Origin of the sequence: Aeromonas sp. (assembly GCF_050252055.1) — a bacterium.
GTDB lineage: Bacteria > Pseudomonadota > Gammaproteobacteria > Enterobacterales > Aeromonadaceae > Aeromonas > Aeromonas caviae.
The window spans coordinates 223,801-337,946 of the sequence record NZ_JBFWLQ010000005.1; the positions used below are offsets into that span (position 1 = coordinate 223,801).

A 114,146-nucleotide genomic window follows, 5' to 3' on the forward strand; every position below is an offset into this window, starting at 1 on the left:
TGCCAAAGACCGACCAGGCCAACGAGGCGGTGGCCGGGGTGATGAGCGTGATGCGCAATGTCTCGGTACCCATGGGGATCAGCACCCCGGATCAGCCCAACATCTCTACCACCCTGTGGCGCAGCGTGGCGGATCAGCAGCATCGCCGCTATTTCTTCGAGCTGACCCATCTGCCCAACACCTTCTGGGTGAGCATGGACAAGCTGGATCTCGCCGCGGGGGCCCCGGTGCGCAAGTTGCCCCTGACCGAGCAGCAGCTCTATGCGGGGGAGACGGCGGAGAAATTCGTCCCGGCCAAGGCGTTTCGCTTCCTGCCGGCCAGCCCCAAGGCCTGAGCATTCCCCCGATGACAACGCCCCCCTCGGGGCGTTTTTTATGGTGGGGATGGGGTGGCCGTGCGGTGGGCGGCGATCTGCGCCTCGCAAAAGCGCATCAGCTCCGGGTAGAAGTGCAGGAAGGCGTGCTCGGCCTCGATCCAGCGAGCCTGATCCAGGGCGTGGAGCGCCTCCCCGAGCGGCACGGGGCGGCGCAGCCGACGACCGATGCCGTTGAGGGCCGCCCCCACCCCTTCCCGGTACAGGTAGGAGGCAAGCCAGTCCTGCTCGGCCATGCGCCGCAGGGCCATCGGCAGGCCCTGTGGCAGGCTGTGATGATCCAGGAGAAGTTGACCATAGCTCTGCGCCAGAAAGCGGGGCAGGGGGGCTGCGCTGAACCTCTGCCAGTGCTGGCTGAGCCAGTGATCGTAGAGCATGTCCACCACAATGCCGCCGAAGCGGCGCCAGGGGGGGTCGAAGCTCGCCACGGCGGCCCGATGGGCCGGGTGGGCATCGGTGAAGGCGTCTATCTTGCGGTGCAGCCAGATCCCCTCGTCGAAGTGGTCAGCCAGACCCGTCGGCAGCGGGCCCTTGATGAAGTCCCCCAGCAGGTTGCCGGTGAGGGAGCTGCCGGTATGGGCCGCCAGATGGAGGTGGGCGAGAAAATTCATGGGATGGGGCTCGCGTGCCTGGGCGTGAACGGGTGATCCGAGCCTAACGAATCGTGGCCGGATTGACCATGGGCAGGATGTTTCATCCCCAAGTCCCCTTGCCGGGCAAATTTGAGGCGTGGTAAGGTGCTTGCCATCTTTGTCACAGGACGCGACAAATCACCATGATGCGCAAAGCCAGAGGCTTTTTTCTGGCCTTCTACTTCAAGCCTTTCTATCTCTCCGAGTGGTTCGACGAATAGGTCGAGGCCCCGGAGCAGTTCATTGACGCCCATGGCGGCGTAATCCCGCTCATCTGCAATTTGCCGTTTGTTGGCCATCGCTTGCCTCTGCCTGCGATGCCTTGACCGCGCCTGTGCGCTTTTTATGTAATGGAGTACTCACGATGAAGACCACACTGACCCTGTCAGCCCTTGTTGCTGCCTGTCTGCTCGCCGCCCCCGTCACCGCCAAGGAGTGGAAGACGGTACGCTTTGGCGTGGAGGGGGCCTATCCCCCCTTCTCATGGACCGATGCGTCCGGAGAGATCAAAGGATTTGACATCGATCTTGCCAACGCCCTGTGCCAGCAGATGGCCGTCAGGTGCGAACTGGTGGCCCAGGATTGGGACGGCATGATCCCGGCCCTGCTGTCGCGCAAGTACGACGCCATCATCGCCGCCATGTCGATCACCGACGAGCGGCGCAAGAAGGTCGACTTCACCGAGAAATATGCCCACATTCCCAACCGCTTCGTGGCGGCCAGGGGCACCGAACTGACGCTGACGCCGGAAGGGATGGCGGGCAAGCGCATCGGCGTGCAGCGGGCCACCACCCACGACAAGTACCTGACCGACAACTTCGGCTCCAGCGTCACCATAGTGCGTTACGGCAGTGCCGATGAAGCCTACCTCGACCTGAAGGCGGGACGGGTGCTGGCCCTGCTGGCCGACGCCTCGGCCATCGAACAGGGGTTGCTTGGCAAGGAAGGGGGCGACAAGTTCGACTATGTGGGGCCGGCCCTGACCGACCGTCAATGGTTTGGCGATGGCATGGGGATCGCGGTGCGCAAGGGGGATCCGGATCTCAGGGCCAGGCTGAACGACGCCATCAAGGCCCTGCGCGCCAACGGCAAGTATCAGGAGATCAACCGGAAGTACTTCAAGTACGATATTTATGGCGGTTGATGGGTAACAGTCGGAGGGAGCCTGCTCCCTCCTTTTTCATGCAGCAAGGAGAGACCCCATGTTGACCCTGATCGAGGGTGCGCAGATCCATAGTCCGGCCCCGCTCGGCCAGCAGGACCTGCTGGTGGCGGATGGCCGCATCGCCTGGATGGGCAAGGGACTGACGGTTCCGGCCGACTGGCCACTGACGCGGGTGGACGCTGGCGGCCGCTATCTGGTGCCCGGACTGGTGGACCCGCTCGCCCATATCACGGGAGGGGGCGGCGAGGGAGGCTTCGGCTTTCGCACGCCGGAGCTCTTGGCAAGGGAAGCTCTGGCGGCGGGGGTTACCACGCTCGTGGCGGCGCTCGGCACCGACAGCCTGACCCGCAGCCCGGCCCAGGTGCTCGGCAAGGTACGCGAGTTTCGCGCCGCCGGGGTGAGCGCCTTCATGTACACCGGCTCCTACCACCTGCCGGTCAAGACCCTCACCGGCACGGTGGAGTCGGACATCATGCTGATCCCCGAGGTGCTGGGGGTGGGGGAGGTGGCCATCAGCGATCACAGGTCCAGCGCCCCCACCCACGACGAGCTGGCGCGGCTGGCGAGCGAGGCGCGGGTGGCCGGGCTGTTGTCCGGCAAAAGTGGCGTCAGCTTCTTTCACCTGGGGGATGGCCGCGGGGCGCTGGCGCCCCTGCGGGCCCTGCGCGATGACACCGACATCCCGCTTCGCCAGCTCTACCCCACCCACTGCAACCGCAATCCCTGGCTCTTTGCCGAGGCCATCGAGTGGGGTCGGGCAGGTGGCTGGGTCGACCTCACCACGTCGAGCTTCCCGGATCTGCTGGATGACGGGGAGCGGCTCGCGGCCGACGCCCTGGTGGCGTTGCTGGCGGCGGGCGTGCCCGTGGATCGCATCAGCTTCAGCTCGGATGCCAACGCCAGTCTGCCGCGCTTTGACGGCGAGGGGCGGCTCATCGAGCTGCGCTGCGGCCAGATAGGGAGCCTGTGGCAGGAGGTGGTGGCGGCCTGCGGCAAGGGGGTGGCGCTGGAGACGGCACTGGCGGTAGTGACGGCCAATCCGGCCAGGGCGCTGGGGCTTGCGAGCAAGGGTACCCTGGGGGTAGGGCAGGATGCGGATCTGCTGCTGATCGATCCTGATACGTTCACCATCGAGCGGGTGATGAGTGGGGGGCGGTGGCGCACCTGAATACCGGCGCCTGTCATCCAGCCCGCTCAGTTCATAAACAAAAAGCCCGGCAGCAGTGCCGGGCTTTGTCGTGCCATGGGGTTCAGATGGCGAGAAACCCCAGGATCAGAATGGGGCCGAGCAGGCTCAGGATAAAGCCGGAGACGATGGCCACCGGCACCACCTGGATGCCGCCGGATTTCTGGATGACAGGCAGGGTGAAGTCCAGCGCCGTGGCGCCGCCGTAGCCGATGGCGGCGCTGGGGTGGCGGCGCATCAGCACCGGGATGATGAGGATGGCGATAAGCTCGCGCCCCAGATCGTTGATGAAGGCGGCGGACCCCAGCACCGGGCCCAGCTTGTCCGCTACCAGGATGCCGGAGAGCGAATACCAGCCAAAACTGGAGCTCATCGCGAGGCCATGGGCAAAGGGCATGCCGAGCAGCTGGGCGGCCAGCAGGCTGCCGAGCCAGCTGCTGAGGATGACGGTGAGCGCGATCTTCATGCCCCAGGGATTGAGCAGGATCTGGCGCAGGCGCATGCCGGAGTTGCGCATCTGGATACCGATGAGCAAGAGCAGCAGCATCAGGGCCCACTCGCTCAACTTGTCGATGGGCAGGGTGCGCAGGTCCACCACCAGTCCCAGCAAGACGCCCCCCAGCACCACGAAACAGAGCTGGAGGGATTCCCACAACAGGTGCAGCTTGCTCGGCATCTTGCCGTCACTGGCCTCGTGGGTGGGGGGGCTGCGCTTGTCCAGCCACCACAGGGCCAGCAGGTTGCACAGGGTAATGGCGGCGAGCATCACCCCTGCCACCTTGAAGATCACTGCCAGGTTGCTGCCCAGGTTCTCCACATAGGCCAGCCCCAGCCCCATCAGGAACAGGATGAGGTAGACCATCTTGCCCAGGGACTGGTTGACCAGCTTGATCAGACGGGCGGAAGAGAGGGGAACCAGATAGCCGATCACCAGCGGCAGCAGGATCAGCAACACATTGAGCAACATCGGGGCCTCGATCACAAAACGTGGAAAAACGGCACCTTATCACGACTTGTTGCACCTGTGTCACGGATCTGTGCATCAGCATGGCCCATACGGGACTTTTTTATCATATTGTTGTGTTTTTTGATGACAGTCAGCTGTGCACGCAAACAGAGAAAGAGGGCCACATCACCTGAAAAATCAATTTCATCCCCATGAAATGACGAGAGAAGGGGAATCTGCCTGGGTGAATAAAGTCCTTTTGGATGACATCTGGCGGATATGGTGAAATATGCTTGCTACCAGTGCGCTGCGGGTATAAAAGAGCGGTAGGGAAGGTGCGACAAAAAATGGATTTTATGCAGACAAAGTGCTGAAAAATACTCAATAGGCCAATAAAAATACAGATAAAACACCAAATACCTCGGTTCTGTATTGTTTTTTCACTACCTCAATGATATTTTCGCTGAAGGTTGCCATCGGTTAACGTTTTGTTAAATGGACGATGGTGGAGTCACGCCGAAGCGGCGTCTAGGGACAGACAAGGTTGTAATGGATGAGCGACGTTGCCGCACTGGAAGTTCGTGATCTGCACAAGTATTTTGGCACCCACGAAGTGCTCAAGGGCATCGATATGACGGCCCACAAGGGGGATGTGATCTCCCTCATCGGCTCCTCGGGTTCGGGGAAGTCGACCTTTCTACGCTGTATCAATCTGCTTGAAACCCCCTCATCGGGCAACGTCTCCCTCCACGGGGAGCTGATCCGGATGAAAACCAGCCGTTCCGGCGAACGCCTGCCGGAAGACATGCGCCAGGTGGAGCGTATCCGCAGCCGACTGGCCATGGTGTTTCAAAGCTTCAATCTCTGGTCCCACATGACCATCATGCAGAACATCATCGAAGTGCCCATCCAGGTACTCAAGGTGCCCCGTGCCGAGGCCATCGCCAAGGCGGAGCACCTGCTCAACCGGGTGGGGCTGTGGGAGCGTCGCGACTATTATCCCGGTCACCTCTCCGGCGGTCAGCAGCAGCGGGCCGCCATCGCCCGGGCGCTGGCGGTGGAACCCGAGGTGATGCTGTTTGACGAGCCTACCTCGGCCCTCGACCCTGAACTGGTGGGGGAGGTCCTTGGCCTGATGCGCGAGCTGGCGGAAGAGGGGCGTACCATGATGGTGGTGACCCACGAGATGTCCTTCGCCCGCGACGTGTCGAACAAGGTGATGTTCCTGCACCAGGGGCGCGTGGAGGAGGAGGGCAATCCCAAGGAGATCTTCGCCCATCCCAAGTCGGAGCGATTCAAGCAATTCATCTCGTCCATCTATTGATGGACGGGATTCAATTTCAACCATCCGTACTTTCAACGATCGACGTGTTTATCAAGGAGAGATACATGAACAAGCTGATGCTGGCGACTGCCGTGATGACGGCCCTGTGTTCCGGTAGCCTGATGGCCAAGGAGTGGAAAGAGGTCCGGATCGGGGTGGAAGGGGCCTATCCCCCCTTCTCCTGGACCGAGCCGAGCGGCGAGGTGAAAGGCTTCGACATCGACATCGCCAACGCCCTGTGCGAAGAGATGAAGGTGAAGTGCACCCTGATCAAGCAGGACTGGGACGGCATCATTCCGGCGCTGCTGTCGCGCAAGTATGACGCCATCATCGCCACCATGGACATCACCGAAGAGCGCAAGAAGAAGGTGGACTTCACCCAGAAGTACCAGCACATCCCGGCGCGCTTCGCCGCCAAGAAAGGGACCGAGATCCAGCTCGACAAGGCCTTCATGGACGGCAAGACCATCGCCGTACAGCGAGCCACCTCCATGGACACCTACATCACCGACAACTTCCCCAACGCCACCATCAAGCGCTACGGCACTGCGGATGAAGCCTACCTCGATCTGAAATCCGGCCGTGTCGACTACGTGATGGCCGACTCCGCCGCCATCAGCGACGGCCTGCTGAAGAAGGAAGGGGGCGATGCCTTCGAGTTCATCGGCCCGAAACTGACCGATCCCAAGTGGTTTGGCGAGGGTGCTGGCATCGCGGTGCGCAAGGCTGACAAGGATCTGAAAGAGAAATTCAATGCCGCCATCCTGGCCCTGCGTGCCAATGGCAAGTACAAGGAAATCAACGACAAGTACTTCGACTTCGACGTGTACGGCGAGTAAGCCGACGTCAGGTGAACAACGACAGGTTGATCCCGTCAGTAGTCATCGGGCCCGTTGCCTTCCGCTGGGAGTGACGGGCCCGATTGCGATGGAGCTGCATTGCATATGTTTGATTTGAAAGGATACGAAACCTCTCTGCTGGAGGGGGCCTGGATCACCCTGGAGGTGGCGCTCGCCTCCCTGCTGCTGGCCCTGGTGCTTGGCATGCTGGGGGCCCTGGCCAAGCTCTCTCCCTACAAGTGGGCACGCGGCATCGCGGCGGCCTACACCACCGTCATTCGCGGCATCCCGGATCTGGTGCTGATGATGCTGCTCTTCTTCGGTGGCCAGGTGCTCATCAACGGGATCTGCACCTGGGTCAACGAGGCCTACAACAACCACCTGCTGGCGAGCAACCCGAACCAGGAGTGGGTCTCCCTGCTGCCCGATTACATCGACATCAGCCCGTTTGCGGCCGGGGTCGCCACCATCGGCTTCATCTTCGGTGCCTACATGACCGAGACCTTCCGCGGCGCCATCCTGGCGGTGGACAAGGGGGAGCTCGAGGCGGCCCGAGCCTTCGGCATGCGGGCAAGCCAGGTCTTTGTGCGGATCCTCTTTCCCCAGATGATGCGCCACGCCCTGCCCGGGTTTGGCAACAACTGGCTGGTGCTGCTGAAAACCACGGCCCTGGTCTCCATCATCGGGCTCGATGACATGGTGCGAAAGGCGTCGCTCGCGGCGGGCTCGACCCAGCAGCCTTTCACCTTCTACATGGCGGTGGCGCTGATCTTCCTGGTCTTCACCGCAGTCTCTACCTCGGCGCTCAAGTGGGCCGAGCGTCACTACGCCATCAAGACGAGGTAAGCCATGGATTTCTCGATCATTCTCAAGGAGTGGCCCACCTACTGGGAGGGGCTCTATACCACCATCTGGCTGGTGGCCGCCTCGCTCATGCTGGGGCTCATGCTGGCGGTGCCCATGGGCATACTGCGCAACAGCCGCAACTGGTTGATAAAGGGGCCAATCTGGGCCTATATCTACTTCTTCCGTGGCACCCCGCTTCTGGTGCAGCTCTTCATCATCTACTACGGTGCCGCCCAGTGGGAGTGGCTCAAGAACAGTGCGGCCTGGTCCCTCTTCTCGGAAGCCTGGTTCTGTGCCCTGCTGGCGTTCACTCTCAACACCGGCGCCTACACCGCCGAGATAGTGCGTGGCGCCGTGATGAACATGCCCAAGGGGCAGATAGAAGCGGCAAGCGCCTTCGGCATGACCCGCTGGCAGACCCTGACCCGCATCATCCTGCCCAACTCGTTTCGCCGTGCGCTGCCGGCCTACAGCAACGAGGTGATCTTCATGCTGCAGGGGTCGGCGGTGGCGGGCATCATCACCATCGTCGATCTGACGGGGGCCGCGCGGATCATCAACTCCCGCTACTACAGCCCGTTCGAGGCGTTCCTGACCGCAGGTCTGCTCTACATGCTGCTCACCTTCGTCATCGTCTGGTTGTTCAAGAAGTGGGAAGCCCGCTGGCATGCCCACCTGCGCCCGCGCAGCGTCTGACTGCCAGCAGAGAAAAAGCCCGCAACTGCGGGCTTTTTTTTATGGATCACGGGCAGGCTCAGCGCCCCAGGTACTCCCTGTCGAAGAAGGTGTTGACCCAGTGGGGGCGATAGACGGCGAGCAGGGTCATGGTCATGCCGTTGAGGAGCGCCTCGGGAAAGAGCAGCAGCGGCCAGATGGAGAGGTAGTCGGCGCTGATGGTGTGCCAGGAGTAGGTGCCGCTCACCCCCATCAGCAGGGCGCTGGCGATCACCTTGGCCGAGATGCTCAGCGCCCCCCCGAGAAATGCCGCCACGAACAGGTAGACGAAGAGGTGGCGAGGCAGCCAGGCCCAGCTCCCCAGAAACAGCAGCCAGCTGGTGGCCACCGGCAGGGCAACGCCGATGAGGGCCTGCCAGCCGATGTCGGCTAGGGGGATGACCCCGAAGTAAGCGAGGAGCAGCAGGGTGAGGCAGGGGGCAAGCAGGGCGAGGCGCCAGCCCAGCAACAGGGTCAGGCTGGTGAGGCCGAGAAAGTGGATCTCGAGCCCCTCGTGCAACCCGGCCCGCAAGGTCCACAGCGGTACCAGCACGATGGCGCCGCCGAGGCAAAGATGCTGATAGAGCGGGTGGGCGCCAAGGGTGCGCAGCAGGGAGGCGTTCAGACTGAAGGCGAGCAGCACCAGCCAGAGCAGGAGGGCGGCAACTTGTCCTTCACTCATGAGCGGTTCCTCCGGATGCGGCTGTCGGTGATGGCGCCGTGGCGAACGCCAGCGCAATGAAAAGAGGCCGCCCTCTGCCGGGCGGCCTCCTGTCTCAATACTTCACGTTGGGGTGATACTTGCCAAGGATGCCCTGGACCCTGTCCATGGTCTCCTTGCTGGGGGGCTTGATGCCGACCAGATCATAGGTATCTCCCAGCACGTCCCACTTGTGCTTGCCAAGTTCGTGGTAGGGCAGCAGCTCCACCTTCTCGACGCACTCCCCCAGCTCGGCGATGAACTGGCCGAGTCCTTCTGCGCTCTCGTCATCGTCGGACCAGGTGGGTACCACCACGTAGCGGATCCACATGGTCTGACCGCGGGAGGCCAGGTAGCGGGCGAACTCCAGGGTGTACTTGTTGCTGACGTGGGTGAGGGGGATGTGCTTCTCGTCGTTGATCTGCTTGATGTCGAGCAGCACCAGATCGGTGTTGTCCAGCACCCGGTCGAGCAGCTCGTCGTAGTGACGCACGAAACCGTTGGTGTCGAGGCAGGTGTGGATCCCCTGGGCCTTGCAGGCGGTGAACAGTTCGGCGATGAACTCCTGCTGCAGCATGGCCTCGCCGCCGGAGGCGGTCACGCCACCGCCGGAGGCATTCATGAAGTGGCGATAGCTGGTGAGATCCTTCATCAGCTCGGGCACGGTGACCTCGCGGCCGCCCTGGGTGTCCCAGGTGTCCCGGTTGTGACAATACTTGCAGCGCATCAGGCAGCCCTGCATGAACACGATGAAGCGGATGCCGGGGCCGTCGACGGTCCCGCAGGTCTCGACGGAGTGGATCCGGCCAATGATGTCGGTAGTGCCGGTGTCGCTGGCTTCAACGGTCGGGATCCGCTGCGTGCCGGGGGTGGCAGGTCCCTTGGATTCAACGGCGGGGATCCGGTTAATGACTGACATAGACGACTCCAATGGTGCGGACAAGGTTCGAGCGGTCGTTATTTTATGACAGAAAGCCCTATAAATCCTACCAGTTTAGCCCGCAGGGGTGGCACCCAGCAGGCTCTCCAGTGCCTTGACGGGGAGCGGCCGGCTGGTGAGGAAGCCTTGATAATGCTGGCATCCCAGGGCCTTGAGCACGGCGAGCTGCTCCTCTTCCTCCACCCCTTCGGCGGTGACGGTGAAACGAAACACCCGGGCGAGATCCAGGATGGCCTTGACGATGGCCTTGTCCTGTTCGCTGTGGACCAGGGTCTGGATGAAGCTTCTGTCGAGCTTCACCTCGTCGGCGGGCAGATCCCGCAGATAGGCCAGGGACGAGTAGCCCGTGCCGAAGTCGTCGATGGAGATGAGCAGGCCGAGGGCCTTGAGCTGGCGGATCCTGGCGATGCTCTCCAGCCGGTTTTCCAGCACCACGGACTCGGTGATCTCCAGCAGCAGGCGCGACGGGGGCACCCCGGTGTCCCGCAGAATGTACTCCACCTGCTGCACGAAACCGGCGGTGTGGAACTGGCGGGCGCTGACGTTGACCGACAGATGAGGGATGGCGAGACCGTTGTTGAGCCAGAAGCTGTACTGGGCGCAGGCGGTCTTCATCACCCAGTAGCCTATCTCCTGGATCAGGGTGGTCTCCTCGGCGATGGGGATGAACTCCCCGGGTGGCACCATGGTGCCGTCGGCCTTCTGCCAGCGCAGCAGCGCCTCTATGCCCGAGAGCGTGCCGTTGTCGACCCGGTATTGGGGCTGGTAGTGCAGCACCAGCTCGTTGTTGCGCAGGGCATCACGCAGCTGGTTGTTGAGAGAAAGCTTGCTCTTCTCTTTTTCCGCCATGGCTTCACTGAAGAAGATATGGTTGCCCTGGCCCGCGCGCTTGGCCATGTGGACGGCGGTATCGGCCTGCTGCATCAGGACAAGGTGATCCTTGTCGTCATCGCTGAACAGGCTGATCCCCACGGAGGCGCTGCAGTGCAGCTTGTGATCGCCGATGTCGAAGGGGGCGCGGAAGATCCCCATCAGCTCCCGGGCAAAGTGCTCCGCCAGGATCTTGGCGGTGATATAGCCCTGGCCCAGCGCCGTGAAGAGCAGGGCAAATTCGTCACCCGAGGTGCGGGCGAGCACCAGGTTATCCTGGGGCAGGGACTTGAGTCGCACCACCACGGCCTGGAGCAGCAGATCGCCGCAGGCGTGACCGAGGGAGTCGTTGATGGATTTGAAGTTGTCCAGATCCAGCAGCAGCAGGGCCCCCCACTGGCCGCTCGGGGTCTGCAGGGTGCGCTGCATGATGTCGGTCAGGCTGCGCCTGTTGTAGAGATCGCACAGGTCGTCGTAGTAGGCGAGGCGCTCGATGTGGCGGGCGGTCTCTTTCTCCTGGGTGATGTCGTGGAAGCTGCAGACGAAGTGGCTGATCTCCTCCTCCTCGTCCTTGACCCCGCTCACCATGAGCCGCACCGGGAAGAGGTGTCCCTCCCTGTGCAGGCATTGTTCCTCCCCGAGCCAGTATCCCTGCCGGTTGACCGCCGCGATCACCTCCTCCTTGAGGGTGTCGCCATAGTAGGTGGGCCTCAGGGCGTCGATGTGCAGGCCCAGCATCTCCTCGCTGGCAAAGCCGGTGATGCGGCTGAAGGAGGCATTGACCTTGAGGATGATGCCCCCGTGATCCATCACCAGCAGGCCGTCGTGGGTGTTGAAGGCCACTTCGGCCAGGCGCAGGGCATCGTCATTGGCCAGGCGCTGCAACTCGCTGGCGGCCCGCTCGCGCTGTTCGTAGAGGACGTCCAGCAGGGGCGCGGGATCGGCCAGAGGGGTGGCGAGCAGCAGGGTGAGCTGCCCCAGGGGGAGACCGTTTGGCCCCGGGAAGGGGATACCGACATAGGCCTTGGCGTCGAGGGCCAGCAGCTGGCTGGACTGGGGATAGCGCAGGGCCAGATCTTCCACGTAGAGACTCTGCCCGTGCTGGAAGATCTCCCGGCCCGGGCCGATGTCCATGGGCATGGGTTTGACGACGGCGAAGGCATCCCCCTCCACCACGCAGCGGGGAATGAGCCAGAGATCCTGGCCGCGAGGCTGAAACTCGCCGATCCAGCCCCTGTGGGCCCCACTCAGGCCCATGGCCCAGCGCAGCAGGGCGCGGCAGTAATCGTTGCCGGTCAGGTTGGCCAGCCCCGGGGGAGGCGCGAGGTCCGGGGCGTCGGTCGCCACGGGGTCCGGCTGCCAGTGGCCGAGCAAACGGGCGCAATGACGCACCAGTTGCAGGGTGTCATCGCTGATGAGGGTGCTCTCGGCATACTCCAGGCTGAGCACGCCGATGAGCTTCTCCTGCTCCAGCAAGGCGCCGTCCAGGCGGGAGCAGACATTGGCATCGGCCAGATAGTAGTGCTGGCTCAACATGGGCTGGTGGGCCGCCTCCGAGAAGCTCAGGGCGCCCCGGGCGCGCAGGGCTCGGATGTAGCGGCTGTCTCCGCGAATGGCACCGAGCGCGTCTACCCCCAGGGTGAAGACCGGGGTCAGCTGCTCGCCGCCAAGGGCGCCATGGGCCTGGTAGTGCCAGAGGATCAGGCGATCGGCCCCCAGGCACTCCTTGAGGCTCTCCAGCATGGCGTCATACTGCTGCTGGCTGGCCATCTGGCTCAGGCGCGGCAGTTGCAGGGACAGGCTGGCGGCGCTCTCCTGGGACTGGGTCTGCAGGCAGATGAGCCAGAAGGCGTCCTGCTCGTGGGAGAGGGAAATGTGCCAGAGGAGGGCGTCAAAGCGCAGCACCAGCTTGCCCCCCTTGCCGCTGGCCAGCCGCTGCTCGATGGGTTGGCGCAGGGCGTCCGGCAATTGGGCCGGCCAGGCACTGCGGGGCTCGTCGAGCCAGTGGAGCGGCGTCTGCATCACATCGGTCAGGGCGACCAGCCGTTGACTACGGGTATCCAGGCGGAAAAACAGGGGCGCCTGGCTGGCGGTCGGAAGATGGCTGAGCGCGGTAGACGACATGAACTGACACTATCCTGTTGAGCAATTGTCGGAGGGCAAGAATACTGCAAATCCGTGGCAAACAAAATTTCATTGAGTTCTAAATTAGATAAGTCTAATTTATTGGTCATTTCCTGTTGAGTGGAGTCTTGCAGATGAAACGGATCCTGATTGTGGGTGGTGTGGCCGGGGGGGCGTCCGCCGCCGCCCGTGCCCGCCGTTTGAGCGAAGAGGCGGAGATCGTGATGTTCGAGCGGGGCGAGTTCGTGAGCTTCGCCAACTGCGGTCTGCCTTATCACATCGGGGGGGATATCCCGGATCGGGATGCCCTGCTGCTGCAGACACCGCAAAGCTTCAAGCGCCGGTTCAACGTGGATGTGCGGGTGTTTCACGACGTCATCGAGATAGACAAGGCCGGCAAGAGCCTGCTGGTGCGCAACCTGCTGACCGGCGAAGAGCGGCGCGAAGCCTACGACGTGCTGCTGCTGAGCCCGGGCGCTGCCCCCATCCGGCCTCCCTTCCCCGGCATCGAGAGCCCGGGGGTACACACCCTGCGGAGCATTCCCGACATGGATCGCATCCTGGCGGCGCTGGCGCACGACAAGCCCCGCCACGTCACCGTGGTGGGGGGCGGTTTCATCGGGCTGGAGATGATGGAGGCGCTGCACCAGCGCAAGCTGGATGTCACCCTGCTGGAGCTTTCCGATCAGGTGATGGCGCCGGTGGACAAGGAGATGGCCAACCTGCTCCACGCCCGCATCCGGGAGGAGGGGGTCGATCTTCGCCTGCGTACCGGCCTCGCTGCCATCGAAAGCCTGGAGGTGCCTGCCGAGAAGACCGCCGCCGTGGCGACCGCCCAGCGGGGTGGACTGCGCCTGACCCTCAATGACGGCTCTCATCTCGACACCGGCCTGTTGATCCTCGCCATCGGCGTCAAGCCCGAGACTCTGCTCGCCGCCAAGGCGGGGCTGGTGCTGGGACCGCGGGGCGGCATCAAGGTGGATGCGGGCATGCGCACCTCGGATCCCTGCATCTTCGCGGTGGGGGACGCGGTGGAGGAGACCGATTTTGTCACCGGCGAGTCCGTGCTGATCCCGCTGGCGGGCCCGGCCAACCGGCAGGGGCGCATCGCTGCCGACAACATGCTGGGGCGAAGCGAAACCTACAAGAAGACGCAAGGGACCGCCATCTGCAAGCTGTTCGATCTGGCGGTGGCGAGCACGGGGCTGAACGAGAAGCGGCTGGTGCAGCTGGGGCTGCCGTTCGAGAAGGTCTATGTCCACCCGGGCAGCCACGCCGGCTATTATCCCGGCGCCCACCCGGTCAGCCTCAAGCTGCTGTTTGCCCCCGATGGCAAGATTTACGGCGCCCAGGCCATCGGCAAGGATGGCATCGACAAGCGCATCGACGTGCTGGCGGTGGCCCAGCGCGCCGGCCTCACCGTGTTTGATCTGCAGGATCTGGAGCTCACCTATGCGCCGCCCTTTGGCTCGGCCAAGGATGTGATCAACATGGCCGGGTTCGTGGCGAGCAACCATCTGAAGGGGGACACCCTGCTCTGCCACGCAGCCGAGGTGCAGGCTCGCCACCCCCATCAGCTGGTGGTGGATGTGCGAAATGGCCCCGAACTCGACAAGCTGGGGCGCATTCCGGGGGCGCTGCACATCCCCCTGGACGAGCTGCGTGGCCGTCTTGATGAGTTGCCCAGGGATAAAGAGCTGCTCATCAGCTGCCAGGTGGGTTTGCGCGGTCACGTGGCCTGCCGCCTGCTGAGCCAGCACGGTTTTCGGGTCAAGAACCTCTCCGGCGGTTTCAAGACCTGGCAGACGGTGATCGCCGAGTAGATGCCCCAGGCTGACATGGCCCGATTGATCACTCTGTATGCAAACGGGCCACCCCAGTGAGTGGCCCGTTTTGTTGCCGCACGGGGTTGCCGCAGGTGGCCCCCTCGCTCTCAGGGGGGGCTGTCAGCGAGCTGATTGCGAATGTGGTGCTGCAAGACCGCGAGCATGGAGGCGCCGGAGAGGCCTATCATCAGGGCACCGTTGACTGCCTCCAGGGGGCCGAGCAGCTTCCACTGCGGGCTCATGACGATGTCGCCATAGCCCAGAGTGGCGAAGTTGACCCCGGAGTGATAGACGGCCTCCTGCAGGGTATCGAACTCCCCGAGCCACAGGAAGAGCCCGCCCCAGACGCCGATCTGGGCCAGGTTGCCCAGCATCACCAGAGTGATGATGCCAAACAAAGCCAGCATGCCGGCCAGGGCCCCCTCGCGTCGATTGAATCGCTTGACGTAGAAGCGGATGCACCAGACGGATACCAGGGATTGCAGCAGCATGTTGACCAGGATCACCGGGATGCCGACCAAAAAAATCGTTAACATATCAATCTCCTAGCTTGGCTTCTGCCAGTGGGCGGCCGACTGGCCACCACTGTTCGAGCAGCAAGATACAGAGCCAGCCATAGCCGGCCACCACCAGATAGAGGCCGCAACGCATGGCGGCCGCCAACCACACATCCTTGCCGGTGGCGCTGTCCTCGATGGCCGGGCCAAACAGGATGAGCGCCGTGATCCAGGCGTTGCTCCAGAAGGATGGCGGGAAACGCCCCGCCACCAGCCGCACCAGGCGCCGCGCCAGCCAGAGGGTCATCAGGGCCAGCATCAGCACCAGCATCAGGAGCGAGGGCCAGAGGCTGAGCCCGAGCCAGAGTGCGAACGCCAGCAGGGCGCCCATCAGGGTCGAGAGCACCAGCTCCTGGCCCGCCTGTCTGGCGTTGAGGGAGGTACTCTGCTGAGCCAGGGTCACCGTCTTCATCACCGCCGGAATGTAGAACGCCGGATTGCCGAGGGCCAGCAGCCACATCGGCAGTACCATGGCGACGGCGCGCAGCGCCAGCCGCTCGGGATGTTCGGGGGGCAATGGCACCGGTCTTGCCGCCGCTCCCGCCACCTGCAGGGGAGGGAAGAGTGCGTGGGCCAGGCGGTTGACCAGGGTGCCTATCAGGATCCCCAGTCCCATCATCTGGGCAAGGGCGATGGCAAGGGACTGCTCGATGAGACCGGCCACCGGGATCACCGTGATGGCCATGATGAGCAGCATGGCGGCGGCCCCCTTGCCGGCCATCGCCTGCTGCATCAGCAGGTAGAGCAGCAGGGCGACGAGCAGCACGGCCGCCAGGGCATAGTGGGTCAGCAGGGGCACCAGCAGCACGCCGCCGACCATCACGGCCAGCAGCAGAGCGCCACCCAGCAACCCTTTGCCAAGGCTGAGCGGCTCGCCGGGTCGGCACAGCACCACCCAGGCCATGATGACCCCGAGGTGGGGCATGGGCAGCGCCAGACCGTAACAGATCCCCGTCGCGAGCCCGATGCCCGTGCCAATGCGCAGTACAGCCTTGTCGGCGTTATGCATCTGGCGCCTCAATAGAGGAAGGAGAAGAGGCTCATCAGGCGGATATAGAGCGCCCCCAGGAGGTGCAGCACCCCGCTCTCACCGGTGTAGACCAGCACGTCGGCCTGGCCACCGATCCGCAGCGCCTCGACCGGGGGGAAGTCGTCGCTCTGGAAGGCGACCTTGACCGGGAAACGCTGGGCCTGGCGCAGCCAGTCGCGGTTGTTGTCCACCGTGGGCAGGGTACCGGCGGGCTGGTTCTTGCCATCGCCCACCCCGTAGCCGACGCTGCGGATCTCCCCCTCGAATAGCTGTCCAGGCAGGCTGTCGAGCAGGATGGCGACCTTGTCCCCTGGTCGAATGTTGCCGAGGTTGTTCTCCGTCAGATCCGCCGATACCCAGACGTCGTGGATGGCGATCAGGGTCATGGCCGGGGCGCCGGCCCCGATAAACTGGCCTGCATCCGTGCTGAGGTCGGTGACAAGGCCCCGACCCGGCGCCACCACGCGGGTGTTCTGGCGATCCAGCTCGGCCTTGTGCACCGCCGAGCGGGCACTGAGCAGCTGGGAGTTGTCATCGCCGCTCGCCCCGGCGGCCTCGATGGCGCGGCGAACGTCGGCTTCGGCCGCCGCCACCTGGCTCTTGGCGGTCTCGCGGCTGGCCTGGGCCACCTCCAGGCGACGCACCGAAATGGCCCCCGGATCTTCCCGATAGAGCCGCTCCTGGCGCTCGGCATCCTTGGCCGCGTTGTCGTAGGCAGCGCGCATGGCCATCAGGGAAGCCTCGGCCGCCTTGACCCCTTCGGTATTCGCCTTGACGCCGCTCAGCACCGTCTGGTAGTCGGATCTGGCCTTGGCCAGGGCGATGTCATAAGGCTCGGGATCGATCTCGAACAGGGGGGCGCCAGCCTCCACGTCCTGATTGTCGTGGACATAGACCCGCTTGATCTGGCCTGCCACCTCGGCGGCGACGGGGACCACGAAGGCCTGCACCCGGGCCTGGGAGCTGTAGGGGGTCAACCTGTCCGCCAGCAGATACCAGATGAGCAGGAGGAGGATCGCGGCCAGCAGCCCGAGGGTGGCGCGGCGGCTGGCCTGGCCGGGAGAGGCTGTGTCAGTCATGGGCGTTTGCCTTCTGTGTCATGGGGGAGTGGGCTGCGTCGAGCAGGGGGGCCCAGTCGGCGCGCGTGCGCAGTTGAGCCTCCACCTTGGGGGTCACCAGGGGACGTTCGCGCCCCTGTTCCCAACCGCCACCCAGTGCCTTGTAGAGGGTGATGAGGTCGCGCATCCGGGCACCACGGCTGTTGACCAGGCGCTCCTGCTGGTTGAACAGGGCACGCTGGGAGTCGAGCACCCGCTGGAAGTCCGCCATCCCCTCGCGGTACTGGGTGTTGGCGATTTCGAGGGAGCGGCGGGCGGCTTCGCCGGTCTGGGTCAGCAGGGCGATCTCCTCCTGGCCGTTGGCATAGGCCACGGCCGCGTCATCCACCTCGCGGGCCGCCTTGAACACGCTGTCGCGATAGCGTTCGTGAAGCTGCTGGAAGCGGGCGTCCTGCACCAGGATCTGGTTGCCGAGCCGTCCCTGATCCAGCAGGTTCCAGCTCAGCGACGGCCCGACGCCCCAGGAGAAGGTGCCACTTTCCCCGCCGCTGGCATTGACTCCCAGGGTGCCGAGCAGGGTGATGGAGGGGTAGAGCTCGCTCTCGGCCACCCCGATGAGGGCCGACTGGGCGGCCAGCTGACGCTCCGCCACCCGCACGTCAGGACGGCGGCGCAGCAGATCCGCGGGCATCTCGGTGACCAGGGCCAGCTCGCCCTGGGGGATCTTGCCGGTGTTGGTGGTCATCTCGGGCAGGGGCCCCGGGGCGCGGGCGAGCAGGGTGGAGAGGGCGTTCTGGCTTTGGCGCAGGCTGGTCTCGAGCTGGGGAATGCCGGACAGGGTGCCCAGGTACTGGGTCCTGGCTTGCTGCACGTCCAGCTCGGCGCTGTTGCCGCTCTTGAACAGTCGCTCGGTGATCTCCAGGCTGCGCCGCTGGATGCGGGCATTCTCCCGGGCGATCTGGAGCCTGGCCTCCAGGGTACGGATGCTCACATAGAGCTGGGCCACCTGGGCGGCCATCAACACCTGGATGTCGTCATATTGGGCCAGGGTCGCGAAATAGCTGGCATCCGCCGCCTCGACTCCGCGCTGGAACTTGCCCCAGAAGTCAAGTTCCCAACCGAGGTTGAAGCCGGCGCCGTAGCTGTTGCCCGCGCTGCTGTGGCCGCCCCGGGTCTGACCTGCCTGGAGGAATTCTGCCGTTCCCACCGTCGCCTGGGGGCCGAGCAGGCTCTCGGCGATGCCAAGCTGGGCCTGGGCCTCGAGGATCCGCAGGCCGGCGATCCGCACGTCCGGATTCTTGAGGAAGGCCTCCTCCACCAGGGCGCTCAGCACGGGATCGTGCAAGTTGTCCCACCATCGTCGGTAGTCGGTCACCGTCACCGCCTGCTGACCCTCGCTGGCGCTGTGCCAGTTGGCCATCTCCTCGACACCGGGGGCCTGATAATCGGGCCCGAGCAGAGTACAGGCACCGAGCAGCAGGCAGGTGCCCCCTGCAAACAGGGGGCGAAGGAGAGAAAGTGCGTCGGCCATGGGGTTATTTTTCCGCGTTGGCCAGACCGTCGTTGACCCAGGCCATGAAGATGCGATAGCCGATGGAGAGCAGGGTGGCACCGATGAACATGCCGAGGATGCCATTGGTGGCCATGCCGCCGAGGGCCCCCAGCAGCACTACCGGCATGGGCGCATCGACGCCACGCCCCAGCAGCAGGGGCTTGAGCACGTTGTCGGCCATGCCGGCCACGATCAGCAGCACGGTATAGAGCACGTTGAGCAGGGTGCCGTGATCCCCCGCCATCCACATGAAGGCAATGGCCGGTCCCGTGATCAGGATGACGGGGACCTGGGCGATACCCAGGATCAGCGCCAGGACGAAGAAGATCCCGACCGCCGGGATCCCGGCGAGGGACATGATGACGCCAGCCAGCAGGGCCTGGATGAAGGCGACCCCGATGACCCCCATGGCCACGGCCCGGATGGTGCTGGTGCACAGCTTGGTCAGGGCGAGGCCCTTGCGCTCATCGGTGATGCGCATGGCGATGCGCTCGGCGCTGATGGCACCCGGCGCCCCCCAGGCCATGATGATGCCAGCCACGATGAAAGAGGCGACGAAGCCCAGCAGGCCGCCCCCCATGCTGGCGAGCATGGTGACAGTCTGCTTGGCCATGTCGCCGAGCTGCGGCTTGTAGCTGATGAGGAGGCTCGGCAGATCCACGGATGCCTTGGTCCATAAGGCGTGCAGCTTGGCACCGATCAGCGGGATGCTGGCGATGTCGGCGGAAGGTGCCGGAATCACCAGAGTGTTGTTGTTCACCTTGTCTATCAGGGCGCTGACGCTGTCACCCAGGGAGCCGAGCATGGCCACGGTGGGGGCCACGATGAGCAGGATGCCCAGCAGGACCAGCAGGGTGGACGACTGACCCTGTTTTCCCCCGAGTCTGGCGGCAAAGCGCTGATGGAGGGGGTAAAGGGTGACCGCCAGGATCAGGGCCCACAGCATCATGTTCATGAAAGGGGAGAACACGGTGAAGCAGAACGAGCCTAGCGCCAGAATAAGACCAAATTTGATGAACATGTCCAGGAATCGGGCAACCAATCTTTTTTCGACGAGGGACAGATCGTTATTTTCCATGCTGATATGACTCCAGAGAGGGATGGATGCATGACCCCGCTGACCCTGTGTGAACTCAAGGTCGGCATTCTGGTCGATGGACAATTAATAAGTTTGTTTTCAATGGTTGAGGCATACATCGAGCGCACCTGCACGTTATGTATGGCACAGGTGTTCAAGGCTTAAAAAATATTTATCTGCTTGATATGTCGTTGATTGGAAGGCCTGCATTGAGCAGGGCCGAGAATAATGAATGGCCCGATCACGCACAAGTGAACAGTGGTGCCCGGTTTAGCCTGGGTTCAGAAAATCACGACAATCCTCTTTCATGGAACAGGACATCGCATGCAGGGTCTCGAATAAACCTCGCGGTTCACGGGGCGTCGCGCTCCCGTCCGAGGCGATGTGCCCATCTCTGTTGGCCGATGCCGCCCGATATGGCAGTTGGTGTTCCCGGGAGTGACGCTTTATTCTATTGGCTCCTGCGCTGCGGCGATCCAACCCGGGATGAACACCATGCACCTCTCTCTCTCCTGCCCCGTGACTCGTCTTCCCCGTGTGGCCTGGCTGGCGGCGCTGCTGCTGGCCGGTTGTGGCCCCGACAAGCCTGTCAACCAGGTACCGACCACCGAATCCACTGCCCGGCAGGAGGCAGGAGCGCCCGCCTCCGTGGTGCAGGCCAATGCACGCCAATACCGCGATGCCCCAGCGCTGGCGCTGGTCTTCTCCGGCCCATTGGCGCCCAAGGCAAACTGGCAGAGCTGGCTTTCTGTGAGTGAAGGGGGCAAGCAGGTGCAGGGGGAGTGGATCCTCGCCGACGATGGCCGCACCCTCTATTTCCCGAACGTTCAGCCCGACAAACGCTACGAGGTGAGCCTCAAGGCGGGGCTGGGCCCATCCCCCCAGAGCTGGACTCTCAAGACCCGGCCGCTGGAGGCGGGGGCCTCCTTTACCGCGAGCGGCATGGTATTGCCGCTGCGCGACGAGCTGCGCCTGCCCATCAGCGCGGTCAATGTGGACGAGGTCAATATCGACTTCTTTCGGGTCGATGCCGAATACCTGCCCCGTTTCCTGGCCGAGTATCGCCCCGGTGCCGGCATGGGCAACTGGGAGCTTGAGCAGATCACCAAGCGGGCCAAGCGGGTATTCAGCGGCCGCTATGCGTTGGAGCTCGATGCCAACCGGCGCGAGACCCGCCTCATCAATGTGAAGGAGCCGCAGCTGGCGGAGGCTGGCGTCTACTTTGCGGTGATGTCGCCTCTTGGCAACTACGACTGGCGCAAGGAGACCACCTACTTTGCGGTGAGCGACATGGGGCTCAGTGCCCGCCGTTACCGCGATGAGCTGGAGGTGTTCGTGAGCTCCCTAGCCAGCGCCGACCCCCTCAAGGATGTGCAGCTCTCCCTGCTCGACCAGAAGGGCAACCGGCTGCAGGTGCAAACCACCGACCCCCAAGGTCATCGCCGCTTCGATCAGGTGCAGGGGGCTCGCCTGCTGCTGGCCGAGCAGGGCAAGCATCTGGCGGTGCTGCGCCTCGATGGCGCGGCCCTCGATCTCTCCACCTTCGATCTCGGCACCCAGCCCTGGCAGGCCCAACAGCTCTATCTGTTCAGCGGGCGCGATCTCTATCGCCCCGGCGAGCGGCTCGACAGCGAGATCCTGCTCAAGGGGCAGGATGGCCAGCTGCTGCCGGGCATGGCGGTGGAGCTGGAGGTGAAACAGCCGGACGGCCAACTGCTCGAACAAAAGCGCCTGCTGCCGGACAATTTGGGCGCGGCCCACTACGGCTTGCGTCTGCCGGATGATGCGCCGCTCGGGCGCTGGACCATCAACCTCAAGACTGCCGCCGGTAGCCGCTTCGAGTGGCCTTTTCTGGTGGAGGAGTTTCTGCCGGAGCGGCTGAAACTGCAGCTTGGCAAGGGGCCGGATGGGGAAGTGACGAGTCTGGACGCCGCCCTCACTTTGCCGCTGCAAGGGGACTATCTCTACGGCGCACCAGCCAGTGCCACCAAGGCGAAGGCGGAAGTGAAGTTAAGCCGCGCCACCATGCCCTTTACCCAGTGGCAGGAGTTCACGCTGGGTGACGTGCTGCTCGCCGAGCAGGCCAGGGATCTCGAGCCTCTCAATCTCACCCTCGATGCGCAGGGGCAGGGGACTTTTTCGCTGGCTGATGAGCTCGATGGGGTGCGCGCCCTCGGGCCGCTGGAGGTGGCCTATCGGGTGTCGCTCGCCGAGCCCGGTGGCCGCGCCGTCAATCGCAGCCGCACCCAGTATGGCTGGCCCGCGGGCAGCCAGTGGCCCGCGCTCAAGGCCGATTTCGTAGCGGAGCGGGTAGAGGGGGGCAAGCCGCTGCCCTTCCAGATCCTCAACCTCGATGAGCAAGGCCAGCCGGTGGCGGGGGCGGTGAAGGTGCGCCTCATCAACGAGTACCGCGACTACTACTGGCACTATGCCGATGGGGAGGGGTGGAAGTACGAATTCAACAGCCAGCCCTATCTGGAGCAGGAGCAGACCCTGCAGCTGGATGGCAAGGGGCCGACCCCGCTCACGCTGCAACTGGCGGCGGGCTGGTATCGCTTGGAGGTGGAGAACAGTCAGGGCCATCAATCGAGCCTGCGGGTAGAGATAGGGAGTTACGCCTGGGGCGGCGGTGGCGAGCAGGCACGGCCCGACAAGATTGCCATCACCCTCGACAAGCGCGCCTATCTGGCGGGTGACAAGGCCAAAGTGACGCTGGTGGCGCCGCGCCCCGGCAAGGGCTTGCTGCTGGTGGAAGATGGCGATGGCCTGCGCTGGTGGCAGCGTATCGAACTCAAGGGGGCCGGCGGCGATGCCAAGGATGCCCGCGGCGAGTTCGAGATCCCGGTCAGCCCCGAGTGGCAGCGTCATGACCTGCATATCTCGGCCCAGATCGCCGCGCCAGACAGCGCCTCCAAACCGGTCGGCAAGCAACAGGGGCAGAGCCTGCGCTCGGTCGGGCTGGTGCCGCTCACCCTGGATCGGGAAGCGCGCCGTCTGCCGCTTACCCTGAGCGCACCTGATAAAGCGGTGCCGCTCACTAGACTGGAAGTGACCGCCACCTCCACTCCCAACAGTCAGGGCCGCGTGGTGCTGGCGGCGGTGGATCGGGGCGTGCTCAATATCAGCGATTACCAGCCTCTCGACCCGTTCGAGATCTTCTTTGGTCGCAAGCGCTTCGCCCAAGATTTGTTCGACAACTACGGCCAGGTGATCCCGCCGCAAGATGGCAAGCTGGCTCGCCTCAACTACGGGGGTGACCGGGCGCCGCTGAAAAAAGGGGGCGCGCTGGAGAGCCGGGTCGAGATTGCCGCGCTCTGGAGCGGCGAGGTGAGTTTTGATGAGCAGGGCAAGGCGGTGATCCCGCTCGAGCTGCCCAACTTCAACGGCGAGCTGGCGCTGATGGCGCTGGCGTGGAACGAACAGCAGGTCGGTGAGGCCGAGCGCGCCGTCAAGGTGGTGGCGCCGCTGGTGGCCGAGATCGGCTGGCCGCGCTTTGGCGCCAGAGGGGATGAGACCCGGGCGCTGGTGCAGCTGCGCAACATGAGTGGCGAGGATCAGACCCTCTCCCTTGCCTGGACCCTCAATGGCGGACTCAAGGCAAATGGCGAGTTGCCCCGCACCCTGGCCCTTAAAAACGGCGAGGAGCAGTGGCTGACCCTGCCGCTCACCGTGACCGGGGCGAGCGGTGTGGCGAGCCTGCAGTTGGCGGCCAGCGGCAAGGATTTTGCCATCAGCCGCGACTGGTCTCTGCCGCTGCGCTCCCCCTGGCCGGCCGAGACTCGCCAGCGCTACCAGATGCTGGCCCCCGGCCAAGAGATGGCTTTTGCGCCAGCTGAGCTGGCCGGGCTGGATCGCGCCAACCTGCAGGGGCTGCTCAGCCTCTCCGGCACTCCCCCCTGGGATCCGGCAGCCCAGTGGCAGGCGCTGGCCGACTACCCCTATGCCTGTCTGGAGCAGACCTTGTCCCGTGCCTGGCCTTACTTGCTGACCACAGCCGATGAGCGGGCCGTCTGGCGCAAACCCGCAGAGGGCAAGAAAGCGGCGAGTGAGGCGGATGTGCAACGCGCCCTGCTGCAACGGCTGCAGCGGTTGCAACTGCCCAGCGGCGGCTTTGGCCTGTGGGATGGTCGCTCCGACGAGGAGCAGTGGCTCACCGCCTATGCCGCCGACTACCTGCTGGCGCGCAAGGAGGCGGGCGACGCAGTGCCGGAGGCAATGCTCAATCAGGCGTTGAACCGGCTGCAGAGCTATCTCACCGACAGTCAGTACGGTGAGCGCTGGAGCAGTGCCCCCGAGCACAGCCGTCTTGCCTATCAGGCTTACAGTGCCTATGTGCTGGCCCGGGTGGGCAAGGCGCCGCTCGCTACCCTGCGCCTTATCTGGGAGCAGCAGGCCGATCACGCCCGCTCGGGTTTGCCGCTCTTGCACTTCTCCCTGGCCCTCTCGGCCATGGGGGATGAGCAGAACGCCGCCAAGGCCCTCAGCCGGGCATTGGCGACCGAGCGCGGGGACGATTATCTCGGAGATTACGGCTCACCGTTGCGCGATGAAGCCCTCGAGCTCTCCCTGCTGCGCCAGCACAAGCTGGCTGCGGAGCGCTGGCCGGCTCTCAGTGCCAAGGTGGCCGATACCCTGGCCCATCGTCAGTGGCTCAGCACTCAGGAGCGGCTCGCCCTGTTGCGACTCGCCCGCGTCGATCCGGCCGTCGACTGGCAGGCCAGGGTGACCTCCTCTCTTGGCAGTGGATCCCTGAGCGGTTCGGCCCCGTTGCAACTGGGCGCCCCCGAGGCGCTGGCAACGAGCGCCGTCACCAACGAGGGCAAGAAGGGCTCTCTCTATGTGCAGCGCACCTTGATCGGTTACCCCGAGCAGGCTCCTACCCGGTTGAGTCAGGGGATAAGCGTGACCCGCAGCTGGTTCAACAGCGACGGTCAGCCGTTTGATCCTGCCAAGGTGAAGGTCGGCGATCTGGTGGTGGTGCGGCTCAACGTCAGCAGCGAGTCGGCGGTGCCCGATGCCCTGCTGGTGGAGATGGTGCCCGCTGGCTTCGAGCTGGAGAACCCGGCCCTTGGCAACAGCATCAAGCTGGAAGAGCTCTCCATCGAGGGGAAACCGGCGTGGCAGAGCGAGTGGAACGACTATCTCAAGCATCAGGAGTTTCGCGATGACCGCTACACGGCGGCGCTGGATCTGAGCGCCGGGAGCAACCAGCAACTGGTCTACCTGATGCGGGCGGTGACGCCGGGTCGCTATCAGGTGCCGCCGACCCAGGTGGAGGATATGTACCGCCCCGAGCTGCGGGCTGTGGGTGAGGATATCCACGAGGTGATCATCTCTGAGTAACAAACCCTCCCTTGAGCGGGTTCGCCCGCTCACTTTCTGGCGGCGCGGCTGGCTGCGACTGTGTCACGGTGGCCGCATTTGCCGCCACCGGCTTGGCCGTCTGCCACGCTGGCTGCGCTTTTCGGTGCTGGGCGTTGTAGCACTGCTCCTGTCATTGCTGGCACTGGATCGACTCTTCCCGCCGCCGCCACTCGACCCTGCCTACGCACGGGTGGTGCTCGACATGAAGGGGCGACCGCTGCGCGCCTTTGCCGATACCAGCGGCGTGTGGCGTTACCCCGTGACCCTGGAGCAGGTCTCCCCCCGCTATATCGAGGCGCTGCTGGGCTACGAGGATCGCTACTTCTGGCGTCATCCCGGGGTCAATCCGGTGGCCATGGTGCGCGGGGTCTGGCAGTGGCTGCGTTACGGGCGGGCTGTGTCGGGGGGCTCGACCCTCACCATGCAGGTGGCCCGTCTTATCGAGCCCTACCACAGGAGCGTGCCCGGCAAGCTGCGCCAGATGGCCCGCGCGCTGCAACTGGAGTGGCACTACGACAAGCGCACCCTGCTTACCGTCTACCTCAATCGGGCGCCCTTTGGCGGCAACCTGGAGGGGGTGCAGGCGGCAAGTTTTGCCTATCTCGGCAAGAGCGCCGCCAAGCTGACCTATGCCGAGGCGGCGCTGTTGGCGGTGCTGCCGCAGACTCCCAGCCGCAACCGGCCGGACCGGCATCCCGAGCGGGCCCGCACCGCCCGTGACAAGGTGATGCAGCGGCTGGTAGCGCAAGGCGTCTGGCCCGAACAGGTGTGGCTGGAGGGGCGCATCGAGCCGGTGCTGGCCCGCGGCCACTTTACGCCAATGGAGGCGCCGCTCTTTGCCCGTCTCGCCGCCGACAATCAGGCCGGAGCGCTGGTGCACACCACCATAGACGGCGATCTGCAGCGCTGGCTGGAGGGGCGGGTGGCAAGCTACATTCGCCGTTTCCCCGAGCAGACCTCAGCGGCGTTGCTCTTGGTAGATAACAAAACCATGGCGGTGCGTGCCTATGTGGGCAGCGCCGAGTATGGCAATTTGCGCCGCCACGGTTATCTCGACATGGTGCAGGCGATCCGCTCTCCCGGCTCCACCCTCAAGCCCTTCATCTACGGTCTGGCCATGGACGAAGGGTTGGTGCACTCGGCCTCCCTGCTCTCCGATGCGCCAAGGCTGGGCTCGGACTATAGACCCGCCAACTTCAGCGGCGCCTTTCAAGGGCCGGTGACGCTCGCCCAGGCGCTGCAGCAATCCCTCAACGTGCCGGCGGTGCAGGTGCTGGAGGCGCTTGGGCCTGACAAACTGGTCAGCCGCCTCGACAACGCCGGAGTGCGGCTGGCCCTTTCCGACAAGCCCAATCCGGCCATCGCGCTGGGGGCGGCGGGCATTCGGCTCGAGCAACTGGTGGCCCTCTACAGCTCGCTGACCCGGCAGGGGCAGGTGGCCATGCCGGTCTGGCTGGCGGGGCAGCAGGCGGTGTCGCGCCCCTTGCTGAGTCCGGGAGCGGCCTGGATCATCTGGCAAATATTGAGCGCGCAGGGACGGGCGGACCAACCCTTTGCCAGCGAGGCGACCGGCCGGGTCAACCGGCTGGCTTGGAAGACCGGTACCAGCTACGGCTATCGCGACAGCTGGGCGATGGGGGTCTCCGGTCGCTGGACCATCGGCGTCTGGCTGGGGCGCCCCGACGGCACCCCCATGCCCGGTTTTTACGGCCAGAGCGCGGCGGTGCCGCTGCTGCTTTCGGTCTACTCGCGGCTTGCTGACAACAGCCCCCTGCCGGCACAACCCAATACGGTGAGCGAAGCCGAAGTGTGCTGGCCACTGGGACGCAAGGGGAGCGCGACCCTGCCTGAGGCCTGTCTGCAGCGCCAGAGCGCCTGGTTGCTGGAAGGGCGTGATCCACCCACCTTGCCGGATCCCATGGACTGGCCCTCGCCGCTGCGCCAGGTCGCACTGACCGCTGCGGGCAAGCCGACTCTGACCCGCTGCCAAGATGCGGCGCAATCCGGCTTTCGGGCCCTCTGGCCGCTGTCGCTGGAGCCGTGGCGCTCACCGGGCGAGCGGCGTCAGGCGCTGCTTGCCAGGGGCTGCGCGGGGGAGGGGCAGAGCGCCGAGCAGCAGGCCCCCATCCGCATCCTGGCGCTGGGGGAGGGCAACCTTATCCGCAGTCAGCGCTATCGGTTGCAGCCCAGGGTGCTCGGCGGTGTCGGCAAGCCGGCCTGGTTTCTCAACGGCCAGCGGCTGCGCTGGGACGGGGATCAAGTAGTGAGCAAGGCGGGCCGCTATCAGCTGGTGGTAGTGGATGAGGCGGGAAACAGCGATCGCATCGAGTTTCGGCTGGAAAACCCCTCCTGAGGGCGTGGTGAGCGCCAGAATATTGACGGCATCGGGGATGGTCTCGATGCCGTCAGTTGATTGTCGATTCCCCGGCAGAGGCGGGGAGTCAGGGCTTGACCTGCCCCAGCCGGGTGAAGAAATGCCGGCTCTTGCGCTGGTGGAAGTGGCTCTTCTTGATGGGATGAAACACCAGGTCGCTCTGTGGGTGACTCTCCTTGAGGTAGTGGATCATCGCCATGGCCGGTAAGCCAGTACTGACGAGCGTGGTGAGCGGCAGGGTGACGGTCTCGGGTCCCAGCAAGGGTGTGAACCCCTGCTGGGCCTGCTCGAAGCGGGTCAACACGGCGGGTTCGGCGTAGCCGCTGCCCAGCATGGCGAGCAGGGCATCAAGGGCCTGATGGAACTCGGCGAGCTGCTGACGAAAGCCGCTTCGCCCCCGCAGGGCAATGAGCTCTGCAAACGGGATGTCGGCCAGGTGAGTGGGCACTTGCAGCGGGATCTCGAGGTGGAAGCAATCCTGACCGCCGCGATTGTGGTAGCGAGATTCGAGCAGGTGAAGCAGGCGGTCGAGATAGTCGTGATCGGTAATAAGCGCCCCGTCATTGGCGAGTGCCCACTCACGGGCGAGGCGCATGGAGAGCAGGTTGGCAAAGCGGCGCGCCATTCTGATCCCCCCTTCATCCTGCGTCGCAAAGCCGTGGGTCAGACAAAACCCGTGCAGCCGCTCCAGTCCCGCCTGAGCCGGGCAGAAGCAGTCGTGGTTGGGGGCTGAACGCCAGCGGGCGATGAGCTCCCTGTTGCCAAACACCTTGTGGCGGACAAAATCGGGGGCGACCAGACCGGCAATCTGGCTCTCCACCTGGGGCGTGATATCGGCGAAGAAGGCGGGTTGTGGCGGCTCGGCCAGCAGGTCGGTTTGCTGGCGCAGGGTCTCCAGCAGGGCGGTGAGACCGCTCTTCTCACTGACGGTGAAGACGAAGGCGAGCCGCTCCAGATAGAGCAGGGCAAACTTGAGCCAGAGCTCGTCGCGTACCTCCATGCCGGGGTAGTAGATATGGGTTTTCATGGATGCTGTGTTGCCAGGATGCAGGGGTGGGAATATACGCATGATTGCCTGGATGCGGCAAACTTTGCGTGGGGGAATGTGAGCGGCCGCTCATGCAGTAGGCGCTGGTCACAAAGTTCTGATATAATTCGCGCCCTTAAATCAAGGCCACCCGAGTCATTACCATGAAGTTCATTATCAAGCTGTTCCCTGAAATCACCATCAAGAGCAAGTCGGTTCGCCAGCGCTTCATCAAGATCCTGCAGGGCAATATCCGCAATGTCCTGCGCCGCTTCGACGACGATGCCCGGGTGCGGATGGATTGGGACAAGCTGATCGTGAGCTCCCGCAATGACCAGTTCCGCGAGCAGGCCATCGAAGCCCTGGCCTGCATCCCCGGCATTCAGGCCTTCCTCGAGGTGCAGGCCAGCAAGTTTACCGACCTGCACGACATCTTCGAGCAGGTGAAAGCCGTCTGGGGTGATCAGCTCGAGGGCAAGACCTTCTGCGTGCGTGCCAAGCGCCACGGCAAGCACGAATTCTCCTCGCTGGAGATTGAACGCTACGTGGGCGGCGGTCTGAACCAGCACTGCGTGAGCAACGGTGTGCGCCTCAAGAACCCGGATGTGAAGATCAACCTCGAGATCGATGGCGAGGAGCTTTTCATCGTCAGCGCCATCCACCAGGGGCTGAGCGGCATGCCCATCGCCACCCAGGAAGATGTGCTGAGCTTGCTCTCCGGCGGGTTTGACTCGGGTGTCGCCTCCTTCCAGTTCATCAAGCGCGGCTGCCGGGTGCACTACTGCTTCTTCAATCTGGGTGGGGCGGCTCACGAGATTGGCGTCAAGCAGGTGGCCTATCACCTGTGGAACCGTTTCGGCTCCTCCCACCGGGTGCGCTTCACCGCGGTGGACTTCGAGCCCGTGGTGGCCGAGATCCTCGAGAAGATCGACAACGGCCAGATGGGGGTGGTGCTCAAGCGGATGATGATGCGTGCCGCTGCCAAGGTGGCCGACGAGTTCCAGATCCCGGCCCTGGTGACCGGCGAGTGCGTTGGCCAGGTTTCCAGCCAGACCCTCACCAATCTGAACGTCATCGACCGGGTGACCGACAAGGTGATCCTGCGCCCGCTCATCACCTGGGACAAGCCGGACATCATCAGCGAAGCCCGCCGCATCGGCACCCTGGAGTTCGCGGAGACCATGCCGGAGTATTGCGGCGTGATTTCCAAGAAGCCGACCGTGAAGGCCGAGCTCTCCCGCATCGAGGCGGAAGAGGAGAACTTCGACTTTGCCATTCTGGACAAGGTGGTGGCCGAGGCCCGTTACCTCGACATTCGTCGCATCGGTGAAGAGACCGCCGCCGAGGTGCAGGAGGTGGAGACCACCGCCGAGAGCGGTGACGACGAGGTGATCCTGGACATTCGCTCCATGGAGGAGCATGACGACAAGCCGCTGGTGGTGGAAGGGCGCGAGATCATGCATATCCCCTTCTTCAAGCTGGCCACCGCCTTTGGTGATCTGCCGAAAGAGAAGACCTACCTGCTCTATTGCGATCGCGGCGTGATGAGCAAACTGCAGGCGCTTTACCTGAAAGAGAAGGGCTTTGCCAACGTCAAGGTCTACCGTCCGTGATGTGACGGCAAGACGCGTATAAAAAATCCGGCCAAGGCGCCGGATTTTTTATTTCACTCGGATGAAGGTAGATGCTCAGGGGCAGGGGACCGGGGTGAAGGTTTCCTGACCCTGACAGCGCCAGCCCATCTCGGCCTGACGCATCTGCCACAGGTTGTTGCTGCGAAACAGGGTCAGGATGTAGAGCATGTCGCTACGCTGGCCATCAAGGGCCACCGAGAGCACCAGATCGTTGTCCAGCTGTTGAGCATGGATACGGGTGGGTACATCTTTATGGCCGACGAAGCGGCGAGCCACTTCGCGATAGTCGTTGACCCAGCCTTGCTGACTGCTGCTCGCCTGACGGATCTGCTGGTTGAACTGCTGCACCGGGGTGGATGCCAGACGCCCGAACAGGGCCTGTGCCCCCGCATGAGCCGCTGCCACCATCATCAGAACAAGCGTGGTAATGAGCCCAAGTTTTTGCATGAGGTTTTCCGGCTTGAAACGACCCCTGTATGACAACAGAAAAGCCGGCTTGGTTCAATCTTGTCCCTGCCGGGATGGGATCTCGCCCACTCTGAGGCTTCTCAGTTGCGCTGCAGCGAGAAGGTGGGCAGGGAGAGGTGCCAGTAGATGGCCGCCACCCGCAGACCAAACACCCCGAGCATGCTGATGAGCATGGCGCTGACCCTGTCTACCCCGACCTCCAGCGACAAGGTATAGAGGATGCCGCCCAGAATGCAGGCGGTGGCGTAGATCTCCTTTTGCAGCACCATGGGCACTTCCCGGGCCAGCACGTCCCTTATCATGCCCCCAGCAACCCCCGTCATGGTGCCCATCAATACGGCGATAAGCCCCGATGTACCAAAGTTGAGGGCTTTTTGTGCCCCGATCACGGTAAAGAGCGCCAACCCGAAGGCGTCTGCCACCGGCAGCACATACCAGGGCATGCGGCGGGGCAGTTTGACCATCCACATGCCGATGAGCGCCGTGGTAATGACCACCCAGATATAGAGGGGGTCGCGTACCCAGAAGACCGGGGTTGCCCCCAGGATCATGTCGCGGATGGTGCCACCCCCGATGGCGGTAACCGCCGCCAGCACCATGACACCGAAACCATCCATCCTGAGACGGCCGGCCACCAGTACGCCCGAAAACGCGAATACAGCAGTACCAAACATGTCGCTGATGTAAACAATCTGCTCAACCAGTGTCTGCATGGAGAACAACTCACGTCCAATAGATGATGGGGCGGCGATTTTAGGGGCAAGGTGTGGGGATGAGCAATGCTGGCGTGCAAAAGTGGGAGCCAGCGCCGGTTTCTGAAGGCTGGGTGAAGATCACGCTCCCGCCTTGTCTGATGCGGGCTGTGGCCACTATGGCCCGGGGGGCAGGCAGTCAGGTGACAAAAAATCCCGATTTTTTTCTCAAGGGTGAGGAATAGGGGCCGATATATAGGTTAGGCGGCGATTACTGCCAGAAAGGCAGAAAAAAGAAATTAAAGTCTTGTGAAAAGGCGCCGTTAACTAAACATATCAGGCACAAAACACAATAAAGCCTGAGTGAATTAAAGTTAAATTTTAATAGCTTAGGAGAAAAATCATGAGTCTGTATATCAATACCAACGTTTCATCGCTCAACGCTCAGCGTAACATGATGAACAGCACCAAATCCCTGGATACCTCCTACACCCGTCTGGCCTCCGGCCTGCGCATCAACAGCGCCAAGGACGATGCGGCAGGTCTGCAGATCTCCAACCGTCTGACCTCCCAGATCAACGGTCTGGACCAGGGCAACCGCAACGCCAACGACGGCATCTCAGTAGCCCAAACCGCGGAAGGGGCCATGGATGAAGTGACCTCCATGTTGCAACGGATGCGGACACTGGCTCAGCAGTCAGCAAATGGGTCAAATAATCAGGATGATAGAGATGCTCTGCAGGCTGAATACAAGCAGCTCTCTACCGAGATCAACCGTGTTGCCAACGATACCACTTTCGGTGGTCAGAAACTGTTGGCTGGTGGATACAAAGGTACCTTCCAGGTTGGCGCAGATGCAGGTCAGACCATCTCCTTCAAAATGACCACTGCTTTTACGATGTCTGGTATTGCCAGTGCCACAAAAGGGAGTGCTACAGTAGCTGCAGCAACAAATTCTGCTGCGAGTACAACGGCTGATGCTTGGGTTGTGACAGCTGCATCAACAGCAGTGACTTGGTCCACTATAAGCGACATATCTGGTTCAACAGACTCTAATGCTCAGCTGGCTTTTGCCAATCTGGACAAGATGATTCAGGTGGTGGATAGCAAGCGGGCGGAGCTGGGTGCTGTACAGAACCGGTTTGATTCCACCATTCGCAACCAGGCCAATATCTCGGAAAACGTCTCTGCCGCTCGCTCCCGTATTCGTGATGCGGACTTCGCGACCGAGACCGCCAACATGACCAAGCAGAATATTCTGCAACAGGCTGCATCCAGCATCCTGGCACAAGCTAACCAACGGCCGCAGTCTGCGCTGTCCCTGCTTGGCTAAGCATGTAGCTGGATTGAGATGGGAGAGAAGAGATGACAACTGAACTCGCAAATCTGTCATCTGCCAGTGGTGCTTCCGTACAGCTAAGTGACAAGAGCGGCCAAGTGGCCGCTCAATTACTTTCTGGTACGGCTGAGGAGGCAAGAAACGGCGGGCAGCAGGAAAAAGATGAGAGTGCTCACCCAATACCGCAAAGTGCGACAGAACTTGCCAAGCAGGTACAAAACTTGCAAGAGTTTGTTCAACAACAGGGGTGGACTGTAAATTTCAGTATGGAGAAGGAGCTGGAGCAAGTGGTGATCAAGTTAGTTGATGCCGATACTAGGACGGTGATCCGTCAGATCCCCAGCGAAGAACTCATTGCTATCAACAAGCGGATCCAGGCTTTGGTGCAAGGTGAGGCTGGCGCCAATCCCAGAGTCGGTTTGTTGTTTGATAGTGAGATATGAGCTGTTAATGACTAGTGAGGAGAACAGACAATGGCAACGATAACATCTGCTGGCGCAGGGTCCGGTATCGATCTGGAGAGTGTGATCTCTGCCAGTTTGAATGCCAGAAAGGCACAGCTTCAGCAGCCAATCACGACCAAGAAGACCAATGCCCAGATCACGCTCTCCGGGGTGGGCCAATTGAAATCTGCGATTGCCTCCTATGTCACGACCCTCAAAGATATGGCGAAGACGGATGCATTCAACAAGCGAGCCGTCAATATTACTCAAGATAAAGACAACCCCATTCTCAAAGTGGAGAGCAAGGCTGGTGCATCAAATGGCCAGTACAATATCACTGTCAATAAATTGGCGACAACCAGCAAATTTGAAGGGACTTTTGACAGTTCGACCACAGCGCTTGCAACGGAAGACGGTACTCTGACTTTTACCGCAGGGGACAAAAAGTTCAATGTAGAAGTCAAAGCTGGTGATTCGCTGCAAACTATTCGAAAGAAAATCAATAATAATGGCGATAATTTTGGATTGACTGCGAATATTATCAATACAGCGGATGGCAAGGCCAAGCTGGTAATGGATTCAGGAGTCAGTGGTGCCGGAAAAGATCTACTGATTACGGGTAGTACTGCAGGCGTGAGCAGTTTTGCTTCCTCTCTCACCAAAACCCAAAGTGCCAGTAATGCAGAAATAACCGTTGATGGTAGCGTGCTCAGCAGTGATACCAATACTTTTGATGGCACTATCATGGGGCTAAAGGTCACCGTGCTGCGTGAGTCAGACAAAGACACTGATGGTAATGCAAAGTCAAACAAGGTTGATGTCACCACGGATAAAGATGGCATCAAATCCATGATCAAAAGCTTCATCGATGGTTACAACACCTTGGTGAGTAAGGCTGACGGATTAGGGAAGCGTAACAGCATAGTGGCAGGTGAAAGCCAGGATGATGGTGGGGCCTTGGCCGGGGATTCAGTAACACGTAGTGTGATAAATCAGATGAGTAGTATCCTTATCACCCCGTCTGATAATTCGAACGTATTCGATACTATTTTCCAGCTTGGGATAAAGATGGACAACAAGGGAGTACTCTCTCTTGATAGCGAGAAGTTTGATGAGGCGTTAGATAAAAATTTTGAGCAGGTAGTAGCCATTTTCGGTGGTGAGAAAGGGGTTGCTGGTCAACTGGCTACATCCCTCGAAGATTATTCGAAAACAGGTGGATTGCTTGCTCAACGAGAAGATTCCCTTAATACAGATTTACGTGCCTTGGCACAGAAAGAGTCAGATGCATCAGCACAATTAGTGAAGTATGAGGCTAGTTTACGTGCTCGTTATGGTGGCCTTGATACTCTACTTGCCAAAATGAACCAGTCAGCATCTTACTTGAGCCTTATTAATACCTCAAACTCATCATCTTGATTTGTATTTTGGCGATTCCGAGTGAGGAGGAGATATCATGTATCGCAAGCATATTAAAGCTTACACAACCCAGAACCTTCAAGCCGAAATGGCTGTGGCTGATCCTTATCGTGTTATTCAATTGATGATGCAAGGATGTATTGAGCGTCTTGCCCAAGCGAAAGGGGCAATCGAGCGTAAGGATTTTGAAGGTAAATCTATAGCCATTTCAAAATGCATGGCATTGATCAATGGATTACAGGATGCCTTGGACCTCTCATACGGTAAAGTACCTGAAGATTTATTTGCGCTTTATGACTATATGAAGCAGCGTTTGTTGGATGCAGGCCTTAATATGGCTGTTGCACCTCTGGAGGAAGTCGGTCAACTCATGTTGACAATAAAGAGCGGATGGGACTCCATACCAGTAGAAGACAGAATCCAGGCACTAAGTCAACAGGCAAGTGTATGACACACGCAGAAGCTTTGAGAGAGTCTGTACTCAGACTTGAGTTGGCCATTACCGAAGATAATTTGGAACTTGCTCATCAAGTAATGGATGAGCAGTTGATCTTGTTACAACAAATTGTACTGGAGAATAATTATTCTACGGACTTGATTGATGCTGCCAAAGATATATTCGATGAAAACAAGGAGTTTATGGTAATTGTTTCTAAAAAAAAAGTCGAATTACAGCGCCAGTTACACGATATAGTCATTGCGGACAAAGCTACTCAACTTTATAAAGTACATTCAAGATAGATAGGACTGCTTCATGGATATGGATAAAGATATTCAGCATATCGAAAATGAAATCATGCGTTTGCAACAACAGAAAGAACAAGAGCAGGCTATGATTGATGTACTCCCTGTTCGTTTTGATAGGAATATGGCTGCATTTCAGAATTTCATTCCCTCTGTTTATGAAAAGTTCAAGGATTATAACCCCGCTCGTCCATTTCGTTTCTTTTGCAATGAGAATGGAATACCTAATATATTGTGGCTCGACAATGAAGTTTCTTTTTATGGCGATAATCCCTACGAATACTCAGAGGCACAAATAGAACAAATTTTATGCCGTTCGAAGATAGATAAATTTTCCTTTAGTGTGGAAAATGATTTATTCAATCAAGCGCATGTTCAATATTTAAATAAACTATGTGAACTGTACAAGAAATCTGAACGCTCACTTGAAAAACTAACCACAATTCCAGCCCATGTCCCAATGGTAATGATGTTCGGGATTGGACTGGGATACCCATTATCCTACCTCTATGAAAGATGCAGCGTTAAAAATTTATTTGTTTTTGAGCCAGATCTTGATCTTTTTTATGCATCATTGTTTGCATTTGACTGGTATTCTTTGCTTCAGCATCTAAATGAGGAGAAATTGAGTCTTCATTTATTTTTGGGACAAGATGAAGATAGCTTGATGGAGGATTTGTTACCCGTTTTACATAAGCGAGGTGCATTTTGGATTTCCAGTCTATTTGGCTTTTGGCACTATCCTTCGGAGAAAATATTCTCTTTGACCGATAGAATAAAAAAAGAATTTTATCTTCTTAAGTCTGGTTGGGGCTTCTTCGATGATAATCTATTTGCTATAGCCCATAGTGCAAAAAACATTGAAAATAAGGTTCCCTTCTTATTGAAAAATAAAGACGTCTCGCGGTTTAATGAAGGCTTGCCTGCATTGATTGTTGGGAATGGGCCTTCTTTAGATGATTCACTCTCCTTTATTCAGGAAAATCAGGGGCGGTTCTTTATATTTGCATGTGGCAGTAGCATTACAGCTTTACATAAAGCTGGTATAAAACCAGATGTCTTGCTCGCTGTCGAAAGAACAAAAAGTTCAGCTGATTTTTTATCCTTGCTAAATGACGAAGAGTATTTGCGTGATATATTGTTTCTTAGTGTAGATATTATTCACCCGGAATGTAAGAAACATTTCAATCGGATGGCTGTAGGATTTAAGCCCCATGAGCCAATGTATTCTCTTTTAGCAAGAAACTATGATGAAATAAATAATTTTCATCATTTAAATGGGGTTAATCCATTAGTTGGCAATACTGGGTTAAGCTATGCAGTTACATTAGGGTTTAAAGAGATATTTTTGTGTGGTATTGACAATGGATATAAAGAATCTTCACACCATCACTCCAAGCATAGTGCTTACTATGATGAACACGGTCACCCGATTGAGAAACTAACAAAACTGGTGACTCAAAGTGGTAGTCATATAATACCTGGTAACTTTGGAGGTTCTGTCACTGCGAATCGACTTTTCTGTGTTTCCATAAAGTCTATGGAGTCCTTGTTAAGGTCAAATAAAGATGTAACTTGTTACAATTGTAGTGATGGTGCAGCGATCGAAGGCACGGTTCCGCTACACATTAATGATTTCGCCGTCAATAGTGGTGTGGTAGTTGATAAGAATAAATTGACTAGCAATATTTATAATGAATTTTTCTCTGTTTTAGATATTAAAAGAAACGATATAGAACTCCTTATGGCATATGATTTTTTTGATGAAATCATGGATAAGTTCATATCCGATTGGAATGCTGTAGGAACTGGGCGTGATGATATATCTGAATTAATGCAAAAGCATTTCGAATACCTTACTTACATATCAGAAACTCGCCAACATCATATCCATAGGGTTCTCGTAGGATCAATAAATTATTTTTTCTCATTTATCAATACTATCATGTATTCATTTGAGGATGATGGTATGGGTGAGAAGATAGTCAAGCCTGCTATCGATATTATGATAGAGTTTTTCAAAACAATGAAATCCACATATCCCGAAGCTCTAAACTTTGTTGATGAGTCAGATTGTGAGATTGTCCATTTATATAGAAAGAATGCGATTAGTAAAAGTTGATTGTTTTGCACACAATAGTCAATGTGCTTTTTATATATACAAAATAAATCTGTATAATATAAATATATTTCAATTTCTTTCGTGACGTTCGGCGTGTATATCAAGTTAGCCGTAAAGCATTAATCTGTTTGAGAAGAAATAGTTGATAAATTTATCGCCTCGCATATCTGCTCCACCGCGTTGAGGGCGCGAGGGGTGAAACGGTGCAGTTCATCGGCGTTGATGAGGGCGAGCCGTTGGTGTTTGACGGCGTCCAGCATGGGCCACTGCCGCCAGTGATCCAGCACGGAAGGATCCCGGCCGCCAGCCAGGATAAGCCCGGGATTGCCCTTGATCACCTGCTCCAGCCCGACCTGGGGGTAGGCTGCTCCCGTCTTCGCCATGATGTTGCGTCCGCCGCAGAGGGTGATGGCCTGCCCCGGCCAGGTCGAATTATTGACGCTGGTGAGCGGCGGGTACCAGAGCTGATAGAAGACCGACAGGGGCTTGGGCTCGCCGTAGCGCGCAGCCAGGGAGTCGAGCCGGGTCAGATAGGCGCGGGCTTGCTCGTCGGCTCTGGGCGTGAGCCCGAGCAGGTGCCCCAGGCTGCGCATCTCGGTGGCCAGGGAGGCAAAGTCGGTGGGCTCCGAGTAGAAGACGGGGATGCCGAGGCGCTCGACCGGGCCCAGCATGCGGGCCTGGGCGGAGCGCCAGGCCACTACCAGATCCGGCTTCTGGGCCAGCAGCGCCTCGAGGTTGATGCTGCGATAGTTGGCCACCCGGGGGAGGTTGGCCACCTCGGCGGGGTAATCGGAGGCATCGTCGGTGGCGACCACGCGATCCCCGGCGCCGATATCGAACAGCAGTTCCGTCAGATGGGGAGTGAGGCTCACGATGCGCTGCGGCGGGGTGGCCATGGCGCACAGTGAGGTGCCCAGCAGGCAGACAAACAGGCCCAGGGCACGAAGGGAAACGCGATCAGCCATGATTGACCGCCATCCATGTCAGGAGCAGCGAGAGCCCGAGCCAGCCCCAGCCGGTCAGTTGCAGACGCTGCAGCAGGCGCAGGGGCAGGTTGGCATCGGGTTCGCTCCCCTCATCAAATACCGGAAAGCGCACCAGCTGGCCCTGATAGTAGCGGGGGCCGCCGAGTCGGCGGCCCGTGGCCCGGGCCAGCAACGCGAGCAGGACCCCCATGGCGGGATGAGGCCAATGCAGCGCAGGCCGCACTCTGTTGCCCAGCCCGCGCACCTGGGTCAGGCACAGGGGGAGTGCCAGCAGCAGGATGGCGGGGGCGCAGAAACCCTGATAGAGCGCCGCAGCCGGGCGGCCGAAGTGGACGAACGCGCTTTGCTTGGGGTTCCACGCCAGATGGGTCAACTGGGCGAGCCGCACCAGCAGGGCACCCTGTACCCCGGCCAGGGTAAAGCCCAGCAGGGGGGCGGCCCACTGACCCACGAGGCGCAGTACGCAGGTCTCGCTCACCGCCTTGTTCAACCCCATCACCGAGAGCTTGCCGGTCTCCCGCTTGAGCCAGGGGGCGGCCTGCAGCCTCGCCACGACCAGCGTCTCCTGGGTTGCCAGGGCGCAGCTCCCCCGGGCGAGTTCCCGCAAGGGGCGGGATTCGAGCATCAGCAGCAGGAACAGGAGGTCGAACAGGGGCTCGGACAGGGAGAGATTGCGCACTGCCCAGAGACCGGCAGCGCAGGGTACCCAGACCACCAGCAGGGCAAGGAGCCCGGCCTGGCTCTGCTGGCGTGGCGTGCCGTCGGGGCGATAGACCTTCTGGCCGAGGCGGGTGAGCAGAGGCACGGCTGCGCCGGGTCGAAAGCGTGCGGGCCAGGGCAGCAGGGCCTCCAGCAGGGCGGCCCCCACCATGATGGCCGCCGTCGTGGAGGCGAGGGCGGTCATCAGAGCATCCCAGGAGGGGGCGTCGATCACAGCTTGCCGAGCAGCGCGATGATCACTTCGGCGGAGTGTTGACCCGCCACCTCGATGAAGGCATCGAAGGATTCCACCTGCTCCTTGCCGGCGATGTCCGACATGGCCCGTACCACCAGATAGGGCACCTTGAACATGTGGCACACCTGGCCGATGGCGGCCCCTTCCATCTCCACCGCCAGCATCTGCGGGAAGTCGGCACGGGCTTTCGCGATGGCGTCCGGCTTGCACATGAACTGATCGCCGGTGCAGATGAGCCCGACTTTGGTCTGGTGCTTGCCTTGCTCGGCAATGCAGGCTTGTGCCAGGGCGATGAGTTTTTCGTCGCAGGGGAAGGCGGCGGGCTGCTGGGCCATCTGGCCCATCTCGTAACCGAAGGCGGTCACGTCCACGTCGTGGAAGCGCATCTCGCTCGCGATGACCACGTCACCGATGTGCAGATCCTGGGCGAAGCCGCCGGCGGAACCGGTGTTGATGACGCAATCGGGAGCGAACTTCTCCAGCAGCAGGCTGGTGGCGACGCTGGCGGCGACCTTGCCGATGCCCGAGCGGGTCAGGATCACCTCTTTACCGGCCAGCTTGCCCTGATAGAACTCGCAGCCGCCCAGTTGCAGGGTGGTGGGCTCGCTCAGCTGGCTGCGCAGCAGGGCCACTTCCTGCTCCATGGCGCCGATAATACCTACTTTCATCATCTACCTCGTCTCGATGGCCGCTGGGCCGAAAAAGTTGGCGTGGATGATAGCAAAACTTGGCGGTGGCGCCGAGCATTGCGATGGCGCGGATGGGGGGTCAGGGGTAGCGTCTGGCCAGGGCGGCCAGTTCACCACTGTCTGCGAGCCGTTGCAGGGTGTTGGCGAACAGGGTCAGGCGCTCGGGGGTACTGTGGCGATGGAACAGGATGTAGAAGGGAGTCTCTTCCATCACGGTGGGGAGGATGCGGATCTTGTCGGCCAGCCCCTGTTCGCGCAAGTCGGACTCAAACCCCGGGGAGCGGTAGTAGACGAAACGGCCGCGCTTCATCAACAACTTCTCGTAGTTGGCCTGGTTGCTGATCCCGCCGCTGTCGATGATGAGGCCGCCGATGTCCTGGAGCCGGGCGATGGCGCCGCTGCCATGGTTGATGAGGATGATGCCCCCCTGGCCGAGGGCCCTGACATCCTGCCAGCTGCGTATCTCGACGGGATCGTCACGGCGCACCGCCAGGTGGTAGCGCACCGTGAAGATGGCGGGGGTCAGGACGATGAAGTGATCCCGCCTGGCCGGGCTCTCCCCCACGCCGCAGATGAAGTCCAGCTGACCGTGCTGCACCTTCTTTTCCAGCCGTCGCAGCGGCAGGAAGCGCTGATCTCCCTCAATGCGAAGGGCTGGCTCCCTTGCTTCCATGAGCCGGAAGAGATCGACGCAGATCCCGCCGACATGCCCGTCGGGGAGCGTCACGTACTTGGGGGACGACGCCTGCTGCGCGGCCGTATGAAAGACCTCGGTGGCGCCAATGGCCCTGGCGGTGAGGACAAGCAGACACAGCAGCAGGATTATCCTGAGGGTCATCCGGGCAGGCTTCCGATGGGATTCAGGTGCCGTACATCAACCAGTCAAAGGGCGCCGGGGGCTCAACATTAGGCGATTTCCCCCTCTTATTTCAAGGGGTTCGCGCTGTCGTCACCGGGCGTACGGGGCTTGAGGGGGGTGATCAGCCGAGCGCGGTGTCGAGGGTCATCATCAGGGCGAAGCCCGCCATGAGACCCAGGGTGGCGTGGGTCTGGTGGCCGTTGCGATGGGTTTCCGGGATCACTTCGTGGGAGACCACGGGTTGCATGGGGCATCGGCGTCTCACCCCAGGGCTGTATCCAGCGTCATCATCAGGGCGAAGCCTGCCATCAGGCCCAGGGTGGCGTGGGTCTGGTGGCCGTTACGATGGGTTTCCGGGATCACTTCATGAGAGACCATGGGTTGCATGGGGCGTCGGCGTCTCACCCCAGGGCTGTATCCAGTGTCATCATCAGGGCGAAGCCCGCCATGAGACCCAGGGGGGCGTGGGTCTGGTGGCCGTTGCGATGGTTTTCCGGGATCACCTCGTGGGAGACCACGGGTTGCATGGGGCATCGGCGTTTCATCCCAGGGCTGTATCCAGCGTCATCATCAGAGCGAAGCCTGCCATCAGGCCCAGGGTGGCGTGGGTCTGGTGGCCGTTACGATGGGTTTCCGGGATCACTTCGTGGGAGACCACAAACAGCATGGCACCGGCCGCGAGCCCGAGGCCGATGGGGTAGGCGATGGCCATGCCGCTGGCGAGTCCGACCCCGAGCAGGGCGCCGAGCGGTTCCAGCAGGCCGCTGCCGATGGCGACCAGCACGGCCACCGACGGGCGAAAACCGGCTGCGCACATGGCCAGCGCCACCGCCAGCCCTTCGGGAATGTCCTGCAGGGCAATGGCGGTCGTAAGCGGCAGTCCCACCGTCATGTCCCCCTGGGAGAAGCTGACCCCGATGGCCATGCCTTCGGGCAGGTTGTGCAGGGCGATGGCGAAGACGAACAGCCAGACCCGTGAGCAGCTCTCATGGCCGGGACCACAGGGGCCGGTCTTGTCGTGTTCGTGAGGGGTGAATTGATCCAGTCCCAGCATCAGCAGCACCCCGAGGGTCATACCAGCCACCACCACGGCGGCGGCGAGGAAGCCGTCACCCGTGATCCCCTCGGCGGCCTCGAGCCCCGGCAGCAGCAGGGAGAAGGCGCTCGCCGCCAGCATCATGCCGGCGGCGAACCCCAGCATGGCATCTTCCACCCGTTGGGGAACGGCGCGCAGGAACAGGGCAGGCAGGGCGCCCAGCGCCGTGGCGGCAAAACCCGCAGCGCCGCCGATGAGGCCATAGCGTACCCCGGGCGTGATCTCTCCTGCTGCCAGCATGACGAGACTCTGCACCAGGAGCAGCAGCACGGCGACCAGGGCGAGCAGCAGCCCCAGGGCGATGAGGGGGCGATCCGCTATCTGCTCGCGCAGTTGGACAGACCAGGAAGGGGAGAGGGTCGATACGTTGTCCATGGGGCCTCTGAAGACAGGAATGGGGAGAGACGAGCGGCCATTACATAACCTGGCCCCTGCTTTGTCCATGACGGCGGACCGATTGTGGCAATCGGCTCAAGTTTTGCGTCGAGCTGGTCGCTCCTGTGCTGGCAGCCTCGTGGCGGGCACAAGGCCCGGCGTGGGGCGAGCGGGAAGCAAGGGATCCCCTCTCTTCGCTCCCATCGTCATTTCCCGTCAGGAGTCTCGGGTCACCGCTTACACGGATGTGATCATTGTGTCACTGCACATCTGCAGTCGAGGATCACCAGCCAACATGTCTTACAAGCATCTCTCCATCGGCAAGAAAATTGCCGCCGTCTTTGCGGTCATTGCCGTCATCAACGCCGTCTTCGGCCTGTTTCTCGCCACCGAACTGCGGGACATTCGGGATCGGGTATTGAACTTCACCGACTCCACCCTGCCAAGCGTGCTCTCGGTGGACAACCTGCTCTACGACGTCTCCTATGTACGCCGTGCCCAGTTTGCCCTGCTAATGGTGGAAGATGCCGTCGACAGGCAGGTTCGCCGCGCCCGCATCCAGGAGAGCCTGGGCAAGGTGCAGCAGGTCATGGATGCCTACGAGGCAACCGTGGGGGCCGAGCATGAACGCCAGGCCTTCAACCGCGTCAAGCAGCAGTGGCTGCAATATCTGGGGGCCGTCAACCAGGTGGATGCCCTGTTGTTCCAGGGCAGCAGGGATGAGGCCAGGGAGGCGCTGTTTCGCTCGAACGGGCTCTACACCGAGCTGGAGCTGGCGGTGCGTGCCCTGGTGAAGGTGAATCTTGGCTTTGTGGAAGAGAACCGTGGCAGCCTGCTTGGCAGCGTCACCATGGTGATGACCTTTGCCGTGGTGAGCATCGCGACCCTGCTGATCTTCATGGGGGTCATGACCTGGTTCCTCACCCGCCAGATCTGCCTGCCCCTGCAAGCCGTGGTGGCCCAGGCCAATGCCATCGCCCTGGGGGATCTGACCCATCGGCTGGATCGCCAGCACATCGGGCAGGACGAACTGGGGATGCTGGCCAGCGCCTCCCTCAAGATGCAGGACAACCTGCGTGGGCTCATCGAGGAGGTGGCCGCCGCCGTGACCCAACTGGGGGCCGCCATCGAGGAGGTGAGCGCGGTCTCCGAGCAATCATCCCAGGGGATCCAGAGCCAGCAGCAGGAGATAGCCCAGGTCGCCACCGCCATGGCCCAGATGAAGGCAACGGTAGCGGATGTGGCGGGCAACACCGAGGTGGCCTCGGAGTCGGCAAGCTCCGCCAATGCCCTGGCTCGTCGCGGCAGTCAGGATGTGCAGGGGGCCCTGGATGCCATCGCCCGGGTGGCTGGTGAGATGGAGCAGGCGGGCAACCTGGTGAGTGAACTGGAGAAAGAGTCCGCCCAGATCAACCTGGTGGTGGATGTCATTCGCGGCATTGCCGACCAGACCAACCTGCTGGCACTCAATGCCGCCATCGAGGCGGCCCGTGCCGGTGAGCAGGGGCGCGGCTTTGCGGTGGTTGCCGACGAGGTGCGCACCCTGGCGGGGCGTACCCAGGCCTCCACCGGCGAAATCGTCGCCATCATCGAGACCCTGCAGGCCCGTGCCAATCGGGCGAAGTCGGTGACCGGCCAGAGTTGCGAGATGATCCGCCAGTGCGTGAGCCAGAGCGAACGCACCAGCGCGGGCATTCGTCAGATTGAAGAGGCGGTGGCCCAGATAGCCGACATGGCGATCCAGATTGCCAGTGCCTGTGGCGAGCAGGATGCGGTCTCCGATGAGCTGGGCCGCAACGTGGCGCGCATCAACGACTCCTCCAACGAGGTCGCGACCGGCGCGGATCATACCGCCAAAGCCTGTCTGGAGCTGAGCCAGCTGGCGGCGGGTCTGCGCCAGAGCATGGGGCGCTTCCGCCTGGCCTGACGGTGGCCGCAGCCAATGAAAACGGGGCCCTGGGCCCCGTTGTTTTTCTCACCGCCAGGCGGCGTGGGCTCAGGCGCCCAGGCCGGTACCGGCGTCTTTCTTGGCAATCAGCTCAATCTTGTAGCCGTCCGGGTCTTCCACGAAGGCGATGACGGTGGTGCCGCCCTTCACCGGGCCCGGTTCGCGGGTGATCTTGGCGCCGGCGGCGCGCAGCGCCTCGCAGGTGGCATAGATGTCGTCCGCTTCCAGGGCGATGTGACCATAGGCGGAACCGAGCTCGTACTCGCTCACCCCCCAGTTGTAGGTGAGCTCGATGACGGCTTCATCCTTCTCGTCGCCGTAGCCGACGAAGGCCAGGGTGTACTTGTATTCGCTGTTCTCGCTCTTGCGCAGCAGTGTCATGCCCAGCACTCGGGTGTAGAAGTCGATGGAACGTTGCAGATCGCCGACGCGCAACATGGTATGCAGAATTCTCATTGCTCAATTCTCCGGGTTGGTGGATTGGTACTGCCTTGAATCCATGGCCCGAGACCGGATCCGCAGAGGCCTGCAGATCAACTCTCGGGATAGACCTTCTCTTTGTATTCGCACAAATCTTCGATGATGCAGGAGCCGCAGCGGGGCTTGCGGGCGAGACAGGTGTAACGCCCGTGCAGGATGAGCCAGTGGTGCACGTCCAGCTTGAACTCGGCGGGGACCACCTTGAGCAGCTTCTCCTCCACCTGATCGACGTTCTTGCCCACGGCAAAGCCGGTGCGGTTGGAGACCCGGAAGATATGGGTGTCGACGGCGATGGTGGGCCAGCCGAAGGCGGTGTTGAGCACCACGTTGGCGGTCTTGCGGCCGACGCCGGGCAGGGCCTCGAGGGCCTCGCGATTCTCCGGCACCTCGCCGCCGTGGCGCTCCAGCAAAATGGCGCAGGTCTTGATGACGTTCTCGGCCTTGGTGTTGAACAGGCCGATGGTCTTGATGTACTCCTTGACCCCATCCACCCCCAGATCCAGCATGGCCTGGGGGGTGTTGGCCACCGGATAGAGCTTGTCGGTGGCCTTGTTGACGCTCACGTCGGTGGCCTGGGCCGAAAGCAGCACGGCGATGAGCAGCTCGAAGGGCGTTGTGAAGTTGAGCTCTGTGGTGGGATGGGGGTTGTCATCGCGCAACCGCTCCAGGATCAGCCTGCGTTTCTGGTTGTTCATGGCTCTCTCTTGTCTCAGAGCTGGGTAGTGCGGGCGCCCGCCGCCGGCACGGTGCAGTGGGCCTTCTCGGCACTCTGCTTGCGGCCCATCCAGTCGTTGATGGCGTTTTTGCCGGCGATCATCAAGCCGAGGCCGATGAAGCCGCCGGGGGGCAGGATCGCCAGCAGCAGGCTGGCGTCGGCGTGGAACAGCTCGACGCGCAATGACTTGGCCCAGTCACCCAGCAGCAGCTCGGCACCGTCAAACAGGGTGCCCATGCCGATGATCTCGCGAAGGCCCCCCAGTACCAGCAGCACCAGGGTAAAGCCCAGCCCCATCATGAAGCCGTCGAGGGCGGCAAGCAGGGGCGGATTCTTGGAGGCATAGGCTTCGGCGCGGCCGATGATGACGCAGTTGGTGACGATGAGGGCGATGAAGATGCCGAGCGCCTGATAGAGGCCGTAGGTGTAGGCGTTCATCAACAGCTGCACGCTGGTCACCAGGGCCGCGATAATCATCACGTAGACCGGGATGCGGATATCCTTGGGCACCCAGTTGCGCACCAGGGAGACGGCGAGGTTGGAGCAGACCAGTACCACCATGGTGGCAAGGCCGAGCCCCAACGCATTGGTAAAGGTGGAGGAGACCGCCAGGGTGGGGCAGAGCCCCAGCACCTGCACCAGGGAGGGGTTGTTCTTCCACAGTCCCTGCAGCATCAGCTCCTTGAGCTCTTCGCGGCGGCCACTTTCCCCGGCGGGTTGGCTGGCCGTGTCAATCACGTCGACTTGTTCCATAGCGTGTGCTCCGGCGTTAGGGGTTGGTATGGCAGGAGGGGGCATCGTGCAGCAGTTCGGGGTGCTCCTGTTGCAGCCTCAGCAAATTTTTCACCGCCTTGACCACGGCCCGCGGGGTGATGGTGGCTCCGGTGAAGGCGTCGAATTCGCCGCCATCCTTCTTCACCGCCCAGGTGGTGTCGTTGTCGGTCGTGAGGGACTTGCCGGTGAAGCTTTCGATCCAGCTGGATTTCTTCAGCTCTATCTTGTCACCAAGCCCCGGGGTTTCCTTGTGGGCCAGCACCCTGACCGCACTGACGGCCCCCTTGGCATCGGTGCCGACCACCATGCGAATGGCTCCACTGTAACCATCGGGGGCCACGGTTTCCAGCGCGTAGCCGGTATGCACCCCCTTGAGGGTGGCGGTATAGAGGGGCATGGGCTCATCGCTGCCCAGGTATTCCCGGCTGCTGACCAGCTTGCAACTGGCCACCAGATCGTTGTCATAACTCCCCTCGGGCAGCAGGGCCTGCAGGGTGCGCAGCTTCTCCAGCTCTTGCTGGTGGGCGATGCGATCCCGGGTCAGTTCGTTGGTCAGCACCACCATGGCGGTGCAGCCGAGGGCAAAGAGGGCCAGGGTCAGGCCATTCTTGCGCATGCTTTTCAACATGGGAGGCTCCCTGTCTCGCGTCTGCGGCAATTCAGATGGGGGTTCATTTGCGACGGGCTCCATAGACCTTGGGGCGGGTCAGACTGTCAATCAGGGGAACGCACAGGTTGGCCAGCAACACGGCGAAGGCGAAGGCATCCGGATAGCCGCCAAAACGGCGGATGACATAGACCAGCACGCCGATGAGCACACCGTAGACGAGGCGCCCCTTTGCGGTGGTGCTGGCACTCACCGGATCGGTGGCGATGAAGAAGGCCCCGAGCATGGTGGCACCGCTGAACAGGTGCAGCATGGGGGTGGCGGTGGCATCCGGGGTGGCCAGATAGCCCAGGGTGGCAGCGAGCAGCAATGCGCCCAGCACGGCAGTCGGAATGCGCCAGTTGATCACTTTCTGCTGGAGCAGGAAGAGGCCTCCCAGCAGGTAGCCGAGGTTGACCCAGCTCCAGCCGATACCACCCCAGCCCTCGAAGACCTTGTGGGTCATCACTTCGGTGGCGGTCAGTCCCTGGGTCAGTCCGGTCTTTAAGGTATCCAGCGGCGTGGCCATGGTCAGGCCATCCACCCCCTGCTTGAGCTGCAGCATGCTGTAGCCGTCGAGGCTGAAGCCGGTGAAGATCACCGAGGCCGCATCGGCGAAGCCGATGTCGTAGGCGGCGATGCTGGAGGGGGGCAGCCAGCTGGTCATCTGGACCGGGAAGGAGACCAGCAGCAGCACATAGGCCACCATGGCAGGATTGAACAGGTTCTGACCGAGCCCGCCATAGAGATGCTTGGCGATGATGATGGCGAACGCCGTGCCCAGCACCAGCATCCACCAGGGCAGCAGGGGGGGCAGGGAGAGACCGATGAGCACGGCGGTGAGCGCCGCGCTGCCATCCAGCAGGGCCGGTTTGACGGGGCGGCCACGCAGGCGAAGGACCAGGGCCTCCGAACCCAGGGCCGTGACCAGCGCCAGCAGGATCTGGATCAGGGTCCCCCAGCCGAAGAACCAGGTCTGCGCCAGGAAGCCGGGCAGGCAGGCCAGGATCACCAGCACCATCAGGGTCTGGGTCTGTTTGCGGTTGTGGGCAAAGGGCGCACTCGCGATATTGAACATGGATCAGTGGCTCTTGTCGGTCGAAGGGGAGGAGGCGGCCTCGGCCGCCAGCTTCTTGGCTTTGGTCCGGGCGATGGCGGCGGCGATGGCCGCCTTCTTGGGGTCTACCTCGGCGGCGGGTCCGGATGCGGCGGCCGGGGCCTCAACGGCGTTATCGCTTGTGTTCACGGATGTCTCACTCGCGACCACCGGCCCATCACCTTGCGCCTGAGCAGCCTTCTTGGCCTTGGCCCGGGCGATGGCGGCGGCAATGGCCGCCTTCTTGGGATCCACCTCGGCGGCGGGCTCGGATGCGGCGGCCGGGGCCTCAACGGCGTTATCGCTTGTGTTCACGGATGTCTCACCCGCGACCACCGGCCCGTCACCTTGCGCCTGTGCGGCTTTCTTGGCCTTGGCCCGGGCGATGGCGGCGGCAATGGCCGCTTTCTTGGGGTCCACCTCTGCGGCAGGCCCGGATGCGGCGGCCGGGGCCTCAACGGCGTTATCGCTTGTGTTCACGGATGTCTTATCCGCGTCCGGCGGTGCGTCACCTTGGGCCTGTGCGGCTTTCTTGGCCTTGGCCCGGGCGATGGCGGCGGCAATGGCCGCCTTCTTGGGATCCACCTCTGCGGCGGGTTCGGATGCGGCGGCCGGGGCCTCAACGGCGTGTTCGGTTGTGTTCACAGATGTCTTATCCGCATCCAGCGGTGCGTCACCTTGCGCCTGTGCGGCTTTCTTGGCCTTGGCCCGGGCGATGGCGGCGGCAATGGCCGCCTTCTTGGGGTCCACCTCGGCGGCGGGCTCGGATGCGGCGGCCGGGGCCTCAACGGCGTTATCGCTTGTGTTCACGGATGTTTTATCCGCGACCACCGGCCCGTCACCTTGCGCCTGGGCGGCCTTCTTGGCCTTGGCACGTGCCAGGGCGGCGGCGATGGCGGCCTTCTTGGGATCCAGCTCTGCCTTGGGATGTTGCTCCCCAGGTGCCGGGGTGTCAGCCAGCCCATTGCCCTCGCCATTGGCGGCCTTGGCGGCACGACGGGCGATGGCCTCCTGCTTGCGTGCCTCACGGGCGGCAATCATGGCCTCGTTGTCCGGTGCGGGTTCACTCACGGCCACCTGGGCCGTCTCCTGTTTGGCCTTGATGCGGGCCAGGGCGGCGGCGACCGGATCTTCGCCCCCGGCCGTCGTCATGGCCTGGCGACGCTGGGCTGCGGCCTCGGCGTGGCGGGCTTCGCGGGCCGCCTTCTCACGCTCGAAGCGAGCCTGCTTGGCCTCGAAGCGCTGCTTGGCACGTTCGGCCTTCTCGGCCTCGGCACGGGCCTCGCGGATGTCATCCTTGGCGATCTTGTAGTACTGCACCAGGGGGATTTCGCTCGGGCAGACCCAGGCACAGGCGCCGCACTCGATACAGTCAAAGAGGTTGAGCTTCTCGGCCTTGTCGTACTCCTTGACCCGGCTGTACCAGTAAAGCTCCTGGGGCAGCAGGGTGGCGGGGCAGGCATCGGCGCATGCACTGCAACGGATGCAGGCCTGTTCCGGGCCGGGGGGCGGCAGCTCGGCGCGGGTGGGGGAGAGCAGGCAGTTGGTGGCCTTGACCACGGGGACCATGGCGTGGGGCAGGGTGAAGCCCATCATGGGGCCCCCCATGATGACCCGCTGATCCGCCTCCGGTTGCAGCTCGAAACGCTGGAGCAGCCAGCGTACCGGCGTGCCCAGACGCACCCAGGCATTGCCGGGTTTCTTGAAGGCGTCGCCGGTGAGGGTGACGATGCGCTCGATGAGCGGCTCCCCATCGATGATGGCGCGCTTGATGGCAAAGACGGTGGCGACGTTGAGCACCATGATGCCCATGTCCACCGCCCGGCCTCCCTTGGGCACCTGGCGTCCGGTGAGCAGCTCTATGGTCTGTTTGGCGCCGCCGGAGGGGTACTTGGTCGGTACCGACTTGACCAGCACGTCGGCGTCGCTGGCATGGCGGGTCAGGGCCTCGATGGCCGCCGGTTTGTTGTCTTCCACCCCGATCAGGGTGAGCTTGGGCTTGAGCAGGTGCTTGAGTACCCGGATGCCGTCCATGATCTCGTCGGCGTATTCCTGCATCAGACGGTCATCTGTGGTGATGTAGGGTTCGCACTCCAGCCCGTTGACGATGAGGATCTCGGTGAGCTGGCCACGGCCGTCGAGCTTGCTGTGGGTCGGGAAGACGGCGCCGCCGAGCCCGGCGATGCCGGCCTGCTGGATGCGCTCGAGCAACGCCCCCCGCTCCAGGTTCCAGTAGTCAGGCTGGGGTGTGCGCTCGCCCCAGGCATCGTCTCCGTCCGGGGTGAGGAGGATGCAGAGATCGTCAAGACCGGAGGGGTGCGCCACCGTGTGCTGCTCGATGGCGGTGATGGTGCCCGAGGTGGAAGCGTGCACCGGCACGATGCGTCCCTTGTCAAAACGGGTGAGGGGTTGCCCCTTCTTGACCTTGTCCCCCACCCGCACCAGCAGTTCGCCGGCCGGACCCGCGTGCTGGCGCACCGGAATGATGAGCTGTGGGGGAAGGCCCGCGTCAACGACGGGGGTCAGGCTGGACTGGTGCTTGTTCTCGGGGGGATGGATGCCGCCGTGAAAATCCCACAGAGTGCCGGCTTTGATGCGTTCGAGCAGATGCTGCATGGTTACTCCGCTGTTTATTCCACTATCTTGACCGGAATGGCGACCTTGGCCAGATCCCATTTCCAGTTGTCGACCGTGGTCGGCACCGGGATCATTTCAATACAGTCGGTCGGGCAGGGGTCGACGCAGAGGTCGCACCCGGTGCACTCGGCCGCGATGACGGTATGCATCGCCTTGGTGGCACCCAGGATGGCGTCGACCGGACAGGCCTGGATGCACTTGGTGCAACCGATGCACATGTCTTCGTGAATGAAGGCCACCTTCTTGACGGGGATTGCCGCGTCTTCACCGCCGTCCAGAGACTGGGGCTCGACCCCCATCAGGTCGGCAATCTTGCGCATGGTGGCGTCGCCACCGGGCACGCACTTGTTGATCTTGTCGCCATTGGCCAGGGCTTCGGCGTAGGGTTTGCAGCCCGGGTAACCGCACTGGCCGCACTGGGTCTGGGGCAACAGAGCATCGAGCTGATCGACGATGGGATCGGCCTGCACATGAAACTTGACGGCGGCAAAGCCGAGAATGATGCCGAAGGCCAGGGCAAGCAGGGCCAGCACCAGAATGGCAAAGAGTATGTGAATCATAGCGTTATATCTTGATGAGGCCGGTAAAGCCCATGAAGGCCAGCGACATCAGGCCAGCGGTGACCATGGCGATGGAGACGCCACGAAACGGTGCCGGCACGTCGGCGGCCACCAGCCGCTCACGCATGGCGGCAAAAAGGATCAGCACCAGGGAGAAGCCGACGGCGGCCCCGAAGCCGTAGATGATGCTCTGGATGAAGTTGTGGCGCTCGTTGATGCTGAGCAGCGCCACGCCGAGCACGGCACAGTTGGTGGTGATGAGCGGCAGGAAGATGCCGAGCAGGCGATAGAGGGTCGGGCTGCTCTTGCGGATCACCATCTCGGTGAACTGGACCACCACGGCGATCACCAGAATGAAGCCCAGGGTGCGCAGGTAGGCGATCTCCAGCGGGATCAGGATATAGTGCTCCATCAGATAGGAGCAGGCGCTGGCCAGCGTCATGACGAAGGTGGTGGCCAGACCCATGCCGATGGCGGTTTCCAGCTTGCCGGAGACACCCATGAAGGGGCAAAGGCCGAGGAACTTCACCAGCACGAAGTTGTTGATCAGCACGGTGCCGACCAGTAAAAGCAGGTACTCAGTCATTGAAGATGGGTTATCCGGTATGAAGGCGGCCGTATTATCTGATGTTAGGTGCCTTTAGACAACCGCAAGGCCGTATGGTTATTATTCGAATGCCCAATTCATGGAGGCATTGTGCGCCCTTTACCCGTCCTGACGCTGACCCTGGCCATGCTGCTCTGGTCCAGCTCCTTCATCGCCCTCAAACATGTGCTGGAAATCTGGTCCTTCGGTCAGGTGCTCTTCATGCGGATGGGGGTGGCGTCCTGTTGCTGGCTGCTCTGCTACCGCCAGCTTGGCCGCGTCACTTACCAGAAGGGGGATTGGCGCTGGTTGGCCCTGATGGGGGCGCTTGAGCCCTGCCTCTACTTCCTTCTGGAAGTCAACGCCCTGCGTTACACCAGTGCCGGCCAGGCCGGCATGGTCTGTGCCCTGCTTCCGCTGATGGTGGCCCTGGTGGCCTTCGTGCTGCTTGGAGAGCGGGTGAGTCGCCGCCAACTGCTGGGCTTTGCCATCGCCATCGTTGGCATCGCCCTGCTGGGGTTGGGGGAGGGCGCCGACGAGTTCGCTCCCAACGCCCTGCTCGGCAACAGCCTGGAGATGGGCGCCATGCTCTGCGCCGCCACCTATTCTGTGGTATTCAAGAAGCTCTCCAGCCGCTACGGCGTGATGACACTGACGGCGTTGCAGGCCTTCGTCGGCACGCTCTTCTTCGCGCCCTTTGCCTTCAGTGCGCCCTGGCCCGCGAGCTGGGCCTGGCAGGACATGGGGGTCATCCTCTTCCTCGGTGCCTTCGTGACCCTGGGTGCCTACCTGCTCTACAACTGGTCGGTGACCCAGGTGAAGGTGACCCTGGCGGCGGCCTATGTGAACCTCATCCCGGTCTTTACCCTGCTGCTCGCCTATCTGCTGCTGGGAGAGACGCTCACGGCCCAGCAATGGGTGGCCTGTGCCGCCGTGCTGGTCGGCATCGGGGTGGGCCAGCTGCCGTCCGGCAGGAAGCGTGCGCAGGCCGTCGCCGCCGGGGGATGAGTCGCCGCCATTGGGCTACAGTCTGGGCAGGGAAACACGCTGTCGAAGAAGGAGCCGACCGATGAGCGACATGCACTTGCTGGCCGCGGCCAAAAGCCTGTTGAGCCATCCCCCCTTTACCCTGGCCGATGCCAGAGCCCTGGAGGCGCTGGAAGAGGAAGCGGTGGGGGAGGAGGGGCTCTGCATCGCCGCGCTATGGGACATCGCCCTCGCGCTGGCGGACGAGGAAGCCAGACACTATCTCCTGGGGGATGGCTGAGCGGGTTTCGGGTGGGCGGACAGCAATGACAACGGGGGGCCTGGGCCCCCCGTTGTCATTGGCAGCTGTCGCTCAGATGGAGAGGCTCTTGACGGTGTCCGACACCGAGTTGGCGTCCTCGATGATCTCCTTGATGACGTCGGCGATGATGGTGGCCTGCTCCTGACCTGCCACCGCCTTGTCGGAGACGACGGAGACAGTCTGGGTGATCTGGGAGGTGATCTCCGAGTTGTGCTTGATGACGGTGACGATCTCGCTGGTGGAGCTGGAAGTGCGCGCCGCCAGTTGCCTCACCTCGTCGGCCACGACCGCGAATCCCCGTCCCTGTTCCCCGGCGCGGGCCGCCTCGATGGCCGCGTTGAGGGCCAGCAGATTGGTCTGATCCGCGATGCCGCTGATGGTGGAGATGATGGATTCGATGCTCCTGGATTGCTGGTTGAGCTGCTCTATCTGCTTGCTGACCGCATTGACCGAGGTGTTGATGTGAGAGGAGGTGTCGAGCACCCTGTCGATGACCTCCCGCCCCCTGGCGGCGCTCGCGACGGTTTCGCTGGCGATGGCACACGCCTTCTGGGCCGCTTCCCGGGTGGAGATGGATTTCTCCACCCGCTCGGTGATGTCGCTCGCCAGCTTGATGATTTTGACCACCTTGCCCTCGTGGTTGAAGATGGGGTTGTAGGTGGCCTCCAGCCAGATCTTCTCCCCCCGGTGATCCAGACGCATGAAAAGCCCTGACTTGATGTCACCCGAGCCAAGATCCTGCCAGAAATGGGGGTTGTTCTGGTAGAAATCGCTGTCACAGAAGAGGCGATGATGCTTGCCGACCACCTCTTCCAGCCGGTAGCCAAAGCAGTTGAGGAAATTCTGGTTGGCGGTGATGACGGTGCCATCGGGTTGGAAATCAATGACCGCCAGGGACTTGTCCAGGGCTGCCAGCAGGGCCTGGGTGCGCTCCAGAGTGGATTGCTGCTGGGTCACGTCGGAGGCGACCTTGGCGATCCGCACCACCTTGCCGTCGATCACGATGGGGAAATAGGTCGCCTCCAGCCACACGGCCTTGCCGGATTTCGACTGGCGAATAAAGCGGCCGCTGCGGGAGACGCCGTGGCGCAGATCCTGCCACAAGGTCTCGTAATCCCGGGTATTGACGTCGTCGGGGAAGCAGAGGGTGCTGTGATGCTTGCCAATCACCTCGTCACGCTCATATCCCACGATCTTGAGAAACAGCGCGTTGGCGAAGGTGACCACTCCCGCCGGGGTGAACTGGACGAAGGGGACCTGCAACTGGATAGCCTGTTCAAATGCCCCCAGCTCCACCACCCTTGCCGCTTGCTCACTGGCTTCCTTGCTTGCTTTTTGATTCCAGAACATGACAGCGCTCCTCCATGAGACCCTTGAATGGGATAACGACCAAATCTGAGTAAATTAACAATAGCATTGCGTCCTGATGAGTCGTCATCGAACTCAAATTAACTTTTTATTTTTCAATGTTGATAAATGGCTTCTTAATTGTGGGGTCTCGTACAAGGGTTATTTATCTCCTGGGCCGCCCTGGCCCCAGGGAATATTGGCATGAAGGCGCCTCTTTTGGCACTGACTATTCTATATATCGCCTTCATATGAACCCAGTGGCGCGCCATGTGGCCTGCATGGGTATTTAATGAGTCTTATATGGGCACAGTGAAATTAGGTGGAGGCGGGGATCTGGAAATAGCCGCTATCTGATCCTCTGGTGTGAGAAATAAACGGCCAAGGGTGTGATGTTCTGGATGTGCGGCATGTGTGAACCCGTGACGACATTGCCGCTTCGGTATATTTTCTGTCCCGAAACAGGGAGTGTTTATTTTGCCTGCAAGGTGGAGAGTTTCTGGTTCAGGGACTCAATCTCTTTCTGATATCGGGTAGTGACCGACTGCATCTCTGCCGAGACATTGCGGGATCTTGCCTTGTTCTCCGTGATCTGGGTCATCTCGTTGTTCATCTTCTGCTTTTTGGCCTCGATCTCGGTGCGCAGCGCCTCGGCCTGGCGTTGTTTCTGGCCGTTCGCCAGGCTCTGCTCTATCTCCCGGGTCTGGTTGGCCGCCTGCTCCACCGCCTCGGGGGAGGGGGTATAGACATTGAGTGCCATGGGTTTGGCATCGCTGCTGCAGGGGATGTCACTGAAGGTGATCCGCCCGTCGCGGGCGCATTGATAGACAGCCGCCTGGACAACGGGGACGTTGGCAAGCCCCAGGCAGGCGAGAGAGATGACCAGCATGCGTGACATAGACTCCTCCTTGAATCCTCTTCCTTGCACACTAGTACATGGCGCAAGGTCAGACAACGGCCCCGTTTCGGGAGCGACATTCCGGTCCTCACGTCGCTTTTCTCTGGTCCATGGCGGGGAGATCTCCTGCGCAATGGGTGTGCCATGGCGGCACAAAGCGACGGATCCCTGCCTGTTTCCCCGCAGTTCAACACATCAGAGCACCATAACGGGCCGCAATGAGGTATCTTATGCCCCGATTTCATCCATCAAACGGATAAGAGACAACACATGATCATCAAACCCAAGGTTCGCGGCTTTATCTGCACCACCACCCACCCGGTCGGTTGTGAAGCCAATGTTCGTCGCCAGATCGCTTACACCCAAGCCAAGGGCGCCATCGAGAATGGCCCCAAGAAGGTGCTGGTGATCGGCGCTTCCACCGGCTATGGTCTGGCCTCCCGCATTGCCGCAGCCTTCGGCAGCGGAGCTGCTACCATCGGTGTCTTCTTCGAAAAGCCGAGCTCCGAGACCAAGACGGGCTCCGCCGGCTGGTACAACTCCGCCGCCTTCGACAAGGCCGCCAAAGAGGCCGGCCTCTACGCCAAGAGCATCAATGGCGATGCCTTCTCCCACGAGTGCCGTGCCAAGGTGATCGAGCTCATCAAGCAGGATCTGGGTCAAATCGATCTGGTGATCTATTCCCTGGCCTCTCCGGTGCGCAAGCTGCCGGATACCGGCGAAGTGGTGCGCTCCGCCCTCAAACCCATCGGCGAGGTCTATACCTCCACCGCCATCGACACCAACAAGGATCAGATCATCACCGCCACCGTCGAGCCGGCGAATGAGGAAGAGATCCAGAGCACCATCACCGTCATGGGCGGCCAGGACTGGGAACTGTGGATGGCGGCTCTGCGCGATGCGGGTGTGCTGGCTGACGGCGCCAAGTCCGTGGCCTACTCCTACATCGGTACCGACCTGACCTGGCCAATCTACTGGCATGGTACCCTGGGGCGCGCCAAGGAAGATCTGGACCGCGCCGCCACCGCCATCCGTGGCGATCTGGCTGCCAAGGGGGGGACCGCCCACGTGGCCGTGCTCAAATCCGTGGTGACCCAGGCCTCCTCTGCCATTCCCGTGATGCCGCTCTACATCTCCATGGCCTTCAAGATCATGAAGGAGAAGGGCATTCACGAGGGCTGCATGGAGCAGGTGGACCGCATGATGCGCACCCGCCTGTACGGCGCCGACATGGCGCTGGACGAGCAGGCCCGCATCCGCATGGATGACTGGGAACTGCGTGAAGACGTGCAGCAGACCTGCCGTGATCTCTGGCCCTCCATCACCACCGAGAACCTCTCCGAGCTGACTGACTACACCGGCTACAAGCAGGAGTTCCTGCGCCTGTTCGGTTTCGGTCTGGACGAGGTGGACTACGATGCGGACGTGAATCCGGACGTGCAATTCGACGTGGTCGAGCTGTAAGTCGGTCGTCAGCACAGACAGGGCCCTGCGGGGCCCTGTTTTTTTGCAGCAGACTCAACCTGTTGCCTCAGGTTTATTATCCGCGATCACCTTTTTCCCCGAACAAACCCGCTAGGCTTGCGCTGTCCGGATCACAGACGGCACCGCCGAGGTACGAAAGTCATGACCACATCCCATGAGGCGCCCAAGAAGCGCCAGCTCCCCACGGTTTATACCCTGCTTTTCATCATCATCGCCCTGATGGCGGCCCTCACCTGGGTGCTGCCGGCGGGAAAATACAACTATGTGACGGCCAAGACCCAGCAGCCGGTGGCTGCGGCGGCCGTGGCCGACTACAGCGGTGACGAGCGACTGCTGCCGGTACCCGGCAGTTACACCGAGCTCCCCTCCCAACCCCAGGGGGTATTCGCTGTGCTCAAGGCGCCCATCCAGGGCTTTCACAAGGCGGCGGACGTGGCACTGTTCGTGCTCATCATCGGCGGCTTTCTGGCGGTGACCATGCAGAGCGGGGCGCTGGATGCCGGGGTCGGGGCCATAGTGCGTACCTTCGCCGGGCGCGAGCGGCTGCTCATCCCGGTGCTGATCGCCCTGTTTGCCCTGGGTGGCTCCACCTTCGGCATGGCGGAGGAGACGGTGGCCTTCTGGGCGCTCATCGTGCCGGTGATGATGGCGGCGGGCTTCGATCGCATGGTGGCGGCCGGGATCATCCTGCTCGGCTCCGGGGTCGGGGTGCTCGCCTCCACCGTCAATCCGTTTGCCACCGGCATCGCCTCCGGTTTCGCGGGTATCCCCATCGGTGAGGGGATAGGGCTACGGGTCATCCAGTGGCTGCTGCTGGTGATCTTCGCCTCCTGGTTCGTGATGCGCTACGCCAGGCAGGTGCAGCAGGACAAATCCAGCTCCGTGCTGGCTGACATCGTTTATGACGACGAGTTCTCCCAGATGAAGAGCGGCAACCTCGCCTTCAGCGGCAAGCAGAAGCTCACCATGCTGGTCTTCTTCGGCACCTTCCTGCTGATGATCTATGCGGTGGTGCCCTGGTCGGATCTGGGCATCGATCTGTTGCCCACCCTGGGCTGGTGGTTCGACGAGCTCTCCACCCTCTTCTTCAGCGCCTCCATCCTGATTGCCCTCATCAACCGGATGCCGGAGTCCAACTACGTGGCGACCTTCCTGAACGGGGCGCGGGATCTCATCGGGGTGGCCCTGGTGGTGGCGGTGGCGCGCGGCATCTATGTGGTGATGGAGCACGGCGTCATCATCGACACCATACTGCATTGGGCCGAGGGGCTGGTGAGCGGGCTGTCGTCGTCGGTCTTCATCCTGATGGCCTATCTGGTGCACATCATCCTGAGCTTCTTCATTCCCTCCACCTCGGGGCTCGCGACCGTCTCCATGCCGCTGATGGGACCGCTGGCGGACTTCTCCGGCATCTCCCGGGATCTGGTGATCACCGCCTATCAGTCCGCCTCCGGCTGGATCAACCTGTTCGCCCCCACCGCCGCCCACCTGGTGGCGGGGCTGGCGCTCGCCAGGATCCCCTACGATCGCTTCGTGCGCTGGGTGCTGCCCTTCATCATCGGGGTGGCTCTGATCACCATGGTGGTGCTGGTGGCCGGGGCCCTGCTGCACGGCTGATGGCGCGGATAGAAAACGACAGACAACAAAAAGGCTCCCGCGGGAGCCTTTTTCATGAGCCTTGCTTACTGCTTGTAGCCCTTGAGGAAGCGGGCGAGACGGCCGATGGCCTCTTCCAGCTCCTCTTCCCGGGGCAGGAACACCAGCCGGAAGTGATCCGGTGCCGGCCAGTTGAAGCCGGTGCCCTGCACCAGCAGGAGCTTCTCCTGCTGCAGCAGGTCGAACACCATCTTCTGGTCGTCGCGAATGTCGTACACCTTGGGGTCGAGGCGCGGGAACATGTAGAGCGCCCCCTTGGGCTTGACGCAGGAGACCCCGGGGATCTCGTTCAAAAGCTCCCAGGCCTTGTCCCGCTGGCGACGCAGGCGACCCCCCGGCAGGATCAGCTCGTTGATGCTCTGGTAGCCCCCAAGGGCGGTCTGGATGGCGTGCTGCATGGGCACGTTGGCACACAGCCGCATGGAGGCCAGCATCTCCAGTCCCTCAATGTAGCCCTTGGCGCGGCCCTTGGGTCCGGTGATGACCATCCAGCCCTGGCGGAAGCCGCAGGCGCGGTAGGCCTTGGAGAGGCCGTTGAAGGTCACCACCATCACATCGTCGCACAGGGTGCAGACGCTGGTGTGGGAGATGTCGTCGTAGAGGATCTTGTCGTAAATTTCGTCGGCGAAGATGATGAGGTTGTGCTGACGGGCGATCTCGATCACTTCAAGCAAAAATTCGCTGCCGTAGACGGCGCCGGTCGGGTTGTTGGGGTTGATCAGCACCAGGCCGCGGGTGCGCGGGGTGATGCGGGCGCGGATGTCGTCGAGATCCGGATACCAGTCAGCCCCTTCGTCACAGCGGTAGTGCACCGCATGGCCGCCGGAGAGGGTGACGGCCGCGGTCCAGAGCGGGTAGTCGGGGGAGGGCACCAGCATCTCGTCGCCGTTGTTGAGCAGCGCCTGCATCGCCATCACGATGAGCTCGCTCGCACCGTTGCCGATGTAGATGTCGTCGATGTCGACCTTGCGCATCCCTTTTTGCTGGTAGTACTGCATCACCGCCTTGCGGGCGGAGAAGAGCCCCTTGGAGTCGCAGTAGCCCTGGCTCTGGGGCATGTTGAGGATCACATCCTTGATGATCTCCTCCGGTGCTTCGAAGCCAAACGGGGCCGGATTGCCGATGTTGAGCTTGATGATGCGGTGACCTTCGTCTTCGAGACGGCGAGCTTCTTTGTGCACCGGGCCGCGGATGTCATAGCAGACATCGTCGAGCTTGTGCGACTTGTCGATAGTGAACATGGTGAGCGTGATTCCTTCCCCGTGGGGCGCGTTGGCAGAAAAGCTGTTTTTAGTATCAAATTTCTCTGCCCCTATTCTTCACAGAATTGAATGCTAGAACAATCTAATTTATGGAATAAATCCCTGATATTTACCCCTGAAACAGGGTTGTTGAAATGTTAAATTCAGCATGATCGTTTGCCTCTCTTTGGTAGATCAGTGAAAGATGAGGGGCAGATTCATAAAGCAACATGAGTGTATTGAAATATCTCCCTCATCTGGCACGATTGGCTGGGGTAAAAAAGGCCCCGACCCGTCGGTCTGCCAGGGGAGCACGCAGGCACGGGGGCTCATCTTCCCGCTCTCGAGGTTCACTCATGCAGGCACCCGCCACCGGTCGCTACCGCCATTTCAAGGGGGGCTATTACCAGGTTCTGGCCCTGGCCTTGCACACCGAAACCCAGGAGCAGCTTGTGATCTATCAATCCGAACAGGATGGTCAGGTCTATGCCCGCCCCGTCGCCATGTTCATGGAGTGGATTGAACATCAGGGACAGGTGGTGAGCCGCTTCACGCCGGTGGCCTGAGGCAGACTTGGCGACATGAAAAAAGGCGCCAGAGGCGCCTTTTTTCATGTTGTCGGGGCTTACAGACCCAGATTGGCTCTGGCATAGGCCTCAAAATCGGTGCAGCCGCCGATGTGCTGCTCATCCAGGAAGATCTGCGGCACAGTGGTGACCGGCTTGCCCGCCTTGGCGGCGAGATCGTCCTTGGTCAGCCCGGCCACGTTGATATCCACGTAGCGGAACTCGAAGTCATCGCGCACCTCGGTCAGTTGCTCGGCAATCTGCTTGGCACGCACGCAATAGGGGCAACCGGGACGACCAAAAATCTCTACAAACATCTTTTCTCTCCATTAAACAAGCCGTTGAAGAAGGCCATTGAGATGAGGCTGGGCACAGCATAGCCGTGGCGCCCTGTCAGTCAAAGCTGAAAATAGCGATGCTTACGTTCGCCATCTCCGATTGCGCCCACTGCTGATGACGGCGCCGGCATCCCTGTTTCGCCCCAAGGTCGGGGAGTGGAGCTGCCTTGCCGGCAAGGCAGCCCGTCTATCACTGCTCGACGATCTGGATGGGTTGTTGCTGGTAGATGCTCTCCAGCACGCCTTTTTCGAAGACGGTCCAGGGCCAGGGCGCCTTGCTGGCGCGGTAGCGCTCGTGGGTTGCCGGATCCTGGGAGAGACCGCGCTGGAACATCACGAAGGCCTTGCGCTGGCCACCGGCGGTGTCGATGAAGCCGGCGAGGTTCGACGTACCTGTGATGGTACCGGTCTTGGCGTGTACCTTGTTCTTCATCATGGGAGCGGTGACGCTGCGTCGCCAGGCCAGGGTGCCGTCTACCTGGGAGCTTGGCAGCAGCTTGATGAAGTCGAGCTCGGCATCGTTCTTCTGGATGAAGTTAAGCACCGACAACATCTGGCGCGCGCTGATGAGATTGTGGGCGGAGAGGCCGGAGCCGTCGGCCAGGGTGGCGTTGCCAAGGTCAATGCCGTGCTTGGTCAGGATGGCGCGCACCGCCATGGTGCCGCTGCGATAGCTGCCCGGCTTGTTGTAGTAGTGACGCCCCACGGTTTTGAGGAAGGTATCGGCGTAGAGGTTGTCGGACTTTTTCAACATCTTGGCGAGCATCACCGGCAGGGAGACAGAGTAGTGGGTCGCCAGGGTCTGGGCACCGACAGGGGCCTGATGGGTGACCCGCAGCAGGCCGTCGTGGCTGATCCCGGCGCGGTTCATGGCCCAGCGGATGTTGTCCCAGCCCCAGGCCTCCACGTCATGGATGGCAAAGCGCAGCCCTTGTGGCTCCTTGTTCGGGGTGATGCAGCCCTTGAGCTCGTAGAAGTTGCCCTTGGCCATGTCTACTTCCAGAGCGCAGAACTGACGCGCCATGTCGCCATAGCTCATCACCTCCACGTTGTCGGCGCCGATGCCGATGGGCACGCCGGTGGCCACGTTGCCCACCGCAGGCTTGCCAATCTGGGTGGCGGTGATGGTGCCGTAGGCGCAGTTCTTGTCGATGATGACCGAGGAGACGGGAGCGGCGAAGCAGAGGGTCTGATCCCCCCAGGACCAGCCGTTGCCACGCTCATAGCCGTTGTAGGCACCGGTGTTGACATAGACGTTGCCCTGAATGCGGGTGACGCCCAACTGTTTGAACAGGGCAACCAGATCCATGCGCGACAGGGTCGGGTCGCCGACGAAGTTGATCCAGATGTCGCCGTTGATGGTGGTGCCCTGTTTGGCGCCGGGCTGGGCCTGGATGTCGGTGGCGAAGCGGAAGTCGGCACCGAGTTCGAGGCGTGCAGCGAGCGCGGTGAGCACCTTCATGGTGGAGGCGGGGGCTATCATGTCATCGGCGTGACGGGCAAATTCCACCCCGTTGTTGCCCTGTACGATGACGGCGTACTGGCCCCCCTTGGGCGGGGTCAGCGGGGCGGCGTGGACCGCCAGAGAAAAGAGAGCACAAAAACCAATCAACAGCCGCTGCATAGGATCCTCTAACTGAACGAAAGGGCGGCATCAGAAACCGCCCCGATAATCAAACCGGGTGACTGCCGGGTATCGCCTGCCATGGGGTCAGGCCGGGGCGTTGGCAGTCCGGTAACGCCCCTCGTAATCGAATATTTTTTCCTTCACCTGCCAGAAGCGTCCCGACTTGCGGGCGATGACGAAATCCGGGTGACGGAACTGGTCTGCCGCGAGCATCACGCTCGCCAGGGTCGTGAATTCGGGCTCAAGGCCCGGGGCGGGCCAATGATGACGCACAAAGCGTTGTTGAAACAAGCGCTGTGCACCCCGGGAGTGAAAGGGGAAGTACTCCGTCAGGGTCAGGCCATCCTCGTCGTGGTAGGTCACCTCCAGCCGCTCCCCCTGCTTGCCGCGCCCGGCACTCAGGGTCAAACCGGCGCAGCGGATCACCATGCAGTCCTTGAGATTGAGGGCCTCCTTGAGCTTGTCGTCAGGGTCCACCAGCAGCTGGTCACAGCTTTGGCAGCGGCGGGCGGCGATGTCGTTTTCAGCACCGCAACCTGGGCAGATCTTGGCGCGAAAGCGGTAGTCGCACTCCTCGCGGTTGCCCTCGTCATCTTCAAACAGTCCCTGACAGCGGCGGCCGTAGTGCTCGATCACCTTGCCATCCTCGTCGGTCTTGCCCCAGAAGGTGTTGGCAAAGCCGCAGGCGGGGCAGGGCACCTGAACCGGCTCGGTGCCGGCGTGGGGGCGAGGCTCCCCCACTTCGGGGGCAAACAGGTTGAAGTTGTTGCCTGCGTAGTCGAGCACCAGGCAATCGCTCTTGCCGGGTGAGAGGCGCAGGCCCCGTCCCACAATCTGCTGATAGAGCGACACCGATTCGGTGGGACGCAGCATCACGATGAGGTCGACGTGGGGGGCATCAAAACCGGTGGTGAGCACCGCTACGTTGACCAGAAACTTGAGCTCGCGCGCCTTGAAGGCACTGATTAGAGCGTCGCGCTCCGGTCCCGGCGTCTCGCCGGTGACGAGGGCGGCCTGCTGGTCTCTGGCACCGAGCAGGCCATGAATTTCCCGGGCATGCTCGACGGTGGCGGCGAAGATCATCACCCCCTGCCGGTCGGCCGCATACTCCAGCACCTGGCTCAGGATATGGGGGGTGACCCGCTCCTGTCGCTTGATCTCGCCGTTGAGCTGCGCCTCGCTGAACAGGCCGTTCTCCCGCGGCACCAGCTTGCTGAAGTCGTAGTGGACGATGGGGGCGTCCACCAGGCGCGGCGGGGTCAGGTAGCCGTTTTTCACCATGAAGCGCAGGGGCAGTTCGAACACGCAGTCACCAAAGAGCCGCTCGCCGTGGCTCTTGACCATGCCGTGGTAGTGGCGCCGGTAGATCCAGCCCAGCCCCAGCCGATAGGGGGTGGCGGTGAGTCCGAGGATCTTGAGGACTGGATTGGCGGCCTTGAGATGCTCGATCACCTGATGGTATTGGCTGTCGTCATCGAGCGAGACCCGGTGGCACTCGTCGATGATGAGCAGCGAAAAAGCCCCGTCGAAGGCATCCAGATTGCGCGCCACCGACTGCACCGAGCCAAACACCACCTGGGCGCTCGCCTCCTTGCGTGCGAGCCCGGCGGCAAAGATGTCGGCCTTGAGCCCCCAGGCCTCGTACTTGGCGTGGTTCTGCTCCACCAGCTCCTTGACGTGAGCCAGCACCAGCACCCGGCCACGGGCCTTGCGGGCCAGTTCGGCGATCACCAGGCTCTTGCCGGCCCCGGTGGGCAGCACCACCACGGCGGGATCCGGGTGTTTGCGAAAGTGGCTGATGACGGCGTTGACCGCGTCGGTTTGATAGGGTCTGAGAACGAACATGGGGAACGGCTGTGGTGCAAGGTGGCGCCATTATAGGGATCTTGCGGGGAAAATGCAGTGAGGGGGGCGTGCTGACAGGAAGCGGGCCGGCAGGATGCCGGCCCGTGCAGGTCAGGGACCTCAGTGGAAGGGGAACAGGTAGTTGAGCCAGCTACCCATGCGCATCAGGATCTTGCGCATGATGGCCACGTGGTGGAAGTGCTCGGTATAGATGGCGGCCTGACCGCTGGAGCCCGCGATCACCTGGTAGTTTGCCCACTCGGGATCGGTGATCTCGAGCACGATGGGCAGGCGACCCGGTACCTGTGCCGAGGTCTGATCGATAAGACCCGCCTGTGCCTGGATATTGCCCGGTGCCATGGCCGGGATAACGGACTGCACCTTGGCCTTGAAGATGCGACCCGGAATGCCGTCGAGCACGACTTCGGCCTCGTCACCCGCCTTGAGCCGCTGCATGCTGTTCTGCCAGAACCAGCCGACATAGGCATTGGCATCTTCATGAATGAAGGTCATCACGGGGCGGAACATGAAGGGGGCGGCAATCATGCCCGGGCGCAATGCCAGTTGCACGACATGACCGTCACTCGGGGCGTAGACCACGGTCTGCTCCAGATCGTACTTGGCGATGTTGAGCTGGGCACTCAGGTCATTGAGGGTCGCTTTCTGCTGATCAATCTGGGCGACGATGTCATCCACGTTGGCCTGGGTGACGTCGAGGTCGCGCTGTTTGCCGATGCCCCGTCGCATCAGCTCCTGGGCGCGATCCCTGTCCAGGCTGGCGGCGCGCAGGCGGGCGTCCAGAGCCTTCAGAAAATCGGTGTTGGAGGCGAGGCGCGCCGTCAGGCTGGCGACCTTCTCCTGGAAGGGCTCAGCGTCGATGCGAAACAGCACATCCCCTTTCTTGACCGGTTGGTTGGGCTTGACCGGGACGTCGGTGACTCGTCCCTTGACCAGGGGCACGACCGGGGTGGAGACATAATAGTTGCGAGCCAGCTCGGAATAGGGGTGGTTGTAGTTCATCAGCATGATGAGTGTGCCGATGATGATGACGCCACCCAGCACGGCGGTCGGCACGGTCCACTTGTTGAGCGGGATCTTGAAGATCTTGAAAATACCTATGCAGAGGGCTGTATAGGTGAGAATAAGTAGCAGGTCCATGGGGCGTTACCTATTTGTCGGTCTGTTCGAGCGTGGTCATGCGAGCCTGCAGTGCTGCCAGCTCCTCTTTGAGTGCGCTGATCTCTGTTTCGTCATGTTGTAGGCGTTGCGAGAAGCCCCAGCCGCGATCGGGGCGATAAATCGTGGCCCAGATCCAGAGGAAGGGCCAGAGCACGTGCAGGGTGAACAGGCTGACCCAGCCTGCCACGTGAATGGCGTCCTGGTGGGGGTGATTACGGTGCTTGGCAATTTCATATGGAATATCGTGAATGACGATAATGCCATAGAACATGACCAAGACGACAAACACCAGGATCCCCAGGGCAATGTAGTCAAGTACCATCGATTTCTCCCGTCTGAGTCGCTAACAATGCTTCGATTGTCGAGTCGAGGCTTCGGCAATAATGACAGCATATGCCGTCGGTGCAAGTCTGCAATCGGAGAGTTGGTGTGGCGGTACAGGCATGGTTCATCGGTTGCTCATTTAACACACAAAATTGATTTGGTTAGATAAAATCAAACAGCAATGGATGCCCGGGCAAGGTGAGAGGTGAACCTGATGAACGAATGGTGCAGTGGCAAAGGATGGCGGCTTGGCCTGTTGCTGATCTGCCTGTTGTGGTCCCGCCTCGGCTGGACCGCCGAACCCAGAATGGAGCCCAATGAGCAGGAGCGGGCACAGACCCTGGTCCTGCTTCATGAACCCATCGTCATGCTGACGGCTAAATATGGCAACCTGGATGGGGCGGCCAGGGTACGGCTGGCCCATGAGCGAGTTCAGCGGATGGAGCCAAGCGACCTCATGACGCCTGTGACCGTGACGAAAGGCAGCCGGCACGGCCAGGAGAGCCGGGAGTTTCTGGTCAATGGCAAGCGCATTCTGGTGTTGCTGGAAGGGGACCTTGATGAATTCGACGAGCTGACCCTGGATCAGGCGGCCGAACGCGTCCTGCATCGGCTCGACGGCGTGCGCATCAAGTATCTCGAGCTGCACTCGACCCCCTATTTGCTCAGAGCCGTCGGCTTGGCGGTGGTGGTCAGCCTGATCTTCTTCGGCCTCATCTGGCTGTTGCAGCGGGGGCATCGGCGAGTCAGAAAGTGGCTGGTCAACCGCCTGTTGCTGCAGAAGGGGCTGGTCCCCCACTCCTGGCGCCAGGTCACCGGGAATGTCGAGGTCCGCTTGCTCGGCCTCATCACGCTGCTGCTCATCTTCATGCTCACCTATGGCTGGCTGACCTATGTGCTCGGCCTGTTCCCCCAGACCCGGGCCTGGAGCTATCAGCTTGGGGAATCCCTGTTTGCCCTGTGTGGCGACATGCTGGAAGGCATGATTGCCGCCATGCCCGGTCTGGTAACCGTGCTGCTTATCGTGGTCATCACCCGTTTCTTCATCAAGATGCTGGCCATCCTCTTCGACCGCATCGAGCGTGGCCAGTTTCGGGTGCAGGGTTTGCACGCCGAGACCATAGGCGCCACCCGGCGACTGCTGTCAGTGGTGATCTGGCTGTTTGCCCTGACCGTGGCCTACCCCTATCTGCCGGGGGCGGATTCCGATGCCTTCAAGGGGATCAGCGTCTTCTTCGGTCTGATGGTGACACTGGGATCGGCCGGTATCATGAACCATGCCATGAGCGGCCTGGTGCTCATTTACTCCCGCGCACTGCGGCCAGGGGATCTGGTGCAGATCGGCGAGGTGGAGGGGATGGTGAGCGAGCTCAATGCCCTCTCGACCAAGCTGGTGACGCGCCAGGATCACGAGGTCACACTGCCCAATGCAGTGGTGGTGGGGGGCAAGGTGGTGAACCTGACACGGCTGGCGGGCGAGAAGGGGGTGGCCCTGTTGACCAAGGTGACCATCGGTTATGACACCCCCTGGCGTCAGGTACATGCCATGCTGGAGCTGGCCGCGCGGCGCTGCACCCGGCTCAATCAGGATGAAGCTCCCCTGGTGCGGCAGTTGCATCTGCAGGATTGGTATGTGGAGTACGAGTTGCAGGTAAGAATGAAGGCAAGCGAACTCCCTGCGGTGGTCAAGACGGAGCTCCATGGCCATATTCAGGATGTCTTCAACGAGTTCGGGGTGCAGATCATGTCCCCCAACTTCATTGCCCAGCCGGAACAGGCTGTGCTGGTGGCCAGGGAGCAGTGGTATCAGGCGCCGGCCCGGGCGCCCGATCCCGCCGAGCCCCCCGCCAGGGAGTGATCACAAAAAGCAGAGACCCGGCAGCAATGCCGGGCCTCTTGTCATGAAGAGAAGCTGATGCCTCAGCTCTCCTTGGCCTCTCTCAGTTGGGAGGGCCTGAATTTCACCAGGAAGGCGAGGGTGATGAGGGCGGTGCTCACCAGACCGATGATGGTGGAAACATTCATCTCGAGGCCGAAACCGATGGGGGCGTTGGCCAGGTAGGTGATGACCACTGCGGTCATGAAGATGGCGGGAATGGTGCATACCCAGTGCAGCTTGCCTTCCTTGATGAGGTAGGCGGCCGCAGCCCACAGCATGATGACGGCGGTGGTCTGGTTGGCCCAGCCGAAGTAGCGCCAGATCACCCCGAACTCTGCCTTGGAGATGATGAAGCCAAGGATGAACATGGGGATGGCGATGAGCAGACGCTTGGCCATGGGCTTCTGGGTCAGGTTCAGGAAGTCCGCCACGATGAGGCGGGCGCTGCGAAACGCGGTGTCACCGGAGGTGATGGGCAGGATCACCACGCCGAGGATCGCCAGGATGCCGCCCACGGTACCGAGCAGGCTGGTGGAGACTTCGTGCACCACGGCAGAGGGGCCGCCGCTGGCCAGGGTGGCGTTGAGTGCCTCGGTGCTGTCGTAGAAGGAGAGACCCAGGGTGCACCAGATGAGGGCGATGATGCCTTCCCCAATCATGGCCCCGTAGAAGATGAAGCGACCGGAGCTCTCGTTCTGCATGCAGCGCGCCATCAGTGGGGACTGGGTGGCGTGGAAACCGGAGACCGCACCACAGGCGATGGTGATGAACAGCAGCGGCCAGAGCGGCAGATCCGTCGGGTGCAGGTTGGAGAAGTCCATCCCGGTGTTGTAGAAGCCCTTGCCGGAGACGATGAGGCCGATGATGAGGCCGACCGACATGAAGACCAGCAGCGCACCGAAGATGGGGTAGAAGCGGCCGATGATCTTGTCGATGGGGACGATGGTCGCGAGGATGTAGTAGGCGAAGATGGCCGCAATCCAGTAGACCAGATCGGTGGAGGTGAGGTTGGCGAGCAGGCCCGCCGGGCTCAGGACGAAGACCACGCCCACCAGCATCAGGAGCACCACGGCAAAGAGGTTCATGAAGTGCTTGGCGGCGGTGCCCAGGTGCTCACCGACCACGGTCGGCACCGAGGCGCCCCTGGCGCGTACCGACAGCATGCCGGAGAAATAGTCGTGGACCGCACCGGCGAAGATGCAGCCAAAGACGATCCAGAGCATGGCGACCGGACCATAGAGGGCACCCAGGATGGGGCCGAAGATGGGGCCGACGCCGGCGATGTTGAGCAGTTGAACCAGGTAGACCTTCTTGTCCGACATGGGGACATAGTCCACCCCGTCCGCCATGGTGATGGCGGGGGTCTTCAACTCGGGTTTGGGCCCGAATATCCGTTCGATGAATTTGCCGTATATGAAGTAGCCGGCTATCAACAAGCCGACACAGAGGAAGAACCAGATCATTGCTACGCTCCTGCTTTGTTATTTTTTGGTGTGCGCAGCCAGTGTAGGTGGGGACTTCTGTTAACGGCAGGTGAAAGGGGGTGAGCGGCGACATGGCGACCCGAGTGGTTGCCCGCTGTGATCCGGCGCACATCGCGCCCCGCTTTATTCCAGTCCCAGCTCGTCTTTTAGCTCCTTGAGGTAGCGGCGGCTGACCGGTACCCGGGCCCCGCTCGGGGTCACGATCTCCGCCAGTTGATTCTCCAGCAAACGGATTTCGAAGATGGCGGCCGGGGCCACCAGATACTGGCGGTGACAGCGCAGCAGCGGGGTCTTCTCCTCGAGGGACTTGAGGGTGAGCTGGGTGTGAAACAGCTCGCCCTGGCAGGCGACATGGACGCCGCCGAGATCGGAGAAGGCGTACTCCACCTGGGAGGTTGGGAGCAGCCGCACCCGGTTGTGCAGGTATCCGGGGATATGGTGGATGGTCGGGGCCAGGGTCCCGACCGGTTGCGGGGTGATGTCCTGCCTGAGCCGCGCCAGGGTCTTGGCGAGGCGCGCCGGCTCCACCGGCTTGAGCAGGTAGTCGAAGGCGTTCTCCTCGAAGGCCTGGATGGCGTAGTCGTCGAACGCGGTGACAAAGACGATGCGGGGCAGGGGATCGAGCATGGCCACCAGCTCCATGCCGCTGAGCTTGGGCATCTGGATATCGAGAAACACCACATCCGGCTTGAGTTGCTGGATGAGGCCGAGCGCCTCGATGGCGTTGCCCGCCATGCCCAGGATCTCGATGTCGGGATCGCTGGCCAGCAGCTCTGCCAGCTCTTCGCGGGCATAGGGCTCGTCATCGACGATCAGGGTGCGGATCATGTCATCTCCTTGGCGGTGGCGCGGGGTTGTCGTGGGAGCGTCAGGGAGACCCGGGTCCATTGCTCCGGCTCCCACTGGACGTCAATGCCATAGCGCTCGCCAAAGGCGCTCTTGAGGCGCTTGTCCACCAGGCTCATCCCCAGACCATCCCCCTGGCCGGATGGCTGCCAGGCCCCGGCGTTGTCTTCGACGCAAAGGGTGATCGCCTCGGGGGTCTCCCTCGCGAAGAGGCGAAGTCGCCCCTCTCCCAGCAGGGAGCAGATGCCGTGCTTGATGGCATTCTCGATGAGGGGCTGCAGGGTGAAGCTCGGCAGTTGCACCTCGGCAAGGTGGAGCGGGATCTCGTTGATGACGGTGAGCCGCTCGCCAAAGCGGGCCTGCTCTATCTCCAGGTAGGAGAGGCAGTGCTCCTGCTCCTCACGCAGCGTGGTCAGGCCGCTCTGGCGCTTGAGGTTGTTGCGAAAGAAGCGGGAGAGGTGCAGCAGCAGCTCCCGTGCCCGTCCCGGATCGCGGCGGGTAATGGCGCTGATGGTGTTGAGGGTGTTGAACAGGAAGTGGGGGTTTATCTGTGCCTGCACCAGCTTGAGCTCGGATTGCACCAGCAGGCGCTGCTGCTGCTCCAGGCGGCCTGCCAGCAGCTGCTGGGACAACAGGTTGGCGATCCCTTCTCCCAGGGTGTGATTGATCTTGAGGAAGAGCCGCTTCTTGGGCTCATAGAGTTTGATGGTGCCGATCACCCCCTCGTCACCCTGCAGGGGGATCACCAGCACGGAGCCGAGCTGGCACTGGGGGGAGATGCTGCAACGATAGGGCTGGCTGTTGCCATCGGCGAACAGCACCTTGTTCTGGGCGATGGCTTGCAGGGTGATCGCCGAGGTGATGGGGGTGCCCGGCTTGTGGTGATCTTCTCCGGTGCCGATGAAGGCGAGGATCTTGTCGGTGTCCGTGATGGCGACGGCGCCGACGCCGGTCTCTTCCTGAACGATATGGGCTATCTTGCCGCTGGCCTCCGGAGTGAACCCCTGGCTCATGATGCCGACGGTGCGGTTGGCGATGGTGAGCGCCTTGGCGGAGAAGACCCGGGAGAACTTTTCGTACATCCGCTGCTGGTCGCGGATCATGCTGATAAAGAGCGCCGCCCCGCAGGAGTTGGCGAGGATCATGGGGGTGGCGATGGTGCGCACCAGCAGCAGGGACTTGTCGAAGGGGGTGGCGACCAGCAAGATGATCACCATCTGCATGATCTCGGCCACGAAGGTGGTAAAGAAGGCGACCCTGGGCGCAAAGAGGTCATTGACCCTGCCTGCCCGCATCAGCCGCCAGTGAACCAGCCCCCCCAGCAAGCCTTCGCAGGTGGTGGAGATGGCGCAGGCGAGATCGGTGAACCCCCCCAGGGTATAGCGGTGCAGGCCGCCGGTCAGCCCCACCAGGCATCCCACCAGGGGGCCGCCCAGCAGTCCCCCCAGTACGGCACCGACCGCCCGGGTGTTGGCGATGGCATCATCGATGTCGAGGCCCACATAGGTTCCCAGTATGCAAAAGCAGGAGAAGATGACATAGATGAGCACCTTGTGGGGAAGCCTGACGGAGTAGTTGGCCAGGGGACGCAGCAGGGGACTCTTGGAAAAAAGGTAGGCGATGACCAGACTGACGCTCATCTGCTGGAGCAGAGAGAGGACTAGTTGCATAAAAAAGCTTCCTCAAACACCACGCCGGAGCCGGGCGTTGTCATGACGCAGGGTGAGCCTGAGCCCGTCTTGATGCGGGCTGCGGGCTGAACGCTGCGGCAGTTTGCCAGAATGGAAAAATAAAACCATATAAAATCAGCACGTTAAATTGATATTTGTGTAATCGGTGCCCGCTTGATATTGCTGATGCGAGCATGAAGGTATCCACCGGATACGCCACACGGAGGTGGCATGCTCCGCCCGGCCATCGGCTGGGCGTTTTTTATCCAGCTCCAATGGTGGACGATTTCGAGGGGACCTGAGCAATTATTCAGGTTTGTCCAATGAGTTATCCCCAGCTTCTGGGGATAACTCAGAAGGCGAAATAGTAACAGACCCGCCGACCCAGACCGAAAAAGGCGCGTTGCGCGTCGTCCAGCTCTTCCTGTCTGAGGGTGGCGACGATGCTTCGCGCATCTTCCCGCAGATCGATCATGACCACCCCTTCCGGCCGCTGTCCCTTGAGGTAGGGCAGCACCTTGGGTCTGAGGGGCATGCTGGGCTCGGTGGAGAGCACCAGGGCCAGGGCATCGTCATCCAGGCGCACCAGGGAACCCGGCGGATAGACCCCCAGTACCTTTATCAGCAACCTGACCTGGGTTTGCTCGAACTTCTTCTGCGAGAGCTTGTAGAGCTGGCCGATCACCTGGCTGGGTCCCGGCGGGTTCAGGCCGCTGCGCGGATGAAGCAGCTCGTCATAGTGATCCACCAGCCCGATGAGGCGGGCGAGAGGGGGGATCTTGTCGCCCTTGATCCCGAGGGGAAAGCCGCTGCCATCGAGGCGTTCGTGATGCAGGTAGGCGACCTCGCGGATCCTGGGTTCGAAAGCCTGCAACTGGTTGAGCATCTCCAGTCCGTACTGGGGGTGCATGTTGAGGAAATTCTGCTCCGCCTTGCTGAGCTCCCCCCGCTTATGGATGATCTGGCTCGGGATCCTGAGCTCGCCGATGTCGTGGATCAGGCCCGCCAGACCGGTCTCCTCGATCTCGACGGGATTCATGCCAAGCTCCCGTGCCATCAGCATGGCGATGAAGGCCACGCTCAGGCTGTGTTGCAGCAGGGTATCCGTGTTCTGGCTGCGGATGAGGTGCAGACCGAGCGGCCCCTGGTGTTCTGCCAGACGGGCGGCGGTGCTGCGCACTATCTGCGCAGTATTGGCCAGGCCTTCGTCCGGTTTGAGGTTGAGGGCGCCAAGGGCGTCGCGAAGATCTGACAGGGATTGACCGAACGCCTTGTCCGCGATGCGAAGGGAGCGCCTGAACGCCTTTTCGTCGAAGGTGGGGCCCTCAGAAGAGGGGGCGGTATCCCCGGTGTCGCTCATCTCAAGAGAGGGAACGGGTTCGGCCCGCAGCAGGGGCTCTACCGGCAGATCGCTCTTGTCGGGATCCACCATCAGCAGGGTCAGGTCGAGGTGGCGGATGATGTCGAGCTGCTGCTGGTCCTTGATTTTGAAGGCGTTGAACATGAAAGGGTGGCTCGTCCATCCCGTGGGAAGATGGATGTAGTGGCCGACTCTCAACTGCTCGATAGAGGCCTGTATCAGCGCCATGGACTAGCTCTTCTGTCGAATTTGCCTATCAACAAGCTAGCAAAATTAAACAGATAGACAAACAAAAAAGCCCGCGCATGTGCGCGGGCTCTTGTCATCCGTGGCGTTTATCAGGCCTTGGATTTTTTCTTGTTGTCCACCTTGGTGTCGACCTTGGCTGCAACCGGGGCGGCAGCAGGGGCTTCCTCGATGAAGGGACGGCCGTAGTAGGTGTCCATCAGGATGGCTTTCAGCTCGGTGATCAGCGGGTAGCGCGGGTTGGCGCCGGTGCACTGGTCATCGAAGGCTTCCAGCGCCAGCTGGTCTACCTTGGCCAGGAAGTCCGCTTCGTTCACGCCGGCTTCGCGGATGGAGGCCGGGATCCCCAGGGTGGCCTTCAGCTCGTCCAGCCAGGTCAGCAGCTTCTCGATCTTGGCGGCGGTACGGTCACCGGCAGCGGTCAGGCCCAGGTGGTCAGCCACTTCGGCGTAGCGACGGCGAGCCTGCGGACGGTCGTACTGGGAGAACGCGGTCTGCTTGGTCGGGTTGTCGTTCGCGTTGTAGCGGATGACGTTGCTGATCAGCAGGGCGTTGGCCAGACCGTGGGGGATGTGGAACTCCGCACCCAGTTTGTGGGCCATGGAGTGGCACACACCCAGGAAGGCGTTGGCAAACGCGATACCGGCGATGGTGGCGGCGTTGTGCACCTTCTCGCGGGCAACCGGGTCGTTGGCGCCGTTGATGTAGCTGGAGGGCAGGTAGTCCTTCAGCAGTTTCAGGGCTTGCAGCGCCTGACCGTCGGAGTATTCGTTGGCCAGCACGGAGACATAGGCTTCCATGGCGTGGGTCACTGCGTCGATACCACCGAAGGCACACAGGGATTTGGGCATGCCCATCACCAGGTTGGCATCCACGATGGCCATGTTCGGGGTCAGCTCGTAGTCGGCCAGCGGGTACTTCATGCCGGTGGCGTCGTCGGTCACGACCGCAAACGGGGTCACTTCAGAACCGGTACCGGACGTGGTGGTGATACAGACCAGTTCGGCCTTCACGCCCATTTTCGGGAACTTGTAGATACGCTTGCGGATGTCCATGAAGCGCATTGCCAGGTCTTCGAACGCGGTGTCCGGGTGCTCGTACATGACCCACATGATCTTGGCGGCATCCATGGGTGAACCACCACCCAGGGCGACGATCACGTCCGGCTTGAAGGAGTTGGCCATCTCGGCGCCCTTGCGGACCACGGACAGGGTGGGGTCGGCTTCCACTTCGTAGAAGATCTCCACTTCCATGTTCAGCTTCTTGAGCAGGCGAACCACTTCATCGGCATAGCCGTTGTTGAACAGGAAGCGGTCGGTCACCACCATGGCGCGCTTCTTGCCTTCCAGGTCGCCCAGGGCGATCGGCAGGGAACCACGACGGAAGTAGATGGATTTCGGAAGTTTGTGCCACAGCATATTTTCTGCCCGTTTTGCGACTGTCTTCTTGTTGATCAAGTGCTTGGGACCGACGTTCTCGGAGATGGAGTTACCACTCCAGGAGCCGCAACCCAGGGTCAGGGACGGGGCCAGCGCGAAGTTGTACAGGTCACCGATACCACCCTGGGTGGAGGGGGTGTTGATGAGGATACGGGCGGTCTTCATCTTGTCGCCGAAGTACTTGATGCGGTCGGCATTGCGATCCTGGTCGGTATAGAGACCGGAGGTGTGGCCGATACCACCGATGTTGACCATGTCGCAGGCCATTTCGACGGCTTCTTCGAAGTTCTTGGCACGGAACATACCCAGCGTTGGAGAGAGTTTCTCGTGAGCGAACTCGTCTTCCGCGCAGAGTTCCAGACCTTCACCGATGAGGATCTTGGTGGTGGCAGGCACGGTCACACCGGCCATGGCGGCGATCTTGGTGGCAGGCTGGCCCACGATGTCGGCGTTCAGGGCGCCGTTGATCAGCAGCACTTTACGCACCTTGTCCGCTTCGTCCTTGGAGAGGATGTAGCCGGCGTGGGTCGCGAAACGCTCCTTGACCTGGTTGTAGATGGAGTCGACCACGATGACAGCCTGCTCGGAGGCACAGACCACGCCGTTGTCGAAGGTCTTGGACATCAGGATGGAGGCGACGGCACGCTTCACGTCGGCGGTTTCGTCGATGACGATGGGCACGTTGCCCGCACCCACGCCGATGGCGGGTTTGCCGGAGGAGTAGGCGGCCTTCACCATGCCCGGGCCACCGGTGGCCAGGATCAGGTTGATGTCGTCGTGACGCATCAGGGCATTGGAGAGTTCGACGGAGGGTTGATCAATCCAGCCGATGATGTCTTTCGGTGCACCGGCAGCCACGGCTGCATCCAGTACCAGCTTGGCAGCGGTATTGGTGGAGTTCTTGGCGCGGGGGTGCGGGGAGAAGATGATGGCATTGCGGGTCTTCAGGGAGATGAGGGCCTTGAAGATCGCAGTGGAAGTCGGGTTGGTGGTCGGTACGATACCGCAGATGATGCCTACCGGCTCGGCGATGGTGATGGTGCCCATCTCGTCGTCCTGGCTCAGGATGCCGCAGGTCTTTTCATCTTTATAGGCGTTGTAGATGTATTCGGAGGCGAAGTGGTTCTTGATAACCTTGTCTTCGATGATACCCATACCGGATTCAGCCACGGCCATCTGGGCCAGGGGGATACGGGCGTTGCTGGCGGCCAGGGCGGCGGCACGGAAGACCTTGTCTACCTGCTCTTGCGAGAAGCTGGCGAATTGACGCTGTGCTTCTTTGACGCGGGCAACCAGTGCATCCAGTTCAGCCAAATTGGTTACTGCCATGTTTATCTCCTGATGATTTGAAAACTGTTTAGTAAGACCTTGGCAATGCCCGGCAATTATAGCCACCTTGTCAAGGCGAGAATCACCATAACGGGGTATTTACATGCCTTAGTAAACTGTTTTCTGGCTCGATTATAGGGTCGGGATGTGTCAGAAAAGATTGATCTGGATCATATGTAACAAAAGAACAAAAGAAATTTTGTTTCACCCCTTGTCGCACCATTATGTTACGGGAGTGTGTCATCCTTTCTTGGCATCACGAGCTGCTGTCATGCGCCCTTGGAATATCTGCTCAGGGAAGGGGATCTGATGAATTCTCGCCTTGACCGGGATGGGGGGAGGCGGTATCGCCGTGATGGTGGCAGAACGTCCACTCCCCTGACGTTTCATTTATGTTGAGAAAGGGGTTGTTGTTTTCATCCAGTCGCCCTGGCGAAACAGCACATCTGGCGGTGGCAGGGAGCGCGTCAACTCTTCACAGCCGGCCCCACTGGCGCCGCACCAGGGTGAGGAAGGACAAAATCGGGGTCACAGGAGCGGGTGGGGGCGGCAAGCAGGCGTGGTAAGAAGCAAGGGTGCCATTTGCCGAAAATATCGTTTCTTGGCTGAGGGTTGATATAACGCGCTGCCATGGCACCCGGCGATGTTAATGGCGGCCTCTCTCCCTTAACAACCCGATATGTTGAATTTTATCGATACATTAGCGGAACTAACTAAAAAGCCCCGGTAAGGGTGAGATTATTTGATTGGAGAAGGGAAAAGCCATGGTGTAAATTTACGCGCAGTTTGGGGGCTGGCCCCTTGTGGCTCGTATTGGTTCTGGATGGCGCCTATGGCAGCAATAGACTTCTCTTTATACCTGAAATTTTTCGTCGGCCTGTTCGCGATCATCAACCCGCTGGGTCTGTTGCCGGTCTTTGTGAGCCTGACGGGCCACATGTCGCCGGAGGAGCGACGCAAGACCAACACCACCGCCCACATTGCCGTGATGATCATCCTGATGGTCTCCATGTGCATGGGACAGCTCATCCTCGACAGTTTCGGCATCTCCCTGGCGTCGTTTCGCATTGCCGGTGGCTCGCTGATCACCCTGATCGCCTGGTCCATGCTGCAGGGCAAGCTGGGGGAGGTGAAGCACAACAAGCAGGAGAAGGGTGAACTGGCTGCGCGTGAATCCATTGCCGTGGTGCCCCTGGCACTGCCGTTGATGGCCGGACCCGGTGCCATCTCCTCTTCCATCGTCTATGCCAGCCAGAAGACCCTGCCCCAGATGGCCGGCATGTTCGTGGTGGTGGTGGCGTTTGCCTGCTGCTCCTGGCTCATCTTCCGGGCTGCTCCCCTGCTGTTCAAGCTGATGGGCAACACCGGCATCAACGTGGTGACCCGTATCATGGGTCTCATCATGATGTCCCTTGGCATCGAGATCATCGTGGCGGGCATCAAGGGAGTCTTCCCCGGTCTGGTGTGAGCCAGGTCCGTTTTTGTCGGAGCCGGTCCTTGTGACCGGCTTTTTATTGTTTCTTTTTTGTTGGTCATTTCCTAGAATCGAGCGGCCTTGTACGAAAAATGACCGCCTCGGGATATTTAAATGCTGAATAAATGGTTTTAAGTTGTTTTTTTGACCATGAAAGCGGCCTGTTCCTGATGATATCTATTGCATTATCAGAATTGTCAGGGAATTATGCGGGCAGCGAGGTGTTTGTCTCGTGGATAACAAATGCATGGAATGTTCTTGTTGGAGTATGGAAATGACTCATAGAAAAACAATTATTAATACCCTTTTATTGACTGCACTTTTCGGTGGCGCCACCCTGGCTCACGCCGCCGATGTCCCCGCCGGTACCAAGCTTGCTCCCGAGCAAACCCTGGTGAAAGGCAATGGTTCCGAACCCGCCACCCTGGATCCCCAGAAAGTGGAAGGTACCCCCGAATCCAACGTATTGCGTGACCTGTTCGAAGGTCTCGTCTCCTCCGGCCCCAAGGGCGAAACCCTGCCCGGCGTCGCCGAGTCCTGGGAAACCAAGGACAACAAACACTACGTGTTCCACCTGCGCAAGGATGCCAAGTGGTCCAACGGGGATCCCGTCACCGCTCATGACTTCGTCTTTGCCTTCCAGCGCGCGGTGGATCCCAAGACGGCCTCTCCCTACTCCTGGTACATGGAGATCCCGACCATCATCAATGCCTCCGACATCATCGCGGGCAAGAAGCCGGCCGACACCCTGGGTGTGAAGGCGGTGGACGATCATACCTTCGAGGTGCAGCTGGAGAAGGCGGTGCCTTACTTCGTCAGCATGCTCTCCCACACCACCACCTATCCGGTCCCGAAGAAGGTGATCGAGAAGTTCGGTGACAAGTGGACCCAGCCCGGCAACATGGTATCCAACGGCGCCTACGTGCTGAAGGACTGGGTGGTCAACGAGCGCGTCGACGTCGAGCGCAACCCCAACTACTGGAACAACGGCAAGACCGTCATCAACAAGGTGACCTACCTGCCCATCCAGTCCACCAACGCCGAGCTGAACCGCTATCTGGCTGGCGAAGTGGATCTGACCTACAACATGCCCATCGAACGCTTCAAGCAGATGAAGAAAGAGCTGCCGGACGAAGTAAAGGTCAGCGGCTATGTGGGCACCTACTACTACCAGTACAACTTCAAGCACAAGCCGTTTGACGACGTGCGGGTGCGTACCGCCCTCTCCTATGCCATCGATCGCAACGTGATCGCCGACAAGGTGATGGGCAAGGGCGAAACCCCGGGCTACACGCTCGTGCCTGATTTTGTAGATGGCTTCAAGCCGGTGGCGCCGGCCTGGTCCAAGCTGACCCAGGCAGAGCGCGATACCAAGGCGAAAGAGCTGCTGACCGAAGCCGGTTACGGCCCGGGCAAGCCGCTCAAGTTCGAGCTGCTCTACAACACCGACGACAACCACAAAAAGGTGGCCGTGGCCGTCGCCTCCATGTGGAAGAAGCTCGGCGTGCAGGTGAGCCTGGTGAACCAGGAATGGAAGACCTACCTGGAGACCAAGAAGCAGGGTAACTTCGACGTGGGCCGCGCCGGCTGGATTGCGGACTACAACGAAGCCTCCTCCATGCTGGATCTGATGCAGACCACCCACGGCAACAACGACGGCAAATACTCCAACCCGACGTTCGACAAGCTGATGAGCGAGTCCCGCAACCAGGTGGATGCCGAGGCGCGCAACAAGCTCTATGTCCAGGCCGAAGAGATCCTGGCCAAGGACATGCCGATCGCCCCCATCTATCAGTATGTGACCTCCCGCATGGTCAAGCCCTACGTGGGTGGCTACCCGGCCAACCCGCTGGACAACATCTACAGCAAAGACATGTACATCGTTGCTCACTGAGTAAAGAAACAAGTCGCATAACAAGCAGGGCCCGCCAGACGGCGGGCCTTTATTACAACCGCGACCCTTTGGAAGCAGTACAGGACAGGAAATGTCTATGTTGAAATTCATCCTTAAACGTCTACTGGAAGCGATCCCGACTCTGCTGGTCTTGATCACCGTCTCCTTCTTCATGATGCGCTTCGCCCCGGGTAACCCCTTTACCAGCGAACGCGCCCTGCCGCCGGAAGTCCTGGCCAACATCGAAGCCAAATATGGCCTGGACAAGCCCATCGGCATGCAATACCTCACTTACCTCGGCAACCTGGTCCAGGGGGATCTGGGGCCTTCCTTCAAATACAAGGACTTCACCGTCAATGATCTGGTGAGCCAGGCCCTGCCTGTCTCCGCCAAGATAGGCTCGGTCGCCTTCCTGCTGGCAGTGACCCTGGGGGTCACCTTCGGCACCATTGCGGCCCTGAAACAGAACACCCTCATCGACTACCTGTTGATGTCGTCGGCCATGGCCGGGGTGGTGATACCCGGCTTCGTGCTGGCACCGCTGCTGGTGCTCTTCTTCAGTATCTATCTGGGCTGGTTCCCGGCGGGGGGCTGGCAGGGGGGCGGCGCCCAGTTCATGGTACTGCCGGTGTTCGGCATGATGATGTACTACATCTCGGCCATCTCCCGCATCATGCGCGGCAGCATGATCGAGACCATGAACTCCAACTTCATCCGTACCGCCCGCGCCAAGGGGCTGCCCCTGCGCCACATCATCCTCAAGCACGCGCTGCGCCCGGCCATGCTGCCGGTGGTCTCCTACCTGGGACCGGCCTTCGTGGGCATCATCACCGGCTCCGTGGTCATCGAGACCATCTTCGGCCTGCCGGGGATCGGCCAGCTGTTCGTCAACGGTGCCCTCAACCGTGATTACTCCATGGTGCTCGGTCTGACCATTCTGGTCGGCGCCCTCACCATCACCTTTAACGCCGTGGTCGATATTCTCTATGCCGTCATCGATCCCAAGATCCGTTACTAAGCCGGGAGTTCATCATGGTAGTCACAACTGAAAAGCGCGAAGCCGTCGAGGCGTTCGCCCAGAAAGTGGAAGTGGTGGAAGGACGCTCCCTGTGGAAGGATGCCCGTCGCCGTTTCCTGCGCAACAAGGCGGCCCTGACCAGCCTCATCATCCTGACCATCATCGGTCTGGCGGTGATCGTGGGGCCCCACCTGTCCCAGTACACGTTCGATGACCCGGACTGGGGGGCCATGCAGAGTGCCCCGGACATGGAGACCGGCCACTGGTTCGGCACCGACAGCCTGGGGCGCGACCTGTTCGTGCGTACCCTGCTCGGCGGACGCATCTCCCTGATGGTCGGCATCATGGGGGCCCTGGTGGCCGTCATCATCGGCACCCTCTACGGCGCCGCGTCCGGCTTCATCGGCGGTCGCGTCGACAGCCTGATGATGCGCGTGCTTGAGATCCTCAACGCCTTCCCCTTCATGTTCTTCGTGATCATGCTGGTGACCTTCTTCGGTCGCAATCTGGCCCTCATCTTCCTCGCCATCGGCGCGGTGAGCTGGCTCGACATGGCGCGGATCGTGCGCGGCCAGACCCTGAGTCTCAAGAGCAAGGAGTTCATCGAGGCGGCCCACGTCTGCGGCGTCTCCAAGTGGAAGATCATCACCCGTCATATCGTGCCCAACGTGCTCGGCATAGTGGCGGTTTACGCCACCCTGCTGGTGCCGGGGATGATCATGTTCGAATCCTTCCTGAGCTTCCTGGGTCTGGGCGTGCAAGAGCCCATGACCAGCTGGGGCGCCCTGCTGGATGAAGGCTCCAAGTCGATGGAAGTGGCCATCTGGCAACTCCTGTTCCCCGCCGGTTTCATGGTGGTGACCCTGTTCTGCTTCAACTTCCTCGGGGATGGTCTGCGTGATGCCCTGGATCCCAAGGATCGCTGATACCCAGGGACCGGCAAGACGCCAAGGGGCCATCAGACCCGTTCAGGGAACGCACCGCGTTCACCACGGGCAGGCCCCCATCACGACAGCGCGATAAGGAGTACTGAGATGAAATTACTGGATGTGAAAGATCTGCGGGTCGAGTTCAAGACCCCGGACGGCAATGTGGTGGCCGTCAACGACCTCAACTTTTCTCTTTCTGCTGGCGAAACCCTGGGGATCGTCGGGGAGTCAGGCTCAGGCAAGTCCCAGACGGCCTTTGCCATCATGGGGCTGCTCGCCAAGAACGGTGTCATCACCGGCTCGGCCAAATTTCAGGGCGACGAGATCCTGAATCTGCCGGAGCACAAGCTCAACAAGATCCGCTCCGAGAAGATCGCCATGATCTTCCAGGACCCCATGACGTCGCTCAACCCCTACATGAAGGTCAAGGATCAGCTGATGGAAGTGCTGATGCTGCACAAGGGGATGACCAAGGCTGCCGCCTTCGAGGAGTCGGTGCGCATGCTGGATGCGGTGAAGATCCCCGAGTCGCGCAAGCGGATGAACATGTATCCCCACGAGTTCTCCGGCGGCATGCGCCAGCGGGTGATGATCGCCATGGCGCTCCTGTGCCGGCCGCAGCTGCTCATCGCTGACGAGCCGACCACGGCGCTGGACGTGACGGTACAGGCCCAGATCATGACCCTGATGAACGAGCTCAAGCGCGAGTTCAACACCGCCATCATCATGATCACCCACGATCTTGGCGTCGTGGCCGGCATCTGCGACAAGGTGCTGGTGATGTATGCAGGCCGGACCATGGAGTACGGCCGGGTCAACGATATCTTCTATCGCCCGAGCCACCCCTATACCGAAGGCTTGCTGCGCGCCATTCCCCGCCTCGACACCGAAGGGGAAGAGCTGCCCACCATTCCGGGCAATCCGCCCAACCTGCTGCGTTTGCCCACCGGCTGCCCCTTCCAGGAGCGTTGCCACCGGGTGAGCGAGATTTGTGGCCAGCAATCGCCGATCCTGACACCGTTCAACGACGGCCGGGAGCGGGCGTGCCACTGGGTATCGGATGCCATGATCAAGGGAGTGAACTAAATGGGTACTGACAAGAAACTGCTGCTGGAAGTGTCCGACCTCAAGGTTCACTTCAGCATCAAGAGTGACAAGGCCTGGCCCTGGGCCAAGCCCTCCGCCCTGAAGGCGGTGGACGGGGTGACCCTGCGCCTCTACGAAGGGGAGACCCTGGGCGTCGTGGGGGAGTCCGGTTGCGGCAAATCCACCTTCGCCCGTGCCCTCATCGGCCTGGTACCGGCCACCGACGGCAAGGTGGTGTGGCTTGGGCAGGACTTGACCAAGCTCGAGCAGAACGCCCTGCGGGAGAAGCGCAAGGAGATCCAGATGATCTTCCAGGACCCGCTGGCCTCCCTGAACCCCCGCATGACCATAGGCGACATCATCGCCGAGCCCCTCATCACCTTCTACCCGACCCTGCCAAGGGAAGAGGTGAAGGAGAAGGTGCGCGCCATGATGACCAAGGTGGGTTTGTTGCCGAACCTGGTGAACCGTTACCCCCATGAGTTCTCCGGCGGCCAGTGCCAGCGCATCGGCATCGCCCGGGCGCTCATCCTCGAGCCCAAGATGATCATCTGTGACGAGCCGGTCTCGGCGCTGGATGTCTCCATCCAGGCTCAGGTGGTGAACCTGCTCAAATCCCTGCAAAAGGAGATGGGGCTCTCCCTCATCTTCATCGCCCACGACCTCTCCGTGGTCAAACACATCTCCGATCGGGTGCTGGTGATGTACCTGGGCAACGCGGTGGAGCTGGGGACCGGCAAGGAGATCTTCGCCAATCCCCTGCACCCCTATACCAAGGCGCTGATGTCGGCGGTCCCCATCCCGGATCCGGATCTGGAGCGCAGCAAGGTCATCCAGATCCTGGAAGGGGACTTGCCATCCCCCATGAATCCGCCCTCCGGTTGCGTGTTCCGTACCCGCTGCCCGGTGGCAGGTCCGGAGTGCGCCAAGACCCGGCCCCAGCTCGAGGGCAACTTCGACCACGCGGTTTCCTGTCTCAAGGTGGATCCGCTCTGAGAACCTGTTAACGATCTTGCTGCGAGGCCGTGATCAAGGCTCATGCGCTGCTCGGAATCCTCATGTATCCATATACATTCCGGTTCCTGCGCTGCTCTTTACCTTGTTGACGACCTCTCGCGACAGCTCGTAAACAGGTTCTAAGGAGAACCGTATCGAGAAGGGCGCGTGCTGGCGCCCTTTTTATTGCATGGGGGATAAGATGCCTCTTGGCGCCAGCGGTTGTCGCTGCTACTATCCGCCGCACAAGGGGAGTAACTTCTCGCCGGTTTGTCGTCATTACGGTGCACCCATATCCTGCAGTGCACCCGGCAGCCGGGCAGTCGATGTCAATCGGCTGTAAGTGAGACCTTGCCGAGAGGCAAGGTGTATCTGCTCCAAACGCGAACCCACTGCCTCCCGGCCGTGGGTTTTGTCGTTTTGGGAGAAGTGAAAATGGGTGAATGGTGGATGTGGACCGGTTTCTTCAGCATAGTGCTGGTCCTGTTGTGGATTGATATCCGCTTTGTCGGTGGCGGCAAGGCGCACAAGGTGTCGCTGAAAGAGGCGGGCATCTGGTCTCTCATCTGGGTCAGCGTGGCGCTCCTGTTCAACCTAGCCATCTGGCTCTGGCTGGATCACAGTGCCGGGCGCGAAATCGCGAACCAGAAGGGGCTGGAGTTTCTCACCGGCTACCTCATCGAAAAGGCATTGGCGGTGGACAACGTCTTCGTCTGGTTGATGCTGTTCGGCTACTTCGCCATCCCGGCGGAGCTGCAGCGCCGGGTCCTGCTCTACGGGGTGCTGGGGGCCATCGTGATGCGCGCCGGCATGGTGTTCGCGGGCAGCTGGCTCATCGAGCAGTTCCACTGGATCCTCTACCTGTTCGGGGCCTTCCTGCTGCTGACCGGTGCCAAGATGCTGTGGGCGGCCGACAAGGAGCCGGATCTCGAGAACAATGCCCTGCTCGGCTGGATGCGTCGTCGCTTCAAGGTGACCGAGACGCTGGAGGGAGAGAAGTTCTTCGTCTGGCGTGACGGTGTGCGCTACGCGACCCCGCTGCTGCTCATCCTGGTGCTGGTGGAGGTGAGCGACCTCATCTTCGCGGTGGACAGTATCCCGGCCATCTTCGCGGTGACCACGGATCCCTTCATCGTGCTCACCTCCAACATCTTCGCCATCATGGGGCTGCGCGCCATGTACTTCCTGCTGGCCGGGGTGGCCGATCGCTTCGCCCTGCTCAAATACGGCCTGGCGCTGATCCTGATGTTCATCGGGGTCAAGATGTTGCTGCTCGATATCTTCAAGATACCGACCGGCATCGCCCTTGGCGTGGTGGCGCTGATCCTGCTGGCCTCCATGGGGCTGAGTCTGCTGATGACCCGCAAAAAGGCGGCGTGAACGGTGCAGTAAAAAGGGCTCCCTCGGGAGCCCTTTTTCATGCCAGCAATTTGCTTAGCGCTTGATCTTCTTGGGGTTGGTGTAGCCCCAGACGGTGTACATGTCCGCCAAGAGGGCACCGTTGTACTCCTCCAGATCGGATTGTTTCACTTCAGCATCACCCTGGCGTCCGAACAGGACCACCTCGTCACCGGGTTTGATCCCCTTGATGTCGGTGACGTCCACCATGGTGGTGTTCATGGAAGTCTTGCCCACGACGGGGGCCTTCTGGCCATGGATCAGCACATAGGCCTTGTTGCTCATGGCGCGGCGGTAGCCGTCGGAGTAGCCCATCGGCAGGTTGGCCAGCAGGGAGTCGCGCTTGAGGGTGAAGGTGCGGTCATAGCCGACGGTGTTGCCCGCCGGGTAGTGGTTGACGGAGGCGACCTGGGTCTTGAACGCCATCACCTTCTTGTACTCGGTGTAGGAGGGAATGGTGTCGCCATAGATGATGCCGCCCGGGCGCACCATGTCAAAGTAGGCTTCCGGCACTTCCAGGGTTGCGAAGGAGTTGGCGGCGTGGATGGTGAGCTTGCTGCGATCCAGCTTGCCGGCGTCGATGAGCCACTGGTAGTCCAGCTTGAACTGGGCCAGCCCCAGCTTGACGTCCTCTTTCTCCTCCACCGGGAAGTGGGTCATGATGCCGACCGGGGTGATCCCCTTGAGCTTGAGCATGGCCAGGGCATCGGCCTTGGCATCGTCCTGGCGCAGATCGATGCCGTTGCGGCTCATGCCGGCGGAGTTCAGGCCAATGTGCACCGGGATGTTGGTGTCATGGCGCTGGGCGATGTCGGCGATCCCCTTGGCGCTCTCCAGGCTGCCGATGAGCTCTTCCAGCTTGTAGGGCAGGGCCTGCTCCACTTCATCCGGGGTGGCGGCACGCACCCGCATCAGGCGACCTTCGAAGCCCTTCTCGCGGGCAACACGTGCTTCTTCGTTGCTGGCGATGCCGATGCAGGGGATGCCTGCCTTGACCACGGAAGGGACCAGCAGGTCGATGCCGTGACCGTAGGCGTCCGCCTTCATGATGGCGCAGATCTGCGGGCCCTTGTCACCGAGGCGATTCTTCAGGGTCTGGATGTTGTGCTCGAAGGCACCGAGATCCACTTCCAGCCAGGCGTTGGCGGCGGTCTGTTCCTGACCGTTGCGGTGGTCGTCGGCGAGCGGCAGATAGGGGGCGGCGACCGCCTGGCCGGCCAGCAGGCCAAAAATCAGGGTCGCGAGCAGTGTTTTCTTGTGCATGGGGCAAGTCCTTTCTTATTGTCTTGAGTTGAGGCTGGGCTCATCGCTGAGGCGAGCTGCGGCATGGCTGGTCATAGCATGTTGCTATGCTAATGATATATTTCACTTTTTATCCAGATGCCGACTCTGGGAGTGTATCTCAACGGCGTCAATCGTGGCACGTGTTGCAGGAAGAAAATATGAAGCTGACGTTGCGGATTCCACCGTTGCTGCTGTTCGTCGTCATCGTGCTCGCCATGTGGCTGGGGCGGGGCGAGGGGAGGGCAGCGCCCCTGTGGCTGGTGCTGGTCGCCACGCTGGTGCTGGTCGCCACGCTGGTGCTGGTCGCCACGCTGGTGCTGGTCGCCACGCTGGTGCTGGTCGCCACGCTGTGGCTGGCGGGAGCCCTGCTGGGAGGCGGTGCGCTTCTGCATTTCTGGCAGCAGCGCACCACCGTGCACCCCCAGCGGCTGGAGAGCAGCCGGGTGCTGGTGACCCGGGGCGTCTATCGCATCAGCCGCAATCCCATGTACCTGGGGCTGCTCTGCTGGACCCTGGCGCTGGCGTGCTATCTGGGAGGCATGGCAGTGTGGCTCGGGCCGCTGCTGCTCTGGGGCTGGCTTACCCGCTTCCAGATCCTGGCGGAGGAGCAGGCGCTGCGGCGGCAATTCGGCGATGCCTATGACGACTATTGCCGGCAGGTCAGGCGCTGGTGTTGAGGCGCGGCGTGCCCATCAGGCATATGACAACGGCCCGCAGAGGCGGGCCGTTGTCATGGGGGTCAGGGGATCACGCCTTGGCGGTGTCCACCTCGCCGAGGGGGGCGGTCTCCCCCAGGCTGTCTTCGCTCTTGGCCACCACGCTCGCGGCGATGGCGTTGCCCAGCACGTTGGTGGCGGAGCGCCCCATGTCGAGGAAGTGGTCGATACCGAGCAGCAGCAGGATGCCCGCTTCCGGGATGTGGAACTGGTTGAGGGTGGCGGCAATCACAACCAGGGAGGCGCGGGGCACCCCGGCCATTCCCTTGGAAGTAACCATCAGCAGCAGCAGCATGGTGATCTGCTGGGCCGTGGAGAGCTCGATGCCATAGGCCTGGGCGATGAACATCACCGCGAAGGTGCAGTACATCATGGAGCCGTCAAGGTTGAAGGAGTAGCCCATGGGGAGCACGAAGCTGGCGATGCGCTTGTCACAGCCAAATTTCTCCAGCCTGTCCAGGGTCTTGGGGTAGGCAGCCTCGGAGCTGGCGGTGGAGAAGGCCAGCAGGATGGGCTCGCGGATGAGGGCGAGCAGGGTCAGGATGCGGCGGCGGATGAAGAGGCTGCCCATGGCGATGAGCAGCAGCCAGAGGCAACCTAGCGCCAGATAGAACTGGGCCATGAAGGTGCCATAGGTGGCGAGGATGCCGAGCCCCTCCTTGGCGACCATGGCGGCGATGGCGCCAAACACCGCGAACGGGGCGAAGTTCATCACGTAGCCGGTCACCTTGAGCATGATCTCGGCGCCGCTGGCCATCAGCTTGACCACGGGCTTGGCGTCGTCCCCCAGGGCGGCGGCGGCCAGCCCGAAGAAGAGGGAGAAGACCACGATCTGCAGGATCTCGTTGGTGGCCATCGCCTCGACCACGCTTTTCGGGATGGCGTGGGTCACGAAATCCTTGAGGGAGATGGCGGTGGCAACCACGCCGGAGCTGGCGCCGTCATCGGGCAGGGAGAGGGAGAGCCCCACCCCAGGTTGCATCAGGTGGACCATGACCAGCCCCAGGGTCAGGGACATCAGGGAGGCGAGCATGAACCAGCCCAGGGTCTTGACGCCGATGCGGCCCACGGTGCGGGTGTCACCCATCTTGGCGATGCCGACCACGAGCGTGGTGAACACCAGGGGGGCGATGATCATCTTGATGAGGCGCAGGAAGATGTCGGTCAGCAGGGTGATGTCATCGGCAAAGCCTGCGGCCTGTGCGGGCGCGAGCAGGCGATAACCCTGCCCGGTCACGATGCCAAGCAACATCGCAATGAGGATGGCAACGGTCAACTTGTTCATTTTCATGGGGGAGTTCCGGTTTCGATAGGTGCAATGCCTGTGCAGGCGGCGAGGGGCCGCCTCAGTCCTTTTTTGTGATCCGGGCGGTGGAATCCAGACAGCCGGTGTGCTGGAGAATGCCTAATCGCGAAGGGGAAATCCAGTGACTTGTTTCGGAGTTTTGTGCTGTTATTAGCTGCATTTGATATGCATCTTGTGATTTATTTGTATTAATCGCTGTTTATTTTAATTTTTGCGAGATAAACGGCTTCCATGCTCTGCGCGTCCCGGGGGTTGGCCTCCAGGGTGAAGACGAGCAGGGCCGAGGTGCGATGTTCCACCTGCATGTCGTCCATGAAGGTGTCTGGCTCGTACTCGTCGAACCCGAATTGGGGGCGGGTCGGGGTGACCCTGACGGCATCCCGCGACAGGGTCAGCGTCTCGACCTGAATCCAGGGGTATCCCTTTGCCAGTGCCACCTCACCGGCCCGCTTGAGCACGTATTTGCGCGCCGTTTCCCTGTCCACCAGATCGTTGCCCACAAACTCCAGTTGCCAGCGGGCAGGGCCAAGCTGGGTCTGTGAAAAACCGGTCTGGCCATTCCAGAACGATTTTTCACTGTCATAGGCGGTGGCGCAGCCCGCGAGCTGACCGACCAGCAGGGCGCTGAGGGCAAGGGTGCAGAAAGTACGAAGGGAAGGCAACATGATGCGGGCCGCTTGGCAAAGGGGGTTTTACTACAGCACAAAGGGGTTGGAGAGACAATCGCGGCGGAAGACCATAAAAGAAAAGGCCTTGTCGTCTGACAAGGCCTTTCTCGGGGAATTTGGTCGGTGTGAGAGGATTCGAACCTCCGACCCTCTACACCCCATGCAGATGCGCTACCTGGCTGCGCTACACACCGACGGAGTCAGCTCGGCTGACGGGGAGGGAGTTTATGGAGATGCCCCGACCCTGTCAACAGGGGAAATCCAGGTTCGAGATCGTTTGCCTGCTTTGCGAGCAACTTCGGATCAAAGTGCGACCAGCGGTGTATTTTGTCGGCACCTCACCGCTGTCTTGCAGGAAAAACGGCCACCCGGAGGCGGCCGTTTGGCGTGATGCTCTCAAGCCGAGATCAGCGGTTGAAGGTCAAGCGCATGCCCAATACCTTGTCGGTGACCTGACCGTTCTGCCAGGCAATCTGGCCGTTGACCAGGGTCATCTCAAGCAGGGCGCGCTGGAAGCGGTCATCATCCAGATCAGCGGTTGAAGGTGAGTCGCTTGCCCAATACCTTGTCGGTGACTTGGCCGTTCTGCCAGGCAATCTGGCCGTTCACCAGGGTCATCTCGATGGTGCTCTGGAAGCGGTAGCCGTTGAACGGGGACCAGCCGCACAGATAGAGCAGGTTGCTGTCGGTGACCACGTAGGGCTTGCCGAGATCCAGCAGCACCAGGTCGGCGAAGTAGCCTTCCCGGATGTAGCCGCGATCCTGCACCTGGAAGCGTTCGGCCACCGCGTGGGAGGTCTTCTTGACGATGGTTTCCAGGCTGAAGACCCCGTTGTGGTAGAGCTCCAGCAGCGCCTGCAGGGAGTGCTGCACCAGGGGCACGCCGGACGGCGCCTTGAAGTAGCTGTTCTGCTTCTCTTCCCAGGTGTGGGGGGCGTGGTCGGTGGCGATGATGTCGAGCACATCGTTGCGTACCGCATCCAGCAGGGCGTGCTGGTCGGCAGCGCTCTTCACCGCCGGGTTGCACTTGATCTGGCTGCCCAGGGTGTCGTAGTCCGCCTCGTTGAAGAAGAGGTGGTGGACGCACACTTCGGCGGTGATGTTCTTGTCCTTGAGATCCTTCAGATCCGGGGTGGCGGTAAAGAGCGAGAGCTCTTTCGCCGTGGTCAGGTGCAGCACGTGCAGCTTGGCGCCGTACTGCTTGGCCAGGGAGACCGCCATGCTGGAGGATTTGTAGCAGGCGTCCGCGCTGCGGATGCGGCCGTGCTCGCGCATGGGCACGTCTTCGCCCCACTTGGCGCGAGCTTCGTCTTCCAGCACCTTGATGGACGGGGTGTCCTCGCAGTGGGTGACGATCATCACCGGGCTTTCGCGGAAGATGGCTGCCAGGGTCTCCTGGTTGTCCACCAGCATGTTGCCGGTGGAGGCCCCCATGAAGATCTTGATGCCGCAGGACTGCTTGGGATCGAGCTTCTTGATCTCTTCCAGGTTGTCGTTGGTGGCACCCAGGTAGAAGCTGTAGTTGGCGGCGGCGGAGTTGGCGGCGATCTGGTATTTGGCTTCGAGGGCGTCGATGGTGGTGGTCTGGGGATTGACGTTGGGCATTTCCATGAAGCTGGTGGTGCCACCGGCCACGGCGGCCCGGGATTCACTGGCGATGGTTCCCTTGTGGGTCAGGCCGGGTTCCCGGAAGTGGACCTGATCATCGATCATCCCGGGGATGAGATGACGGCCCGTTGCATCGATCACCACGGCATCGGGGGCACTGATGTCCGGGGCGACGCGGGCGATCCGCTCACCCTCGATCAGGACGTCGGAGGCATAGATGCGGCCTTCGTTGACCAGGGTGGCATTCTTGATAAGCAATTTGTTCATGGGGGGTTCCAGTTCCTTTGCCGATAATCCGGGGTCATAATATCGCAAACTGCACTTTCTCTGTAGCAAGGCCTGAGTAATGAAGTTATTTGTTAGAGATTTGACTGTGATCGATTCCAGCTATTTATGCGAGCGCCGCGGCATGGTGGGCGAGAGCTGGCTGGTGGACATCGAGATGAGCGGCGAGCTCAACGAGATGAGCATGCTGCTGGACTTCGGTCGGGTGAAGAAGCTCATCAAGTCGATCATCGATGAAGAGGTGGATCACAAGCTGCTGGTGCCGACGGAATGTCCCCTGGTCCATGTCCACGCGCTGGAGAACGACGAGAGCACCGTGGATCTGCTGCGTCCGGGTCGCGCCATTCACCTGCGTTGCCCGACCCAGGGCTTGGCCTTCATTCCCGCCCCCCAGGTGGATAAAGAGTCGGTGACCCGCTATCTGCTGGGGGTACTGGCCAAGCGGCTGCCCGGCAACATCAAGGATCTCTCCCTGACGTTGCGCCAGGAGCGCATCGAGGGCGCCTTCTACCACTACAGCCACGGCCTCAAGAAGCACGACGGCAACTGCCAGCGCATCGCCCACGGCCACCGCTCTCCCGTCGAGATCCTGGTGGACGGGGAGCGTGACGAGGAGCTGGAGTTCAACTGGGCCGAGCGCTGGGCCGACATCTACCTGGGCACAGAAGAAGACAGGGTGGCCCTTGGCGAACTCGCCCTGAGCGAGCGGGCCGAGGCGTCACTGAAAGAAGGGGACGCTCACTACATCGGCTTCAAGTACGTGGCGCCCCAGGGGCTGTTCCAGCTCGCCATGCCGGCGGCGGAGGTGGAGATGATCGACACCGACACCACCATCGAGTTGCTGGCCCACTACATCGCCCGCGAGGTGAAGAAGCAGGTTGGGGACAAGTTCGTCAAGATTGTCGCCTATGAAGGGGTCGGCAAGGGCGCCATCGCCTACGCCTGATCCCGCGCCGCATGCCAGTAAAAAACAAGGCCCCGCCAATGCGGGGCCTTGTCATATCGGGTCGTGGCCATCAGGCACTGAGGCGGAAGCGCTGGACCAGCCCCTCCTGCTGCTCGGCAAGGGAGTCGAGCTGCTGGCTGGTCTCGGCGACCCGCTCTATGCCCTGATAGTTGAGATCCGAGATGTCGGAGATGCGGTTGAGGTTGGTGGCGATGTCGGCGCTGGTGGCCTGCTGCTGCTCGGCGGCGGAGGCTATCTGGCTCGACATGTCGCTGATGAGCACCACGATGCCCTGCACCTCTTCCATGGCGTTGTTGGCCTGGGAGCTCTGATCCACGCAACTGTCCATCTCGCGGGAGCACTCCTGCATCACGTTGACCGCCCGGGCGACGCCTTGCTGCAGGTTCTCGATCATGGTCTGGATTTCGCTGGTGGACTGGGCGGTGCGGCCAGCCAGGTTGCGCACCTCGTCGGCCACCACCGCAAACCCGCGTCCCTGCTCGCCGGCACGGGCCGCCTCGATGGCGGCGTTGAGGGCCAGCAGGTTGGTCTGCTCGGCGATGCCGCGGATGACGTCGAGGATGTTGCCAATCTGGCCGCTCATGGCGCTCACGTCGCCAATCACCTTGCCGGTCTGCTGCAGCTTGCCCGCGAGCTGGTGGGTGGTGGTGATGTTGCCTGCCATCACCTTGCGCCCCATCTCGGAGGCCTTCTCCACATCCTGCACCCGCTCCAGGGTCTGGTTGGCGGCCTGGGCCACCTCCCGCACCGAGGCCTCCATCTGGGTCATGGCGGCGGCGACCGAGGCGGTCTCCTGACGCTGTTTCTCCAGATCCGCCCGCACCGATTCGGTGGTGTGGCGGTTGTCGTGGGCGGCGCTGTTGAGCTGGGTCGACGCCTGGGAGAGCTGCTTTAGCACATCCCCCATCTGGTGGATCAACAGGTTGATCTGGCTGGCGAGCTGGCCGAATTCGTTCTGGCTCTTGAAGCCGACGCGCTGGGTCATGTCACCCTGGGTCACTTCGGTCAGCACCCGCAGCAGCTCTTTCAGGGGGCGGCGGATGGCCTTGCCCAGGGTGAAGGCCACCAGGATGGCGACGAAGATGGCGATGGCGATGCTGATCCCCTGGGTCAGGGTACTCTGGGTCTGCACCCGATCGGAGGCCTGGATGCTGGCGTTCATCAGCTGCTGGCTCTGGGCGGTGATCCCCTCCAGCTTGTTCTGGATGCTGAGGATGAGCTGGCTCGCCTGCTTGCTCTGCTCGCGCATGGCCTGCTGCTGCTTCATCAGGGCCAGGTATTGGGAGAGCACGCCGTCATTGCCCGTGGTGTCACGCACGAAGCCATGGACGTAGTGGCCCATGTTGTTGTCGAAGTCCTTGAGCTCCCCCTGGAGATCCTTGATGGTGCTGTTGAAGCCCTCGATCTGCATCTTGTTGCGCTTGAGCGCCGCCTCGATGGGGGCGGGGATGCTCTGGTTGAGGGCATCCATGGTGGAGAGCTCGATGGCGGAGAGCTTGGTGGTCAGGGTCTCGGAGAGCATCTTGATGAAGCTGTCGTCGATGGTGACCATCATGTCCCCCAGGTTCTTCTTGAACTGGGGCAGGCTGACCTGGAACTGGCCCTTGGCCTGATTGACCTTGTGCAGCCGGGTGAGCAGGGCCTCGTGTTCGCCGGGCAGGGTCTGGGTCAGTTGCAGGTAGTCATCCACCAGCTTGACGAGGGCAGTCATGTCCGCCTGCAACTGGGGATGAACCGCCACCTGCTGTTTGAGGCTGGCGACCATCTTGTCGACCTGGCCCTTGGCCTGTTGCAACTCGGCCACTTCCGCCGGCAGTTGCTTGAGATCCTGCTCGGTCAGCACGTCGGTGAGCCATTTGTTGGCGCTGAGCAGGCTTATCTGGGTCTGGCTGCTGGCGAGTACCAGCGGCATGGACTCCTGGGTCACCTGATCCAGGGCGCCGCTGAGTTCGCTCTGGCCGCGAAAGGTCAGTACCGCACTGGCGACCATGACGGCGACCAGGATGGCAAAGCCCAGATAGACTCTCTGTAAGATCGAGAGGTCTGACATTGTTTGTTTCATTATTGTCCCGCTGTCTGTGCAAAAGTCCCTTGCCTGAGTACCCCGTCCCTTTGATACCCTGCATGCCCCGAAGGGGATGCCGTTGTGGTTCGCGGGACGTCTCCTCGCTATCGGTATTCTTCACAATAACTGAAGCGATTGGGACAACGGCTGTGCCAAATGTCGGCTTGTGTCACACTTGGCGCGTTGCGGCGGCCTGTTTGGGAGCCGCTTGAGCTTTGTATTGAATTTTCTTTTTCCTATAAAGGAGTTACCCATGGCGCAAGAAACCATTTTCAGCAAAATCATCCGCAAGGAGATCCCCGCCGACATCCTTTATCAAGACGATCTGGTGACCGCGTTTCGCGACATCCAGCCCAAGGCCAAGACCCATATCCTGATTATTCCCAACGTGCTCATCCCCACCGTCAATGACGTGGAGCCGGATCACGAGCTGGCGTTGGGCCGGATGTTCACCGTGGCCCGCAAGCTCGCCAGCGACGCGGGCATCGCCGAGGACGGCTACCGCCTCATCATGAACTGCAACCGCCACGGCGGGCAGGAGGTCTATCACATCCACCTGCACCTGGTCGGTGGCGAGCCCCTGGGACCCCTGCTGAGCCTGTGATGCGCCTCGTCCCGTCGACCGGTCTGCTGTTGGCCGGTCTGCTGCTGGGGGGCTGTGCCTCCCAGTGGAAAGACATGTTCGTCTCCTACTCGGATCAGATGGTGCCCTTGCGCAACCAGCTGCTGCTGGGCCATGCCGCCGAGGCCCTGCCCGAGGTGCGCGAATCGACCCCGGGGGACGACACCTTCGTGCTCGACCAGCTGGAGAAGGGGCGCATCGCCTGGCTGGCGGGTCAGGACGGCCCCAGCAAGCAGGCCTTTGCCGCCGCCGACAGCCGGCTTGCGTGGGAAGACAATCAGGCCGAGTACCGCCTGAGCCAGGGACTGGCCCAGGCGGGCAGCCTGCTCACCAACGATCAGACCCTGGCTTACCAGGCGCCCGATTACGAGCGCACCATGCTGCACCACTATCTGGCGCTCAACTACTTGCAGCGCGGAGATGCCGACGGCGCCCTGGTAGAGGTGCGCCGTGCCAACCAGGTGCAGGAGCAGGCCCTTAAACGGCGGGCCGACGAGGTGCGCAAGGCCGCGCAGGAGGGGGATCGGGAGGACGAAGCCGGGGAGATGCGCCAGCTGATGTCGCGCGGCGCCCCCGAGCTCGATCGCCTGATAGGCCAGGTGAAAAACGGTTTCCAGAACGCCTACACCTTCTATTTCTCCGGCGTGCTCTACGAGGCGGCCGGGGATCTCAACGACGCCTGGGTCGATTACCAGCGCGGCTACCAGATAGCGCCGGACAACCAGAGCCTGCAGGATGCCCTGCTGCGCCTGGCCCGGCTTCGCGGCTCTCCCGAGGAGCTCAAGGAGACCGAGCAACGGATGGACCGCAAGGCGCCGCCCTTGGCCAAGGATCAGGGCCAGCTGGTGGTGCTGTTTGAAGATGGCCTCATCCCGGCGCGCCGGGAGCTCTTCCTGCCGCTGCCCATCTCCACCTCCAGCGGCGATTTTCGTACCTTTACCGTGGCGGTGCCCTATTACGACAATCGGGCCAGCGACGGCGCCCCGCTCACCCTGTCGGTGGGCAAGGGGGTGGCGCAGACCAGCGAGCTGGTGAGGCTGGAGGCGCTGGCGGCCAAGGATCTGCAGGAGCGGCTGCCTGGCATGCTGACCCGGCAGGCCCTGCGGCTGGTGGCCAAGGAGCAGGTGCGGCGCACCGCCGCCAAGGAGGGGGGGGATGTGGGCAACATCCTGGTGGGGATCTTCAACACCCTCTCGGAGCGGGCGGATACCCGCAGCTGGCTGACGCTGCCCGCCAAGGCCTCGAGCTGGCAGGGGATGGTCCCGGCCGGGAACGTCACCCTGACCCTGGGGGCGGGCAGCGCCATGCGCACCCTGCCACTCAGCGTCCACGCCGGGCGCACCACCCTGGTGTGGGTACAGCGCCTGGGGAGCGGGCTCACGACCCGGGTGATGCCCCTCTAGGGGGAACCGGATATGGCAACTCAGATGAATGACCGGTCAGGCCGACGGCCACCGGCAAGGAGAACAAGATGAAAGCACAAGGGTTGGCCCTGGGCCTGGTTCTGCTGCTGATGGGCTGTGCCACCAATACTTCCGGCGTGGCGCTCTATGGCGCGGCCGGTGCGGCGGCGGTGGCCGAGCAGCATCAAAACGTCAACGTCACCCTGACCGAGCTCAGCCGGCGCCAGCAGAACGGCCTGTTGCAGGTCAACGTGGCGGCGGCCAGCACCCAGCGTGGTGACAACACGCTGCAATATCTCTTCTACTGGTATGACGACGCGGGGCAGGAGGTGGCCAGCGATGGCCGCGGCTGGACCCCCCTCAAGCTGCATGGCTACCAGACCCGCACCCTGTCCGCCCTGGCGCCAAGCCCGGCTGCACGGGGTTACCGGATTTACGTTCGCGAAGTGATGGAGGAATCCTACTGATGAAAATGAATCATGCCCTGCTGATCCTGACCGGCACCCTGCTGCTGGGCGGCTGTTCCAGCACCACCGTCAGCTATGGCGATCCCACCGAGACCGAGACGGTGACCGTCGATTACGGCTCCTCCGACTTGCAGGCCATTGCCGACAAGATGGCGGATTCCATGCTGGCGTCCCCGGCCACCAGCGAGATCACCGCCGGGGGCCGCCCGGTGATGTTCATGGACTCCATCCGCAACAAGACCTCGGAGCACATCGACACCGAGGCCATCACCGACACTATCCGCACCAAGCTGCTGCGCTCGGGCAAGTTCCGCTTCGTGGACATGAGCAAGGTGGCGGCGGTCAAGCAGCAGCTCGAATACCAGCAGGGCAGCGGCATGGTGGATCCCGCCACCATGGTGCGGCTCGGCAAGCAGACCGGTGCCCGCTACATGGTCTATGGCAACCTCGCCAGCATCGTCAAGGACAACGGCAAGGTGAAGGACGTCTACTACCAGATGACCATGAACCTGATGGATGTGGAGAACGGCGAACTGCTGTGGGCCGATCAGAAAGAGATCCGCAAACAGGCCAAGAAGTCCACCTTTGGCTGGTGAGGACCCACGGGGGCAGGGGGATCTGGCGGAGCTGGCGCTCCTCGCCAGCCTGCCGGTGCCCTGGGATCAGGGGCGCCTTGAGCCGCTGGGCCAGGGCCTGACCAACGGCAACTACCGGCTCAGCCTCCCCACTGGCGAGCAGGCCTTCCTGCGCCGCGGTCATCCGGATCCGGTGCGCCTTGGCATCGACCGGGCCACCGAGTGGCAGCTCTACCAGGGGGCGGTGGGGCAGGGGCTGGCGTTGCCCTGTCATCACGGCGATCCCGCCACCGGCCTGATGCTGCTGGCGTGGTGCGACGAACCCAACTGGGCCGAGCAGGCGCCGCCTCTCGCCGCGCAACCCCGCCTGATGGCGGATGTGCTGGTGCGGCTGCACCGCCTGCCGGTGCCGACCGTGGTGATGGCGGTGCGGGCCCACAGCAGCGGTTATCGGCAGCGTCTGGCCCATATCCCTCCCTGGCTGCCCGCGCTGGAGCGGGCCCTGCTCGCGAGCCGGGAGCCGGACGACTGCTGGCTCCCTTGCCATCACGATCTCAATCCGGCTAACTTGTTGGGGTCGCGGCCCTGGGTCATCGACTGGGAGTACGGCGCCGCCGGCCATCCGGGGTTCGAGGTCGCCAGCATTCAGCGCACCCACGGCTGGAGCGAAGAGCAGCGGTGCCAGTTGGAGAGCTGCTATCTTGAAGCCATGGACGGGGCAGCGACGGGGCTGGGGCCCCGGGGATTCCAGGCCGACGCCTTCCTGCCCTGGGTCGATTACATCGGCCTGCTGTGGGCGCTGCTGATGGCCGAACAGCAACCCGGGCCCGAGTATCAGGCCCTGATCGACATCAACCGCCAGCGCCTGGAGTGATGCCCGGCAACGGCCTGCGCGACGGGTGTATTCAATGAATGGGAGGCATGCATGGTGACCACATTCTCATGGCGTCAACCGCGTAGCTGGAGCCTGCTGCTGCTCTGCCTGCTGCTGACGGGTTGCGCCACCCGGGTGATCTACTACTGGCTCGACTCGGCCATCGTCTGGCAACTGGACGACTACTTCTCCCTGGACCGCAGCCAGAAGAAGCTGCTGGACCAGGAGGTGAAGGGGCTGATGGCCTGGCACCGGCAGCATGAGCTGCCCATCTATGCCCGGGATCTCGATGCCCTGGCCAAGGCGGTGGCCAGCCCCATGAGCCCGGCCCAGGTGACCCTGCATCTGGACAGAACCCAGGCGAGCCTGACCCGCACCCTGGAGAACGCCATTCCCCGCACGGTGCGCCTCGCCAAGACCCTGACCGACGAGCAGGTGGCTCGCTTCATGGCCGATCGGGTGAAGCGCCAGCAGGAGCGTCAGCACGATTTTGCCACCCAGTCGAAGGCCGAGATGATCAAGGGATTTCGGGAGAAGATGAACGAGCGCCTGGTGTTCTGGATTGGCAAGGTGAAGCCGGCCCAGGAGCCTCTCATCACGCAGTGGGCCGAGTGGCAATACGAGATGATGGCCCCCTGGCTCGACTTTCAGGAGGCCTGGACCAAGGAGCTTGATCGGCTGATGAAACAGCGCCAGAGTCCGGATTTCGGCCAGGAGCTGACCCGCTTGCTCCAGCAGGGGGACGGCCTGATGGATGGCCGCTTCACCGGCTACACGGACCAGTCCCGCCAGCGCACCATCCAGTGGCTGAGCGATCTCAGCCACTCCATGGATCTCTCCCAGCGGGCCCACCTCTACACCCTGCTCAAGGACTATGCCGAGGACTTCGAGGGCATGACCCGCAGCCGCTGAGGGTGCGGTGAGACAACACAAGGGCGGCGGGCCCCGGGCCTGCCGCCCTTGTTCTTGTGGGGCAGGCTGTGGTAGCTTGCCCTTTCTATTGTGTGGGAATTAACTTTTGAACCTGACCGACAACGTGAAACTGGCGGCGATGACCCTGCTCATCACCCTCGCACTGTTGTTCTCTACCCTCTCGGTGGAGGGGGTCAAGGTACCCGCGTTCCAGCCCTCGGCCCAGCAGGCCCACTCGCTGGCGGAGGGGGCGGCACCTGCCGACGCAAGCCCGGTGGCCCACGGCGTCAGCGGCAGTGACGATGGCATCGTCAAGTTCGTCGGCTCCCACCAGAATCACCTGCTGCGCCTCGAGCACTCCCTGAGCCGCGATCATCAGCCCGGCAGCGTGGTCTACGAGCTGGTGATGAGCTGGTCCCAGCAGGCGATCCTGCTGCTGCTGTGCGGCCTGCTGTTCTATGCCGCCCTCTTCTACCCGGGGACGAGCTTTCGCGATCACTTCGCCGGCATTCACAGGCGCCGCCTGCAGCGCCGGCATCTGCAGTACCGCTTCGCCCAGAGCTTCCTCGCCTGATCCCGATGGGGTCAGCTTGCCACCTGTTGCCTCATCTTCTCTCTGTTGCTGTTCACTTTTAGTGAACGGCTAGGCTGTCTTGTTTCATTTTTTTGCACGGTGCGACCCCGGTGTCGCCCCTTGCCATCGCCTGACAGAGGCCGATTTCATGAGAAAAAAGAGTCATACCGTGTTGAACCGCATGAGCCTGTGGCAGTACGCCCTGTTGCTGCTGATGCTGGTCACGTTCGCGTTCTATTCCCTGCCTACCTTCTTCGGTGAGCAGCCCTCCCTCGGTCTGCACGGCCAGTCGCGCCTGAGCGACGCGCAGCGCACCCTGCTGGCCAAGAACCACATCGACCCCCTCAAGCAGATCGCCCAGGGTGGCCGGATGGCGCTGGTGTTCGCCAGCCAGGGGGAGCAGCAACTGGCCAAGCAGTTGCTGGAGCAGCAGGGGCTGGACAGCGCCGCCCTGACCCTGGAGTTCTACTCCAATGCCCCGGCCTGGATCAGCCGGCTCGGCGCCGACCCCATCAAGCTCGGGCTGGACCTGCGCGGTGGCTCCCAGCTGCTGATCGGGGTGGACGTGGATTTCGTCATCGACAACCAGACCAAGAACCTGGTGGATACCCTGCGCACCCGTTTTCGCGAGGCCAACCTGCGCGGCGCCAGCGTGATGCGCACCGCCCAGGGGAGCGTGGCCGTCACCCTGCCCGACGTGGCGGGGCAGGAGGCCTGGCTCTCCATCATCAAGGAGAGTGCCGGTACCCGCCAGGATCAGTGGACACTGAGCCGCTCCGGCAATGCACTGACCCTGGTGCTGAGCGACGCCGAGCGCACCCTGCTGGTGAACAACGCCGTGACCCAGAACCTGTCGATCCTGAAAAAGCGGATCAACGAGCTCGGCATCGTCGAGGCCTCGGTGGTGCGTCAGGGGCAGGACGGCATCCGCATCGAGCTGCCCGGGGTGCACAACCCCAAGCAGGCGAAAGAGGTGATCGGCGCCACCGCATCCCTGGCCTTCTATGAAGCCAAGGCCGACAGCCGCTTCTTCATGGCGGATCGCAGCGGCCAGGCGGTGGGGCTGGCCCGCCAGCCGGTGCTGAGCGGCGAGCACATCGTCGATGCCCGCGCCAACATGGGGGAGATGGGGCAGCCCCAGGTCAACATCGTGCTCGACACCCTGGGTGGGAGCAAGATGAACCAGTTCAGCCGCCAGCACGTGGGCAAGCCCATGGCCACCGTCTTCACCGAGTACAAGACCAACGCCGAAGGCAAGCTGCGCGCCCGAAGCGAGGTGATCAACGTCGCCACCATCCAGACCGCCCTTGGCAACCAGTTCCGCATCACCGGGATTGGCAGCCTGCCCGAGGCCCAGGAGCTCGCCATGCTGCTGCGGGCCGGGGCCCTCACCGCGCCGCTGAAGATCCTGGAAGAGCGCAGCATAGGCCCGACCCTGGGTCTGCAGAACATCGAGGCGGGCTTCACCGCCCTGGCGTTCGGCATGGCGGGCATGATGCTGTTCATGATGGCCTGGTATCGCAAGTTCGGCTGGGTCGCCATCACGGCGCTGGTCGCCAACCTGCTGATGCAGGTGGGCATGCTGGCGGTATTGCCGGGGGCCGTGCTGACTCTGCCGGGGATCGCCGGTCTGGTGCTCACCGTCGGCATGGCGGTGGATACCCATGTGCTGATTTTTGAGCGGATCAAGGACCGGCTGCGGGAAGGGGGGTCTTTGGCCAACGCCATCGACTTTGGTTATCGCTCGGCGTTTCGCACCATCTTCGATGCCAACATCACCACCCTCATCTGCGCCGTGGTGCTCTATGCCATCGGCTCCGGGCCGCTGCAGGGCTTCTCCATCACCCTGATCCTGGGGCTCATCTCCAGCATGGTGACCGGCATCTGGGGCACCCGCGCCATCATCAACCCCCTGTGGGGCAACAGCCGCGCCAAGCTGCTGAGGGTATGACCATGAACCGACTTCATCACCATGACGCCGCGCCCGTGAGTCTGTATGACCTGCGCACCGACCGCTTCCTGCCGGGAAGCCTGAACCACCTGACGTCGAGGGAAGAACAATGCTGAGAATGATCCTGGCCATGGGGCTGACCCGCTGGCGCTATATCGGGCTGTGGGCCTCCGTGCTGCTGACCCTGGCCTGCGTGGCCGTCCTTGCGACAAAAGGGCTCGCCCTCGGGCTCGATTTCACCGGCGGCATCCTGCTGGAGTTTCGCATCCAGACCCTGAAGGAGGCCCATGAGCTCAACGCTCTGCTGACGGCGCCCCTGGCGGGGGTGGTGGAGCTGCACGGCGCCGGTGTGCCCGGCGAGTGGCTCATCAAGCTGCCCCCCCACGCGCTGCCCTGGGCGGCGGAGGATCTGGCGACCATGCTGGGGCTGCAACTCGCCCTGCCGGTGGAGCTCTTGCGCACCACCATCGTCGGGCCCCAGGTGGGCGCGGAGCTGTTCCAGCAGGGGATGCTGGCGGTGCTGGTGGCCTCGCTCGCCATCTCCGCCTACCTGGCGGTGCGCTTCGAGTGGCGCCAGGCCATCGGCATCCTGGTGTCGGTGCTGCACGACGGTCTGGTGGCCATCGGGCTGCTCGCGCTCTTTGACATCGAGTTCGACCTCAACGTCATCGCGGGCCTGATGGCGGTGATAGGCTACTCCCTCAACGACAGCATCGTCATCTCGGACCGGCTGCGGGACTTGCTGGGGTCGCGTACCCGCATGGGGATCCACGAGTGCTCGGACGTGGCCATCAAGGCCACCTTCAGCCGCACCATGATCACCTCGGGCACCACCCTCTTCACCGTGGGGGCCCTGCTCCTGTTCGGCGGCGACGCCCTCTACGGCTTCTCATTCACCCTGTTCGCCGGCATCCTGGTGGGGACGCTCTCCTCCATCACGGTGGCCTCCACCGTGCAGGAGCTGCTGGGGCTCTCCCCCCAGGCTTACCAGAAAAAAGAGGAGGAGCTGGCCGAGGCGGCGTGACCGCCGGCGCCCCGTCACGGGGCACATGGGCGGCCAGTGCGGCCGCCCCGGGCAAAAAAGGAAGGCGAATGCCTTCCTTTTTCCATTCTGCCAGAGGGGGCGCGGCGGTCCCGAAGGCCGGGCTGGGGCGGCGTGTGTGACGCGGCCGAGCAGAAGTTGAAAAGTGTAATGAAATGCATGTTTTAGGCGCTATTTTCGGGGCCCGCTTCGGCTACACTGGCAGGGAGTCTATGGATGGAGTAAGCACTCATGAATATCGCTCGTCGGCTTCAACTTATTGCCCTGCTGGTCATGCTGGCCCTGGGGTGTCTCAGCTGGTTCAGCATCAGCAGACTCTCCTCCGCCAATGCGGATCTCAGCTATGTAACAGACAACACAGTCCCCAGCATTTCCACGATCAAGGAGATACAAACAGACTTCTACGCCCTGCATTCATTGATCCAGGCGCACGTGCTCAACACCGACGACGGCAAGATGAGTCAGATAGAGCAGAGCATTGCATCCCTTCACACCAATATGGACGCCCTGCTGAGCCAGTATGAAAGCGGGATGATCTCCAATGAGGAGGACAGGCAGCTCGTCGCCGATGATCGGCGCCTGGTTGCCCAGTACGGCAAGGCCTCTGAAGACGTCCTGCGCCTGTCCCGCGAGAACAAGAATGTGGAGGCCAGAGAGGCGATCGACACGGAGCTTGCCCCCTTGTTTGAGCAGCTTTCCCAGGCCATCGACAAGCACGTCCACTTCAACATCCAGCAAGGTGACGCCGTCAAGCTGCGAGGCGAGCAGAATGCCGATAGCAGCATGCAGGCCCTGTTGTTCATCTCGGTGGGCGCGGGCGCCCTCACGCTGGTGCTCTTTCTCTGGCTGTTCAGGCAGGTCGCCAATCCCCTCCGTCTGGCCATGGCGACCCTGTCCGAGATCCAGCGCGACCTGAACTTCACCCTGCGGGCCAATGTGAGCCAGCAGGACGAGATCGGCCAGACGCTGACGGCGGTCAACCGCCTGCTGGACACCTTGCAGCAGACCTTCACCGAGTTTTCGGTGGGCAGCCTGCAGATCAAGAGCACGGCAGAGTCTCTCTCCCAGGCGGCCCAGCACATGGCGGAGTCGGCGAGTCAGGCCAATGACGCCACCAGCCTTATCGCCGCCGGGGTGGAGGAGATGAGCGTGAGCATCACGGACATCTCCCAGCGCACCCAGGAGACCAGCCGCATCACCAATGAATCCGGCAAGCTCGCCAGTGACGGCGGGGCCACCATAGAGCGCACTGTGCTCGCCATCAACGACATCGCCGACGCCATTCGTCAGGCCTCTCGCGATGTGACGGCGCTGGGGGAGGGGATCTCCCGCATCGGTGGGGTGGTGAACGTCATCAACGATGTGGCGGGGCAGACCAACCTGCTGGCGCTCAACGCCGCCATCGAGGCGGCGCGGGCCGGTGAGCAGGGACGCGGCTTTGCGGTGGTCGCCGACGAGGTGCGCAAGCTGGCGGAGCGGACGGCCCAGTCGACCCAGGAGATCTCAAGGACGGTGGAGGCTATCCAGCAAGGGTCCGAGGCCACGGTGGCCAGAATGGTCCTGGTGGAGGAGAAGGTGGCGCAAGGGGTGGCCATGGCGACGGAAAGCGGTGCCATCATCACCCAGATCCGCCAGGCCTCCCATCGCGTCATGGATCAGGTCGGCGAGATCACCCTGGCCATCCGCGAGCAGACCTCGGCGGCGGAATCCATCGCCCTCCAGGTCGAGCAGATAGCCCAGGTGGTGCAGCAGACCAGCAGCACGGCGGAGGAGACCTCCGCCGCCGCAGAGGAGCTGAACGTGACCACGGAGAATATCCACCAGCAGATCTCCCGCTATCGCATCCAGTGATGCGCGGATCGATTGTTCTCTCCCCGCCATGCCCATGGCGGGGATTTTTTTATGTCAGAACCCCGACCCGGGCTGTTGCAGGAAGGCGGCCTCTTCCTCCGTGCTCGCCCTGCCCAGGATGGCGTTGCGGTGGGGGAAGCGGCCAAAGCGCTCGACGATCACCTGGTGGCGCCGGGCAAAGTCGGCAAAGCCTTCGAAGGTGGCCCGGGCCGGGCCTGTGGCCTGCTCGTCGGCCAGGGCCTCGAACAGGGCGACGCTTCTGGCCTGCTGCTCTCTGGACTCCGCGTGCTCGAGGGGCAGATAGAAGAAGACCCGGGCCAGCGGCGAGAGCCCCTTGTCGACCCCGAGGGTGAGCCCCTTGAGGCACAGCGCCCTGGCCTTGTCGTCCTGGGCGAAGGCGGCGGGGGTGTGGCGGTGAAGGTTTCGCGGCAGCTGGTCCAGCAGCAGGATGAGGGCCAGGCGCCCTGCGGGATCGTCCTCCCAACGGGCGAGCTCGCCTGCTGCGGCACGGGCCGCCAGTTCGCCGAAGCGTGAGGCCAGCAGGGCATCGGTCTCGCTGCTCTTGCCCCACCAGAGGGGGGCCTGACGGGCGGCACGGGGGGCGTCGTCTGCGTCATCGCCAAACCAGAAATCGAGCAGAGGTTGCCAGGGTTGCATGGGAACTCCTTGGGCCGGTGGCCGTGAGGTGAAAACGGAGCAGGGGATCTGCCATGGGGGGCTGCCGCCGTGGCGGCTTCCCGTTACACTGTGCCATCTTTTGCCCCAAAGGGTGATCCCCGGATGGACCCGTGGTCCCCTGACCCCCTCATCACCCTGACCGGGGCAGCCCGGATGTGTCCCACTCAATAGAAGGAATGCCAGATATGGCCGGAGCCAGTTTGTTGACCCTGCTCGATGATATTGCCAGCGTGCTCGATGATGTCGCCCTGATGACCAAGGTGGCGGCGAAGAAGACGGCCGGGGTGCTGGGGGACGATCTCGCCCTCAATGCAGAGCAGGTCTCCGGGGTGCGGGCCGAGCGTGAGCTGCCGGTGGTGTGGGCGGTGGCCAAGGGATCGTTTCGCAACAAGCTCATTCTGGTGCCTGCCGCCATCGCCATCAGTGCTCTTATCCCCTGGCTCATCACCCCGCTCCTGATGCTGGGGGGGGCCTACCTCTGTTTCGAGGGGGCGGAGAAGCTGGTCCACAAGTTCCTGCCCCACGAGGAAAAGGCGCATCAGGCGGCGCCGGTGCCCGAGGATCTGGCGGCCTATGAGCACCAGAAGGTGAAGGGGGCCATTCGCACCGATTTCATCCTCTCGGCGGAGATCATCGTGATCGCCCTCGGCACCGTGCAGGGGTCGAGCCTGGGCCTGCAGATCGCCGTGGTAGCGGGCATCGCCCTGCTGATGACCGTCGGGGTCTATGGCCTGGTGGGGCTCATCGTCAAGCTCGACGACATCGGTCTGCACCTGCTGCAAAAGCCCGATGGCGGCGCCGTGCGCCGGGCGGTGGGGCAGGGGCTGCTGGTGACGGCGCCCCGTCTGATGCACCTGCTTGCCCTGGTGGGCACCATCGCCATGTTCATGGTCGGCGGCGGCATTCTGGTCCATGGCTGGCCCTTCCTCCATCATCTCATCGAAGGGACGGCGGACACGGTGGCCGCCCTGCCCGGGGTCGGCGGGGTACTGGCCGTGGTGACGCCCACCCTGCTGAGCGCCCTGGCCGGCGTGGTGGCAGGGCTGGTGCTGGTGGTGGCCATGACCCTGGTGAGCAAGCTTCAGCCCGCCAAATAGGTCGCTTGTCGGGGGAGGGCCGACAGGGGCCGTCGCACCCGGGGGCGCTCTTCTGCGGGTTGCCTCGAATGGGGGCTAGGCAAGTGCCTGGCCCCCTTCGTACTATCCGGTTTCACCCGCCCGCAGAGGCGGGGTGACCCGATATGGACGCAAACAGACAAGGACAACCATGAAACCACCCGTTTGGCGAGATGATCACATCTATGCCGCCCCCGACGATCCTGCCATCGAGGCCGCCTTCCAGGAGGCTGCCCGCGCCCTCACCCGGCTTGACGCCCTCCTGGCGGACCTGCCGGATCCCGCCCATCCCGTTGCGAATGCCAATGCCCTGCGCCACCTGCTGCGGGCCATCCGCCGCGAGGCCAACGGGGTGAAGACCCAGGCCTGGAACAGCCAGGTCTATGGTTACAACCGGCTGAGCCAGAACGGGCGCGACGAGGAGGCCCGGGTACTGCTTTCCCGGGGCCAGCAGCTGGAGGCGACCCTGGCCCAGCGCAGCAAGCCGGTGGACCTGTTCTGGGTTCGCGCCCCCGAGTCACTGGTGCGCACCCTGCTGCAAGACCCCGAGCTCTTCGAGCTCGCCTACCACATCCATCACGACAGAGCGCTGCAGGATCAGTGGCTTTCGCTCGAGAGCGAGCAGCTCATCGAGGGGTTGGCGGTGGACGGCCTGCAGGGATGGGGAGATCTCTACGACAACCTGGTGGGGCGGCTGCTGCCGGTGGTGGAGGGGGTGCCCATGGGGCTTGCCCAGGCGGACAACCTGCTCGCCCACCCGGACAGAGCGCGGCGCGCCAGTGCCTGGCACGCCATCCAGGGCGCCTGGGAGGCGGAGCAGGAGACGGTGGCCGCCATTCTCAACGCCATCAACGGCTGGCGCAACGAGCTCGGCCGCCAGCGCGGCAAGGGGCGCAGGCTGGATGCCCTCGAGGTCACCTGCCATCAGGAACACATCACGGGCGCGACCCTGGAGACCCTGATGGCGGCGGCCGGGGAGCACAGGGAGCTCGGGCGCCGCGCCTTGCGGGCCATGGCCTGTGCCCAGCAGATCACCGACTTCGCCCCCTGGGATCTCTTTGCCCCGGCGCCCCAGGCCGTGCACGGCAAGTTCGGCTTCGAGCAGGCGCTGAATCTGGTGATGGAGGCCTTTGCCGCCTTCGACCCCGAGATGGGGGCGTTTGTCCGCATGATGGCCGACAAGGGGTGGATCGATGCGGCCCCGAGCGAGCACAGGCGAAGCGGCGCCTATTGCACCGAGTATGCCGATCCGCCCGAGCCAAGGGTCTTCCTCACCTTCGAGGGGACCATGGACAACGTCATCACCCTGGCCCATGAGCTCGGCCACGCCTGGCACAGCTGGTTGCTGCGGGATCTTCCCTTCGAACAGCGGGGCTACCCCAAGACGCTGGCGGAGACCGCCTCCCTCTTTGCCGAGATCCTGGTGCGCGATGCCCTGCTGGCCGCCACCGACAAGGTGGAGCAGCGCCGGGCCATCGCCTGGCTGGACGGGGAGCGTGCCGCGAGCCTGCTTCTCGACATCCCCGCCCGCTTTGCCTTCGAGCGCGCCCTGGTGACGGCGCGGGAGGCGGGTTACGTGGGGGCGAGCCAGATGCGGGAGATGATGAAATCGGCGCAGCAGCAGTGCTATGGTGACGCCCTCAGCCAGTATGACGAGCTGTTCTGGGCCAGCAAGGGTCACTTCTCCATCGCCGAGTCCGGGTTTTACAACTACCCCTATCTGTTTGGCTATCTCTTCAGCCTGGGGCTCTATGCCCAGCATGCGCGGGCCGGGGGCGAGTTTGTGCCCGCCTATCGCGCCCTGCTGCGAGATACCGGCCGCATGAGCGCCGAGGCGCTGGTGGAGAAGCACCTGGGGGTCGATATCCGCGAACCCGGGTTCTGGCAGGAGAGCCTGCGCTATGTGGAAGAGGCGGTGGTGCGCCTCGAGCGGCTGGTGTGAAGCCTGCCCGCGAAGGTGGTGGCTCTGGCCACCTGGATTTCACGACGGGCCAGGCCCGTCCCTGACGATGAGCGTTCGATGCAACAACGAGTCTATCCACAGCAGTGGCAAAATGATCACATCTACCCTTCCCTCGACAGCTGTGTCCTCGAGGCGGACATGAGCCTGGCCCGCGCCAGCCTGGCCGAGCTGAGCGGTTTTATCGAGGGACTGGCCCTGGTTCCTCGCACCCCAGGCGCTTTGCAGGACTTCCTCAGGGAGGTACGCCTGCGGGCCCGGCGCATTCGCGACATCGGCTGGAACATCGCCGTGCTGGCCGCCTGCAAGGGGAGCCAGGACGCCCGGGATCCCCTCGCCAAGCAGGTTGCCTCCCGGGCCCGTGCCCTCAATGCGGACCTGTTCAAGACGCTTGCCCCCATCGAAGATCTGATGCTGGGGCTGCCTGCGCCCGAGTTTGAGCAACTGATGGCCGACCCCCTGCTCGGGGAGGAGGGGTACCGGCTGCGCCACGAGCGTCGCCTGCAGGATCAGCGGCTGCCGGTGGAGGCGGAGCAGCTGGTCATCGGCCTTGGGACCGACGGCCTGCACGCCTGGGGCAACCTCTACAACGATCTGGTGGGCAAGATAAGGCTGGTGATCGCGGGTCGCGAGATGGGGCTGGCAGAGGCGAGCAACCTGCTCTCCAGCCCGGATCGTGCCCTGCGCAAAGAGGCCTTCGATGCCATCAGCGCCGGCTGGGAAGGGGAGCAGGAGACAGTGGCTGCCATCCTCAACGCCCTCAACGGCTGGCGCCTGGAGCTCTCGCGCCAGCGCGGCAAACACCGGCGCCTCGATGCCCTGGATCTCTCCTGCCACCAGAGCCACATCGAGCGGGCGACTCTGGATACCCTGATGGCGGAGACCTGGCAGGCCCGCCATCTGGGCCAGCGGGCCCTGGGGCTGATGGCCGGTCACCTCGGCCTCGAGGTGCTGGGGCCGGAGGATCTCTTTGCGCCGCCCCCTGCCGCCAGCCGCCGGGAGATCCCCTTCGAGGAAGCGGTCGACATCATCGCCCTGGCCTTCGCGCGCTTTGACCCCGAGATGGGGGACTTTGCCCGCATGATGGCCGAGCGTGGCTGGATTGATGCCGCCCCCACCCCCAACCGGCGCACCGGGGCCTATTGCACCAAGTTTGCCGAGCCGGTGGAGCCGCGGGTCTTCATCACCTATGCGGGCACCATGGACAACGTCATCACGCTGGCCCACGAGCTCGGTCACGCCTGGCACAACTGGCTCATCCGCGACTTGCCCATGAGCCAGCGCAGCTACCCCATGACCCTGGCGGAAACCGCCTCCATCTTCGCCGAGACCCTGGTGCGCAGCGCCCTCTACGAGCAGGCCCGAAGCGCCGAGGAGCGTCTGGCCATCGCCTGGGCGGATGCCGATGGCGCCGCCACCTTCCTGGTCAACATCCCGGCCCGCTTCGACTTCGAGCGGGCCCTGGTGGCCGAGCGCGAGCAGGGCTATGTGTCGTCGGCCCGGCTCAAGGGGCTCACCGACGAGGCCTGGGGGCGCTGGTACGAGCAGAGCCTCGACCGTTATCACCCCCTGTTCTGGGCCGCCAAGGCGCACTTCTCCATCGCGGGCTTCGGTTTTTACAACTACCCCTACCTCTTTGGCTATCTGTTCAGCCTCGGGGTCTATCAGCAGCTGATGAGCCGCCAGGCCGCAGGGGAGGCGGGGGTGGCGAAGGCCTACCGTGCCCTGCTGCGAGACACCGGTCGCATGAGCGCCGAAGAACTGGTCGAACGGCATTTGGGGCAGGACATTCGAAAACCCGCCTTCTGGCAGGGGAGCCTGGCCCTGGTGGAAGCGGCGGTGGCGCGCTTCGCCCAGTGCGGCAGTTAACCTCGCCAGACCCGGTTTGCGCCATGTCCCGCCGGGGCATGGCGCTGCCACAGCGGCCCCGACGCGCGGTTTGGTGGCCCGAAGGGGCGTGATCCAAAGCAAGAAAGTGGGATGTTTTGGTGGCGCAAGGCCCTGTCGCTGGGGTAGTTTCGATAGAACCGACACAGTTTTTGAGGTCTTGTCCATGATCATCTATCTGCATGGCTTTGATGCCACCAGCCCCGGCAATCATGAAAAAGTGCTGCAGTTGCAGTTTATCGATGATGATGTGCGTTTCGTGCACTACAGCACGGTTCACCCCCGCCACGACATGAGCCACCTGCTCAAGGAAGTGAAGAAGCAGCTCGACATGAGCACCGATCCCAAACCCCTCATCTGCGGCGTGGGCCTGGGTGGCTACTGGAGCGAGCGGATCGGGTTTCTGTGCGGCATCAAGCAGGTGGTCTTCAACCCCAACCTGCACCCGGAAGAGAACATGCAGGGCAAGATCGACAGGCCGGAAGAGTACGAGGACATCGGCACCAAGTGTGTAACCGAATTTCGTAATAAAAATTCAGGAAACTGCCTGTGCATCCTTTCCGTTCAGGATGAAATCCGCGATAATCGGGACACTGAACGTGAATTGAAGAACTATTACGACATCGTATGGGATGAGCGCGAGACCCATAAGTTCAAGAACATCTCGCACCATCTGCAACGGATGAAGGCCTTCAAAGAAGCCTGAGCCATCACGTCAACCGATTTCGTTTTAGGGAGCCAATGGCTCCCTTTCGTTTTGAGGAACCAAGGAAAATCATCATGATGAATATTGTCGTTGTAGGCGGTGGCGCCGGTGGTCTCGAGCTTGCGACCAGCCTGGGCCGCAAGCTGGGCAAGAAGAACAAGGCCAGGATCACCCTGGTGGATCGCAATCGCACCCACCTGTGGAAACCCCTGCTGCACGAAGTGGCCACCGGCTCCATGGATGCGGGCATCGACGCCCTGAGCTACCAGTCCCACGCCAAGAACCACGGCTTCGAATTCCAGCTCGGCAGCCTGACCGACATCAAGCGCGACGAGAAACGCATCGTGCTGGCGCCGATCCACGACGAGAGCGGCGCCCTGGTGGTCAACGAGCGGGAAGTGGCTTACGACATCCTGGTGATGGCCATCGGCTCCGTCTCCAACGACTTCAACACCAAGGGCATCAAGGATCACTGCATCTTCCTGGACAGCCCCTCCCAGGCGCACCGCTTCTACAACAGCATGATGAACCGCTTCCTGCAGTTCGCCACCGAATACCAGCCCGGTGACAAGGTGAAGATCGCCATCGTCGGCGGCGGCGCCACCGGCGTCGAGCTCTCCGCCGAGCTCTACAACGCGGTGGAGCAGCTCTACGCCTACGGCTTCAAGAACCTCACTACAGACAGCCTCAAGGTGACCCTGGTGGAAGCGGGCCCCCGCATCCTGCCGGCCCTGCCGGAGCGCATCAGCGGCTCCGCCCATCAGGAGCTGGTGAAGCTGGGCGTGGACGTGCGCACCGCCACCATGATCACCGAGGCGACCGCCGAGGGCCTGCACACCAAGGATGGGGAGCTGATTGAAGCAGACCTCATGGTGTGGGCCGCGGGCATCAAGGCGCCGGACTTCATGAAGGAGATCGCGGGCCTGGAAACCAACCGCATCAACCAGCTGGTGGTCCACGAGACCCTGCAGACCACCCGGGACGAGAACATCTTCGTCATCGGCGACTGCGCCGCCTGCCCGCAGCCGGACGGCAAGTTCGTGCCGCCCCGCGCCCAGTCCGCCCACCAGATGGCGACCCAGGCGTTCAAGAACATCCTGGCCAAGATGAATGGCGGCGAGATGAAGCCCTACCGCTATCACGATCACGGCTCCCTGGTCTCCTTGAGCCGCTTCTCCACCGTGGGCAGCCTGATGGGCAACCTGATGCGGGGCTCCATGATGGTGGAGGGTTACATCGCCCGCATCGTCTACATCTCCCTCTACCGGATGCACCAGGTGGCCCTGCACGGCTACATCAAGACCGGCCTCATCATGCTGGTGGGCCGCATCAACCGGGTGCTGCGCCCGAGCATGAAGCTGCACTGAGTGCATGGCGGCTGCCGCTGCGAACATCAAAAAGGAGAGGCTTGCCTCTCCTTTTTTTATGGCCGACGCGAGTCGCTCCTGACAGCGCCTGCCGCCGTCCAGGGCGAAGACGCAGAGGGCCTAGGCAACTGCAGTCGTGTCTGCATCATCAAGGTCCCGCTTTCATCGTGGCCGGAAGCCCTCTCCCCAGCACCGGTGCCCAAGGTCGCTTTGCGGGGGAAAGTGGCACGACACAGGCCGTATGGATGGCACCTTGATGAACCTGGCTGGCGCTGTGCTTGAAGCCCCTGGCCACGCCGGGCTTATGCTTTGGCAAACGCCTTGCTACCATGACGGCAACGGTGCTTCGCGCACCCAGCCCAACTCACAGGAGACCTCATGATCCTCTCAACCACCCCCACCCTGGAAGGCAAGACCATTCGCGAGTACCGCGGCATCGTCGTGGGCGAAGCCATCCTCGGCGCCAACATTTTCAAGGATCTGTTCGCCGGTATCCGCGACATCATCGGCGGCCGCTCCGGCGCCTACGAAAAAGAGCTGGCCCGGGCCCGGGAGATCGCCTTCGAGGAGCTCAAGGAGCGTGCCCAGGCGCTGGGGGCCAACGCCGTGGTGGGCATCGACATCGACTACGAGGTGGTGGGCCAGAACGGCAGCATGCTGATGGTCAGCATCAGCGGCACCGCCGTGGTGATCTAGCCCGCCAGTGCCCGGCCCTGCATGGCCAAACGCCCCGTCACAAGCCGACCCCGAGGTCGGCTTTTTGTTGGGTGTGACGCGCAAAGGTGGGCGCAAGTGAGTGGGGCTCAAGGCCTGAACGTATCGAACGCTCCGATTGGCCGGGAATGAGGGAGAAAATGGCCCGGCCCGGAGAAGGTGCGGGAACATGGGGAGGCACAGGGCCTGAAGGTCGGCAAAGTTGTTCAATTTTGCTATTCGATAATGAGTTATCGTTTGATATATCTAAACAAAAAATGACCTGTCAGGGGTCGCAGAGCCCAGGTCGGGACGAACATGGCGAGGTGCAGGCGGCACTGTACTCGCATCCCGCCCATAAAAAGAGGTCGCCCGGGCGACCTCTTTGTCGTCTGCTAGTTCGCTGCGGATCAGGGCAGGGCATCGGCCCGGAAGGTGTTGCAAGGATCTGTGTCCCTCGTGTCTCAATCGATCAGGGCAATGCATCGGGCCGGAAGCTGGCGCGGATCTGCGGCACCAGGGGGGAGGGGTCGAAGCCTTTCTCCTCCCCGAGCACCGGGTGGAGCAGGGGTTGGTCCCGGATAGGGGTGAGGTCCCCCGCCAGCAGTTGCCTTGTGGCCTGGCCCATCTGGTAGAGCTGGCGCACCGGGTCGAACTGGCGGGCGAGATCCAGCCCGTCCCCGGCCCGGGTGAAGGTCATCATGGGGATCTGGTAGCTGGCATCCCGTGGCGGTTTGGCGCCGTGGATACCCTTGCCCGCCGACATCAGGAAGGGCTGGTGGTCCCCGAAGGCCACCACCAGGTAGCGCTTGCCGGAGCTGTCCAGGGTCTTGAGCAGCCGCTCCAGGGAGGCCATGGCATCCACCACCCCGGTGTAGTAGGTGTTGAGCAACTGGGTATCCGCCGGGCTCTGATCCGGGCAGGCGCCGCTGCGCTGCTGGGCCCGGTAGCGATCCCCGTCGAAGGGGCCGTGCCCCTGCATGGTGACCGCGTAGGCGAACAGGGGCTGATCGTCCTGGTTGCTGCGTTTGAGCAGGTGATCGATGAGGGCATCGTCGGAGATGTAGAGCCCCTTGTGCTCGAGGGCGGTGAAGCGGGTATCGAACCAGCGCTCCTCATAGCCGAGGGCCGGGATCGCCTTGGCGCGGCCCCAGAACTTCTCCACATAGGGGTGGGCGAACAGGGTCTGGTAGCCGCTCTGGGCTGCGCTGCGCGCAAGGCCGGGCACCTTGTCCGAGAGGTAGTAGTAGGGCACCACCCCCTGTTTGAGCAGGCCCACCGGCAGGCCGGTGTTCATCTCGAACTCCGCCAGTACCGTCATGCCGCCCGTGGTGGGGGAGTGGATGGTCTTGCGCCATTGGGCCACGCTGGCGGGCAGGCTCAAGGTGGGGGCGGGGGCGCAGAGACGGCCCTGCCAGTCAAGCCAGAGCGACTCGTATTGCAGCACGATCACCAGATCGAAGCGGGGAGCCCTGGGCTGGGCGGGCAGGCTCAGCTCCGGGGTGCGCTCGTTGATCTGCAAGGGGTAGCGAAACACGTTGCCGCTTTGCAGCATCTCGTCCACCAGGTTGAACAGGTAGAGGCCGGGGCCGGCGCGGATGATGTCCCTGTGGTAGTTCACCGCCCTGTCCACGTAGCGGATGTTGGCCCCGAGCAGCTTGTTGCCGGTCTGGGTGGCGAACACGCAGAGGGCGAAGAAGGCGGCGGTGGCGGCGGCGGTGCGCAGCAAGCCCCGCAGGATCCAGCGGGAGAGGGCGAAGCGCCACACCAGAAAAAGGAGCCCCAGCACGACGAGTACCGGCACCACAGGGTGCTGATCGAGCAGGATGTGCAGCAGGGCCAGCAGGTTGCCCAGATCGTCCCCCCCCAGCGGCACCCCGTAGATGGCGATCTTCATGAAGTTGGCGAGCAGCCCGATGCCCGAGAGGGCGGTGAAGAG

100 protein-coding genes, 1 tRNA gene and 2 pseudogenes (2 of these 103 only partly in view) are annotated in these 114,146 nt (G+C 62.0%); 51 read left to right on the forward strand and 52 right to left on the reverse strand.

Annotation, left to right across the window (positions count from 1 at the left end):
* Positions 1-335, forward strand: partial view of a linear amide C-N hydrolase gene (locus tag AB7E19_RS11145; RefSeq protein WP_042865248.1) — the final stretch only. The gene continues 736 nt to the left of window position 1, outside the view; the window shows 335 of its 1,071 coding nt (coding positions 737-1,071); the start codon falls outside the window, past its left edge; the stop codon is at positions 333-335.
* 38 nt (positions 336-373) lie between these two features.
* Here the strand turns inward: AB7E19_RS11145 and AB7E19_RS11150 are convergent, their stop codons facing one another.
* Both AB7E19_RS11150 and AB7E19_RS11155 read right to left on the reverse strand, forming a co-directional pair.
* Positions 374-985 (reverse strand): ACP phosphodiesterase, encoded by a 612-nt coding sequence (locus AB7E19_RS11150; protein ID WP_322131081.1) that lies wholly within the window; start codon positions 983-985, stop codon positions 374-376.
* Entirely contained in the window at positions 982-1,305 is a 324-nt protein-coding gene (locus AB7E19_RS11155) for a hypothetical protein (protein ID WP_029314324.1), read from the reverse strand. The genes AB7E19_RS11150 and AB7E19_RS11155 overlap by 4 nt, the downstream gene beginning before the upstream one ends.
* 65 nt (positions 1,306-1,370) lie before the next feature.
* Between AB7E19_RS11155 and AB7E19_RS11160 the strand changes: the two genes are divergently transcribed.
* On the forward strand, positions 1,371-2,150 hold the full coding sequence (locus tag AB7E19_RS11160) for an ABC transporter substrate-binding protein (RefSeq protein ID WP_010674264.1): 780 nt from the start codon (positions 1,371-1,373) through the stop codon (positions 2,148-2,150).
* A gap of 58 nt (positions 2,151-2,208) precedes the next feature.
* Positions 2,209-3,339 carry a beta-aspartyl-peptidase gene (gene iadA / locus AB7E19_RS11165; RefSeq protein ID WP_427935277.1) on the forward strand — a complete coding sequence of 377 codons (1,131 nt, stop codon included), beginning with the start codon at positions 2,209-2,211 and terminating at the stop codon, positions 3,337-3,339.
* Between the two features lie 82 nt (positions 3,340-3,421).
* On the opposite strand, the gene AB7E19_RS11170 is transcribed toward iadA, so the two are convergent.
* A complete protein-coding gene (locus AB7E19_RS11170; protein WP_427935279.1) occupies positions 3,422-4,324 on the reverse strand; it encodes a lysine exporter LysO family protein in 903 nt (300 codons plus the stop codon).
* A gap of 532 nt (positions 4,325-4,856) precedes the next feature.
* Here AB7E19_RS11170 and AB7E19_RS11175 point away from each other — a divergent pair.
* The 4 genes from AB7E19_RS11175 (at position 4,857) to AB7E19_RS11190 (ending at position 8,008) form a co-directional block, all read left to right on the forward strand.
* Positions 4,857-5,627, forward strand: coding sequence for an ABC transporter ATP-binding protein (locus AB7E19_RS11175; RefSeq protein ID WP_427935281.1), 771 nt, complete (start codon positions 4,857-4,859; stop codon positions 5,625-5,627).
* Between the two features lie 65 nt (positions 5,628-5,692).
* Complete coding sequence (locus tag AB7E19_RS11180) at positions 5,693-6,466, forward strand: ABC transporter substrate-binding protein (protein ID WP_010674268.1); 774 nt, start codon at positions 5,693-5,695, stop codon at positions 6,464-6,466.
* A gap of 105 nt (positions 6,467-6,571) precedes the next feature.
* On the forward strand, positions 6,572-7,312 hold the full coding sequence (locus AB7E19_RS11185) for an ABC transporter permease (protein WP_010674269.1): 741 nt from the start codon (positions 6,572-6,574) through the stop codon (positions 7,310-7,312).
* A 3-nt stretch (positions 7,313-7,315) separates the two neighbouring features.
* Positions 7,316-8,008, forward strand: a complete 693-nt coding sequence (locus AB7E19_RS11190) for an ABC transporter permease (protein ID WP_010674270.1) — start codon at positions 7,316-7,318, stop codon at positions 8,006-8,008.
* A gap of 58 nt (positions 8,009-8,066) precedes the next feature.
* Here AB7E19_RS11190 and AB7E19_RS11195 read toward each other — a convergent pair whose 3' ends face one another.
* From AB7E19_RS11195 to AB7E19_RS11205, 3 genes are all read right to left on the reverse strand, one after another.
* Positions 8,067-8,708: an energy-coupling factor ABC transporter permease gene (locus AB7E19_RS11195; protein WP_041215455.1), complete on the reverse strand. Its 642-nt coding sequence runs from the start codon at positions 8,706-8,708 to the stop codon at positions 8,067-8,069.
* A 94-nt stretch (positions 8,709-8,802) separates the two neighbouring features.
* Positions 8,803-9,645, reverse strand: coding sequence for a pyruvate formate lyase 1-activating protein (gene pflA, locus AB7E19_RS11200; protein WP_010674272.1), 843 nt, complete (start codon positions 9,643-9,645; stop codon positions 8,803-8,805).
* Positions 9,646-9,720: 75 nt separating this feature from the next.
* Positions 9,721-12,660: a sensor domain-containing phosphodiesterase gene (locus tag AB7E19_RS11205; protein WP_322131082.1), complete on the reverse strand. Its 2,940-nt coding sequence runs from the start codon at positions 12,658-12,660 to the stop codon at positions 9,721-9,723.
* A gap of 134 nt (positions 12,661-12,794) precedes the next feature.
* Between AB7E19_RS11205 and AB7E19_RS11210 the strand changes: the two genes are divergently transcribed.
* Positions 12,795-14,483: an FAD-dependent oxidoreductase gene (locus tag AB7E19_RS11210; protein WP_261998963.1), complete on the forward strand. Its 1,689-nt coding sequence runs from the start codon at positions 12,795-12,797 to the stop codon at positions 14,481-14,483.
* Between the two features lie 110 nt (positions 14,484-14,593).
* On the opposite strand, the gene AB7E19_RS11215 is transcribed toward AB7E19_RS11210, so the two are convergent.
* The 5 genes from AB7E19_RS11215 to AB7E19_RS11235 are packed head-to-tail and all read right to left on the reverse strand — an operon-like array spanning position 14,594 to position 19,704.
* Positions 14,594-15,022 carry an ion channel gene (locus tag AB7E19_RS11215; protein WP_029314329.1) on the reverse strand — a complete coding sequence of 143 codons (429 nt, stop codon included), beginning with the start codon at positions 15,020-15,022 and terminating at the stop codon, positions 14,594-14,596.
* 1 nt (position 15,023) lies between these two features.
* Positions 15,024-16,052, reverse strand: a complete 1,029-nt coding sequence (locus AB7E19_RS11220; protein WP_151027600.1) for a DUF2955 domain-containing protein — start codon at positions 16,050-16,052, stop codon at positions 15,024-15,026.
* Positions 16,053-16,060: 8 nt separating this feature from the next.
* Positions 16,061-17,152 carry an HlyD family secretion protein gene (locus tag AB7E19_RS11225; protein WP_322131083.1) on the reverse strand — a complete coding sequence of 364 codons (1,092 nt, stop codon included), beginning with the start codon at positions 17,150-17,152 and terminating at the stop codon, positions 16,061-16,063.
* Positions 17,145-18,662, reverse strand: coding sequence for a TolC family protein (locus AB7E19_RS11230; protein ID WP_322131084.1), 1,518 nt, complete (start codon positions 18,660-18,662; stop codon positions 17,145-17,147). The genes AB7E19_RS11225 and AB7E19_RS11230 overlap by 8 nt, the downstream gene beginning before the upstream one ends.
* A gap of 4 nt (positions 18,663-18,666) precedes the next feature.
* Positions 18,667-19,704 (reverse strand): AI-2E family transporter, encoded by a 1,038-nt coding sequence (locus AB7E19_RS11235; RefSeq protein ID WP_322131085.1) that lies wholly within the window; start codon positions 19,702-19,704, stop codon positions 18,667-18,669.
* 87 nt (positions 19,705-19,791) lie between these two features.
* On the opposite strand from AB7E19_RS11235, the gene AB7E19_RS11240 reads away from it, so the two are divergent.
* The 3 genes from AB7E19_RS11240 (at position 19,792) to pbpC (ending at position 27,478) form a co-directional block, all read left to right on the forward strand.
* A complete protein-coding gene (locus AB7E19_RS11240) occupies positions 19,792-19,926 on the forward strand; it encodes a hypothetical protein (protein ID WP_010674281.1) in 135 nt (44 codons plus the stop codon).
* Between the two features lie 330 nt (positions 19,927-20,256).
* Complete coding sequence (locus tag AB7E19_RS11245; RefSeq protein ID WP_427935288.1) at positions 20,257-25,104, forward strand: alpha-2-macroglobulin family protein; 4,848 nt, start codon at positions 20,257-20,259, stop codon at positions 25,102-25,104.
* A gap of 52 nt (positions 25,105-25,156) precedes the next feature.
* Positions 25,157-27,478: a penicillin-binding protein 1C gene (gene pbpC, locus AB7E19_RS11250; protein ID WP_427935403.1), complete on the forward strand. Its 2,322-nt coding sequence runs from the start codon at positions 25,157-25,159 to the stop codon at positions 27,476-27,478.
* Positions 27,479-27,566: 88 nt separating this feature from the next.
* Here pbpC and AB7E19_RS11255 read toward each other — a convergent pair whose 3' ends face one another.
* Positions 27,567-28,526 (reverse strand): hypothetical protein, encoded by a 960-nt coding sequence (locus AB7E19_RS11255; RefSeq protein ID WP_201900848.1) that lies wholly within the window; start codon positions 28,524-28,526, stop codon positions 27,567-27,569.
* A gap of 164 nt (positions 28,527-28,690) precedes the next feature.
* Here AB7E19_RS11255 and thiI point away from each other — a divergent pair, with 164 nt between their 5' ends.
* Entirely contained in the window at positions 28,691-30,139 is a 1,449-nt protein-coding gene (thiI, locus tag AB7E19_RS11260; protein WP_039038656.1) for a tRNA uracil 4-sulfurtransferase ThiI, read from the forward strand.
* A gap of 75 nt (positions 30,140-30,214) precedes the next feature.
* Here thiI and AB7E19_RS11265 read toward each other — a convergent pair whose 3' ends face one another.
* Positions 30,215-30,607: a hypothetical protein gene (locus tag AB7E19_RS11265; RefSeq protein ID WP_039038657.1), complete on the reverse strand. Its 393-nt coding sequence runs from the start codon at positions 30,605-30,607 to the stop codon at positions 30,215-30,217.
* Positions 30,608-30,708: 101 nt separating this feature from the next.
* Positions 30,709-31,341, reverse strand: a complete 633-nt coding sequence (locus AB7E19_RS11270) for a trimeric intracellular cation channel family protein (RefSeq protein WP_010674287.1) — start codon at positions 31,339-31,341, stop codon at positions 30,709-30,711.
* A gap of 382 nt (positions 31,342-31,723) precedes the next feature.
* Here AB7E19_RS11270 and flaB point away from each other — a divergent pair, with 382 nt between their 5' ends.
* The 6 genes from flaB to AB7E19_RS11300 are packed head-to-tail and all read left to right on the forward strand — an operon-like array spanning position 31,724 to position 37,387.
* Positions 31,724-32,653, forward strand: a complete 930-nt coding sequence (gene flaB, locus AB7E19_RS11275; RefSeq protein WP_427935291.1) for a flagellin B — start codon at positions 31,724-31,726, stop codon at positions 32,651-32,653.
* A 32-nt stretch (positions 32,654-32,685) separates the two neighbouring features.
* Entirely contained in the window at positions 32,686-33,102 is a 417-nt protein-coding gene (locus tag AB7E19_RS11280; protein ID WP_319891756.1) for a flagellar protein FlaG, read from the forward strand.
* A gap of 30 nt (positions 33,103-33,132) precedes the next feature.
* A complete protein-coding gene (gene fliD / locus AB7E19_RS11285; protein ID WP_322131088.1) occupies positions 33,133-34,521 on the forward strand; it encodes a flagellar filament capping protein FliD in 1,389 nt (462 codons plus the stop codon).
* A 37-nt stretch (positions 34,522-34,558) separates the two neighbouring features.
* Positions 34,559-34,972: a flagellar export chaperone FliS gene (fliS, locus tag AB7E19_RS11290; RefSeq protein ID WP_322131089.1), complete on the forward strand. Its 414-nt coding sequence runs from the start codon at positions 34,559-34,561 to the stop codon at positions 34,970-34,972.
* Complete coding sequence (locus tag AB7E19_RS11295) at positions 34,969-35,262, forward strand: hypothetical protein (RefSeq protein ID WP_322131090.1); 294 nt, start codon at positions 34,969-34,971, stop codon at positions 35,260-35,262. The genes fliS and AB7E19_RS11295 overlap by 4 nt, the downstream gene beginning before the upstream one ends.
* 13 nt (positions 35,263-35,275) lie before the next feature.
* Positions 35,276-37,387 (forward strand): motility associated factor glycosyltransferase family protein, encoded by a 2,112-nt coding sequence (locus tag AB7E19_RS11300; protein WP_322131091.1) that lies wholly within the window; start codon positions 35,276-35,278, stop codon positions 37,385-37,387.
* A gap of 119 nt (positions 37,388-37,506) precedes the next feature.
* Here AB7E19_RS11300 and AB7E19_RS11305 read toward each other — a convergent pair whose 3' ends face one another.
* From AB7E19_RS11305 to AB7E19_RS11340, 8 genes and pseudogenes are all read right to left on the reverse strand, one after another.
* On the reverse strand, positions 37,507-38,352 hold the full coding sequence (locus AB7E19_RS11305; RefSeq protein WP_409070722.1) for a cobalamin-binding protein: 846 nt from the start codon (positions 38,350-38,352) through the stop codon (positions 37,507-37,509).
* Entirely contained in the window at positions 38,345-39,277 is a 933-nt protein-coding gene (locus tag AB7E19_RS11310; RefSeq protein WP_427935295.1) for a cobalamin biosynthesis protein, read from the reverse strand. Before AB7E19_RS11310 ends, AB7E19_RS11305 begins: the two co-directional genes overlap by 8 nt.
* Before the next feature lie 26 nt (positions 39,278-39,303).
* The gene (gene mtnN, locus AB7E19_RS11315) at positions 39,304-39,996 is read right to left on the reverse strand and encodes a 5'-methylthioadenosine/S-adenosylhomocysteine nucleosidase (protein ID WP_010674306.1); all 693 of its coding nucleotides are present in this window, start codon (positions 39,994-39,996) and stop codon (positions 39,304-39,306) included.
* A gap of 100 nt (positions 39,997-40,096) precedes the next feature.
* Positions 40,097-40,855 (reverse strand): substrate-binding periplasmic protein, encoded by a 759-nt coding sequence (locus AB7E19_RS11320; RefSeq protein ID WP_290436311.1) that lies wholly within the window; start codon positions 40,853-40,855, stop codon positions 40,097-40,099.
* A 142-nt stretch (positions 40,856-40,997) separates the two neighbouring features.
* Positions 40,998-41,114 (reverse strand): annotated as a pseudogene (locus tag AB7E19_RS11325) (ZIP family metal transporter); the annotation flags it as partial.
* A gap of 23 nt (positions 41,115-41,137) precedes the next feature.
* Positions 41,138-41,281 carry a hypothetical protein gene (locus AB7E19_RS11330; protein ID WP_427935297.1) on the reverse strand — a complete coding sequence of 48 codons (144 nt, stop codon included), beginning with the start codon at positions 41,279-41,281 and terminating at the stop codon, positions 41,138-41,140.
* A complete protein-coding gene (locus AB7E19_RS11335) occupies positions 41,278-41,421 on the reverse strand; it encodes a hypothetical protein (RefSeq protein ID WP_427935299.1) in 144 nt (47 codons plus the stop codon). Before AB7E19_RS11335 ends, AB7E19_RS11330 begins: the two co-directional genes overlap by 4 nt.
* Positions 41,418-42,347 carry a ZIP family metal transporter gene (locus AB7E19_RS11340; RefSeq protein ID WP_010674308.1) on the reverse strand — a complete coding sequence of 310 codons (930 nt, stop codon included), beginning with the start codon at positions 42,345-42,347 and terminating at the stop codon, positions 41,418-41,420. The genes AB7E19_RS11335 and AB7E19_RS11340 overlap by 4 nt, the downstream gene beginning before the upstream one ends.
* Before the next feature lie 295 nt (positions 42,348-42,642).
* On the opposite strand from AB7E19_RS11340, the gene AB7E19_RS11345 reads away from it, so the two are divergent.
* Positions 42,643-44,274 carry a methyl-accepting chemotaxis protein gene (locus AB7E19_RS11345; RefSeq protein WP_139736559.1) on the forward strand — a complete coding sequence of 544 codons (1,632 nt, stop codon included), beginning with the start codon at positions 42,643-42,645 and terminating at the stop codon, positions 44,272-44,274.
* Between the two features lie 69 nt (positions 44,275-44,343).
* On the opposite strand, the gene gloA is transcribed toward AB7E19_RS11345, so the two are convergent.
* The 8 genes from gloA to rsxA form a co-directional block, all read right to left on the reverse strand.
* Positions 44,344-44,751 (reverse strand): lactoylglutathione lyase, encoded by a 408-nt coding sequence (gene gloA / locus AB7E19_RS11350; protein WP_010674310.1) that lies wholly within the window; start codon positions 44,749-44,751, stop codon positions 44,344-44,346.
* Positions 44,752-44,828: 77 nt separating this feature from the next.
* Positions 44,829-45,470: an endonuclease III gene (nth, locus tag AB7E19_RS11355; RefSeq protein ID WP_005302279.1), complete on the reverse strand. Its 642-nt coding sequence runs from the start codon at positions 45,468-45,470 to the stop codon at positions 44,829-44,831.
* 14 nt (positions 45,471-45,484) lie between these two features.
* Entirely contained in the window at positions 45,485-46,243 is a 759-nt protein-coding gene (locus AB7E19_RS11360) for an electron transport complex subunit E (RefSeq protein ID WP_010674312.1), read from the reverse strand.
* 16 nt (positions 46,244-46,259) lie between these two features.
* Complete coding sequence (gene rsxG / locus AB7E19_RS11365) at positions 46,260-46,892, reverse strand: electron transport complex subunit RsxG (RefSeq protein ID WP_124245078.1); 633 nt, start codon at positions 46,890-46,892, stop codon at positions 46,260-46,262.
* Positions 46,893-46,935: 43 nt separating this feature from the next.
* Positions 46,936-47,988, reverse strand: coding sequence for an electron transport complex subunit RsxD (gene rsxD, locus AB7E19_RS11370; protein ID WP_010674314.1), 1,053 nt, complete (start codon positions 47,986-47,988; stop codon positions 46,936-46,938).
* Positions 47,989-47,991: 3 nt separating this feature from the next.
* Positions 47,992-50,622 carry an electron transport complex subunit RsxC gene (rsxC, locus tag AB7E19_RS11375; RefSeq protein ID WP_427935304.1) on the reverse strand — a complete coding sequence of 877 codons (2,631 nt, stop codon included), beginning with the start codon at positions 50,620-50,622 and terminating at the stop codon, positions 47,992-47,994.
* A 14-nt stretch (positions 50,623-50,636) separates the two neighbouring features.
* Entirely contained in the window at positions 50,637-51,203 is a 567-nt protein-coding gene (rsxB, locus tag AB7E19_RS11380) for an electron transport complex subunit RsxB (protein WP_042017194.1), read from the reverse strand.
* 4 nt (positions 51,204-51,207) lie between these two features.
* On the reverse strand, positions 51,208-51,789 hold the full coding sequence (gene rsxA / locus AB7E19_RS11385) for an electron transport complex subunit RsxA (RefSeq protein WP_039038677.1): 582 nt from the start codon (positions 51,787-51,789) through the stop codon (positions 51,208-51,210).
* 111 nt (positions 51,790-51,900) lie between these two features.
* Between rsxA and AB7E19_RS11390 the strand changes: the two genes are divergently transcribed.
* Both AB7E19_RS11390 and AB7E19_RS11395 read left to right on the forward strand, forming a co-directional pair.
* On the forward strand, positions 51,901-52,797 hold the full coding sequence (locus AB7E19_RS11390; RefSeq protein ID WP_427935306.1) for a DMT family transporter: 897 nt from the start codon (positions 51,901-51,903) through the stop codon (positions 52,795-52,797).
* Between the two features lie 61 nt (positions 52,798-52,858).
* Positions 52,859-53,056, forward strand: a complete 198-nt coding sequence (locus AB7E19_RS11395; protein ID WP_039038678.1) for a hypothetical protein — start codon at positions 52,859-52,861, stop codon at positions 53,054-53,056.
* Between the two features lie 72 nt (positions 53,057-53,128).
* Here AB7E19_RS11395 and AB7E19_RS11400 read toward each other — a convergent pair whose 3' ends face one another.
* The 3 genes and pseudogenes from AB7E19_RS11400 to AB7E19_RS11410 form a co-directional block, all read right to left on the reverse strand.
* On the reverse strand, positions 53,129-53,662 hold the full coding sequence (locus AB7E19_RS11400) for a methyl-accepting chemotaxis protein (RefSeq protein ID WP_257978395.1): 534 nt from the start codon (positions 53,660-53,662) through the stop codon (positions 53,129-53,131).
* Positions 53,663-53,668: 6 nt separating this feature from the next.
* Positions 53,669-54,427 (reverse strand): annotated as a pseudogene (locus AB7E19_RS11405) (PAS domain-containing protein); the annotation flags it as partial.
* A gap of 469 nt (positions 54,428-54,896) precedes the next feature.
* Positions 54,897-55,322, reverse strand: a complete 426-nt coding sequence (locus AB7E19_RS11410) for a DUF4124 domain-containing protein (RefSeq protein ID WP_042017203.1) — start codon at positions 55,320-55,322, stop codon at positions 54,897-54,899.
* A 270-nt stretch (positions 55,323-55,592) separates the two neighbouring features.
* Between AB7E19_RS11410 and fabV the strand changes: the two genes are divergently transcribed.
* Both fabV and AB7E19_RS11420 read left to right on the forward strand, forming a co-directional pair.
* Positions 55,593-56,786: an enoyl-ACP reductase FabV gene (gene fabV / locus AB7E19_RS11415; protein WP_045525450.1), complete on the forward strand. Its 1,194-nt coding sequence runs from the start codon at positions 55,593-55,595 to the stop codon at positions 56,784-56,786.
* A gap of 162 nt (positions 56,787-56,948) precedes the next feature.
* Complete coding sequence (locus AB7E19_RS11420) at positions 56,949-58,424, forward strand: YfcC family protein (protein WP_427935310.1); 1,476 nt, start codon at positions 56,949-56,951, stop codon at positions 58,422-58,424.
* Between the two features lie 65 nt (positions 58,425-58,489).
* Here AB7E19_RS11420 and AB7E19_RS11425 read toward each other — a convergent pair whose 3' ends face one another.
* A complete protein-coding gene (locus AB7E19_RS11425; protein ID WP_005302243.1) occupies positions 58,490-59,704 on the reverse strand; it encodes a pyridoxal phosphate-dependent aminotransferase in 1,215 nt (404 codons plus the stop codon).
* A 356-nt stretch (positions 59,705-60,060) separates the two neighbouring features.
* Between AB7E19_RS11425 and AB7E19_RS11430 the strand changes: the two genes are divergently transcribed.
* Positions 60,061-60,270 carry a DUF1653 domain-containing protein gene (locus AB7E19_RS11430; RefSeq protein ID WP_010674028.1) on the forward strand — a complete coding sequence of 70 codons (210 nt, stop codon included), beginning with the start codon at positions 60,061-60,063 and terminating at the stop codon, positions 60,268-60,270.
* 59 nt (positions 60,271-60,329) lie between these two features.
* Here the strand turns inward: AB7E19_RS11430 and AB7E19_RS11435 are convergent, their stop codons facing one another.
* From AB7E19_RS11435 to AB7E19_RS11455, 5 genes are all read right to left on the reverse strand, one after another.
* Entirely contained in the window at positions 60,330-60,587 is a 258-nt protein-coding gene (locus tag AB7E19_RS11435; RefSeq protein WP_069652663.1) for a GrxA family glutaredoxin, read from the reverse strand.
* A 211-nt stretch (positions 60,588-60,798) separates the two neighbouring features.
* Positions 60,799-62,232 carry a D-alanyl-D-alanine carboxypeptidase/D-alanyl-D-alanine endopeptidase gene (dacB, locus tag AB7E19_RS11440; protein WP_042017206.1) on the reverse strand — a complete coding sequence of 478 codons (1,434 nt, stop codon included), beginning with the start codon at positions 62,230-62,232 and terminating at the stop codon, positions 60,799-60,801.
* An 87-nt stretch (positions 62,233-62,319) separates the two neighbouring features.
* A complete protein-coding gene (locus tag AB7E19_RS11445; RefSeq protein WP_323952668.1) occupies positions 62,320-64,080 on the reverse strand; it encodes a DEAD/DEAH box helicase in 1,761 nt (586 codons plus the stop codon).
* Between the two features lie 120 nt (positions 64,081-64,200).
* Entirely contained in the window at positions 64,201-65,238 is a 1,038-nt protein-coding gene (locus AB7E19_RS11450; protein WP_322131760.1) for an HlyD family secretion protein, read from the reverse strand.
* 10 nt (positions 65,239-65,248) lie between these two features.
* Positions 65,249-65,581 carry a DUF3302 domain-containing protein gene (locus tag AB7E19_RS11455; protein ID WP_039038991.1) on the reverse strand — a complete coding sequence of 111 codons (333 nt, stop codon included), beginning with the start codon at positions 65,579-65,581 and terminating at the stop codon, positions 65,249-65,251.
* Between the two features lie 216 nt (positions 65,582-65,797).
* Here AB7E19_RS11455 and AB7E19_RS11460 point away from each other — a divergent pair, with 216 nt between their 5' ends.
* Positions 65,798-67,441, forward strand: a complete 1,644-nt coding sequence (locus tag AB7E19_RS11460) for a mechanosensitive ion channel family protein (protein ID WP_427935314.1) — start codon at positions 65,798-65,800, stop codon at positions 67,439-67,441.
* A gap of 62 nt (positions 67,442-67,503) precedes the next feature.
* Here AB7E19_RS11460 and AB7E19_RS11465 read toward each other — a convergent pair whose 3' ends face one another.
* From AB7E19_RS11465 to adhE, 5 genes are all read right to left on the reverse strand, one after another.
* Positions 67,504-68,925: a carbon starvation CstA family protein gene (locus AB7E19_RS11465; protein WP_010674323.1), complete on the reverse strand. Its 1,422-nt coding sequence runs from the start codon at positions 68,923-68,925 to the stop codon at positions 67,504-67,506.
* 144 nt (positions 68,926-69,069) lie between these two features.
* On the reverse strand, positions 69,070-69,774 hold the full coding sequence (gene btsR, locus AB7E19_RS11470) for a two-component system response regulator BtsR (RefSeq protein WP_010674324.1): 705 nt from the start codon (positions 69,772-69,774) through the stop codon (positions 69,070-69,072).
* On the reverse strand, positions 69,771-71,462 hold the full coding sequence (locus AB7E19_RS11475; protein ID WP_427935317.1) for a LytS/YhcK type 5TM receptor domain-containing protein: 1,692 nt from the start codon (positions 71,460-71,462) through the stop codon (positions 69,771-69,773). The genes btsR and AB7E19_RS11475 overlap by 4 nt, the downstream gene beginning before the upstream one ends.
* 352 nt (positions 71,463-71,814) lie before the next feature.
* Positions 71,815-73,050 (reverse strand): HD-GYP domain-containing protein, encoded by a 1,236-nt coding sequence (locus AB7E19_RS11480; RefSeq protein ID WP_427935319.1) that lies wholly within the window; start codon positions 73,048-73,050, stop codon positions 71,815-71,817.
* 110 nt (positions 73,051-73,160) lie between these two features.
* On the reverse strand, positions 73,161-75,836 hold the full coding sequence (adhE, locus tag AB7E19_RS11485) for a bifunctional acetaldehyde-CoA/alcohol dehydrogenase (RefSeq protein WP_041215422.1): 2,676 nt from the start codon (positions 75,834-75,836) through the stop codon (positions 73,161-73,163).
* An 832-nt stretch (positions 75,837-76,668) separates the two neighbouring features.
* Between adhE and AB7E19_RS11490 the strand changes: the two genes are divergently transcribed.
* The 7 genes from AB7E19_RS11490 (at position 76,669) to AB7E19_RS11520 (ending at position 84,613) form a co-directional block, all read left to right on the forward strand.
* A complete protein-coding gene (locus tag AB7E19_RS11490) occupies positions 76,669-77,304 on the forward strand; it encodes a YchE family NAAT transporter (protein WP_010674328.1) in 636 nt (211 codons plus the stop codon).
* Positions 77,305-77,584: 280 nt separating this feature from the next.
* A complete protein-coding gene (locus tag AB7E19_RS11495) occupies positions 77,585-79,204 on the forward strand; it encodes an ABC transporter substrate-binding protein (RefSeq protein WP_103259898.1) in 1,620 nt (539 codons plus the stop codon).
* Between the two features lie 97 nt (positions 79,205-79,301).
* Complete coding sequence (oppB, locus tag AB7E19_RS11500) at positions 79,302-80,222, forward strand: oligopeptide ABC transporter permease OppB (RefSeq protein ID WP_010674330.1); 921 nt, start codon at positions 79,302-79,304, stop codon at positions 80,220-80,222.
* A 14-nt stretch (positions 80,223-80,236) separates the two neighbouring features.
* The gene (gene oppC, locus AB7E19_RS11505) at positions 80,237-81,148 is read left to right on the forward strand and encodes an oligopeptide ABC transporter permease OppC (RefSeq protein ID WP_010674331.1); all 912 of its coding nucleotides are present in this window, start codon (positions 80,237-80,239) and stop codon (positions 81,146-81,148) included.
* 108 nt (positions 81,149-81,256) lie between these two features.
* The gene (locus AB7E19_RS11510; protein WP_039038983.1) at positions 81,257-82,237 is read left to right on the forward strand and encodes an ABC transporter ATP-binding protein; all 981 of its coding nucleotides are present in this window, start codon (positions 81,257-81,259) and stop codon (positions 82,235-82,237) included.
* A complete protein-coding gene (gene oppF, locus AB7E19_RS11515) occupies positions 82,238-83,233 on the forward strand; it encodes a murein tripeptide/oligopeptide ABC transporter ATP binding protein OppF (RefSeq protein ID WP_045525464.1) in 996 nt (331 codons plus the stop codon).
* Between the two features lie 435 nt (positions 83,234-83,668).
* Entirely contained in the window at positions 83,669-84,613 is a 945-nt protein-coding gene (locus tag AB7E19_RS11520) for a TerC family protein (protein WP_029314355.1), read from the forward strand.
* 54 nt (positions 84,614-84,667) lie between these two features.
* Here the strand turns inward: AB7E19_RS11520 and alr are convergent, their stop codons facing one another.
* On the reverse strand, positions 84,668-85,894 hold the full coding sequence (alr, locus tag AB7E19_RS11525; protein ID WP_010674335.1) for an alanine racemase: 1,227 nt from the start codon (positions 85,892-85,894) through the stop codon (positions 84,668-84,670).
* A 179-nt stretch (positions 85,895-86,073) separates the two neighbouring features.
* Between alr and AB7E19_RS11530 the strand changes: the two genes are divergently transcribed.
* The gene (locus tag AB7E19_RS11530) at positions 86,074-86,592 is read left to right on the forward strand and encodes a methyltransferase family protein (protein WP_427935324.1); all 519 of its coding nucleotides are present in this window, start codon (positions 86,074-86,076) and stop codon (positions 86,590-86,592) included.
* A 70-nt stretch (positions 86,593-86,662) separates the two neighbouring features.
* Here AB7E19_RS11530 and AB7E19_RS11535 read toward each other — a convergent pair whose 3' ends face one another.
* The 3 genes from AB7E19_RS11535 to AB7E19_RS11545 form a co-directional block, all read right to left on the reverse strand.
* Entirely contained in the window at positions 86,663-87,922 is a 1,260-nt protein-coding gene (locus AB7E19_RS11535) for a dicarboxylate/amino acid:cation symporter (protein WP_041215419.1), read from the reverse strand.
* A gap of 203 nt (positions 87,923-88,125) precedes the next feature.
* Positions 88,126-88,602, reverse strand: a complete 477-nt coding sequence (locus tag AB7E19_RS11540) for a CC0125/CC1285 family lipoprotein (RefSeq protein WP_233462593.1) — start codon at positions 88,600-88,602, stop codon at positions 88,126-88,128.
* Positions 88,603-88,722: 120 nt separating this feature from the next.
* Positions 88,723-88,799, reverse strand: a tRNA-Pro gene (locus AB7E19_RS11545).
* Positions 88,800-88,832: 33 nt separating this feature from the next.
* Here AB7E19_RS11545 and AB7E19_RS11550 point away from each other — a divergent pair.
* Positions 88,833-89,147 (forward strand): hypothetical protein, encoded by a 315-nt coding sequence (locus tag AB7E19_RS11550; RefSeq protein ID WP_427935327.1) that lies wholly within the window; start codon positions 88,833-88,835, stop codon positions 89,145-89,147.
* On the opposite strand, the gene AB7E19_RS11555 is transcribed toward AB7E19_RS11550, so the two are convergent.
* Positions 89,137-90,480, reverse strand: a complete 1,344-nt coding sequence (locus tag AB7E19_RS11555; protein ID WP_039038976.1) for a dihydroorotase — start codon at positions 90,478-90,480, stop codon at positions 89,137-89,139. The genes AB7E19_RS11550 and AB7E19_RS11555 overlap by 11 nt on opposite strands.
* Positions 90,481-90,559: 79 nt before the next feature.
* On the opposite strand from AB7E19_RS11555, the gene AB7E19_RS11560 reads away from it, so the two are divergent.
* On the forward strand, positions 90,560-91,444 hold the full coding sequence (locus tag AB7E19_RS11560) for a 6-carboxytetrahydropterin synthase (protein ID WP_427935329.1): 885 nt from the start codon (positions 90,560-90,562) through the stop codon (positions 91,442-91,444).
* A 70-nt stretch (positions 91,445-91,514) separates the two neighbouring features.
* Here the strand turns inward: AB7E19_RS11560 and AB7E19_RS11565 are convergent, their stop codons facing one another.
* Positions 91,515-93,527: a methyl-accepting chemotaxis protein gene (locus tag AB7E19_RS11565; RefSeq protein ID WP_041215416.1), complete on the reverse strand. Its 2,013-nt coding sequence runs from the start codon at positions 93,525-93,527 to the stop codon at positions 91,515-91,517.
* Positions 93,528-93,783: 256 nt separating this feature from the next.
* On the opposite strand from AB7E19_RS11565, the gene hinT reads away from it, so the two are divergent.
* The 10 genes from hinT to AB7E19_RS11615 all read left to right on the forward strand — a co-directional run bounded on the left by hinT (position 93,784) and on the right by AB7E19_RS11615 (position 103,801).
* Positions 93,784-94,134, forward strand: coding sequence for a purine nucleoside phosphoramidase (hinT, locus tag AB7E19_RS11570; RefSeq protein WP_010674343.1), 351 nt, complete (start codon positions 93,784-93,786; stop codon positions 94,132-94,134).
* A complete protein-coding gene (locus AB7E19_RS11575) occupies positions 94,134-95,555 on the forward strand; it encodes a COG3014 family protein (RefSeq protein WP_427935333.1) in 1,422 nt (473 codons plus the stop codon). The genes hinT and AB7E19_RS11575 overlap by 1 nt, the downstream gene beginning before the upstream one ends.
* Before the next feature lie 68 nt (positions 95,556-95,623).
* Positions 95,624-96,022 carry a YcfL family protein gene (locus AB7E19_RS11580; RefSeq protein ID WP_124244362.1) on the forward strand — a complete coding sequence of 133 codons (399 nt, stop codon included), beginning with the start codon at positions 95,624-95,626 and terminating at the stop codon, positions 96,020-96,022.
* Positions 96,022-96,618, forward strand: coding sequence for a penicillin-binding protein activator LpoB (lpoB, locus tag AB7E19_RS11585; RefSeq protein ID WP_239053339.1), 597 nt, complete (start codon positions 96,022-96,024; stop codon positions 96,616-96,618). The genes AB7E19_RS11580 and lpoB overlap by 1 nt, the downstream gene beginning before the upstream one ends.
* Positions 96,608-97,471, forward strand: a complete 864-nt coding sequence (locus tag AB7E19_RS11590; protein ID WP_427935336.1) for a phosphotransferase — start codon at positions 96,608-96,610, stop codon at positions 97,469-97,471. The genes lpoB and AB7E19_RS11590 overlap by 11 nt, the downstream gene beginning before the upstream one ends.
* 51 nt (positions 97,472-97,522) lie before the next feature.
* Positions 97,523-98,383 carry a DUF6279 family lipoprotein gene (locus tag AB7E19_RS11595; RefSeq protein ID WP_041215412.1) on the forward strand — a complete coding sequence of 287 codons (861 nt, stop codon included), beginning with the start codon at positions 97,523-97,525 and terminating at the stop codon, positions 98,381-98,383.
* Positions 98,384-98,489: 106 nt separating this feature from the next.
* Complete coding sequence (locus tag AB7E19_RS11600) at positions 98,490-98,957, forward strand: hypothetical protein (RefSeq protein ID WP_042883117.1); 468 nt, start codon at positions 98,490-98,492, stop codon at positions 98,955-98,957.
* A 148-nt stretch (positions 98,958-99,105) separates the two neighbouring features.
* Positions 99,106-100,908, forward strand: a complete 1,803-nt coding sequence (gene secD / locus AB7E19_RS11605) for a protein translocase subunit SecD (protein WP_427935339.1) — start codon at positions 99,106-99,108, stop codon at positions 100,906-100,908.
* A 109-nt stretch (positions 100,909-101,017) separates the two neighbouring features.
* Positions 101,018-101,932, forward strand: coding sequence for a protein translocase subunit SecF (secF, locus tag AB7E19_RS11610; RefSeq protein ID WP_214004639.1), 915 nt, complete (start codon positions 101,018-101,020; stop codon positions 101,930-101,932).
* Between the two features lie 249 nt (positions 101,933-102,181).
* Positions 102,182-103,801 carry a methyl-accepting chemotaxis protein gene (locus AB7E19_RS11615; RefSeq protein WP_202043834.1) on the forward strand — a complete coding sequence of 540 codons (1,620 nt, stop codon included), beginning with the start codon at positions 102,182-102,184 and terminating at the stop codon, positions 103,799-103,801.
* Between the two features lie 54 nt (positions 103,802-103,855).
* Here the strand turns inward: AB7E19_RS11615 and AB7E19_RS11620 are convergent, their stop codons facing one another.
* Positions 103,856-104,458 carry a DUF924 family protein gene (locus tag AB7E19_RS11620; RefSeq protein ID WP_103243330.1) on the reverse strand — a complete coding sequence of 201 codons (603 nt, stop codon included), beginning with the start codon at positions 104,456-104,458 and terminating at the stop codon, positions 103,856-103,858.
* A gap of 206 nt (positions 104,459-104,664) precedes the next feature.
* Here AB7E19_RS11620 and AB7E19_RS11625 point away from each other — a divergent pair, with 206 nt between their 5' ends.
* From AB7E19_RS11625 to AB7E19_RS11650, 6 genes are all read left to right on the forward strand, one after another.
* Positions 104,665-105,576 carry a DUF808 domain-containing protein gene (locus AB7E19_RS11625; protein ID WP_427935342.1) on the forward strand — a complete coding sequence of 304 codons (912 nt, stop codon included), beginning with the start codon at positions 104,665-104,667 and terminating at the stop codon, positions 105,574-105,576.
* Between the two features lie 169 nt (positions 105,577-105,745).
* Positions 105,746-107,536 (forward strand): M3 family oligoendopeptidase, encoded by a 1,791-nt coding sequence (locus AB7E19_RS11630; RefSeq protein ID WP_427935344.1) that lies wholly within the window; start codon positions 105,746-105,748, stop codon positions 107,534-107,536.
* A gap of 78 nt (positions 107,537-107,614) precedes the next feature.
* Entirely contained in the window at positions 107,615-109,423 is a 1,809-nt protein-coding gene (locus tag AB7E19_RS11635) for a M3 family oligoendopeptidase (protein ID WP_323926003.1), read from the forward strand.
* Positions 109,424-109,607: 184 nt separating this feature from the next.
* Entirely contained in the window at positions 109,608-110,147 is a 540-nt protein-coding gene (ycfP, locus tag AB7E19_RS11640; RefSeq protein ID WP_005331594.1) for an alpha/beta hydrolase YcfP, read from the forward strand.
* 74 nt (positions 110,148-110,221) lie between these two features.
* Positions 110,222-111,514 carry an NAD(P)/FAD-dependent oxidoreductase gene (locus AB7E19_RS11645; RefSeq protein ID WP_041212859.1) on the forward strand — a complete coding sequence of 431 codons (1,293 nt, stop codon included), beginning with the start codon at positions 110,222-110,224 and terminating at the stop codon, positions 111,512-111,514.
* Between the two features lie 378 nt (positions 111,515-111,892).
* The gene (locus AB7E19_RS11650; RefSeq protein WP_010674360.1) at positions 111,893-112,210 is read left to right on the forward strand and encodes a heavy metal-binding domain-containing protein; all 318 of its coding nucleotides are present in this window, start codon (positions 111,893-111,895) and stop codon (positions 112,208-112,210) included.
* A 469-nt stretch (positions 112,211-112,679) separates the two neighbouring features.
* Here AB7E19_RS11650 and AB7E19_RS11655 read toward each other — a convergent pair whose 3' ends face one another.
* Positions 112,680-114,146, reverse strand: the 3' portion of a protein-coding gene (locus AB7E19_RS11655; protein WP_427935347.1) for an LTA synthase family protein. 804 nt of this gene lie beyond the right edge of the window; 1,467 of the gene's 2,271 nt are visible here — the last part of the coding sequence; the start codon falls outside the window, past its right edge — the gene reads right to left on this strand; the stop codon is at positions 112,680-112,682.

Coding starts and splice junctions, on each gene's coding strand:
- iadA (WP_427935277.1), top strand. CDS start 2,209: ATGTTGACCCTGATCGAGGGTGCGCAGATCCATAGTCCGGCCCCGCTC.
- AB7E19_RS11245 (WP_427935288.1), top strand. CDS start 20,257: ATGCACCTCTCTCTCTCCTGCCCCGTGACTCGTCTTCCCCGTGTGGCC.
- rsxB (WP_042017194.1), bottom strand. CDS start 51,203: ATGATTCACATACTCTTTGCCATTCTGGTGCTGGCCCTGCTTGCCCTG.
- AB7E19_RS11170 (WP_427935279.1), bottom strand. CDS start 4,324: ATGTTGCTCAATGTGTTGCTGATCCTGCTGCCGCTGGTGATCGGCTAT.
- AB7E19_RS11320 (WP_290436311.1), bottom strand. CDS start 40,855: ATGACCCTCAGGATAATCCTGCTGCTGTGTCTGCTTGTCCTCACCGCC.
- AB7E19_RS11300 (WP_322131091.1), top strand. CDS start 35,276: ATGGATATGGATAAAGATATTCAGCATATCGAAAATGAAATCATGCGT.
- hinT (WP_010674343.1), top strand. CDS start 93,784: ATGGCGCAAGAAACCATTTTCAGCAAAATCATCCGCAAGGAGATCCCC.
- secF (WP_214004639.1), top strand. CDS start 101,018: ATGCTGAGAATGATCCTGGCCATGGGGCTGACCCGCTGGCGCTATATC.
- AB7E19_RS11210 (WP_261998963.1), top strand. CDS start 12,795: ATGAAACGGATCCTGATTGTGGGTGGTGTGGCCGGGGGGGCGTCCGCC.
- AB7E19_RS11395 (WP_039038678.1), top strand. CDS start 52,859: ATGAGCGACATGCACTTGCTGGCCGCGGCCAAAAGCCTGTTGAGCCAT.
- AB7E19_RS11205 (WP_322131082.1), bottom strand. CDS start 12,660: ATGTCGTCTACCGCGCTCAGCCATCTTCCGACCGCCAGCCAGGCGCCC.
- AB7E19_RS11175 (WP_427935281.1), top strand. CDS start 4,857: ATGAGCGACGTTGCCGCACTGGAAGTTCGTGATCTGCACAAGTATTTT.
- oppF (WP_045525464.1), top strand. CDS start 82,238: ATGGGTACTGACAAGAAACTGCTGCTGGAAGTGTCCGACCTCAAGGTT.
- fabV (WP_045525450.1), top strand. CDS start 55,593: ATGATCATCAAACCCAAGGTTCGCGGCTTTATCTGCACCACCACCCAC.
- AB7E19_RS11305 (WP_409070722.1), bottom strand. CDS start 38,352: ATGGCTGATCGCGTTTCCCTTCGTGCCCTGGGCCTGTTTGTCTGCCTG.
- AB7E19_RS11615 (WP_202043834.1), top strand. CDS start 102,182: ATGAATATCGCTCGTCGGCTTCAACTTATTGCCCTGCTGGTCATGCTG.
- AB7E19_RS11455 (WP_039038991.1), bottom strand. CDS start 65,581: ATGGTACTTGACTACATTGCCCTGGGGATCCTGGTGTTTGTCGTCTTG.
- AB7E19_RS11150 (WP_322131081.1), bottom strand. CDS start 985: ATGAATTTTCTCGCCCACCTCCATCTGGCGGCCCATACCGGCAGCTCC.
- AB7E19_RS11225 (WP_322131083.1), bottom strand. CDS start 17,152: ATGACTGACACAGCCTCTCCCGGCCAGGCCAGCCGCCGCGCCACCCTC.
- AB7E19_RS11495 (WP_103259898.1), top strand. CDS start 77,585: ATGACTCATAGAAAAACAATTATTAATACCCTTTTATTGACTGCACTT.
- AB7E19_RS11195 (WP_041215455.1), bottom strand. CDS start 8,708: ATGAGTGAAGGACAAGTTGCCGCCCTCCTGCTCTGGCTGGTGCTGCTC.
- AB7E19_RS11450 (WP_322131760.1), bottom strand. CDS start 65,238: ATGGACCTGCTACTTATTCTCACCTATACAGCCCTCTGCATAGGTATT.
- nth (WP_005302279.1), bottom strand. CDS start 45,470: ATGAACAACCAGAAACGCAGGCTGATCCTGGAGCGGTTGCGCGATGAC.
- AB7E19_RS11465 (WP_010674323.1), bottom strand. CDS start 68,925: ATGATCTGGTTCTTCCTCTGTGTCGGCTTGTTGATAGCCGGCTACTTC.
- AB7E19_RS11540 (WP_233462593.1), bottom strand. CDS start 88,602: ATGTTGCCTTCCCTTCGTACTTTCTGCACCCTTGCCCTCAGCGCCCTG.
- AB7E19_RS11340 (WP_010674308.1), bottom strand. CDS start 42,347: ATGGACAACGTATCGACCCTCTCCCCTTCCTGGTCTGTCCAACTGCGC.
- AB7E19_RS11280 (WP_319891756.1), top strand. CDS start 32,686: ATGACAACTGAACTCGCAAATCTGTCATCTGCCAGTGGTGCTTCCGTA.
- AB7E19_RS11270 (WP_010674287.1), bottom strand. CDS start 31,341: ATGCAGACACTGGTTGAGCAGATTGTTTACATCAGCGACATGTTTGGT.
- oppB (WP_010674330.1), top strand. CDS start 79,302: ATGTTGAAATTCATCCTTAAACGTCTACTGGAAGCGATCCCGACTCTG.
- AB7E19_RS11510 (WP_039038983.1), top strand. CDS start 81,257: ATGAAATTACTGGATGTGAAAGATCTGCGGGTCGAGTTCAAGACCCCG.
- AB7E19_RS11335 (WP_427935299.1), bottom strand. CDS start 41,421: ATGAAACGCCGATGCCCCATGCAACCCGTGGTCTCCCACGAGGTGATC.
- AB7E19_RS11180 (WP_010674268.1), top strand. CDS start 5,693: ATGAACAAGCTGATGCTGGCGACTGCCGTGATGACGGCCCTGTGTTCC.
- rsxD (WP_010674314.1), bottom strand. CDS start 47,988: ATGTTCAATATCGCGAGTGCGCCCTTTGCCCACAACCGCAAACAGACC.
- AB7E19_RS11220 (WP_151027600.1), bottom strand. CDS start 16,052: ATGCATAACGCCGACAAGGCTGTACTGCGCATTGGCACGGGCATCGGG.
- pflA (WP_010674272.1), bottom strand. CDS start 9,645: ATGTCAGTCATTAACCGGATCCCCGCCGTTGAATCCAAGGGACCTGCC.
- lpoB (WP_239053339.1), top strand. CDS start 96,022: ATGAAAATGAATCATGCCCTGCTGATCCTGACCGGCACCCTGCTGCTG.
- AB7E19_RS11475 (WP_427935317.1), bottom strand. CDS start 71,462: ATGCAACTAGTCCTCTCTCTGCTCCAGCAGATGAGCGTCAGTCTGGTC.
- AB7E19_RS11630 (WP_427935344.1), top strand. CDS start 105,746: ATGAAACCACCCGTTTGGCGAGATGATCACATCTATGCCGCCCCCGAC.
- AB7E19_RS11550 (WP_427935327.1), top strand. CDS start 88,833: ATGGAGATGCCCCGACCCTGTCAACAGGGGAAATCCAGGTTCGAGATC.
- alr (WP_010674335.1), bottom strand. CDS start 85,894: ATGCACAAGAAAACACTGCTCGCGACCCTGATTTTTGGCCTGCTGGCC.
- AB7E19_RS11430 (WP_010674028.1), top strand. CDS start 60,061: ATGCAGGCACCCGCCACCGGTCGCTACCGCCATTTCAAGGGGGGCTAT.
- AB7E19_RS11620 (WP_103243330.1), bottom strand. CDS start 104,458: ATGCAACCCTGGCAACCTCTGCTCGATTTCTGGTTTGGCGATGACGCA.
- mtnN (WP_010674306.1), bottom strand. CDS start 39,996: ATGAAAGTAGGTATTATCGGCGCCATGGAGCAGGAAGTGGCCCTGCTG.
- AB7E19_RS11625 (WP_427935342.1), top strand. CDS start 104,665: ATGGCCGGAGCCAGTTTGTTGACCCTGCTCGATGATATTGCCAGCGTG.
- AB7E19_RS11240 (WP_010674281.1), top strand. CDS start 19,792: ATGACCCCGCTGACCCTGTGTGAACTCAAGGTCGGCATTCTGGTCGAT.
- AB7E19_RS11435 (WP_069652663.1), bottom strand. CDS start 60,587: ATGTTTGTAGAGATTTTTGGTCGTCCCGGTTGCCCCTATTGCGTGCGT.
- AB7E19_RS11645 (WP_041212859.1), top strand. CDS start 110,222: ATGATGAATATTGTCGTTGTAGGCGGTGGCGCCGGTGGTCTCGAGCTT.
- AB7E19_RS11530 (WP_427935324.1), top strand. CDS start 86,074: ATGAAGCTGACGTTGCGGATTCCACCGTTGCTGCTGTTCGTCGTCATC.
- AB7E19_RS11560 (WP_427935329.1), top strand. CDS start 90,560: ATGAAGTTATTTGTTAGAGATTTGACTGTGATCGATTCCAGCTATTTA.
- AB7E19_RS11460 (WP_427935314.1), top strand. CDS start 65,798: ATGAACGAATGGTGCAGTGGCAAAGGATGGCGGCTTGGCCTGTTGCTG.
- thiI (WP_039038656.1), top strand. CDS start 28,691: ATGAAGTTCATTATCAAGCTGTTCCCTGAAATCACCATCAAGAGCAAG.
- AB7E19_RS11555 (WP_039038976.1), bottom strand. CDS start 90,480: ATGAACAAATTGCTTATCAAGAATGCCACCCTGGTCAACGAAGGCCGC.
- AB7E19_RS11230 (WP_322131084.1), bottom strand. CDS start 18,662: ATGGCCGACGCACTTTCTCTCCTTCGCCCCCTGTTTGCAGGGGGCACC.
- AB7E19_RS11580 (WP_124244362.1), top strand. CDS start 95,624: ATGAAAGCACAAGGGTTGGCCCTGGGCCTGGTTCTGCTGCTGATGGGC.
- AB7E19_RS11255 (WP_201900848.1), bottom strand. CDS start 28,526: ATGAAAACCCATATCTACTACCCCGGCATGGAGGTACGCGACGAGCTC.
- AB7E19_RS11185 (WP_010674269.1), top strand. CDS start 6,572: ATGTTTGATTTGAAAGGATACGAAACCTCTCTGCTGGAGGGGGCCTGG.
- AB7E19_RS11490 (WP_010674328.1), top strand. CDS start 76,669: ATGGCAGCAATAGACTTCTCTTTATACCTGAAATTTTTCGTCGGCCTG.
- AB7E19_RS11595 (WP_041215412.1), top strand. CDS start 97,523: ATGGTGACCACATTCTCATGGCGTCAACCGCGTAGCTGGAGCCTGCTG.
- AB7E19_RS11520 (WP_029314355.1), top strand. CDS start 83,669: ATGGGTGAATGGTGGATGTGGACCGGTTTCTTCAGCATAGTGCTGGTC.
- AB7E19_RS11310 (WP_427935295.1), bottom strand. CDS start 39,277: ATGACCGCCCTCGCCTCCACGACGGCGGCCATCATGGTGGGGGCCGCC.
- fliS (WP_322131089.1), top strand. CDS start 34,559: ATGTATCGCAAGCATATTAAAGCTTACACAACCCAGAACCTTCAAGCC.
- AB7E19_RS11155 (WP_029314324.1), bottom strand. CDS start 1,305: ATGGCCAACAAACGGCAAATTGCAGATGAGCGGGATTACGCCGCCATG.
- oppC (WP_010674331.1), top strand. CDS start 80,237: ATGGTAGTCACAACTGAAAAGCGCGAAGCCGTCGAGGCGTTCGCCCAG.
- AB7E19_RS11265 (WP_039038657.1), bottom strand. CDS start 30,607: ATGCAAAAACTTGGGCTCATTACCACGCTTGTTCTGATGATGGTGGCA.
- secD (WP_427935339.1), top strand. CDS start 99,106: ATGAGAAAAAAGAGTCATACCGTGTTGAACCGCATGAGCCTGTGGCAG.
- AB7E19_RS11425 (WP_005302243.1), bottom strand. CDS start 59,704: ATGTTCACTATCGACAAGTCGCACAAGCTCGACGATGTCTGCTATGAC.
- AB7E19_RS11420 (WP_427935310.1), top strand. CDS start 56,949: ATGACCACATCCCATGAGGCGCCCAAGAAGCGCCAGCTCCCCACGGTT.
- ycfP (WP_005331594.1), top strand. CDS start 109,608: ATGATCATCTATCTGCATGGCTTTGATGCCACCAGCCCCGGCAATCAT.
- AB7E19_RS11360 (WP_010674312.1), bottom strand. CDS start 46,243: ATGGAACAAGTCGACGTGATTGACACGGCCAGCCAACCCGCCGGGGAA.
- AB7E19_RS11160 (WP_010674264.1), top strand. CDS start 1,371: ATGAAGACCACACTGACCCTGTCAGCCCTTGTTGCTGCCTGTCTGCTC.
- AB7E19_RS11565 (WP_041215416.1), bottom strand. CDS start 93,527: ATGAAACAAACAATGTCAGACCTCTCGATCTTACAGAGAGTCTATCTG.
- gloA (WP_010674310.1), bottom strand. CDS start 44,751: ATGAGAATTCTGCATACCATGTTGCGCGTCGGCGATCTGCAACGTTCC.
- AB7E19_RS11215 (WP_029314329.1), bottom strand. CDS start 15,022: ATGTTAACGATTTTTTTGGTCGGCATCCCGGTGATCCTGGTCAACATG.
- rsxA (WP_039038677.1), bottom strand. CDS start 51,789: ATGACTGAGTACCTGCTTTTACTGGTCGGCACCGTGCTGATCAACAAC.
- AB7E19_RS11445 (WP_323952668.1), bottom strand. CDS start 64,080: ATGTTCGTTCTCAGACCCTATCAAACCGACGCGGTCAACGCCGTCATC.
- AB7E19_RS11535 (WP_041215419.1), bottom strand. CDS start 87,922: ATGAAAATGAACAAGTTGACCGTTGCCATCCTCATTGCGATGTTGCTT.
- AB7E19_RS11410 (WP_042017203.1), bottom strand. CDS start 55,322: ATGTCACGCATGCTGGTCATCTCTCTCGCCTGCCTGGGGCTTGCCAAC.
- fliD (WP_322131088.1), top strand. CDS start 33,133: ATGGCAACGATAACATCTGCTGGCGCAGGGTCCGGTATCGATCTGGAG.
- flaB (WP_427935291.1), top strand. CDS start 31,724: ATGAGTCTGTATATCAATACCAACGTTTCATCGCTCAACGCTCAGCGT.
- rsxG (WP_124245078.1), bottom strand. CDS start 46,892: ATGTTGAAAAGCATGCGCAAGAATGGCCTGACCCTGGCCCTCTTTGCC.
- AB7E19_RS11190 (WP_010674270.1), top strand. CDS start 7,316: ATGGATTTCTCGATCATTCTCAAGGAGTGGCCCACCTACTGGGAGGGG.
- dacB (WP_042017206.1), bottom strand. CDS start 62,232: ATGCAGCGGCTGTTGATTGGTTTTTGTGCTCTCTTTTCTCTGGCGGTC.
- AB7E19_RS11635 (WP_323926003.1), top strand. CDS start 107,615: ATGCAACAACGAGTCTATCCACAGCAGTGGCAAAATGATCACATCTAC.
- AB7E19_RS11295 (WP_322131090.1), top strand. CDS start 34,969: ATGACACACGCAGAAGCTTTGAGAGAGTCTGTACTCAGACTTGAGTTG.
- AB7E19_RS11235 (WP_322131085.1), bottom strand. CDS start 19,704: ATGTTCATCAAATTTGGTCTTATTCTGGCGCTAGGCTCGTTCTGCTTC.
- adhE (WP_041215422.1), bottom strand. CDS start 75,836: ATGGCAGTAACCAATTTGGCTGAACTGGATGCACTGGTTGCCCGCGTC.
- btsR (WP_010674324.1), bottom strand. CDS start 69,774: ATGATCCGCACCCTGATCGTCGATGACGAGCCCTATGCCCGCGAAGAG.
- AB7E19_RS11480 (WP_427935319.1), bottom strand. CDS start 73,050: ATGGCGCTGATACAGGCCTCTATCGAGCAGTTGAGAGTCGGCCACTAC.
- AB7E19_RS11575 (WP_427935333.1), top strand. CDS start 94,134: ATGCGCCTCGTCCCGTCGACCGGTCTGCTGTTGGCCGGTCTGCTGCTG.
- AB7E19_RS11650 (WP_010674360.1), top strand. CDS start 111,893: ATGATCCTCTCAACCACCCCCACCCTGGAAGGCAAGACCATTCGCGAG.
- AB7E19_RS11345 (WP_139736559.1), top strand. CDS start 42,643: ATGTCTTACAAGCATCTCTCCATCGGCAAGAAAATTGCCGCCGTCTTT.
- rsxC (WP_427935304.1), bottom strand. CDS start 50,622: ATGCAGCATCTGCTCGAACGCATCAAAGCCGGCACTCTGTGGGATTTT.